A 114,752-nucleotide genomic window follows, 5' to 3' on the forward strand; every position below is an offset into this window, starting at 1 on the left:
GCTGAAGCTGGCGGCGCGCACCGCCAGCCGAGGCGATCCCGGCAACACGGTGACCTTGATGATGGGCCGCGGCGACATCGCCGACCATCTCGGCCTGACCATGGAAACGGTCAGCCGCACCTTCACCAAGCTGCGCCAGCAAGGCCTGATCGCGCTGCCGCAGCTGCACGTGGTCGAGATCCGCGACTTCGCCGCCTTGCACCGGCTGGCGTCCGACGAAGCATGAGCCGATGGGCGGCGGCGATTTTTTCGCCAGCCCCTGTCTACGCCTTGCACCACCGCGCCCGCACCGACTTATCCACAGGTTTCCAGGGCAACGCTCCACATGCGCTGTGGACAACCCGGCGGACCACGACTGCCTTCGAACCGCGGAGCTGGCTGCGGCCTTAGGGCCCGCCTAAGCGGACCAACGGTCGCGGACGGCGCAGACGCTGCCAGCCGCCGCATCCGTGAACGCTTCAGACCTCGGCCATGCCTTGTCACACGCCCGGGCATAGACTTGCGCCGCGATACACCTGCGGCGCCGCCGCGGTGCCGGAGGGGGGAACCACTGGGAGGGCAACCATGCTCGTCGCCATCGATGTGCTGCACGACCCACGCGCCTGCGTGGTGCTGGATCGCGAAAGGGAGTTGGATTTCTGGAAGGCGCATTTCGCCCAGGCCCCGTTCCATCAGCCCGGGCATGCGTTCACCGACTACGAGCCGGCGCTGAAACTGGCCTACGACGCCTACCTGAAGTACCACGGCCAGCGCTTCGAGGACGTGGCCCCGCAGCTGCGCGACGTGTTCCTGCGCGACCACCCGCGCTCGCGCCTGGACTGGCTGCAGGTCCGCAGCGTGGTGCAGGCCGCCTGGTTGCGGCTGCAGCCGCAGGATCAGGACTGACTCTGCGCCGCGGACCGCGCGCCGCCGTGCGCGCGCAACGCAGGCTGCAGCGCGGCGGCCCGGACAGCGGCGCCGCCGCTACCGGGTCAGGCGGCCGCGGCCGGTCTCAGCCGGCCAACAGGCGCGCGCGCAGCGTCGCGTAGTCCGGCGCGATCGGCTCGGCGTGCGCCGGCCGCTGCAGCAAGGCCGCCAACGCCGGCGGTACCGGCACCGGCTGGCCGATCAGCGGCTCGACCACCGCCTCGAACTTGGCCGGATGCGCGGTCGCCGCCACCGCCCAGTCGCCGGCATCGGCCTCGGCGCCCTCGGCACGGATCTGCTGCAACACGTGCAAGGCCGTCGCGGTATGCGGGCAATGCACTTCGCCGTAGCGGCGGAAGCGCTCGCCGATCAACTGGCGGATCTGCGCATCGTCCACCGAATAGGACTGGAACTGCGCGCGCAACGCGGCATCGTCGCCGCGGTACAGCCAACGCAGGCGCTCGAAATTGCTCGGCGCGCCGACGTCCATGGCATTGGCGACGGTGGCCACGCTGGGCTGCGGGGCGTAGTCGGCGCCGGCGAAGTAATCCGGCAGCACGTGGTTGGCATTGGTCGCCAGCACGATGCGGCCCAGCGGCACGCCCAGCCCGCGCGCCAGGATCGCCGCCAGCGCATTGCCCAGGTTGCCGGTCGGCACCACCAGGTTCAGCGGCTGCGCGCGCCCGGCGTAGTGCACCAGGGCGCTGTGCGCGTAATAACTCATCTGCGGCAGCAACCGGCCCAGGCTGATGCTGTTGGCCGAACTCAGCGGCGCCTGCGCCTGCAGTTCGACGTCGCTCAAGGCCTGCTTGACCAGCGCCTGGCAGTCGTCGAACGAGCCGGCCACGCGCAGCGCCTGGATGTTGTCGCCGAAGCAGCCCAGCTGATGCGCCTGCCGCGGCGACACGCGCCCGTCCGGATACAGCACCACCACGCGCAGCCCGGGCTGGCGATGGAAGGCGGCGGCGACCGCGGCGCCGGTATCGCCGGAGGTGGCGACGAGGATGGTCAGCGGCGTGGCGGCATCGCGGCGCAGCCGCGCCAGGCAGGCGGCCAGGAAGCGCGCACCGAAGTCCTTGAACGCGGCGGTCGGCCCATGGAACAGCTCCAGCGCATGGTCGCCGGGCGTGACCAGCGGCTGCAGCGGCGCATCGAAATCGAAGGCTTCGGCGCAGATGGCCGGCAGCTCGGCGGCGAGCGCGTCGCCGTCGAAGAACGGCGCCAGCAGCGTCGCGGCGGTCTCGGCCAGGCTGGCGCCAGGACGCAGTTCGCGCGCCGGCGGCATGCGCTCGGGCACGTACAGCCCGCCATCGGGCGCCAGGCCGGCGGCGATGGCCTGGCTGAGCGTGGCGGCGGGCGCGGCATTACGGGTGGAAATGAAGTTCATGGTGGTTCCATCGGCAGGGGGAATTCGATCGCACTGTCATCCGTGACTGTGGCACTGCTTGGTTATTGCTCTTGTTGTTGCTCTGCCCTTGCTTCGGCTGTTGCTTTTTTGCTTTTCGATCTCCCGTGAGGCGCGGCAAGCAGGATGGGTACAACCCCCAAAGGGGGCGACGCGCAGGATGCGCGTCGTTTTCGGCAGGCACATGGATGTGCCTTCCGAAAATTCCCATCCTGCTTGCGCACCCGTAGCGCGCAGCGCGGAGGGCGCGCCGCCCGGGTGTGCTTTCTTTTGGTTACTTTTCTTTGCACAAGCAAAGAAAAGTGACCCGCGTCAGCGGAAGCTTTGCTCTTGCTCTTCCTTTGAATCTTCAGACCAAAGCAAAAGCAGAGGCAAAGGCTTTCGCCTTGCGGCGAGTCACTTTTCTTTGCTCGCGCAAAGAAAAGTAACCAAAAGAAAGCGCGCCCTGCCGAGCGCCCTCCGCGCTGCGCGCTCCGGGTCCGCGTCCATGACGGGGATTCGCGGAAGGGGCATCCTGCCCCTACCGCGAACGGCGCACATCCATGTGCGCCGCCCCTTCGGGGTTTTTCCCCGCCATGGCCGCCGCTTCGGAAGGGAACCCGGTACGGCAACAGCGAAAGCAACGACAAGAGCAACAGCAAAAAAACCTCGAAAGCAACAGCAACAGCGAGGCTACGCGCCGCTACAGCAATCGGGCGCCCGGACACTGCAGCGGCGATACCCAATGCTGGCTGTCGAAGCCGGCTGCCGCGAATGCCGCCTGCACCGCCGGCGCGGCCGCCTCGGCCGCTGCGCGTGTCGGAAACCAGGCGAACACGCTGGGGCCCGCACCGGAAATGCTCGCGCCCATCGCACCCGCCGCCAACGCGGCCTCCTTGGCCGCATCGAAACCGACGATCAACGGCGCACGCCGCGGCTCGATCAGCACGTCACGCAAGCCCGCGCGCACCAGCGCCTCGTCGCCGGCATGGCAACCCGCCAAAACCAACGCCAGATTGGAACTCTGCGCCACGAACTCGCCGAGCCGATAGTCGCCGGCCAGCGCCTCGCGCGCGCGGCGCGTCTCCAGTACCGCATCCGGATGCACCAGCAGACTGTGCCAGGCCGCCGGCACCGGCACCGGCACCATCCGCTGCAGCGTGGACAACACCAACCCGCCCAGGAACATCGGGCCGAGGTTGTCGCCGTGGCGGCTGCCGCTGGCCACCGCCTCGCCCTCCAGCGAATACAGATAAAGCTGCTCGCGCGACAACGGCGCGTCCAGCAGCGCATTGGCCGCCACCAGCGCCGCCACGCACGAGGCCGCCGAACCGCCCATGCCGGAGCTGAGCGGGATGCCCTTGTCGATCTCCAGTTCGAAACCGAACGGCAGCGCCAGCGCCTCGCGCAAGGCGATCAGCGCCGCACCGGCGGTGTTGCGCGCGGCCTCCAGCGGCAACGCCACCGTGGTACCGCGGATCGCGGCGATACGCACCTCCGGCGCATCGATGCGGCGCACGGTCACCGTGTCGCCGACGCCTTCCACCGCATAGCCGAGCAGATCGAAGCCCACCGCCACGTTGGCCACCGAGGCCGGCGCGAAGGCGCGCGCCTCGCACGGCACGGTGCGGGCAGCGGAATTTGGCGCCAGCGACGTCTGCGCCTGGCTCACAGCCGCGCGCCCTCGCCCGCCGCCACCCGCAGCAGGTCGGCGAACACGCCCGCGGCGGTGACTTCCGGACCGGCACCGGGCCCCTGCACCACCAACGGATTGTCGCAATAGCGGCGGGTGGTGAACTGCACCACGTTGTCGGTCAGGCGCAGGTTGGCGAAGGCATGCTCGGCCGGCAATTCCACCAGGCCGACGCTGGGCGCGCGGTCCGGCGCCAGCTGCGCCACGTAGCGCAGCACGCAGCCGCGCGCCTTGGCCGCCTGCAGGCGCTGCGCGAACGCCGCATCCACTTCGTGCAGCCGCGCCATGAAATCCTCCACGCTGGCCTGGCGCAGCGCCTCCGGCACCAGGCTCTCCACCGCCACGTCCTCCAGGCTCAGCTCGCGCCCGGCCTCGCGCGCCAGGATCACCAGCTTGCGCGCCACGTCGGTGCCGGACAGGTCGTCGCGCGGATCCGGCTCGGTATAGCCCATGCCGCGCGCATCGGTGACCAGTTGCGAGAACGGCACGCTGCCGTCGTACTTGTTGAACAGCCAGGCCAGGGTGCCGGAGAAGATGCCCTCGATCGCGGTGACTTCGTCCCCGGTATCGACCAGATCGCGCAGCGTGGTGATCACCGGCAGGCCGGCGCCGACCGTGGCCTCGTAGCGGAAACGCGCACCGCTGTTCTCGGCGGCGGCACGGATCGCATGGAAGCGCGCCAGCGGCCCGGCGCCGGCCTGCTTGTTCGGGGTGACTACATGGATGCCGGCGGCGAGCCAGCCGGCGTAGCGGTCGGCGACGTCGGCGCTACCGCTGCAATCGATGATGACCGCGTGCGGCAGGTGCGCCGACAGCAGGTGCGCGGTGAACGCGTCCAGGTCGGTGGGCTGCGGGCCGCTGGCGAAGGCCTGCCGCCAGTCGCCGGTGATCGCGCGGGTTTCCAAACGCATCGTGCTGCGCGAGGCGATCGCGCGCAGGCGCAGGTCAAGGTTGGCCTTGGCCAGCAGTTGCGGCTGCGCCACGCGCAGCTGGTCGAGCAGCGCCGCGCCGACGTTGCCCGGGCCGATCACCCCGACCGAGAAGGTCTGCGGCGACAGCCAGAACCCGGCATGCGCCGCGCGCAGCGCCTTGGTCGCGTGCGCGCTGTCGATCGCCACCGAGATGTTGCGCTCCGACGACCCCTGCGCGATCGCCAGGATGTTGACCTGGGCGCGGCCCAGCGATTCGAACAGGCGCGCGGCCACGCCCGGCTGCCCGGCCATGCCGTCGCCGACCGCGGCCAGCACGCTGATGCCGGTGGTCAGCTGCACGCGCTGCACCTGCCCGACCACCAGCTCGTGCGCGAACGCCGACAGCAGCGCATCGCGCGCGCGTTCGCATTCGTTCTGCCGCACCACGCAGCAGATCGAATGCTCCGAGGAGCCCTGCGAGATCATCACCACCGACACCCGCGCATTGCGCAACGCGGCGAACACGCGCTCGGCGGTGCCGGGCACGCCGATCAGGCCGGTGCCTTCCAGGTTCAGCACCGCCAGGTCCGGGCTCAGGGTCAGGCCCTTGATCGGGCCGCTGCTGGCGCTGCTGGCGGTGATGCGGGTGCCCGGGTGTTCGGGCTGGAAGGTGTTGCGGATGATGATCGGCAGGCCGCGCTCGATCGCCGGCGACATGGTCTGCGGATGCACCACCTTGGCGCCGAAATAGGCCAGCTCGCAGGCCTCGTCGTAGCTCAGCGTTTCCAGTTGCACCGCTTCGGGCACCACCCGCGGGTCGGCCGACAGCACGCCGTCCACGTCGGTCCAGATATGCAGTTCGTCGGCATCGAACAAGGCGGCGAAGATCGCGCCGGAATAGTCGCTGCCGTTGCGGCCGAGCGTGGTGATGCGGCCGGCGCGGTCGCGGGCGACGAAGCCGGTGACCACGATGCGCTGCTGCGGATGCTGCGCGCGCCACGCCGACAGGCGCGCCGCGCTGGCCTCCCAATCCACGTCCACGCCCAGTTCGCCGCGATCCACCACCAGCACCTCGCGCGCGTCCAGCACCGCGCAATCCTCGCCCAGCGCGCGCAGATGCTCGCCGAGCAGTTGCGCCGAATACACCTCGCCCAGGCCCTGCACCCGGTCCAGCACCTCGCGCGGCAGTTCGCCGATCACCGCCAGCGCGCCGAGGATCTCGGCGAGATGATCGAAGCGCGCATCCAGCCACTCCACGGTGATGCCGGCGTGCTCGCCGAGCAGCGACACTGCCGCGGCGCGGTGCCGCGCGCGGGTCTCGTGCCAGCGTTCGCGCCAGTCGCTGTTCTCGCTGGCGGCCAGTTCGGCCAGCCCGATCAGCGCGTCGGTGACGCCCTTCATCGCCGAGACCACGGTGATCTGCAGGGTTTCCGGGCGCGCCAACAGCAGCTGCGCGACATGGCGATAGCGTTCGGCATCGGCCACCGAGGTGCCGCCGAATTTGTGGACGACGGTGCGCGCGGCGAGCGCGGAGTCTGCGGCAGGAGCGGAAGCGACGGCGGGGGACGGCATGGGAGACCTCGGAGTGGAGGCCCCGCTCGCATCAGGCCGACGGGTTCCCCCGCATCCTGATCCGGGTGCGGGGCCGTGGGTTTCGACAGTTACGCGAAAACGACGGGCCGCACCGGGCGAATGGTGTGGGTGGTAATACCGGTGGTAATGCCCGCGCAGCATGCGGCCGGGCGCCGAAGCGCGGGCGGCACGAAGCTGGTGACGAGGGCGAGAACGTGGGGCATGGGCGCAAGAGGACATCATGCGCCGGGGTGCTGTCAAGCGCCGTGTGCCGCAAGGCAGCATGCGCGTCGCACCCGGATGGATCCGTTGCAAAAGTTACTATCCGACGCCGTGGCGGCAGAAGTTTCGCCAGCGGCACTGCGACAAGCGCTTACCGGCGCGGCAGCCGAGCCAAGTGGTCAGACTTGCCACGCCGCCAGGTCGATCGTCGCGGCTTCGCCGACTGGCGCAACCATTCCACGATCTTGTCCACCATCCTGGACAGTTCGGACGCGATCAGCGCGACCACGGTCAGGAACATCATGCCGAGCGCAGCGAAGACAGGATTCATGCGCCGCACTGTAGAAAACCGTTTGTGCGGGCTCGTGTTCGGACCGACAAAAAAGGCGTGCGGTTGCGTTGTGTTCAGTGGCGCGGTTCATGCCCTTCTACCGCGCAATTGCGGGTACCGGCAATGGACGGCGAGGGACCCGACATCGAGGATTGCGCAAGGCGCGCGGATGCGTCGTCCGCGCGCCTTGCATCTTGGTCAATGCTGCTGATTGTCCGCCGGCGGCTGTTGCTGTTGCTGCGGATCGCTGGTGGGCGATTGCGGATCGGTGGTGGGCGTGGTGGGCGTCACCGGAGGGGGCGTCTGGCTCGGATCGGTACCGGTCGCGGCGCCGGTGGCGTCGCCGCTGGTACCGGGGGCCGGTGCGCTGTTGCCGCCCGCCGGGCTGCCGTCGGCCGCCGCTGGCGGCGTCGCGGCGTTCTGGTCCTGCGCGTTCTTGTCGCCATCGCGATGGCAAGCGGCCAAGGCCGCCACCATCGAACCGATCAACACAAGCTTCAAGGTTCTACTCATTGGCTTACTCCTGCTTCGCTTTCGCATGGGTGGGTAAACACGGCCGCCATCGACGGTCGGAAAGACATGAAGCCCGCCATCCGGGACGTGGACATGCAACCAGGCCGCGCTGCGATGCGGCGCTGCGGCGGATTCAGTGGCCGCAAGCTGCAACAGGGCAAACCGTCGTCGCACATCCAGCCATGCAGGAGCCGGCACTGCGTCGGCATCCGCTCCTGCATTGGCGGACGTGGTGGAGGTTACGGAGCGAGGCGCTCAGCCGGCGTCGACGAGGGGTGTAGACGACGTTAGGGCAGGACGGCACAGCAGCGGCGGCAGCGGCGCGGCCGCTGCCATGCCCGCGGCGTCGAGGGCAGTGCCTGCATGCACTACCGGCATTGGCGATTCGCCGCGCTTGCGCACATGCCCACTGCGGTGGTGACCCCGGCGCGATTCGAACGCACGACCTGTCCCTTAGGAGGGGACCGCTCTATCCAGCTGAGCTACGGGGCCTTGGCCGGGCGCATTGTCGCACGATCGCCGCGCTTGCCAAGCCCGCCGCGGCGCGCGACCAATGCGGCCGGACCCGCCCGGTCTGCTAAAATTGCGGGCTAATCGCGTCCCGCGTCCCCCGCCTGCGGTCGCCTTCCCTGTCGCAACGAACCCCAGGAGATTCCATGTCCGCTGACCTGCTCAAGGCGCTCGGCCTGACCGCGTCCAATTCCGGCACCTATCTCGGCAACGGCGAGTGGTCCACGGCTACCGGCGCCGGCGTGCTGCAGCCGCTGAACCCGTCCAGCAACGAAGTCATCGCCGAAGTGCAGGCGACCACCGTGCAGGACTACGAGACCGTGATCGCCCGCGCGCAAGCCGCGTTCAAGGTGTGGCGCACCACGCCGGCGCCGCGCCGCGGCGAGGCGGTGCGGCTGTGCGGCGATGCGCTGCGCAAGCACAAGGACGCGCTGGGGTCGCTGGTGGCGCTGGAAATGGGCAAGAGCAAGCCCGAGGGCGACGGCGAAGTGCAGGAGATGATCGACATCGCCGATTTCGCGGTCGGCCAGAGCCGCATGCTGTACGGCTACACGCTGCACTCCGAGCGTCCCGGCCACCGCATGTACGAGCAGTACCAGCCGCTGGGCCTGGTCGGCATCATCAGCGCGTTCAACTTCCCGGTCGCGGTGTGGGCGTGGAATGCCTTTCTGGCGGCGATCTGCGGCGACATCTGCCTGTGGAAGCCGTCCAACAAGACGCCGCTGACCGCGATCGCGTCGATGAAGATCTGCAACGACGCGCTGCGCGACGAAGGCTTCCCGGACATCTTCTTCCTGATCAACGACGCCGGCACCGAACTTGCGGAAACGCTGGTCGAGGACAAGCGCATCGCGCTGATCAGCTTCACCGGCTCGACCCAGGTCGGGCGCAACGTCGCCGAGAAGTGCGCGCGGCGCCTGGGCCGCTGCCTGCTGGAGCTGGGCGGCAACAACGCGATCATCCTCGACGAGAGCGCCGACCTGAAGCTGGCGATCCCCGGCATCGTGTTCGGCGCGGTCGGCACCGCCGGCCAGCGCTGCACCACCACGCGCCGGCTGATCGTGCACGCATCGATCTACGACACCGTGCTGGCGACGCTGCTCAAGGCCTACAAGCAGGTCGAAGGCAAGATCGGCGACCCCACCGACCCGGCCAACCTGATGGGGCCGCTGAACAGCCGCGGCGCGGTCGAGCAGTTCCTGGCCTCGATCGAGAAGGCCAAGGCCGCCGGCGGCACCGTCGAGACCGGCGGCACCGCGCTGGACCGACCCGGCAACTTCGTGCTGCCGGCGATCGTCACCGGCCTGCACAACGGCGACGAGGTGGTGCAGCACGAGACCTTCGCGCCGATCCTGTACGTGATGAAGTACAGCAGCCTGGACGAGGCCATCGACCTGCAGAACGGCGTGCCGCAGGGTCTGTCCTCTTCGATCTTCACCCAGAACCTGAAGGCCGCGGAGAAGTTCCTGTCGGCGGCCGGCAGCGACTGCGGCATCGCCAACGTCAACATCGGCACCTCCGGTGCGGAGATCGGCGGCGCGTTCGGCGGCGAGAAGGACACCGGCGGCGGCCGCGAATCCGGCTCGGACGCGTGGAAGGTGTACATGCGCCGGCAGACCAACACGATCAACTACTCCGACTCGCTGCCGCTGGCGCAGGGCATCAAGTTCGACCTGTAAGCGATGCGCCTCGCCGCCCTGTCCGACATCCACGGCAACCTGCCCGCACTGGAGGCGGTGCTTGCGGATATCGGGCGGCGCGGCGTGGAGCGGATGGTCAATCTCGGCGATATCGTGTCCGGTCCGCTGTGGCCGCGCGAAACCGCCGCGCGGCTGCTGCCGCTGGCGCTGCCCACGGTGCGCGGCAACCACGAGCGCCAGCTGCGCGAGCTGGCGCCCGCGGCGATGGGCGCCAGCGATGCCTACGCGCATGCGCAGCTGACGCCGACGCAACGGCACTGGCTGGACGGCCTGCCTGCGACGCTGGCGCTGCCGCAGGCGCTGCTGTGCCACGGCACCCCGCACGACGACCTGTGCTGGCTGCTCGACGAACTGGTCGCACCACAGCTGCTGCCTGCCAGCGCGCAACGCGTGCGCGAACGGCTCGGCGCCGCGCCGCCGGTGCCGCTGGTGCTGTGCGGGCACAGCCATGTGCCGCGCACGCTGCGCCTGGACGACGGGCGGCTGCTGTGCAATCCGGGCAGCGTCGGCCTGCCCGCCTACGCCGAGGCGCATCCGCAGCCGTACCGGGTCGAAACCGGCACGCCGCAGGCGCGCTACGCGATCCTGGAACACCGCAACGGACGCTGGGACGCGCACCTATTGGCGGTCGACTACGACCACGCCAGCGCCGCGCTGCAGGCCGAACGCAACGGCCAGCCGGAGTGGGCACATGCGTTGCGCCATGGCCGCGTGCGCGGATGAACGGCGCACGGCAGGCGCGCTTCTGGGATAATTCGGGCACCGTGCATGCGAGCGAACCCGCTGCCCCCTTCACGAGGATCCGCACATGAGTGGCGTACGCGAAACCAATTCCCTCGCCGTGGTCAGCCTGGTCGCCGGCATCCTCGGCTGGACCCTGATGCCGGTGCTCGGCAGCCTCGGCGCGATCATTACCGGGCACCTGGCGCGCGCCGAGATCCGCCGCCAACCGCAGCGTTTCCAGGGCGACGGGCTGGCGGTCGGCGGGCTGATCCTGGGCTGGGCCGCGGTGATCGTCGCGATCCTGTCGGTGCTGGCGTTCGTGCTGTTCTTCGGCGGGCTGGCCTGGTTCGCCAGCACCCAGGCCTGAGCCGATGGACGCCTCCGCTCCGCGCGAACGCTTCAGCGACCGCGTCGCCGACTACGTCCGCTACCGTCCCGACTATCCGCCGGCGCTGCTGGACTGGGTGCACGGGGAACTCGGCGTGGCGCGCAACGCGCAGGTCGCCGACATCGGCGCCGGCACCGGCATTTCCACCCGCATGTTCCTGCAGGCCGGGCATCCGACGCTGGCGGTGGAGCCGAACGCGGCGATGCGCGCCGCCGCCGAGACGCTGCTGCACGACGTCCCCGGCTTCGCCGCGGTCGACGGCAGCGCCGAGGCCACCACCCTGCCCACCGCCAGCGTGGACCTGATCAGCGCCGCGCAGGCCTTCCACTGGTTCGACCTGGACGCGGTACGCCGCGAATGGGCGCGCGTGCTGCGCCTCGGCGGGCTGGCGCTGGTGTACTGGAACTCGCGCCTGCTCGACGGCACGCCGTTCCTGCACGACTACGAGCAGCTGCTGCTCGACTACGGCACCGACTACAGCGCGGTGGCCGAGCGCTACCACGACGATGCGACGATGCAGCGCTGGTTCGGCGCCGGGCTGCGCGGCACCGCGCAGTTCCCCAACGTGCAGAAGCTGGACTACGACGGCCTGCGCGGGCGCCTGCTGTCCTCGTCGTATGCGCCGCTGGCCGGGCATCCGCGCCACGCGCCGATGCTGGCCGCGCTGCACGCGCTGTTCGATCGCCACCAGGTCGATGGCCTGGTCGATGTCCACTACCGTACCCGTGCCTTCGCCGGCACGTTGAACTGAGCTGTGCCCATGTATTCCCTCGCCCGCCCGTTCCTGTTCGCCTTCGACGCCGAGCGCGCCCACGCGCTGGGCCTGCGCGCGATCGAGATGGCCTACCGCACCGGCACCAATCCGCTGCTGGCCAGGGCGATCGCGCCGATGCCCACGCGCGCCTTCGGCCTGGAGTTTCCCAACCCGGTCGGGCTGGCCGCCGGCCTGGACAAGAACGGCGAGCACATCGACGCGCTGCTGGCGCTGGGCTTCGGCTTCGTCGAGATCGGCACCATCACCCCGCGCCCGCAGCAGGGCAATCCGAAGCCGCGCATGTTCCGGCTGCCGCGCGAGCAGGCGGTGATCAACCGCATGGGCTTCAACAACCTCGGCGTGGACGCGCTGGTGCGCAACGTCGAACGCGCGCGCCGCCGCCACGGCCTGCTCGGCATCAACATCGGCAAGAACAAGGACACGCCGAACGCGGACGCCGCGTCGGATTACCTGCATTGTCTGGAAAAGGTCTACCCGCTGGCCGACTACGTGACCGTCAATATCTCCTCGCCGAACACCGCCGGCCTGCGCGAGCTGCAGGAGGAACAGGCGTTGCGGCAGCTGGTGTCGCAGCTGCGCGAGGCGCAGGAAGCGCTGGCCGCGCGCCATGGCAAGCGCGTGCCGATGCTGGTCAAGGTCGCGCCGGATCTGAGCGACAGCGACATCGACGCGGCGGCGCGGGTGCTGTCGGACCTGCAGGTGGACGGCGTCATCGCCACCAACACCACCGTCGCCCGCCCAGGCCTGGAACGCAACGCGTTGGGCGCCGAGGCCGGCGGCCTGTCCGGTGCGCCGCTGCTGGGCCAGTCCACCCTGGTGCTGCGCCGCCTGCGCGCGCGCCTGCCGGAGGCGATCCCGCTGATCGGGGTCGGCGGCATCCTGTCCGGTGCCGATGCGGTGGCGAAGATGGCCGCCGGCGCGGCGCTGGTGCAGTGCTACAGCGGGCTGGTGTTCCGCGGCCCGGAGCTGATCGGCGAATGCGTCGAGGCGATGCGCCGGCGCCGCGAAGCGCCCAGCCGCGGCGCGGTCGCCGCGCTATGAGCAACGCCTGGTCGCTGACCGCCAATGCGCCGCTGCAGGCGCTGAACACCTTCCATGTCGCCGCGCAGGCGCCGTGGCTGCTGCAGATCTTCGCCCCCGAGGCGCTGCCCGACGCGCTGCTGGCGCCGCAGCTGGCCGGTGCGGCGCTGCTGCCGCTGGGCAGCGGCAGCAACATGCTGTTCGCCGGCGACGCGCCCGGCGTGGTGCTGGCCTTCGCCAACCGCAGCATCGATACGCTCGAACACCGCGCCGACTACGCCATCGTCCGCGCCGGCGCCGGCGTGGGCTGGCACGAGCTGGTGATGTGGTCGCTGGCGCAGGGCCTGTCGGGCCTGGAGAACCTGGCGCTGATCCCGGGCACGGTCGGCGCCGCGCCGATCCAGAACATCGGCGCCTACGGCGCGCAGGTCGGCGAGTTCGTGCACGTGGTCGAGGCCTACGACCGCGCCGACGCGCGCTTCGTGCGGCTGGACGCGGCCGCCTGCGAGTTCGGCTACCGCGACAGTCTGTTCAAGCGCCAGCCCGACCGCTACCTGATCGCCGCGGTGGAATTCAACCTGCCGCGGCTGCATGCGCTGCGCCTGGACTACGCCGGCATCGGCGAGGAACTGCAGGCGCTCGGCATCGCCATGCCCGGCGCGCCCGACGTGGCGCAGGCGGTGATCAACATCCGCCGCCGCAAGCTGCCGGACCCGGACGTGCTCGGCAACGCCGGCAGCTTCTTCAAGAATCCGCTGCTGCCGGCCGAGCAGGCGCAGGCGCTGCAGCACGCGTACCCGGCGCTGCCGGTGTTCCCCGGCGACGGCGAGGACCAGCGCAAGCTGTCGGCGGCGTGGCTGATCGAGGCCTGCGGCTGGAAAGGCCACCGCGACGGCGATGCCGGCGTGTCCGCCGCGCACGCGCTGGTGCTGGTCAACCACGGCCAGGCCAGCGGTGCCGAACTGCTGGCGCTGGCGCGGCGCATTTCCGCCTCGGTGCTGGAGCGCTTCGGCGTGATCCTGGAGCCGGAACCGCGCATCGTCGGCGCGTCCTGGTGAAGCAGCCGGTGTCGCTGCGCGCGGCCGCGCTGATGCTGGCCAGCACGCTGTCGTTCGGACTGATGGTGATTGCGATCCGGCTGGCCTCCGCGCACCTGTCCACGGTGGAGATCGCCTTCTTCCGCAACCTGTTCGGTTTGCTGTTCCTGCTGCCGATGCTGCTGCGACCGGGGCAGTCGCTGCCGCGCACCGCCCAGTTGCCGCGCTACCTGCTACGTACCGCGATCGGCCTGGTGTCGATGCTGGCCGGCTTCTGGGCGATCGGCCATCTGCCGCTGTCGCAGGCGATCGCGCTGTCCTACTCCACGCCGCTGTTCGTGACCCTGGCCGCGGCGTTCTGGCTGGGCGAGAACGTGCGCCTGCGGCGCTGGATGGCGGTGCTGTGCGGCTTCGTCGGCGTGCTGATCATCCTGCGCCCGGGCGCGGCCACGTTCAGCGCCGGCACCCTGATCGCGCTGCTGGCGGCGGTGATGGGCGCGCTGGTGGCGATCCAGATCAAGCAGCTGGCTAGGGTCGATTCGGCCAACACCGTGGTGTTCTACACCTACGCGTTCTGGGTGCCGATGTCGCTGCTGCCCGCCCTGTTCGCCTGGACCTGGCCGCAGGGCATCGACTGGCTGTGGCTGCTGGCCACCGGCCTGTTCGGCACGCTCGGGCAACTATTGTGGACGCGCGCACTGCGCATCGGCGAGGTCTCGGCGCTGACCCCGATCAGCTTCATGCAGCTGCCGTTCGTGGCGCTGCTGGGCTGGTGGCTGTTCGCCGAGGCGATCGCCCCGCATACCCTGCTCGGTGCGAGCATCATCATCGCCGCCAACGTCTACATCGCCCATCGCGAATCGGTGCTGGCCAGGCGCGCCGCCACGCATGCGCCGCTGGAAGGCGCCAAGCCCGGGGAATGAGCGCAGCCGCGCCAGGCCGGGCAGCCGCCATAATGGCCGCACGCTCCGCCTCGACCCACGCCATGCGCGCCTTCCGCTTGCTTGCCATCGCCACGCTCATCCTGCTGCTGTGGCCGGCGGTTTCCGCGCTCGCCATCGAGATTCCCGCCTACACGCCCGACGTGGTCGATCCCAGCGGCCAGTTGAGCGCATCGGACCGGCAGCGGGTAAATGCGTCCCTGCAGCAGCTGCGCACCGACCAGGGGATCTGGGGCGCGGTCTACATCGTGCCCGCGCTGGACGGCGACAACATCGAGAGCCTGTCCGAGCGCGCGTTCAAGACCTGGCGGCTGGGCCAGAAGGACGTCGACAACGGCCTGCTGCTGGTCCTGTCGATGCAGGACCGCCGCTCGCGCTTCGAGGTCGGCTACGGACTGGAAGGCAGCCTGTCCGACGTGGTCAGCAAGCACGCGCTGGACGACTACCTGGCGCCCAGGATGCGCCAGGGCGATACCGCCGGCGCCATCATCGACGCCTTCGGCTTCATGGCGCGCGTCGCCGCGCAGGACCCGACCAGCCTCGAAGAACTGTCGCGGCCGTCGGCCGCGCCCGCTACCGAAGTGCGCCACTGGGAACGCGGCGCGATCGCCTGGGCCGGGCTGGTGGCATTGATCTGGCTGCTGCCGCTGCTGCGCCGGCGCTGGATGCGGCACCTGCGCGCACGGTTGCTGCGCCAGCATCCGCAACTGGCCGGCCAGGCCGAGGACATCGCCGAATCGACCCGCCGCTCGTGGTTCCTCGGGGCGTTCATCAGGCTGTTCCTGACCGTCAACCCCGGGGTGTTCGTGCTGGTGCTGTCGGCGCTGTTCCCGCTGGCGTTCGTGCTCTCGCTGGCCATCGAGCTGCTGGTGCTGGGACTGGCGCTGGCGATGGCAGGCCGCCGCTATTCCTCGCCCGAGTATTTCCGCGACTTCCTGCGCGAGCAGGCGCGCGAGCGCCAGGCGTTAATGCGCAAGGGCCACGTGGTCGCCACCGCGTCCGGCGGCTACGCCTATACCCCTGCGTACTACGCCAGCCGCACGTCGACTTCTTCGTCGTCGTCTTCTTCGTCTTCCTCGTCGTCCAGCGGTTCGAGTGGCGGCTCATCCTCCTCCGGCGGCGGCAGCTCCGGCGGCGGCGGCGCCAGTTCGAGTTGGTAGCGCTGCACGCGTCCCGCTGGCGGCGCCTGGTGATGCTCCACCACGGAGAAGGCGTGTTCGCGAAGAAGATCCGTGTGGCCTTGGCTGACGTACGTGCGCTTGCGGGCCGCATGAGCGCAGAGCCAGTGCCGAAGCGAGCGCCGTGACCAACGCGGACTGGCCGTTGCGCGCGCGTATGCTTGCCGTGTGCGCAGCCATTTCGGTTGCCGTCCGGAAAGCGGAATGAAGACCATCGGCCTGATCGGCGGCATGAGTTGGGAATCCACCGTGCCCTACTATCGGCACATCAACGAGACGATCCGCGCGCGGCTGGGCGGGCTGCATTCGGCGAAGATCCTGCTGTACAGCGTGGACTTCCACGAGATTGAGCAGTTGCAGCAGGCCGGCGACTGGGACGCGGCCGGCGCGGCGATGGCCGCCGCGGCGCGCGCGCTGCACGCCGGCGGCGCCGATTTCCTGGTGCTGTGCACGAACACCATGCACTGCGTCGCCGATGCGATCGCTGCCGCAGTGCCGTTGCCGCTGTTGCATATCGCCGATGCCACGGCCGCCGCCCTGCACAGCGCCGGGATCCGCAGGGTGGGCCTGCTGGGCACGCGCTTCACGATGGAACAGGCCTTTTACCGCGAGCGGCTGCAGCGCCACGGTTTCGATGTGCTGGTGCCGGCAGCGGCGGAGCGCGCCGAGGTGCACCGCATCATCTACGAGGAGCTGTGCCAGGGGACGATCCGCGACGCATCGCGGGCGCGCTACCGCGACGTGATCGGCGCGCTGCAGGCGCAAGGCGCCGAGGCGGTGATCCTGGGCTGTACCGAGATCTCGCTGCTTGTCGGCGCCGCCGACGCGCAGCTGCCGCTGTTCGATACCGCAGCGCTGCATGCGCACGCGGCGGCATTGCACAGCCTGGCGTAGCGACGCGGCAGCATCCGCTCAGGAAGCGTGGCGGTGGCGCCAGCGCGGACGCCGTTCGCCGCGGAACATCAGCAGGTACAGCCCGAGCACCCAGACCAGCGCCGCACACCAGCCGCCGAGGATGTCGGAGGGGTAGTGCACACCCAGGTAGATGCGCGACACGCCGACCAGCAACGCGAACGTGCTGGCCAGCAGCAGCACCGGCCAACGCCAGCGGGTCCGCCACGCCAGCGCGATCAGCACCGCCGCCAGGGTCATCGAACCCATCGCGTGGCCGCTGGGGAAACTGAAGGTGTGCTCCGGCGCGATCGACTCCCAAAGGCTGGGCCGGTCGCGCTGGAAGAACTGCTTGGCGCTCATGTTCAACAGCGCCGAACCGACGAACGAGAACGCGGCGAACATGGCCTCGCGCCAGCGCCGCAGCCCCAGCAACAGCAGTGCGATCAGCGTGTCCAGCGGGATCACCCCGTACTGGTAGCCGGCCTCGGTGACCACGCTGAAGAACCGGTCCCAGCCCGGCGAGGCCAGCCCGCGCATGCTCCACAGCAGCGGTTCGTCGAAGTAGAAGTTCTCCAGTTCGTGGACCTCGTCGGCCAGCGCCACGAACACGCCCATCGGCAGCAGCACGCCGGCGAACAGCAGGCCGATGCGCCAGGCGTTGCGGCGCAACCAGTGGCGCACGCCAGCGGCGCGCTCGGCCGGGGTCTCACCCGGCGCGGCGGGCATACTTGGTTTCGACGTAGCCGTCGATCAGCGCGACGAACTCGTGGGCGATGTTCTCGCCGCGCAGGGTGACCGTCTTTTCGCCGTCGACGAACACCGGCGCCGACGGCGCCTCGCCGGTCCCCGGCAACGAGATGCCGATGTTGGCGTGGCGCGATTCGCCCGGCCCGTTGACCACGCAGCCCATCACCGCCAGGGTCATGTTCTCGGCGCCGGGATGGCTCACCTTCCACTCCGGCATCTTCGCGCGGACGTGGTTCTGCACCACCTTGGCCAGCTCCTGGAAGAACTCGGAGGTGGTGCGGCCGCAGCCCGGGCAGGCCGTGACCAGCGGGGTGAAGGCGCGCTGGCCGGTGGTCTGCAGCAGTTCCTGGGCGACGATCACCTCCTGCGTGCGCGACTGCCCCGGCTCGGGCGTCAGCGAGATGCGGATGGTGTCGCCGATGCCTTCCTGCATCAGCACCGCCAGCGCCGCGCTGGAGGCGACGATGCCCTTGCTGCCGATGCCGGCCTCGGTCAGGCCCAGGTGCAGCGCGAAATCCGAGCGCTGCGCCAGGTCGCGGTACACCGCGATCAGTTCCTGCACGCCGCTGACCTTGCAGCTGAGCACGATGCGGTCGCGGCCCAGGCCCAGTTCCACCGCGCGTTCGGCCGAATCCAGCGCCGAGCGGATCAGCGCCTCGCGCAGCACGCGGCCGGCGTCCCACGGCGTCTCGCGGCGCGAATTCTCGTCCATCAACTGCGCCGCCAGCGCCTGGTCCAGCGAGCCCCAGTTGGCGCCGATGCGCACCGGCTTGTCGTACTTCAGCGCGAACTCGATCAGCTGCGCAAACTGGGTGTCCTTCTTCTTGCCGAAACCGACGTTGCCGGGGTTGATCCGGTACTTGGCCAGCATCTCGGCGCAGGCCGGTTCGGCGGCCAGCAGCTGGTGCCCGTTGTAGTGGAAGTCGCCGATCAGCGGCACCTCGATGCCCATCATCCGCAGCTTGTCGACGATGCGCGGGATCGCCGCGGCCGATTCGGCGTTGTTGACGGTCAGCCGCACCAGCTCCGAGCCGGCGCGCCACAACTCGGCCACCTGCTTGACCGAGGAGGCCACGTCGGCGGTGTCGGTGTTGGTCATCGACTGCACCACGATCGGCTGGCCGCCGCCCACGACGACGCCTCCGACGCGGACCGGCTGGGTGGAACGGCGCGCCCAGGGCGCGGCGTCGCTGGGGGGGGTGGGTCGGCTGACGGCGTCGTACATGCGCGCATTTTAGCGTGAGCGGGCGTCCGCGCCCTACTCCGGCGCCGGGGACTGCGACGGTTTGTCGCAGACAGCCATGAGCGCCAGCGCATACGATGCGCCCATGAACTCCACCGATGCCTCGTTCCTGCGCACCCTGTGCAGCCTGCGCTGGCTGGCCACCGCCGGGCAGGCGGCGACGATTCTGGTCGCGACCTGGGCGATGCGCCTGCCGCTGCCGCAGCTGCCGCTGTGGTCCGGCGTGGCCGCGCTGACCCTGTTCAACCTGTATGCGCAGCTGCGCCTGCGCCATGCCGACACCGCCGCGCCGGCCACCGCGTTCGGCCACATCCTGGTCGACGTGACCGTCCTGACCTGGATGGTCGGCTGGAGCGGCGGCATCGGCAACGCCTTCGGCTCGCTGTTCCTGGTGCTGATCGCGCTGGCCGCACTGGCCCTGCCGCTGCGCTGGGCGCTGGCGGTCGCGGTGGCCTGCGTGGCCGGCTACGCGGTCAGTGCGCTGTTCGGCCTGCCGCTGCCGCGCGGCCCGCACCAGGCCCTGGACCTGCAGCGCTGGGGCATGGCCGCCAACTTCCTGCTGTCCACCATCGTGGTGCTGGTGTTCTCCACCCGCCTGGCGCTGGCGCTGCGCGCGCGCGAACGCGAGCTGGCGCTGCTGCGCGAGCGCTTCACCCGCAACGAAGGCATCGTCGCCCTGGCCACCCACGCCGCCTCGGTCGCGCACGAGCTGAACACGCCGCTGGCGACGATGACCCTGCTCACCGACGACATCGTCGAGCAGAGCGAGCAGCCGGAACTGCGCGAGGACCTGGAAACCCTGCGCGAACTGCTGGTGCAGTGCCGCGAACGGGTCCTGGCGCTGGCCGCTCCGGCGCAGCGCGCCGGCGGCGGCACGGTGTCGCTGGCGCACGTGCTGCACCAGTGGCAACTGGTGCGCCCGACCGTGCAACTGCGCCGCAACGACGACGCGCCGCTGCAACTGCGCCTGGAGAGCGCGATCGGCCACCTGCTGCAGGTGTTGCTGAACAACGCCGCCGACGCCGGCGAACGCGCCGGCCGGCCGCAGGTGGACCTCAGCGTGCGGGTCACCGGCAGCGAACTGATCGGCGAGGTGCGCGACTACGGCGGCGGCTTCGACGCCAATCAGGTCGCGCTGCCGGCTACCCTGTTCCGCAGCGGCAAGCCCGACAGCATGGGCGTGGGCCTTGCCCTGTCGCATGCCACCATCGAACGCCTGGGCGGCGAACTGTGGACCCAGCCGGCGCCGGACCACGGCGCACGGGTCGGCTTCCGCCTGCCGCTGCTCGCCCTGGAGACCGCCGCATGAGCACCGATGCCCCGCTGGGCCTGCTGGTCGACGACGACCCGCTGTACCTGCGCACCCTGCAACGCACCCTCGCCCGCCGCGGGCTGGAAACGCTGACCGCCGACAGCGGCGCCGCGGCGCTGGCCCTGGCCACGGCGACGCCGCCGGACTACGCGCTGATCGACCTCAAGCTGGGCGACGAATCCGGCCTGGCGCTGATCCAGCCGCTGCGCGCGATCCGCGCCGACATGCGCATCCTGCTGGTCACCGGCTATGCCAGCATCGCCACCGCGGTGGAGGCGATCAAGCTCGGCGCCGACGATTACCTGCCCAAACCGGCCACGGTGCAGATGATCCTGCGCGCCTTGAGCCTGGAGGCGGACAGCGCCGAGGACGACGACGCAAGCGAACTGCCGGACGCGATGACCCCGCTGAGCCGGCTGCAGTGGGAGCACATCCAGCAGGCCATGCACGAGACCGGCGGCAACGTTTCGGCGGCCGCGCGCCTGCTCGGCATGCACCGCCGCTCGCTGCAGCGCAAGCTGGCCAAACGGCCAAGTCCGCAACGCGAGCCGCCGCGCTGAGCGTGGCGCAACTGCGCATGCGTCGCCGTCTACCGTCGTACACACAGGCTTCACTTTCCCGACCCGCGGCTGTTCGCCATCGGCGCGCCGCCTCAAGTCGCCCGGGCAGGCGCCGTTAAATCCTGTATGCGCCCTTCTTCTCATCCGCTGCCGCCCGACGAATCGAAGAGGCTGGCCACCCTGCGCCAGCTATGCCTGCTCGACACCCCGGCCGACCGCGTCTTCGACCTGATCACCCAGTTGGCCTCGCGCACCCTGCGCACCCCGATCGCCCTGGTTTCGCTGATCGACGAGCAGCGCCAGTGGTTCAAGTCCCGGGTCGGCCTGGACGCGCCGCAGACGCCGCGCAGCCAGGCCTTTTGCGCGCACGCGATCCATAGCCCCGAGCTGCTGGTGGTGGCCGACGCGCGGCAGGATCCGCGCTTCCGCGACAATCCGCTGGTCACCGGGCCGCCGTTCATCCGCTTCTACGCCGGCGCGCCGCTGATGCTGGCCGACGGCACCGGCCTGGGCACGCTGTGCGTGATCGACAGCGAGCCGCGCAGCGAGTTCGACGCCGACTCTCGCCGCACCCTGCAGGAGCTGCGCGACCTGCTGCTGCTGCGGATCGAGACCCTGCGCAACACCGGCTACGTCGATGCGCTGACCGGCCTGCCCAACCGCAGCCGCTTCAACGAAGACCTGACCATGTGGCTGTCGCTGCAGAGCGCGGACCACCACGACACCGGCGTGGCGATCGATGTCTGCGGCACCGAATACTTCCGCGACATGGTCAAGGCGCTGGGCTGGGAATACGCCGAGGGCTACCTGCTGGCCACGCGCGACCGCCTGCTGCAAGCCCTGGACGGGTTGCCGGCCTACCGCATCGACACCACCAGTTTCGCCTTCGTGGTGAAGGGCAACGACCCGGCACAGCTGGCGCAATGCTGCGAACGCGTATGCAGCGCCTTCGCCGAGGCGATCGAGCACCAGGGCATTCCGCATGCCGCGACCCCATCGCTCGGCGCGGTGCGCCTGGACGGCGTGCTGAGCGCCAACCACACGCTGCGCTCGCTGACCACCGCGGTGGACATGGCGCGCCAGCGCGGCCTGCCGTGGAGCCTGTACGAGCGCAGCCACGACGCCAGCCAGCGCAACGCGTTCCGGATCCTGGCCGCGCTGCCGGAAGCGCTGAGCGCACGCGAACAATTGAGCCTGCACTACCAGCCGCGGGTCAGCCTGCGCAGCGGCGAATGCGTCGGCGTGGAAGCGCTGCTGCGCTGGGAGCACCCGCTGCTCGGCGCGGTCGCGCCCAACGACTTCATCCCGTTAGCGGAAAAGACCGCGCTGATGAGCCGGGTCACCACCTGGGTGCTGCGGACCGGCATCGCCCAGGCCGCGCTGTGGCAGCAGCAGGGGCATCATTTCAGCGTGTCGCTGAACGTGTCGGCGGTGGACCTGGAACAGGCCGACTTCATCGCCACGCTGCGCGAGTTGCTGGCGCTGCACGCGCTGGAGCCGGGCCGCATCGAGATCGAGTTCACCGAAAGCGCGATGATCCGGCATCCCGAGCGCGTGGCCGAACAGCTGCAGGAGATCAGCGCGCTGGGGGTCAAGATCGCCATCGACGACTTCGGCAGCGGCTACAGCAACCTCAGCTATCTCAAGCGCATCCCCGCCAACGCGCTGAAGATCGACCAGTCGTTCATCCGCTCGCTGCCGGGCAGCCGCAAGGACTGCATGATCGTGCCGTCGATGATCCGGCTCGGCCACGATTTCGGCCAGCAGGTGGTGGCCGAAGGCATCGAGACCGAGCAGATCTACGACATGTTGCGCGACTGGGGCTGCGACGAGGGCCAGGGCTACTGGATCGCGCGGCCGATGCCGGCGGCGGCGCTGGAAGCCTGGCTGGCCACGCCATGGCGCGAGGCCTGAGCGCACGCGACCGAACCCGCAGCGACCGCTAGCGCGCGGCCGCTGCGGCGATGCTCAGGCCGCGCTCACCAGAACACCGTGTACAGCGCGATCAGGATCGCGACCACGCCCACCGCCCCGATCTTGAAGCCGAGGGTGGTGGCGTAGCCGACGTCGTCGGTGCGGATCAGGTCGCGCGCCTGCGTGGCCGGGGTCAGCAGCGACACCACCACCGCCAGCACCAGCGCCGCCACGAACACCACGCCGATGCGGTCCATGAACGGCAGTTCCGGCCAGGCGAACTTGAGCGCGAACGACAGCACCACCGAGCCGATCGCCGCGGTCAGCGCGCCGGCTTCGTTGGCGCGCTTCCAGAACAGCCCGAGCATGAAGATCACCACCACGCCCGGGGTGAAGAAGCCGGTGAATTCCTGGATGAACTGGAAGCCCTGGTCGAAGTTGCCGAGCAGCGGCCGCGCGGTGAGGATGCCGATCAGCACCGACGTCACCGCGGCGATGCGGCCCACCCGCACCAGCTTCTTCTGTTCTGTCTGCGGGCGGAACTTGGCGTAGAAGTCCAGGGTGAAGATGGTCGCCACCGAATTGATCTTCGACGCCAGCGAGGCCACGATCGCCGCCACCAGCGCGGCGAACACCAGGCCGAGGATGCCGCTGGGCAACAGCTGCATCATGGTCGGGTAAGCCTGGTCGGGCTTGGCCAGGTCCGGCGCCAGCACCACCGCGGCGATGCCCGGGACCACGATCACCAACGGCATCAGCAGCTTCAGGAACGCGGCGAACACCATGCCCTTCTGCGCCTCGCCGAGGTTCTTGGCGGCCAGCGCGCGCTGGATGATGTACTGGTTGAAGCCCCAGTAGCTGATGTTCATCACCCACAGCCCGCCCAGCAGCACGCTCAGGCCCGGCAGGTCCTTGTAGAACGGGTTGTCCTTGCTCAGGATCATGTGGAAGTGCTCGGGATGCGCGTTCCACAGGTGCTTGAACCCGGCCAGCACGCCGGCACCGTCGCCGATGCGCGACAGGGTCAGCCCGGCCACCAGCAATCCGCCCAGCACCAGCAGGGTGACCTGCACGATGTCGGTCAGCGCCACCGCCTTCAATCCGCCGTACAGCTGGTAGATCAGCGCGAACACGCCGATCAGGGCCAGCGCCAGGGTCTGGTCCATGCCGGTGACCTGGCTCACCGCGATCGAACCCAGCCACAGGATCGAGGTCAGGTTGACGAACACGTACAGCAGCAGCCAGAACACCGCCATCAGCGTGCGGATCCACTTGCCGTAACGCTGCTCCAGGAACTGCGGCATGGTGTAGATGCCGTTGCGCAGGAAGATCGGCAGGAAGAACTTGCCGACGATCAGCAGGGTCAGCGCCGCCATCCACTCGTAGGACGCGATCGCCAGGCCGATCGCATAGCCGGAACCGGCCATGCCGATGATCTGCTCGGCGGAGATGTTGGCCGCGATCAGCGAGGCGCCGATCGCCCACCACGGCAAGGTCTTGCCGGCCAGGAAGTAGTCCTCGGCGCTCTTGCTGTGCCCGGCCTTTTCCCGCGATACCCACTGCGCGAGCACGAAGATGCCCGTCAGGTAGACCAATACGATCGCAATATCCAACGTCGCCAGACCCACTGCACTTCTCCCACGGGCCGCGGCCCTTTCGCCTGTGTATCGATGCGCCCATCCGCACGGGACGGGCGTTGTCTTTGTATGGCCGCACGCGACCGCGCGGCCGCTGCCGTGCCGTCGCGCACCGGTCGTCGCGCGAAGCGTTTGTCACGGCGCATCCTGTCGCCCGGTGCCGCTCCTGCGGCCGCTGCCGCATCGGCCACGCCGCGAGCGGTTGGTACAGCGGCTGGCGCTCTCCGCCTTTGCCGCAGTCCTGGCCTCCCGCCCTGCCCCGCTTGCGTCCGTCTCGGCGCAGGCGACGCCATCCGGCGACGGCGCCGCTGCGTTCTGGTCAGGCGCGGATCAGCGCACCGGGCAGTCGACCACGCTCTGCGCGTCGTTGCTGGCGCCCAGCGCGATCCGCGACAGCGCCAGGTCCAGCGTGCCGTCGCTCTCTATCACCGGCAGCCGCTCCAGCTTGGAGACATCGGCGCCGGCGACGCTGAAGCACTTCAACGGCACCCCCAGCGTGCGCCACTCGCCCTTGGGCAGCGCCGCCAGCGCCTTGCCCAGATCGACCTGCGCCGCACAGCCATTGCCGCAGGCCACGCCGATATGGGTCGCGCCGCTCGGCGCCGCGTCCACCTTCAAGGTCAGGATCAGCTGCACGTCGCCGTTGCTCTCGCGCGACACGTCCAGCGGCCTGGGCAGCACCAGCGCCATTCCCGCCTTGCCCTTGCCCGACCACTCGAGGCGGCGCGCATCTTCCTGCGCCTTGTGGTCGACCGAGGTCATCTTGAGCGACCCGTCGGCCAGCGCCGTCGGCGTCGTCACCGCCGGCAGATTGGCCTGGCTGGCGCCTTGCAGGATCATGTTGATGCCCGCCGCCGGCTTGCCGCGCTCGAAGTACACCCCGCCCACCGCCTGCGCGCCGGACACGCCGGAGACTTCCGACAGGCGGGCCAAATCGCCCTTGTCGGCGTAGCGCAGGCCATAGCCGAACGCGAACTGCGGGTTGTAGTTCTTCTGCCCGACGTTGTTGGCGTATTGGGTCGCGGTGCGCGGCCAGGAGAAGCTGAGCTTGCCGTGGAAGTCGGACTGGATGCCGCCATCGGGCTTGCGCAGCAGCACGTCGGCGATGCCGCCGCCTTCCGAACCCGGCAGCCACGCGGCGACGAACGCATCGGCGGCATTGATCTCACGGTTCACCCACAGCGGACGCCCGCTCAGGAACACCGCCACCACCGGAATGCCCTCGGCCTTGAGCTTCTTGATCAGCTGCAGGTCGCTGTCGTCGCCGGGCTTGTACAGCAGCGTGGCGATATCGCCCTGGAACTCGGCGTACGGGTTCTCGCCGAACACCACCACCGCCACGTCCGGCTTGGCCTGGTACTTGCCGTCGATCGCCAGCTCGGCGCTGCCGCCGGCGGCCTTGACCTGCTGCTGCAGGCCTTCCCAGATCGTGTTGCCGTTCGGGTAATCGGCGCGCTTGGTGCCGGTGCCCTGCCAGTTCAGCGTCCAGCCGCCGGACTGCTTGCCCATGTCGTTGGCGCCGTCGCCGGCGACCAGCACCTTGCTCTGCGGCTTCAGCGGCAGCAGTTGCTTCTGGTTCTTCAGCAGCACCAGCGACTCGCGCACAGCCTGCCGCGCCACCGCGCGGTGTTCGGGCGCGCCGAGCAGTTCGAACTTGCCGCCGAGCGGGCGCTGCGACGGCTTGCCGGCCTCGAACAGGCCCAGCCGCAGCTTCACCCGCAGGATCCGCCGCACCGCATCGTCCAGCCGCGTCATCGGGATCTCGCCCGACTTGACCGCCTTCAGCGCGCTCTCGTAATAGCCCTTCCAGCTGTCCGGCGCCATCAGCATGTCCACGCCGGCATTGAACGCGGCCGGGCAGTCGTCGTTGCGGCACCCGGACACCTGGCCATGGCCGTTCCAGTCGCCGACCACGAAGCCGCCGAAATGCATCTGCCCCTTCAGCACGTCGGTCAGCATCGGCTTGTTGCCGTGCATCTTCACCCCGTTGAAGCTGTTGAACGAGGCCATCACCGTCTGCGCGCCGGCGGCGATCGCCGGCGGATAGCCGGCGCCGTGGATGTCGCGCAACTGCTGCTCGCTGACCCGGGTATCGCCCTGGTCCTTGCCGTCGGTGGTGCCGCCGTCGCCGAGGAAATGCTTGACCGAGGCGATCACGTGCGAGCCGTCGAGGAAGCCGGGCTGCCCGGGCACGCCCTGCAGGCCTTCGACCACCTTGCCGGAGAAGCTGGCGACCACCTCGGGCGATTCCGAATAGCCCTCGTAGGTGCGGCCCCAGCGATCGTCCTGCGGCACCGCCACGGTCGGCGCGAAGGTCCACTCCATGCCGGTGGTGCGGGTCTCGGCGGCGGTGACCGCGCCGATCTTGCGCATCAGCTCCGGGTCGCGCGTGGCGCCCAGGCCGATGTTGTGCGGGAACAGCGTGGCGCCGACGATGTTGCTCTGCCCGTGCACCGCATCGATGCCGAAGATGATCGGGATCGCCAGGCCGCCGTTGCCCTTGTCCATCGACGCCGCGTAGTAGGCGTCGGCCAGCTTCAGCCATTCCGCCGGGCTGGCGTCGTACTTGCCGCCGGGATCGGAATTGCCGCCGGCCAGCACCGAACCGATGTGGTACTTGCGCACGTCGTCCGGGGTCATGCTGGCGATATCGCCCTGCACGATCTGCCCGACCTTCTGCTCCACCGTCATCTGCGCCATCAGCTTGGAAATGCGCGCCTCCAGCGCCGCATCCTCGGCCAGCGGCCAGGCCGGCGACGGCCACAGCTGCGGATGGATCGCCGGCGGCGCGGCGGCGGCGGCGGCCGGAGCCGATTGGCCGGGGCCGGCCGCAGCCAGCGCCAGCAGGCCCAGCGCGGCAGCGGTGGCCAGCGCATTGCGAATCGGCGCAGACACGCCAGCGGACTGTTTTTTCAAGATCTTCCCTCCCAGGAACGATGAGCGCGGTATCCCCGCACCGCGGCCGGCGCGGTCCAGCCTGCGACCAGCCGCCTACGCTTTCGTAATTGGCGAACGGTGTCAACCGACGGCGGGCATATGCCATGACCGCACTGGCATATCGGATTGCGCTATAGCGACGGAATACCTTCCGAGCAACGGCGTCCGCGCCAGGCCGCCTGTGGGGGGCGTCACTCGCACCCATCCGGCCCGGCAAGATTGCTGCAGCACAGCATCGCAATGACGCTCCACTGCGCAAACCGGGGCACATGCACCTTACCGTTCCAAAGGCGGTGCGGCCCGCGAGAAACCGGGGCGCAACGCCTGCGCACGCTCTTGATCGTGGACGCACAGAACGCGAGGAACACGGGTACGGCCGGCCGAGGATCGCTATCCGGCAGTCCCGACGTCGCCGCTCGGCAGAGCGCGGACAGGTTCCAAGGCCTGCGCAGCACGCAACGACGTCAGCCGGATCGAACCGCACACCTCTCGCTTGCAGCCGGCCTTGTACGTGACGGCCGCCCCAGAGGATCACCGGCTCGCTGAGCAGACTAGAACTCCGCTTCCTTGCTCGTTGGCTTCAACGTTTGCCAACCCAAGTCGTTACCGATGCTGAGAAATCCTGTCCCACCAGACAGTCCCTGCGCTTGCGCGACTGAAGAATAATCCGCAAAGAAATCCGGTTTGCGCCATTGCGCGGAAATCGATTCGCGGCTGCCACCCACGTCATTGTTCCAAGCAATGGCTTTTTGCGAATCTGGCGGACCGAATTTGCGCTTGAGCAATTCCATCACGCGTTGCTGCGCCTCGAACCCGGTCGTATTGAAACGCAAGGCGATCACACGCCCATTGCGCAACAAAACCAGGCCGCCCGCACCTTCCAGAGAAAAGGCGTCACCTGCGCCCGCACCTATCGACAGGCCGATGGGCGCAATCCACGCCGGGAACTCGGCCTCGGCGAACACCAGGTAACCGTATTCGCCTGGCCCGAACTCGGTGTTGCCCACTGCCATTTTCGTCGTGCCAGGCGCTACGCACAAACCGGTTGCGGGCGGCATGGCCTTTGCTGGCTCGGGCGGCGGTGTCATCAGCTTGTCGAATGCCCTGCTACCCAGCCCTTTGCTGCGGGGGCGCGCAGGCGTAGATGGCAAGGAAATCTGGCAAACGGGAAGCGCAAGCGGCGCTCCCAATTTGATGCCGAAGATGTCAGGTTCCGCTGCCGACACCGGCGCGCAAGCAAGAGCGGACAGGAAGACGGCAAGCGAACCGATAGTCAAAGAGAAACGCATATGGAAGGCATCCATGCAGCGGCAGGGTAGATGCTGTCGAGTATAGAGGGCCGCCATGATCCGACAGACTTGGCCGATTCCGAAAGCGCGCTGGCCAGCATGGCTAGATCTCGTAATGAGCAACTTCCGGCATCCAGCGATCAGCAAAGCCCGCCCAGTTCCATGGAACTGGTCGCAGGCGTTGATGCCGCAGATCCGAGCGATAGCGGCGCCGGATTGGCGCAGACCCGTGCGGCGGCGCGCGCGTGCCCTATCGATCGTTGGCCGCGGCCGCGGCGGCGTCATCGACCTGGCTGCCGCTCTCGACGGCCGCCGGCAGCAACAGTTTCACGCATCGCTCGCAGGCGATGTCGATCTTCTCCAGGCAATCGCGGACCAATGCGTCCTGGCCCAGCTGCGCCGCGCGCTTGGCCAGGCGCCCCGCCATGCAGATGGAATTGACCTCGTTGCGGATGTCGTGCATCAGCTCTTGCTCGCTCATCGTCGGTTCCTCGCTTCGTCCATCCTCGCTGGCGCACCCCCCGACGCCCGAGAATAGCCGCACGGCGTGAACATCGCGCGCAAACGCGTCCCGCTTTTCTTCACCTCATGTGTAGATCGCGATCGCGTTGCGCGGTGCTGGCGACAGCCTGTACAGGAAGCAGGCCTGTGTCACGCGAAGCAAGCAATCGATGGCGCCAGCGGGTGTCACGCCCACGCCATCGGCTAGCGCCAGAACTTGCCTGGCGCCACGCCCGCCACGTGCAGGTGGCAGCGGCTGGACGCAGCGTCGCCGCGCAGGACGCTAGCGCGGCTTGCGGCGGCGCAAACGCGTCTGAAGGCCGATCTCGGCGAGCAGCGCATCGATCGCCACCGGCTTGTTGACGTGCGAGGTGAATCCCGCCGCCAGCGCGCGCGCCACGTCCGCCTGCGCGCCGAAGCCGGACAAGGCCAGCGCCGGCACGTCGGCGTAATGCGGCAACTGGCGCAAGCGGCTGATCAGCGACAGGCCATTCATGTCGGGCATGCCGATGTCCGACAGCACGATATCGAAGCGCGACGCGGCGGCAAGCTCCAACGCGGCCGCGCCGGTGGTGGCCACGCTGACCTGCGCGCCCTCCAGTTCCAGCAGCGCCGCCAGCGAGTCGACGGTGTCGCGGCTGTCGTCGACCACCAGCACCTGCAGGCCGGCGCACGGCGCGATGCCGACCTCTGCGTCCGGCGTCGCCGCGGTGGCGACCGGCTTGGCCAACGGCAACCACACCACGAAGGTGCTGCCATTGCCGAGGCCCTGCGACAAGGCTTCCACGCGGCCGCCCTGCTGGTCCACCAGCTGCCGCACCAGCGCCAGGCCGATGCCCAGCCCGGTCTGCTTGCTGGCCGCGCGCGCCGCGGCCTGGCCGAACATGTCGAACACGCGCGGCAGGAAATCCGGGCTGATGCCCAGCCCGGTGTCTTCCACCGCCAGCCGGCGTAGCCGCCGACCCGGGAGATGCGCACGCTGACGCGGCCGCCGGGCGGGGTGAACTTGATCGCGTTGGACACCAGGTTCCAGACGATCTGCTCCACCCGCTGCGCGTCGCCGCGCACCAGCAGGTCTTCTTCCTCGCACAACAAGCTCAGCTGCAGTTCCGAGGCCGCGCTGTCGGCCGCGGCCACGTCGACGATGTTGCGGGTCAGCGGCAGCAGCGCCAGGTCGGTGATGTGCAGGCGCAACTTGCCGGTACGGATGCGCGACAGGTCCAGCAGGTCGTCGATGATCTTGGCCTGTCCATGGATCGCGCGCTTGACCACGTCCACGATCGCGGAACCCTTCTTGGAATCGCGCACTTCGGACATGCGCGACAGCAGCTCGACGTTGACGCTGATCAGGTTCAGCGGGTGCTTGAGCTCGTGCGACATCACCGCCAGGAAATCGCCTTTCAGGTCCTGCTCGCCGCCCGCGTCCGCATCCAGTGCCGATGCCGACGCGCTGGCGCCGACCACCGCCGGGTGCTCCGGCGCCGGCCGCCACAGCAGGGTCAGCAGCGACGCGGCCGCAGCCACGCCCAGCGGCAGCGTCATCTCGAACAGTTCCACGCTGTCGCCGTTCCGGCAACGCAACGCACGGCGCTCGATGTGCGGTTCGTGACCGGCCCCCGGTGTGGCCGGCGCGTTGCCTGCGATACGCCCCGTGTGCTGCACGTACAGCTGCGCGAACGGCGTTCCGAGCATGTCGCCGGGCGCATGGCCGAGGAGTTCGCTGGCGCCGGCACTCCAGTGACTGATCGCGCCGTCCGCGTCAAGGGCGACCACGCCGAGCGCGCCGCCCTCGCCCGGCAGCGTGCCGGCCGCGGGTCCGGACTCGCGCGCCTGCCGTTCGGCGTGGCGCAGGCTGGTGACGTCGACGAAGGTCAGCACCGCGCCGTCGATCCGGTTCTCCTGGGTGCGGTACGGCAGCACGCGGGCGATATAGGTGCGACCGTCGATCGCCCGCACCTCGCGCTCGCGCACCTGCAACGAGGAGAACGCGATCTGCGCGTCGGCGGCCAGTTCCGGATAGTCCAGGCGGTGGGTGATGTCCAGCAGGCGCCGGCCGACGTCGGCCGGGATGATGCTGAAGATGCCCTCGGCGTGCGGGGTGTAGCGCTTGATGCGCAACTCGGCGTCGACGAAGATCGTGGCGATCTCGGTGGAGCCGATGAAGTTGCGCAGGTCGTCGTTGATCTCCGCGGCCTCGTCCACCTTGCTCTTGAGTTCGTAGTTGACCGTGGTCAACTCCTCGTTGAGCGACTGCAGCTCCTCCTTGCTGGTTTCCAGTTCTTCGGTGGCCGAGCGCAGTTCCTCGTTGATCGCCTGCAGTTCCTCGTTGGAGGCCTTCAATTCCTCGGTCGAGGTCTCGGACTGCTCGATCGTGGTCTGCAGTCGGTCGCGCGTGGCCTGCAGCTCTTCCTCCAGCCGCAGCAGCACCGCATCCTTGGCCGGCGGCGCATCGTTCCCCTGCTTGGGGCTCAGCGTGTCGTCGACCTCGTCGAAGAACACCAGCATGAAATTGGCGTCCGCATCGGGATCGCGGAACGGCCGCACCACCATGTTCAGATAGCTGCGCACGCCATTGCGCTCCAGGCGCACCTGCCGTGCTTCCACGCTGCGCTTGGTGTGCACCGCCTGGAACAAGGCGCTGCGCAGCTCCAGCCGCAGGGCCGGGTCGACCACCGCCAGCAGGTTGTAGCTGGGTTCGCCGCCCGCGAATTGCATGAAACGGCCGACCTCGCTGGACATGTGCACGATGTTGTAGTCCTGGTCGATGACCACGCTGGGCGGCGCGTAGTGCTCGAGCACGCGCTGATGCACCTCGGCGAACGAGAACCCGCGGGGCCGCGCGGCCGGCGCCGGCAGTGCGCCGACGTGCGCTCCGGCGCGCAGCGGCAGGCTCGGCGTCACCAGGTTGCGCGACTGCGCACGCGCACGGAAGATCCGGTTCTTCTTGTCCACCGGCTCGAACAGGGCCGAGGCCGCATCCGCCGATTCGGAACTGCCGAGGAACAGGTAGCCGCCGGGGGTGAGCGCGAAGTGGAACACCTGCAGCAGCCGCGCCTGGATCTCGCGGTCCAGGTAGATCAGCAGGTTGCGGCAGCAGATCAGGTCCACCCGTGAGAACGGCGGATCGCGCAGCACGTTGTGCAGCGCGAACAGCACCCGGTCGCGCACGTGCTTCTTGACCCGGTATTGGTGGTGCTCATGGTTGAAATACTCGCGCAGCCGCGCCGGCGGTACGTCGGTCACGATGGAATCGGGATACAGGCCGGCGCGCGCGCGGGCCAGCGCGCGCTCGTCGATATCGGTGGCGAACACCTGGATCGCCGGCACCGACTCGCTGCGTGCGGCCTCGTCGCACAGCAGCATGGCGATCGAATACGGTTCTTCGCCGGTCGCGCATCCCGGGGTCCATACCCGCACCGAACCGCTGTCGCGGCCACGCTCCAGCAGGCTTGGAACGATGTCGCGTTCCAGCGCTTCGAACGCCTCGCGGTCGCGAAAGAAATTGGTCACGCTGATCAGCATGTCGCTGAGCAGCGCCGCGGTTTCCGCCTCGTTGGCGGCCAGGAAGTCGCGGTAGCTGGCGATATCCTTGAGCAGGTTGACCTGCAGCCGCCGCTCGATCCGGCGCAGCACGGTGGCGCGCTTGTAGTGGTGGAAATCGTGCCCGGTACGCGCGCTGAGCATGCCCAGGATGTCGCGCAGCGCCTCCTCGTCGCTGCGGCTGGCCTGGACCTTTTTCGCCATGGTCGGCTCGTCGATCTCGCCCTCTGCCGGCAGCACGATCTGGCGCGCGTTCTGCCACAGTTGCATCAGCTTCTGCGGCATTTCCACCACCGGCAGCACGAAGTCGACGAAGCCGCTGGCGATCGCATTGCGCGGCATGTCCTCGTACTCGGAGTCGTCCGGCGATTGCACCAGGGTCACCCCGCCATACTCCTTCAGCGCGGCGATGCCGACCGCCCCGTCGGACCCGGTGCCGGACAACACGATGCCGACCGCGCGATCGCGATGGGCCTGCGACAAGGTGCGGAAGAAGGTATCGATGGCGGTATGCCGCCCGCGCGGACGCGCGGCGCTCTGCACGATCAGGCTGCCGTCGTTCATCAACAGATCCACCGACGGCGAAATCACATAGACGTGATTGCGTTCGATCTGTTGCGGATGGCTGACCTGCACCACCGGCATGCGCGTGGAGCGCTGCAGCAGCTGGTCGGCACTGCTCTCATGCTTGGGCGACAGATGCAGGATGACCACGAAGGCCATGCCGTTGTCCGCCGGCAGGTTCGCCAACAGCGCGGACACCGCGACCAGGCCGCCGGCCGATGCGCCGATCCCCACCACGGGGAAATCCAGATGGCTGATCTGGATGGGGTCCTCGGCGGTTCCCGCGGGGTTGTCCGGCATCGTCGTTCCAAAAGCTGAAGTGTTATATGCCCGTTCATATTACAGCCAAGCGCCGTAAGTTGGCTGTCTATGCCACGTGCAGAGACGTTCACACTGCTGATGCAGGTTACACACGGCATTCGCGGGCCAAGGCTGACAACACCGGGGCGTATGGTGCGGAGCGACTATCGGCAACGCCGCTTGCGCCCTGCTATGCGAGAAGCGCGCGGTCGGCGCCGCTCGCTGTCCCGAGCCGGCGCATTCTCATCGAAGGGACATGGTCGCCCATCCAGCGAACCGGACCGCGGCGCCACCTGCCGTGCATCGCTGCTGCGCTGCACGGCAGGCCGCCGAATCCGGCAGCGGCGACTCAGCCGCGCAAACGCGCCAGGATCGCCCGCGTCACCGGGTCGGCGACTTCGGTGGTTTCGCCCTGCAGCGCCGGCAGCAGCTGGCTGGCCAGGTGCTTGCCCAGTTCCACGCCGAACTGGTCGAAGGCGTTGATGCCCCAGATCACCGACTGCACGTAGACGCTGTGCTCGTACATCGCGATCAGCGCGCCCAGCGCCTGCGGGGTCAGCGCGTCGAGCAGGATCAGCGTGCTCGGGCGGCCGCCCGGATAGTCGCGGTGCGGGTCGTCGCTGCCCTGCCCGTTCGCCAGCGCCTCGGTCTGCGCCAGCAGGTTGGCCAGCAGCGCCTGGTGGTTGACCGTGTACGGATCGTCGTTGTGGATGCAGCCGATGAAATCGGCCGGCACCACGCTGGTGCCCTGATGCAGCGCCTGAAAGAAACTGTGCTGCACGTCGGTGCCGGCGCCGCCCCACCACACCGGCACGGTATCGGCCTGCACCGGGCTGCCGTCCAGCCGCACGCGCTTGCCCAGGCTCTCCATCACCAACTGCTGCAGGTAGGCCGGCAGCAGCGCCAGGCGCTGGTCGTAGGTCATCACCGCCTGCGTGGCGTAGCCGAGCACGTTGCGGTTCCACAGCGTGGTCAGCGCGTGCAGCACCGCCACGTTGCGCGGCAGCGGCGCGGTCAGCGCGTGTTCGTCGAACTGCGCGGCGCCGGCCAGCAACTGCTCGAAGCCGTCGGCGCCGATCGCCAGCGCGATCGGGAAGCCCACCGCCGACCACAGCGAGTAGCGCCCGCCGACCCAGTCCCACATCGGCAGCACGCGGTTGGCGGCGATGTCGAAGGCCTTGGCGGCGCGCTCGGGGTTGGCGCTGACCGCATACAGGCGCTCGCTGCCGCCGAGCCAGTCGCGCAGGATCTGGCCGTTGAGCAGGGTTTCCTGGGTGCCGAAGGTCTTGGAGATCAGCACGCCGGCGGTACGCGCCGGATCCAGCGTGGCCAGCGTGCGCTGCATCGCCGCGCCGTCGACGTTGGAGACGAAGTGCACGCGGAAGCGCGCGCCTTCGACCGGACGCAGCGCGTCGGCGACCAGGCGCGGGCCCAGGTCGGAACCGCCGATGCCGACGCTGACGATGTCGGTGACCTCGGTCTGCGCCAGCGCGTCGATCAGCGCGCGCATGCGCTGCTGCACGTCGCGCGCGCTGGCATTGGCCTCGGCCGCGACCGGCGCGCCGCTGAGCTCGCCGCGCAAGGCGGTGTGCAGCGCGGCACGGCCTTCGGTGACGTTGACCGTCTCGCCGCGGAACAGGCGCTGGAACGCGCCGGCCACGTCGTGCTCGGCGGCCAGCGCCAGCAGTGCGTCGAGCGCGGCGCGGTCGTATTTCTGCCGCGCGAAGTTGAAGTACAACGGCCCGACCTGCAGCGCCAGGTCTTCGACCCGGCCCGGCTCGGCGGCCAGCAGTTCGGGAAGGCGCGCCCCGCGCAAGCGCTGGGCGTGGGAATGCAGTGCGTCGAAACCGTTGGACTGTGTCATGCGGCCTGCTTCGGGATGCTGTGGTTGGTATGGGTGATCTTGTTGGCGCCGTCCACGTAGACCAGGGTCGGCTGGAAGCGCGCGGCTTCCTCTTCGCTCATGCCGGCGAAGGCGGCGATGATGATCAGGTCGCCGACCTGCACGTGGCGCGCGGCGCCGCCGTTGAGCGAGACGATGCCACTGCCTTCGTCGGCGCGGATCGCGTAGGTGCTGAAGCGTGCGCCGTTGGTGACGTCCCAGATGTGCACCTGCTCGAACTCGCGGATGCCGGTGGCGTCCAGCAGCAGCCCGTCGATGGCGATCGACCCTTCGTAGTTGAGCTCCGAATGGGTGACGGTGGCGCGGTGGATCTTGGTCTTCAACAGGCTCAGTTGCATGCTTGCAGTACTGCGGTGGGGAAAGATGCGCAGTTTAACAGCCGAGGGGTTAAGCGGCAGTGGCAGCAAGGCTTGGCGGCGTATGCACGGCGTTGTCCGCTGCGCGTCCCGGCATGCCGAGCGCAGGACACGATTTGGCTGCTCGATGCGGCACTGCGCGCTGTTAGCGACACCAACCGCGGCCGGCCGAGCGGCGAATCCCGCGGTTGCGGATAGCGCCACGAAGCGGCGGGCCTGACGGCTTCGGACAGCGTCGGGGCTGAAGCCCCTCCCACAGTGCACCCAGCCGGCTCGCCGCAAGTCCCTGTAGGAGCGGCTTTAGCCGCGACGAACGAAGCGGCAAGCTCGACGGCTTCGGACACAGTCGGGGCTGAAGCCCCTCCTACAGTGCACCCAGCCGGCCCGCCGCAAGTCCCTGTAGGAACGGCTTCAGCCGCGACGAACGAAGCGGCGGGCTCGATAGCCCCCTGTGGGAGCGACTTCAGTCGCGACGCGCGAAGCCTACCGGCGATCCGCCAACCTCGATCGCATTCGGCACATTGCCGACGACGACGCAGCAGCCACTACGCGCTGCCGCGCTCAAAACTCCAGATTGTCGATCAACCGGGTGCGCCCCAGACGCGCGGCGATCAGGGCCACGCGCGAGCCTTCCTGGTCCTGCGGCTCGCTCAGGTCGGGCAGGCGCAGCACGGTGTAGTCGACCTCGAAGCCGACCTCCTGCAACTGCCTGGTCGCCGCCGCCTCGATCTCGGCGCGCGGCTGCCCGGCGACATGCGCGTCGCGCATCGCCAGCAGGGTCTGGCGGATCTGCGCCGCGCGCGGCCGCTCTTCGGCCGACAGGTACTGGTTGCGCGAACTCATCGCCAGGCCGTCGGCCTCGCGCACGATGCTGCCGCCCAGGATCTCGATCGGGAACGCCAGGTCGGCGACCATCTGCCGGATCACCGCCAGTTGCTGGTAATCCTTCTTGCCGAATGCGGCCAGGTCCGGCTGCACCTGGTTGAACAGGCGCGCGACCACGGTGCAGACGCCATCGAAATGCCCCGGCCGGCAAGCGCCTTCCAGCACTTCGCTGACCCCGGGCGTATGCATGCGCAGCGCCAGCTCCACGCCCAGCGGGTACATGCTCTCCACCGTCGGCAGCCACAGCACGTCGCAGCCGGCGCCTTCCAGGCCGCTGGTGTCGGCCTCGGGGGTGCGCGGGTAGCGGGTGAAGTCCTCGTTCGGGCCGAACTGGGTCGGATTGACGAACACGCTGGACACCACCCGGTCGGCGTATTGCCGGGCCAGCATCACCAGCGAGAAATGCCCGGCGTGCAGGTTGCCCATGGTCGGCACGAAGGCCACGCGCAGGCCCTGCCGCTTCCAGCCGGAAACGACGGCGCGCAGCCGGGCCAGGTCGGTGATGGTCTCGATCATTTGGCGTAGGCGTGTTCGGCGTCGGGGAAGGTGCCGGCGCGCACGGCGTCGGCGTAGGCGCGCACGGCGCCGGCGATGGAGCCGCCTTCGGCCAGGAAATCCTTGACGAAGCGCGGCCGCCGGTGGCCGCTGTCCAGGCCCAGGAAGTCGTGCAGCACCAGCACCTGGCCGTCGCAGTCGGGGCCGGCGCCGATGCCGATGGTGGGGATGTCGATCGCCGCGGTGATCCGCGCGGCCAGCGGCGACGGCACGCATTCGAGCACCAGCAGCGCGGCGCCGGCCGTGGCCACCGCCTTGGCGTCGTCGAGCAATTTGGCCGCGGCGGCCTCCTCGCGGCCCTGGATCTTGTAGCCGCCGAAGGTCAGCACCGACTGCGGGGTCAGGCCCAGGTGCGAACACACCGGGATGTCGCGCTCGCTGAGGAAGCGGATCACCTCCAGCTTGTGCCCGGCGCCCTCCAGCTTGACCATCTCCGCGCCGGCCTGCAGCAGCCGGGTCGAGGCGTCCAGCGCGCGCTCGGGGGTGGCGTCGGACTGGAACGGCAGGTCGGCCACCAGCAGCGCGCGCTGCAGCACCCGTGCCACCGCGGCGGTGTGGTAGACGATGTCGTCCACGGTCACCGGCAGGGTCGAGTCGTGGCCCTGCACCACCATGCCCAGCGAATCGCCGATCAGGATCAGGTCCACGCCGTTGGCGTCGAACGCGCGCGCGAAGCCGGCGTCGTAGGCGGTCAGCATCACCAGTTTCTGCTGGCGGCGCTTGGCCTCGGCCAGGGCGGGAACGGTCCAGGGCTTGCTGTCGGCGTGGCTGCTCATAAGCTCATGCGGTGCGGTGATAAGCCGGGCATTATCTACCGATTGCCACGATCCCGTCGGTTTCGATGCGGTCGCGTATGTCACGCACCGTTCCATGGCCGGGGATGGTCGCCTCGGCGGCGATCTCGGCCAGCGGCAACAAGGCGAAGCCGCGCTGGTGCAGGTGCGGGTGCGGCACCTGCAGCCCGGGCAGGTCGATCACCGCCTCGGCGTACAGCAGCAGGTCCAGGTCCAGGGTGCGCGGACCCCAGCGCTCGCCGGGGGTGCGCTGACGGCCGTGGCGGCCTTCCAGCGCCAGCAGCGCCTGCAGCAGCTCCAACGCCGGCAGCGTGGTGCTGAGCACGGCCGCGGCGTTGATGAAATCCGGCTGCGCCTGGTTGCCCCAGGCCGGGCTGCGGTACAGCTGCGAGGCGCGCAGCAGGCGCGTGTGCGGCAGCGTGTCCAACTCGGCGATGGCCGCGCGCAGGGTCGCGACCGCATCGCCGAGGTTGCCGCCCAGGCCGATGCAGGCCTGCACCGGCGCGGGGCTGAGCGAGGCGCTCACTCGGCCGGTGCGGCGGCATCCGGACGCCGGCGCCGGCGCCGGCGGCGCTTGGGGGTTTCCTCGCTGTCGGCCGGGGCCATCGCCACCTCGTCGCCGACGTAGTCGATCTCCGGGTCGAAGCCGCGCGGCGGCGGCGCGTAGCCGGGCTGCTGCTGCAGTTCGCGCCAATAGGCGATGTCGGCCTCGTGCTCGGCCGAGGCCGACTGGCGCAGGATCAGGAAATCGAATGCGGCGCGGAAGCGCGGATGCGACAGCGTGCGCACCACCCGCTTCTTCTGGCGCGAGGTGAAGCGCGACTGCAGCAGCCAGATCTCCTGCATCGGCAGCGAGAAGCGCCGCGGCAGCGCGACCGTGCTCAGCTGATGCAGGGTCACCCGGTCGGCGGCGCGACGCTGCGCCTCCTCCAACTGCATGCCCTGCTTCTGCAGCGCCATCAGCGCGCGGCAGTAGGCCGGCCACAGCAGCAGCGCGAACAGGAACGCCGGCGACACCGGCTCGTCGTTGGCCACCCGCGCATCGGTGTTGCGCAGGCCTTCGATCAGCATCCGCCGCAGCGCGCCGCTGCGGTTGGAATGCAGCGCCGCGGCACTCTCCGGGAACAGCGCGGCGAGCAGGCCGTAGCGCTCCAGGCCCTCGAAGCTGGCCACGCCGTCGCCGGACAGGAACAGCTTCAGCACTTCCTCGAACAGCCGTGCCGGCGCCGCTTCGGCCAGCAGCCCGGCCAGGCGCGGGATCGGCTCGGCGGTGCTCGGCTCGATCTCGAAGTCCAGCTTGGCGGCCAGGCGCACCGCGCGCAGCATGCGCACCGGGTCTTCGCGGTAGCGCTGCTCGGGGTCGCCGATCATGCGCATCAGCCGCGCCTGTACGTCGGCGAAGCCGCCGGTGTAGTCGCGCACCGAGAAATCCTCGATCGCGTAGTACAGCGCGTTGCAGGTGAAGTCGCGGCGTACCGCGTCGTCCTCGATGCTGCCGTAGACGTTGTCGCGGACCAGGCGGCCGTTGTCGAGCTCGCGGTCGCCGCTGCCGTCGTCGACGTTGGCGCGGAACGTGGCCACTTCGATGATCTCGCGGCCGTACACCACGTGCGCCAGGCGGAAGCGGCGGCCGATCAGGCGGCAGTTGCGGAACAGCTGCTTGACCTGCTCGGGGGTGGCGTCGGTGGCGACGTCGAAGTCCTTGGGCTGCAGCTCGACCAGCAGATCGCGGACCGCGCCGCCGACCAGGTACGCGCCGAAGCCGGCTTCGCGCAGCCGGTACAGCACGCGCAACGCATTGGGACTGATGTCCTTGCGCGAGACGTTGTGCTGATCGCGCGGGATCAGCTGCAGGGTGAACGGCACAGGAACTGGCGGATTGATGATGGCGCTTCCGTATCGAGTTGCGGGATTGCCGCCGGGCGGCTAGCCCCATATACTAGCGCCCTGCAATCGATGCGACCAACCTGCTCCCTTCGTCTAATGGTTAGGACGTGGCCCTCTCAAGGCTAAAACAGGGGTTCGAGCCCCCTAGGGAGCACCATCGTCGCCTTGCCTGCAGCGAAAACCACAAAAGCCCCGCCCTGGCGGGGCTTTTGCGTTGTGGGGCCGGCCGATGCGGCGGCTGGCCCTGGGCACAGCCACCGCGCGCTGCGCAACGGGCCATGGCCGCGATCCGCCCCGCCGGCGGCCGTTCGTTCGGCACCGGCGCGGCCTGGACCGCGCCGGCGCGGACTCAGCCCTGCATCTGCTCCAGCTCGCGGCCCTTGGTCTCGTACACGTACTTGAGCACGAAGAACACCGAGATGAACGCGGCCACGGTGTAGATGCCGTAGGCGCCGGCCAGGCCGATGCTGCCGAGCAGGATCGGGAACGACACGGTGATGGCGAAGTTCGAGGTCCACTGCGCCGCGCCCGCCACCGCCAGGCCGGAGCCGCGGATCTGGTTCGGGAACATCTCGCCCAGCATCACCCACATCACCGGGCCCCAGGACATGTTGAAGAAGATCACGTAGACGTTGGCCGCAACCAGCGCCAGCCGGCCCATGCCCGGCGACATCGCCAGCTTGCCCGCCGCGTCCAGCGAGGCGCTGGCGAAGGCCAGCGTGACCAGCGCCAGCGACACCGCCATGCCGGCCGAGCCGATCCAGAGCAAGGGTTTGCGCCCGATCTTGTCGATCAGCATCACCGTGATCAGGCAGGCGCCGATGCTCAGCGCGCCGGACAGCACGTTGATCAGCAGCGAATCGCTCTCGGAGAAGCCCACCGCCTGCCACAGCACCGCGCCGTAGTAGAACACCACGTTGATGCCGACCAGCTGCTGGAAGGTGGCCAGGCCGATGCCGATCCACACGATCGGGCGCACCTTGCCGGTGACCTTGCTGACCAGGTCCGACAGCTTCGGCTTGTGCTGGTCGGCCGCCAGCGAGGCGGAGATCTCGGTGAGCTTGGCCTGCGCCTCGCGCGGGCCGTACAGCCTGGTCAGCACCGCCAGCGCATCCTCGCGGCGGCCCTTGACCACCAGGTAGCGCGGGCTTTCCGGGATCGCCAGCAACAGCAGCAGGAACACCAGCGACGGGAACGCCTGCATCCAGAACATCCAGCGCCAAGCGGCCTGGCCCAGCCACAGGGGCTCGGTCGAGGCGCTGGCCAGCTTGACCAGCACGTAGTTGCTCAGGAACGCGGTGAACAGGCCGCTGATGATCGCGATCTGCTGCACCGTGGCCAGGCGCCCGCGATAGCGCGCCGGCGCGACCTCGGCGATGTAGGCCGGCGACATCACGCTGGCCGCGCCGACCGCGAAGCCGCCCATGACCCGGGCGAAAACGAAGAACATCGAACTGTGCGAGGCGCCGGCGCCAAGCGCCGACAGCAGGAACAGCACCGCGGAGATGATCAGCACCGCACGGCGGCCGAGCCGGTCGGCCAGCCAGCCGGCGAAGAACGCGCCGAACGCGCAGCCCAGCAGCATCGAGGCGACCTCGAAGCCGGTGCCGGCGGCGCTGGAATGGAAAGTCTGCTTGAGGCCGTCGACGGTGCCGTTGATCACGCCGCTGTCGAAGCCGAACAGGAAGCCGCCGATGGTGGCGACGCAACTGATGAGGATGATGAGGCGCGTGTTCTCGCCTGCGCCATGGGCGCGGTCTAGGGATACGCTGGACATTGAGTCACCTGGTGTCGTGCAGAAAGGAAGGCCGCCATCGGGGAAGGACAGCGCGGCCGGCGGCAAGGGTGCCGCCGGCCGTCGCGCGCATCAGCGGATCAGGTACTGGTTGATCAGGTTCTCGTAGGCTTCCTGGCGGCCGCTGGCCTGCTTCGGCGCGCCGGCCTTGGCCGCGTGCGCCGCCAGGTCCGCCAGCGTGCTGCTGCCGGCCGCGAACGCCGCGCCGGCGCCGCTGTCGAAGCTGCTGTAGCGCTCGGCGCGCCATTGCTCCAGTGGCGAGGACGTCAGCAGCGCATGGGCCACTTCCAATCCACGCGCGAACGCGTCCATGCCGCCGATGTGGGCCAGGAACAGATCCTGCGGATCGGACGACTCGCGCCGCACCTTGGCGTCGAAGTTCAAGCCGCCCGGCGCCAGCCCGCCCTGCCGCAGCACCACCAGCATCGCGCCGACCGTGTCGTACAGGTCGGTCGGGAACTGGTCGGTGTCCCAACCGTTCTGCGGATTGCCGCGGTTGGCGTCGATGCTGCCGAGCAGCCCGGCATCGCTGGCCACCTGCAGGTCGTGCTCGAAGCTGTGGCCCGACAGCGTGGCGTGGTTGGCCTCGATGTTGAGCTTGAAGTCCTGGTCCAGGCCGTGCTGGCGCAGGAAGCCGATCACCGTGGCGCTATCGAAGTCGTACTGGTGCTTCATCGGCTCCATCGGCTTGGGCTCGATCAGGAAATTGCCTTTGAAGCCGATGCTGCGACCGTAGTCGCGGGCGATGGTCAAAAAGCGCGCCATATTGTCCTGCTCGCGCTTCATCTGCGTGTTGTGCAGGCTGGCATAGCCTTCGCGGCCGCCCCAGAACACGTAGTTCTCGCCGCCCAGTTCGACGGTGGCGTCGAGCGCGGCCTTGACCTGCACCGCCGCGCGCGCGACCACGTTGAAATCCGGGTTGGTCGAAGCGCCGTTCATGTAGCGCGGGTGCGAGAACAGGTTGGCGGTGCCCCACAGCAGCTTGATGCCGGTGTCGGCTTGGCGCTGCTTGGCGATGCCGACCATGTGTTGCAGATTCTTTTCGTACTGGCCGACCTCATCCGCGTCCGGCGCCAGGTCGATGTCGTGGAAGCAGTAGTACGGCACGCCGAGCTTGGTGAAGAACTCGAACGCCGCATCGGCCTTGGCCTCGGCGCGGCCCAGCGCGTCGCTGCCGGCGTCCCACGGATAGGCGCGCGTGCCCGGGCCGAACGGATCGGCGCCGTTGCCGCAGAAGCTGTGCCAGTACGCCACCGCGAAGCGCAGGTGCTCGGCCATGGTCTTGTCGCCGATGCGCTTGTTCGCGTCGTAGACCTTGAAGGCGAGCGGATTGTCCGAGGCCTTGCCTTCGAACGCGATGCGGCCGATGCCCGGGAAGTATTCCTTGGCGCCGATGTAGACGGAGTTGCTCATGACGAAATCCTGCTGTGCGTTTGCGGGGGAAAAAGTGGATCAGCCGGCGTAGAGCGGGCCAATGGCGTGCAAGTGCTTCAAGAAGGTCTGGTAGTGCGCCTGGTACTGCGCGCCGCGTTGCGGATCGGGCTGCGCCGACAGCGTCGCCTCGTCCTGCTGGTGCTGCAGCACCACCTCGGCCAGGCTGGCCTGGTCGCCCTGCGCGTGGCCGTCGGCCCACAGCGCCTGCAGCGCGGCGCCGAACGCAGCCCCCTCGGCCTGCGCCGGCACGTGCACCGGCAAGCCGAACAGGTCGGCGATCAGCTGCCGCCAGCCGGCGCTCTTGCTGCCGCCGCCGGTGACGTAGATCGAGTCGAACGCCAGCCCGGCATCGACGAAGGCGTCGAAGCCGTTGCGCAGGCTGTAGCTGGCGCCTTCCATCGCCGCGCGGTAGAAATGCGCCGGGGTGGTGTTGTGGAGGTCCATGCCGGTCATGCAGCCGCGCGCGGCCGGCAGGTTCGGGGTGCGCTCGCCGTTGAAGAACGGCAGCAACACCAGCCCGCCAGCGCCGGGCGCGGTGGCCTCGAGCAAGGCCTCACCCTGCCCGGTCTTGATCCCGAACAGGCGCGAGATGGTCTCGGTGGCCACGGTGCAGTTCATCGTGCAGATCAGCGGCAGCCAGCCGCCGCTGGACGAGCAGAACGCGGCCCAGCGCGCGGCATCGTCCACCACCGGCCGATCGGCGTACGCGAACAGCGTGCCGGACGTGCCCAGGCTCATCGTCAGCCGCCCGGGCACCACGTTGCCGGTGCCGATCGCGGCCATCATGTTGTCGCCGCCGCCGGTGGCCACGCGCACCTCGCGCGGCAGGCCCAGGGTCTGCGCCGCGGCCGCGGACAGGGCGAAGGTGGTTTCGGTCGGCACCAGCGGCGGCAGCGCCGCGGCCAGGTCGCGCTGCGGATCGATCGCCTGCAGCAGCGGCGCCGACCACTGCCGGGTGCGCACGTCCAGCCAGCCGCTGCCGGAGGCGTCGCCGAACTCGGTGTAGCGCTCGCCGGTGAGCCAGAAATTGACGTAGTCGTGCGGCAGCAGCACCGAGGTCATGCTGGCGTACGCGTCGCTGCGGTGCTTGCGCGTCCACGGCAGCTTGGAGGCGGTGTAGCCGGCCAGGATCGGGTTGCCGGCCAGCTCCACGCAGCGCTGTTCGCCGCCAGCGGCCTGCATGATCTCCTCGCACTCCAGTTGGGTGCTGGTGTCGCACCACAGCTTGACCGGCGCGGTGACCTGCCCTTGCGCATCCACCGGCACGAAGCCGTGCTGCTGGCCGGACACCGAAATCGCCCGCACCTGCGCGCGCTGCTCGGCGCTCAGCGCGGCGAAGCAGGCGACGATGCCGTCGATCCACCATTGCGCCTGCTGCTCGCGGGTGCCGTCGTCGCGGCTGATCAATTCCAGCGCATGGCCGTGCGTGGCGACCACGCGGCGGCTATCCGCATCGTAGGCGAGCAGCTTGACGCTCTGCGTGCCCACGTCCAGGCCGATGTACAGACTCATTGCCGCACCAGCCGATCGTCGTGCAAACCCAGTTCCATCGTCGCTCCAGGAGAAAGATCGGCGGTCAGGGTGTGCCCGCCGTAAACCAAAGTGTAGTGCCCGCCACGCTCGCTGCTCAGTCGCGCATGCTGCAGGCGGCCATCGCGCCAGGCCAGATCCACGCCCGCCGCGCCGCGTACGCGCAGACCGCGCACCTGCCCCTGCGGCCAGGCCTGCGGCAGCGCCGGCAACAGCCAGATGCTGTCGCCCCAACTCTGCAGCAGCATTTCGGTGATGCCCGCGGTGCCGCCGAAGTTGCCGTCGATCTGGAACGGCGGATGCGCGTCGAACAGATTCGGATAGGTGCGCTCGGGCGCCAGCAGCATCGCCAGAATACGATGCGCATGCTCGCCATCGCGCAGTCGCGCCCACAGGTTCAGGCGCCAGCCGAGGCCCCAACCGGTAGCGCTATCACCGCGGAGCTGCAGCGAGCGCCGGGCGGCGGCGGCCAGCGCCGGGGTGTCGCGCAGGTTGATCTGGCTGGACGGATGCAGCGCATACAGATGCGAGACGTGGCGATGGTGGATTTCCGGGGCCTGCATGTCCCAGTCCTGCTGCCACTCCTGCAGCTGCCCGGCGCCGCCGATGCGGTCCGGCGGCAGCTGCGCGCGCAGCGTCGCCAGGCGCTCGCCGAAGGCCGCGTCCACGCCCAGCAAGCGGCCCATTTTGATGCACTGCGCAAAAAGATCGCGCAACAATTGCGCGTCCATCGCCGGGCCGGCGCACAGTGCCGCGCCGAACGGATGCCGGTTCTCCGGCGACATCGATGGGTTGGTCACCATCGCGCCGCTCTGCGGATCGCGCACCAGGGTGGCGACGAAGAACTCGGCCGCGCCCTTGAACAACGGATAGATGCGCTGCAGGTAGGCGCGATCGCGGCCGTAGTCCCAGCGGTCCCACAGCTGTTGCAGCAGCCAGACGCCGCCCATCGGCCACAGGCTCCACTTCACGCCGTCGACCGGCCCGGCCTGGCGCCACAGGTCGGTGTTGTTGTGCACCACCCAGCCCGGCGCGTCGTACATCGCCCGCGCAGTGCGGGCGCCGGTTTCTGCCAGATCGAACAGCATGGCTTCCAGCGGTTCCACACACTCGTGCAGGGCGTTGGCTTCGCTGGGCCAGTAGTTCATCTCGGTATTGATGTTGACCGTGTACTTGCTCTCCCACGGCGGCTGCATCAGGTCGTTCCACACGCCCTGCAGGTTGGCCGGCTGGCTGCCCGGCCGCGAACTGCTGATCAGCAGGTAGCGGCCGTACTGGTGGTAGAGCGCGGCCAGCGCCGGATCGTTGCCGTCGGCGTAGCGGCGCACGCGTTCGTCGGTGGGCAGCTGCGCGGCGGCGCTGCTGCCCAGGTCGATCGCGACCCGTCGGAACAGGCGCCGGTGTTCAGCCAGATGCCGCTGCAGCAACTGCGCATAGGGCAGCGCCGCGGCCTTGCGCAGTTGCGTGGCGCTGAGCGCCAGCGGATCGCCGCCGACGTCGTCGTAGCGCCGGTAGCTGGTGGCGGCGGTCAGCAGCAGCACCACCTCGTCGGCGTTTTCGATGCGGATCCGCCCGCGCTCGATGCGGGCCTGGCCGCCAGTGGCCTGCGGCAGCACGCGCAACGCGAAGCGCAGCCCGCCCTCGATGCCGGCGAAACCGGCGTTGCGCCCGGCGAACAGCAACGCGCCCTGCTCTTGCGTGACCTCGCCGGCCTGCGGGCTGTCGATGCCGATGCGCAGCGAGATACGGCCCGGGTGATCGCAGGACAGGCGCACCACGATGCACTGTTCGGTTGGCGAGACGAACACCTCGCGCACATGCGTGGCGTCGCCCGAGACAAAGCGAGTGCTGGCCAGCGCGGTGTCCAGATCGAGTTCGCGCCGATAGCCGTCGATGCCGTCGGCACGGTCGTAGTCCAGCAGCAGGTCGGCCAGCGGCTGGTACGGCATCTGCTTGCGCGGGCGCGACAGCATCTTCGCATCGGCCAATGCCTCGGCCTCGGCATAGCGACCGGCGAAGATCAACGCGCGTACCTGCGGCAACGCCGCCAACGCCTCCGGCGAGGTCGCATCGTGGGGCTGACCCGCATACAGCGTGTCTTCGTTCAACTGCAGGCGTTCGTGGGCGATGCCGCCCCACACCATCGCACCGAGCCGGCCGTTGCCGACCGGCAGCGCCTCCACCCATTGCGTGGCCGGGCGCGGGTACCACAGCTGCAGCGCGGCCGGTTCGACGGCAGTTGCCGGTACCGGCACGCGCGCGGTATCGGCACCGGCACCGGCACCGGCACCAGCACCAGCACCGGCATCGGCATCGGCAGCGAGCGCCGCGCCCGGCACCGCGAGACTGGCGACCAGGCCGCCGCCGATCGCCTTGCACAACTCGCGACGGGTCAACGCGATGCTCATCCTGCACCTCCGTTCGCCTGCGGCGGACGCACGCGCGGCCAAGCGAGGCAGGCGCAGGCCACTCGCCCACACCGGCCCCATAGCGAATCCGGGCGCGAAGCGGCACCGCTCGCGCCGCAAACGCGCCGCAACGCCACCCGCGCCACGGCACCGTTCCCGCCCGGGTTGCCGCGTACCGCGGCCATCACTTCGCCTTGCCGCGCTTGACGCCCTTCGCGGCCTTGCGCGCCACGTTCAGGGGCTTGCCGCTGTATTGCACGCTGGCGTCGGCCTTGGGCTCCAGCGCCCCGGTCTCCTCGCGCACGCCGTCGACGAAGCGCACGTTGATGGTGCGCTTGGCCAGCATGCCCGGCCAGTTGCCCTCGCGCGCGCCGATGGTCAGCACGCCCTTGGCCTGGTTCCAGCGCAGCGGAATGCGGCTGAACTCGCCCTTCTCGTAGCCATAGCCCTTGCCGTCGTCCTCGTACAGCGAGAACTGGCCGTCGGCGCCGGTATAGACGACCACGGTCAGCGGCGCGTTCGGCACCTCGTCCACGTATTGCTGCACGGTGGTGGTGGGCACGATGGCACCGGCGCGCACGAACAGCGGCATGCGCTGCAGCGGCGCGGCGGCGTCGATGCTCTGGCCGCCGTCGTAGCGCTTGCCGCTGTTGAAGTCGATCCACGAGGTCCCGGCCGGCAGGTAGACCTGGCGCGAGGTGGCGCCGAAACGGGTCACCGGCGCGACCAGGAACGCCGGTCCGAACAGGTATTCGTCGTTGATGTCGGCGACCTTGGGATCGTGCGGGAAGTCCATCGGCAGGCCGCGCATCATCACCCCGTCATGGTGATAGGTGTCGCCGGCGAGCGTGTAGATGTACGGCAGCAGCGCATACCGCAGGCGGCTGTAGTAGGCCATGCTCGCGTAGTACGGCGTGCCTTCCGGGGCGATGTTCCAGATCTCGCGGAACGGGAACTGGCCGTGCGAGCGGAACAGCGGCACGAACGCGCCGAACTGGAACCAGCGCGTGTTGAGCTCGCGCCATTCGGTCTGGTGCGCCGGGTCCTGGTCCTCGTAGCGCTTCTCCACCGCGAAACCGCCGATGTCGAAGGTCCAGTTAGGCAGGCCGGACATGGAGACGTTGACGCCGGCGGAGATCTGATCGCGCATGTCGTCCCAACGCGAGACGATGTCGCCGCTCCACACCGCCACCGCATTGCGCTGGGTGCCGGCATAGCCCTTGCGCGAGAGGATGAACACGCGCTTGCCGTCGGCGGCGCGGTCACCTTCGTAGACGCCATGAGTGTGCGGCAACGGGTAGGAATTGAAGAACTCGGTGGACGGGCCCAGCGCGGTCGGCGTAGTGCGCGCCTTGCGCTCGCCGATGTCCAGGTTGGAATGCACGTCCGGCTCGTCGGCGTCCATCCACCAGGCGTCGAAGCCCTTGCTGTTGAGCTTGTCGTTGATCTGCCGCCAGTAGATCGCCTGCGCGTCGGCCGAATACGGGTCGTAGAACGAGTTCTTGTAGCCCTTGCCGATCCAGTCCAGTTCGCCGACTTCGACGTTGCGCTTGTACATGTGCCCGGCGGCGGCGAGTTCCTTGTAGTTGGCGGTGGTCGGATAGAACTTCGGCCAGATCGAGATCATGATCTGCGCGTGCATGTCGTGCACCGACTTGACCATGCCGTCCGGATCGGGGAAGTGCGCCTTGTCGAAGTCGTGCGAGCCCCACGCGTCCTGCGGCCAGTACGACCAGTCGAGCACGATGTTGTCGATCGGCAGCTTGCGCTTGCGGTACTCGGCCAGCGCGGCGACCAGTTCGTCCTGGCTCTTGTAGCGCTCGCGGCTCTGCCAGAAACCGTAGGCCCACTTCGGCAGCAGCACCGCCTTGCCGGTCAGTTCGCGGTAACCGGCGATGACCTGGTCGGCGTCGGCGCCGGCGACGAAGTAGTAGTCGATCATCTGCCCGGCTTCGGACCACAGCGACAGGTCCTTGGCCTCGGCCGCCGGCAGCGGGTCGCGGTGCAGCAGCGCGATGTAGCTGGGGTCGATCAGGTCCCACTCGACCTTGATCTTGTGCCGCTGGCCCGGCTGCAGCGCCAGGGTGAACTCGTTGTGCCACGGGTTCCAGTTCTGGCGCCAGCGGTCGACCACCAGCTTGCCGTCGACCCACAGCTTGGCGTACTCGCTGGAGTACAGCGAGAAGCTGTGCTCGCCGCCGCTCCTGGCCTCGATCTCGCCTTCCCAGCTGACCTGCATGCGGCTCTTGTCGCTGGGCTTGGCCTTGGCCGGGAACTTGGCCAGGTCCTTGATGTACTGGTAGTTGAGCTCCTTCTCGCGGCGCTCGACCACCTGCTTGCCGTTGACCGAATAGCGCGCGGTCAGCGCCCCCGGCTTGCCCTTGGCGTCGTACAGCTTCAGCGACGCCGGCAGCGGCTGCAGGCCGCGCGGGTCGCCCATGCGGGTGATCGAATTGTTGTCCCACAGGATGCCGTAGTTGCGGCTGGACACCAGGTACGGCACCGCCAGGTCGATATTGCTCTGCAGCAGCTCGACATTGCGGCCCTTCTGGTTCATCCAGCCCTGCTGGTGCTGGCCCAAGCCGTAGAAGGCTTCGTCGTCGGGCGAGGCGAAGCGCTGGCGCGTGCTCAGGTAGGAGGTGCCCTCCACCTTCAGCGGCGCGAAGCTGCGCCCGCCGGCCACTTCCGCCAGCAGCGGCTTGCCCTCGGCGTCGGCGAAACTGACATGGCCATCGACCGTGGACACCTGCGCGGTGACCTTGGCGGTCCTGACCCGCACCGTGTCGCCCTGCTCGTCGAACTGGTAGGCGGTGTCGCCCTGCACCGGCACCCGCATCAGGCTCGGGGTGCGCTTGAAATCGCCGTCCGGATCGGCACTGACGCGGATGATGCCGCTGTCCACCACTTGCAGCCGCACCGGCGCGGCGCCCTTGGCGCTGGGGTGCACGGTGACGCCGTCGGCGTCCTTTTTCACTTCCTGCGCGTGGACGCCGGCTGCGAGCAGCGCCAGCGACAAGGCCAGCAGGCGTGGCAGCGGCTTCATCGCCGGGCGGACGGGACGGTTCGCGTTGTACATGTTCACTCCCTCTGTAGCGGGTGACGGCGCCGCACGCTGGCGGCGCCGAGGTGTCAGTAGGTGGCCAGCGTGATCTTCAGCAATTGCGGCACATCGGAGAAATTGACGCCGTAGTCGGTCTGATCGCCGTTCCAGTTGCGCTGGAACCGCCACTGCGTGTCATCGTAGAAGCCTTCCTCGACCCGGTCGTAGACCATGTTGGCGGTCGCGGCGCTGGCCGGGTGCAGGGTCACCCGCACGTGGTAGCCGGTGACCAGGAATTCGTCCGGGCCCAGTTCGGCGATCAGCGCCGCGCCGGTCGGCTCGGGATTGCCGGGCGGCGTGCCCTTGAACCAGAACTGCGGCACGCCGTAGGTGATGGTCGCGCTCCAGCGCTCGTTGAGGCGCAGCTCCTGCACCGGCTGGCCCGGCTCCTCGGCGGTGCCGTGCAGCTTGCCTTCGGCGGCGGCCTTGGCGAACGGCCGCATGCCCATGCCCACCGACTTGAAGCCCAGCGCGAACGGGGCCATGGTCGGCTCGTCGACCACCTTGGCGCCGAGCGGATAGTTGGAATAGCGGGTGTAGTCCATGCCGAACGTGGACCAGCCGATGCCGTCGTGGCCGAGCGCGGCGTACAGGTAGCGCGCGTATTCGGGCCGGTTGCCGGTCTCGGCCACGAACAGCGCGTTGTCCGGCCGCGCGTAGCGCTCCAGCACCGTGGTGTACGTGCGGTACTCGGGCATGTAGATGTCCGGCGCCAGCAGGTCGATGTGCGGCGCAGCGGCCTTCCACACGTCGAGCACGTTGTCGGTGGGGCCGCCGCTGGCGTACTGGCCAGGCTGGCCCGGATTGAACGGACCGCGCAGCGCCGCGTTGACGTACATCGGCAGCGGGTACGCGGCCTTGCCGGCCGCGGCCACCTGGTCGATGAAGTGGCCGATATGCCAGGCGTGGAAGAACTCGTCGGCGTCGGCGCCGAACACCTGCGCCCAGCTGCCCGGCGGCTTGCCCAGTTTCTGCAGCAGCGCCTCGGGCACCGGGCCGTCGAAGGCTTTCTGCGCCAGCGGCGAAAAATCGCGCACGCTGCCGTAGGTGCCCGGCTCGTTCTCCGGCTGCACCATCAGCACGGTGCGCTGCGGATCGGCCTGCTTGAGGTGCTTCATGAAGGCGACGAAGGCCTTGCGATCGGCGTCCAGTGTGGCCGGCGCCAGCGGCGACAGCGACCCCAGCGCCTTGCCGTCGCGGGTGACGACCCGCGGGAAGCGCACGTTGTCGGTCTTGACCCAGTGCGGCGTGTAGGCCGGGCCGTTGTTCTTCCAGGTGCCGAACCACAGCAGCACCAGCCGCACCTTGTGCGCGCGCGCCTGCGCCAGCAGCGTGTCGACGAAGGAGAAATCGAACTTGCCCTCCTCCGGTTCCACCTGCTCCCAGGCGATCGGCACCTGCACGGTGTTGGGGCCGAGGAACTGCATCGCCGGCCACACCTTGTCCAGGGCGGCGGGATAGTTGCTGGAATTGTTGACCTGCGCGCCGAGGATCAGGAACGGTGCGCCATCCACCAGCAGCGCGTGCTTGCCGTCCTTGCTGAGCAGTTGCGGGATCGGCGCCGGCGCCACGGCCGCTGCGCCGGCGGACTGGCCCGCGGCAGGTTTTGCGGCGTCCGGCTTGACCGTGCCGGCGGCGGTGGGCGCCTGCTCCGGCGCGCACCCGGCCAGACCGAGCGCGAGTGCCGTGGCCAGCAGCGGGCGCCAGCGGCGGCGTGCGAGGAGCGTGCGGGAAGCGAGGCAATGCATGCGGGTCGGACTCCGTGTCACCAGGTATCGGTTCGGAAGGGGGAAACGGGCAACTGCTCGCGGTTGACCAGGTTGGCTTCGGCCGGGTTTTCGCTCCAGGCATAGCGCACCGCCTGAGGTTGCGCCACCTCGGCGCTCTCGACCACCACCCGATCGCCGTCGATGCGCGCCTGCGCCGGATGGAAACGGCGGTCGGCACCGGCCACGCTGAAGCCCAGCAACGGGCCGCCGCCGCGTACCGCCAGCGCACTGCCCATCGGATCGAAACGCAGCGCGACCGCATGCCCGCCGAACTCGGCCTGCGCGAACACCGGCGCGCTGTAGACCAGCCGTTCGCCATAGGCCACATGCCGCGCGGCCAGCGCGAGGCGATGGCCGACGTCCTGCTTGTTGGTCGGATGGATGTCGCCGGGCGTGCCGATGTCGATGGTCACCGCCTGCGCGGTCGCCGGCAGCGCCAGGGTCCTGGACTGCGACTCGCGCAGCTGCGCCCACGGGCTCAGGTCGCCCTTGTCGGACCCGGCCTGGAAGTTGGCCAGTTGCACCCACAGGAACGGCAGCTGCGGCTGTGTGCGCTCCTCGCGCCAGCTGCGGATCAATGTCGCGAACTGCTCGCGGTAACGCAGCGCGCCGCCTTCGTGGGCATTGCTCTCGCCCTGGTACCAGATCACGCCCTTGAGCGGGAACGGCTGCAATGGATGGATCATGCGGTTGTACAGCAGCGTCGGTTGCTGGTTCCTGCCGTCGTCCAGGGTCACGCTCACCTTGGCCGGGCGGAATTTCCATTCTTGCAACGGGCGCTTGGTGCCGTCGCCGAGTTGCACGAAGCGTTCGCTGTCGTCGCCATGCAGGCCGCCACCGCCACTGAGGTCGGTCACCTGCACCGCGATGCGGTTGACTCCGGCGTGCAGCGCGGCCGCGGGCACGCGGTACACGCGCGGCAGGTTCCAGCGCTGTTCGGTGTGCCCGACCGGATGGCCGTTGACGTAGGTGACGTCCGAGTCGTCTACCTGGCCGACCCCCAGGGTGACGCCGGCCTTGGCTTCCTCCGCGCTGAGGGTGAAGGCGGTGCGGTACCAGGCGATGCCGTCCATGCCGTCGTAGCCGCTGCCCTCCCAGTTGCGATCGACCGCGATCCGGTCCCAGTCGCTGTCGTCAAGGTCGGCGTCGCGCCATTGCTCGGCGCCATCGGCCACCGCCGGCCAGCGCGCGATGCGCTGCCGCACCGCGGCCAGGGTCTGCGCATCCTTGGCCTGCAGCGCGGCGATGCCGTGTTCGGTCTGCGCGGCATCCATGCCCAGCGCCGCGGCATCCATCCATGCCTCGATCGCGCTGCCGCCCCAACTGCTGTCGATGATGCCGATCGGCACCCCGGTGCTCCTGCGCAACTCGCGCGCGAAGAAATAGCCCACCGCGGAAAACGCGCCGGCATCCTGCGGTGTGGCGGCTTTCCACTCGCCACCGGCCAGTTGCCGCTGCGGCTGCGGCGACCACGACTTGGGTACCTTGAAATGGCGCAGTTGCGGATCGTTCGCCGCGGCCACCTCGCGCGCACCGTTGCGTGCCTGCGCCAGCGGCCACTCCATGTTGGACTGGCCGCTGGCCAGCCACACGTCGCCGACCAGCACGTCGCCGATCCGGCGTTGCGCACCGTCACCCTGCACCTCCAAGGCATACGGTCCACCGGCCGCATGCGCCGGCAACTGCGCCTGCCAGCGCCCGTCCGCGGCGGCGACGGCGGTCGCTGCGGCGCCGTCCAGACGCACCTGGATGCGCGCGCCCGGCGTGGCCCAGCCCCACACGCGCATCGGCACATCGCGTTGCAACACCGCGCCGTCGGCGAACAGCAACGGCAGCTGCAACTCCGCCCAGGCCGATGCGGGCAACGCCGCCAACGCCACTACGGCCAGCCATCGCAGACAACGGGTCGGGCGTACGCTCATCGGATCGATCCTGGGGTGATGGGTGCGGCCGGCGTCGGCGCGCACGGCAAGAGGAAGCATGGCGCAGCGCCGCCTGCGCGTGCCGGCGCAAGGATGCGGACGCTGCGTTGGCCGCAAAGATTACGGTGCATCGCCATAGAAAATGCCTCGGCCGCCGGTGGCGAAGTAGACGCGACCGACCACGCGCGGATCGCCGGTAACGGCATAGGGGCGGCCGAAACGGTGCGCGTCGTCGTCGATCCGCTGCCAGTGTTTGCCCTCGTCTTCGGAACGGAACAGCCCGCCGACGCCGTCCACGCTGCCGGCGAGGAACAGCATCGGCGCGGCGCCATCGCGCGGCGCCCGGCCCAGGCCCAGCGACCGCGCCTCGTCCACCTTCGACAGCACGGTCAGACTGCCATCCTGCCAGCGCATCACGCCGTGGCTGGGACTGGCCAGGTAGACCACGCCGGCACGCGCCGGATCCGGGCGCAGCTGCGGGCGGGTGCGCTCGGCAGCGGACGGCACGCCGACCTCGACGCCGCTGTCGCGAAACCGGCGGCCGCCGTCCTCGCTGAGAGAAAAACGGCCGCCGGCCGCATCCACCGCGTACCAGCGCTGCGGATCGACCCGGTCGGCCTCGATCAGCAAGCTGCCCGAGGAGCCTTCCACGCGCTGCCACTGCTGGCCCCAGTCGTCGCTGGCCCAGGCGCTGCCGCCGTTGCGCGGCGACCAGATCACCCGACTGCCGTCGGCGTTGATCGCGATATGCCCGGCGCCCTCGCCCACCGGCGGCTCGCTGGCGAATGCCGTCCAACTGGCGCCGCCATCGCGCGACCATGCCGCGCGCACCTCGCCGTCGCGCCGCTCGCGCAGCGTGCCGCTGCGCACCACCAGCTGCGGCGCCTGGCCGGCGGCATCGATGCTCTCGCCGTTGGTCAGCCGCGGCCCCGCGAACTGCGACTGCGCGCGGTCCAGACGATCGTGGCGGAAGCCATCGATGTCACCAAGCGCGCTGAGCAAGTGCGCGCCCTGCGCCGGACTGAGCAGGTCCAGCGGCACCGTTTCCTCCAGCCCCGCGTCGGCGAACCACCACTGCACCACGCCATCGGCGGCATCGAACGCGCGCAGGTTGCGCGAGGCCCAGATGCCGTAGCCGGTGACGAACAGCGCGCGGTCGCTGTCGAACGGATCGATCGCCAGCGACGCCATCCAGTGCGGGCGCGCCTGCGCGGTCCACGGCGCCGCGTCGTGCGCGAAGCGCGAGCGCGGGAACAGCGGCGCCCAGCTGCGCCCGCCATCGGTGCTGCGGTAGATGTCCTCGCCCGGCTGGTAACGGCGGAACGTGCTGGCGATCAGCGTATCCGGCTGGCGCGGGTCCACCGCCACCGCGCCCCAACCGAAGCCCGGCCCGCTGCGCGGTTGCGGCACCGGGGTGATGTCGGTCCAGCGTGCCGCGGCCGGTTCGTACTTCCAGACCGCGCCGTTGGCCATCAGGTCCGGACCCGGCTGGTCGCCGTAGCTGAGGTAGTAGATGCCGGCGCTGGAACGCACCATGTGGCTGGGGCGCAATCCGGTCGGCTGCCCCGGCAGCGGCCGCCAGCTGCGTCCACCGTCGGCGGACTCGAACACGCTCTGCTCCGGCGTGGACACGCCGACGTAGATCCGTTGCGAAGCGCCAGCGCCGGCGGCGCTGGCCGGGTCGAACAGCACGAAGGCGATGCCTACCTGCTGGCGGCGTCCGGCATGGTTTTCCGCGCTAGCCGACGGCCCGGTGGCCACCGCCGGAAACGACGCCACCCGCTGCCAGTGCGCGCCGCGGTCGGCGCTGCGCCACAGGCCGGCATCGCGCGAGCCGAGCAGCAACACGCGGCCATCGTTGGGGTCGACCGCGAGCCGTTCGCCGTTGCCGCGGCCCAGTTCGTTGCCACCCAGCTTGAACGGCAGATCGGTGCGCACGAAGTTGCGCCCCTGGTCGTTCGAACGCAGGATCGCCGCATTACCTACGCGCGGGTGCAGATAGGTGCCCGCGGCCAGGTACAGCGCCTGTGGATCGTGCGGGTCGATCGCGAACGCATCGATGCCCATCAGGTTCTGGTCGTCCGGCCCGAGCCAGTCGGTCAAGGCGACCCAGTGCGCAGACGCGGCGTCCCAGCGGTAGGCGCCGCCGACGTCGGTACGCGCATACAGCAGGCCCTGCTGCGCCGGATGGAACAACAGGCCGCTGACGAAACCGCCGCCGCCGATGGCGACGCTGCGAAACTGGTAAGGCAACGACGGCGCCGCGAGCGCCGGAACCGCGCTGCACAGCAAGCCCAGCAGCAGCGCCCGCCAGGCCAAACGCAGCCGCCCGGCACGCTGCGGCATGCCAGGCACTGCGTCGGATCCCAGCAAGCGATGTTGCCGCATCGTGCGCCCTACTCCGATTGCAACCGACGGCCACGCCATCGGCAGGAAAGCCCCCGCTCCGGCCACGCTGCGCGGGCAAGAGCGGATCGACTGCGCCGTGCTCAGAAGCTGGCGCGCAGGGTCAGGCCATAGCGACGGTCGTTGATCACGAAGTCGCGGTAACGCGATTCCACGCCCAGGTAGCTCTCGTTGCGGGTATCCAGCAGGTTGACCCCATCCACCGACACCGACCACACGTCGTCGATGTTGTAGCGCACCGACGCGTCGAGCTGGCCGAAGCCCTTGTTGTACACCGGCAGATTGCCGGTGCCGTTGCCGGCCGTGGTCACCAGCCAGTCGCTGCGCCAGTTGTAGGCCACGCGCGCCTGGAAGCGCGACATTTCGTAGCTGAGGATCAGGTTGTAGCTGTTCTTGGACAAGCCCTGCAACGGCACCGTCAGCGCCTGGCCGTTGGTGTCGGTGGCGGTCGGGCTCGGCGCCTCGCTGTCCACGTAGGTGTAGTTGGCCTGCAGGCCGAAGCCGCTCAGCCAGCCCGGCAGGAAATCGAAGAACTGGGTATAGCCCAGCTCCGCGCCCTTGATCCTGCCGTCCTTGCCGTTGACCGGACGGGTGATCTCCCAGGTCTGGCCGCCATAGACTTCCTCGAACACGGCATCGGCGATGAAGCCGTCGACCTTCTTGTAGAACACCGTGCCGTACATCATCGAGCCCTTGCCGAAGTACCACTCCAGCGCGGTGTCGAACTGGTCGGCCTTCATCGGCCGCAGGTCGGGATTGCCGGCCGAGCCGGTGCGGCGGGTGGTCCCGTCGCTGCCGGTGGCAGTGCCCAGGCTCAGGTTCGGGTTGAGCTGGTTGAGATCCGGACGCGAGATGCCGCGCGAAGCGGCGAAGCGCCACTGCAGCGTGTCGGTGAGCATCCACCGCAGATTCAGGCTCGGCAACACGTCGGTGTAGGTCTGCTGCACGTCCACCGGCAGCAGGCCGCCGCCCTCGGCATCGGTGCCGGTACGCACGCCCTGCGAATCGACCTTGGTGCGCACGATGCGCAGGCCGATATTGCCGTCGAACGGGATCGCGCCGCTGTCCACGCCGAAGCGCAGCACGCCGTAGGCGGCGTAGGTCTTCTCGCCCTGGCCGTTGATGTTGTTCGGCGCGAAGGTCAGCGGCGAGGCGCCGAACACCGACAACGCCTGCGCGTAGTTGTCGACCAGCGCGTCGGACGGGGTCAGCCTGGGGCCGAAGGTCTGCGAATCGCCGCGGAAGAAATCGGTGATCGGATTCTGCATCACCTGTGCATCGGGGTATTGCGAGAACGGCGCCCCCAGGTACATGTAGCGCCACACGTTGCCCTTGTTCTGCGCATCGCGGTCGGTATAGCGCACGCCGGCCTTGAAGCTGCGCGCGAAACTGTCGTCGAACGCCAGGTCCATGTCGCTGCGCCAGGCGAACTCGGTTGCCTTGTTGTCGTCCTTGTTGTCCAGGTGGAACTTCCAGCCGCTGTAGTTGGCCTGGTCGGCCAGATAGCCCGGGTTGCCGGCGGCATCGGTCACCGACAGGCGCGGCAGGTCGCCACGGAAGTCGATGGTGTACAGCGGCGTGGTGTCCATGCCGGTGCCGAGGATGTAGCGCGTGCCCTTGGTGGTGGCATCGATGTACTGGAAATCGGTGCTCAGGGTCAGGTTCGGCGACACCGTCCACTTGGCGCCCAGCGCGTAGTCGGTGGTCACCGAATGGCGCTCGGTCAGGCTGGTGTTGGAATCGGCCGGGGTGTTCTGGAACGTACCGCTGACGAACTCGTTGCGGTCGTTGACCACGATGTCGTCGTAGCCCTGCATCGGGTTCTGCCCGCTGTAGGCGAAGAACGAATAGTCGTGCCAGCGGAAATCGTAGTCCGAGCGCAGCACCTGCGCGGTGACCTCGACATCGTCGTTCGGCCGCCACTGCAGCGCGAACGCGCCGGTCTTGCGCTTGCGCTCGCCGACCGTGGTGTTGGTGCCGGCGCCGTGCGGCACCGAGATGCCCTGGCCTTCGTAGCCCGGCAGATCGGTCTGCGTATACCACGGCTCGATGGAGATGGTGTCCTGGCGGAACGGGCTGGTCTGCTGCGAGTAGTTCAGCAGCAGGCCGATCTCGCCGATGCCGGTCTGCCAGCGGTCGCTGTACATGCCTGAGAACGCCGGCTTGCTGTCGTCGGCCAGGTCGTAGTGGTTGTACTGCACGCTGCCGGCGATCTTGCGCCCGTCGTAGTCGAACGGCAGGCGCGTGCGCAGGTCGACGGTGCCGCCCAGGCCGCCTTCGATCATGTCCGCGGACGGATTCTTGTAGACGTTGACGCCGGCCAGCAGTTCCGCCGACACGTCCTCGAAGCTCAGGCCGCGGCCGTCGTTGGCGGTGAAGATGTCGCGGCCGTTGAGCTCGGTGCGGACCTGGGTCAGGCCGCGGATCGCGATGCTGCTGCCCTCGCCGTAGTTGCGCGCGATCTGCACGCCGGAGATGCGCTGCAGCGCCTCGGCGACGTTGTTGTCGGGCAGCTTGCCGATGTCCTCGGCCACGATCGAGTCGACGATCTGCTCGGAATTCTGCTTGACCAGCTGCGCCTTGGTCACGCTGCTGCGGGTGCCGCTGACCTGCACCGTATCCAGCTGGGTGGTGGCAGCGTCGGCCTGCGCAGGCGCGGCCTGCTCGGCTTGCTGAGCCTGCGCGGCGGACGCGGCGACCAGCGCGGCGACGGCCAGGGCAATGGCGGAGCGGCGCACGCCGCAGCCGGAAATCGAACGGGTAGCACGGGGCGCCACGGTCCGCGCAGGCGGACAATGGTGATGGGGCGCTGACATGGTGTTTCCCTCCCAGGACACAATGTGCAAACGATCTGGCGATCGCGCCAAGGGCAACGTCGCCGCTTCTAGTTGTCCGGCCGCACCGGTCGAAATGGAGTGCTGGCCGCAAGTCCGGACGCGCACGGGATGATCGCGACGCGCACGCGATCGAAAGCGATCACGACTCGGAGGTGAGAATAGGTCGCAGTCGCCCGCGCAAACCAATGAAATATTTACAGTTAGCTATACTTTTTTTACATACGAAACACGTGCACAACCATGAATAGCGGCGCACCTCCACGGCAGCGCCGGTTTCGGAGCGGCGGCACGAAAAAGCCCGCATGCGCGGGGCGCATGCGGGCCAGGAAAACGCCTTGGCGGATGCCGCTTACCAGTTGCCGCGCAGCACCAGCGAGTAGCGGCGGTCGTTGACGAACCAGCTGCGCGTGTACAGGTGGTTGTCGACCTCGCCGTCGGCATAGGAGGTCGGCCCCATCAACACCTTGGTCACGGTATTGGTCAGGTTGTTGGCCTGGACACCGAGCTGCAGGTGCGGGGTGAACCGATAGAACACCGAAGCGTCGAGCTGGCCGTAGTCGTCCGACCAGGTCGGCAACTTGGTCGACACGTCGCTGGCGGTCAGCAGGTAGCGCGAACGCCAGTTGTAGGCCAAGCGCACCGACAACGGTCCCTTCTCGTAGATGCCGGCGAGGTTGTAGCTGCGCCGCGACAGGCCTTCCAGCGGCAGGCTCACCCCGGTGACGGTGGTCTGGGTGTAGGGATCGGTCGCGGAATTGACGCCGCCGCTGCTGTCCACGAAGGTGAAGTTGGCATTGACGCCGAAGCCGCTCAGCCAGCCCGGCAGCGAGTCGAAGAACTGCGTGTAGCCGTATTCGAAACCGCGGATGCGGCCCTTGGACATGTTGAACGGCCGCGTCACCAGCCAATCCTGGCCGCCGTAGGTCTCGGTGGTGGTTTGGGTGGAGATGTAGTCCTTGACGCTCTTGTAGAACAGGGTCAGGTACATCATGTCGCTGGTGTCGAAATACCATTCCAGCGCGGTGTCGTACTGATTGGCCTTCATCGGCTTGAGGTTCGGATTGCCCGCGGTGCCGGTCCACTTGGACACAGTGCCGTCGTCCTCGGTGGTCGCCGCCAGCAACAGATACGGCTGCAGCTGGGTGTAGTCCGGACGCGACATCGCCTTGGACGCGGCGATGCGCCATTGCAGCGCATCGGAGAACTTGAAGCGCATGTTGAAGCTCGGCAGCACGTTGGTGTAGCTGCCCTGCGCGTTGTTGGGGAAGTACTGCCCGGTGTACTGCGCCTTGAGCGCGTCCGACCCCGCGGTGGCCGACAGGTCAGGGAACTGGCCGTAGCCGGTAGCCTCGGTCTTGGTCTGCACGATGCGCACGCCGACGTTACCGTCCACCGGCACGCCCAGTGCGTCGTCGTTGCCGAAGTACAGCACCGCATAGGCCGCCTGGGTACGCTCGAACTGACGGTTGGTGTCCTGCAACTGGTACTGGTCCGGCGCCCAGCCCCAGCCGCGCAGCGCCACCAGCTGCTGGATCAGCTTGGAGGTGCCGGCATAGTCCTTGACCGCGGCGTTGCTGGGGAAGTACAGGCTGTTGGGCACGTTGACCTTGCCGCGGAACAGGTTCGAATACGAATACAGCTCCGAGGACTCCGGCGAATAGCTGGCCAGGTCGGCCAGGCCGGTCCCGTTGGCGGTACCGGGAATCATCGCCCAGTTGTCGCTGATCACGCCCCAGTTGTAACCGGAGTTCTTGTTGGTCTGGGTGCGGTCGGTGGCGCGGATACCGGCGCGGAAGGTGCGCAGCCACGGATTGTCGTCGTAGGTGTATTCCAGGTCGAAGCGCGTGGCCAGTTCGCGGCCGCGGTTCTTCGCCAGGTGGTCCATCGCCGCGCTCCAGAAATAGTTGGAGGGGTTGGACGTGTAGCTGGTATCGGCGATCGACACCGCCGGGTACTTGTTGCTCAGGTCGAAGTTCAGGCCCGGCAGGTAGATCGAACTGAACACGGTGAAGTCCAGCGAATCGCTTTCCGACTGCACCAGCTGCATGTCGCCGCGCACGGTCAGGTTGCTGGTGAGCTTGTGGCTGAAGCCGCCGGACAGGTCGGAGGTGGTGGTGCTCTGCTGCGCGTAGCGGTTGTCGGTGTAGAAGCGCACGCCATCGTTGCCGGTGACGTTGCCGCGCCAGGAACTGGACACCGGCGAGCCGCTGACGAAACGGCCGTCGGCGTCGTAGGTGAAGGTGGTGCCGGGGGCGGGACTGATCGCGTTGGTGTCGTCGTTGAAGAACGCCGCGCGCTCCTGCCAGTTCATGTCGTAGGTGGAACGCATGTACTGCACGTAGATTTCGGTGTCGTCGCTGGGCCGCCACTGGAACGCCCCTGCGACGCCCTTGCGCTTGCGCTCGAAGTCCAGCTGCCGCCAGTTGACGCCGCCGGGCACGTAGACCTTGTCGAAATCGGTGCCGGCCAGCAACGCCGGATCGGTACGCCGCACGAACGGCTCCACCTGGATGCCGTCGCTGCGGGTGGCCAGTTCCGAATAGGCCACGTCCAGCATCAGGCCCATTTCGCCGACGCCGGTGTTCCAGCGATCGCTGAACAGGAACGAGCCGGACGGCTTGTAGGTCTTGCTGAAGTCGCCGTAGTTCTCGTCGGCGGTGAAGCCCATCACCCGGCCGGGCTGGTCGAACGGCATGCGCGTGCGCAGGTTGACCGTGCCACCGAGGCCGCCTTCGATGATCTCGGCCGACGGGTTCTTGTACACGTCCACGCCGGCCATCAGTTCGGCCGGCACGTCCTCGAAGCTGAGTCCGCGGCCACTGGCGGCGCTGAAGCTGTCGCGCCCGTTGAGCTCGCCGCGCACCTGGGTCATGCCGCGGATCATCACGCCGCTGCCTTCGGCGGAGAAATGGTCGGGATCATTGCGTGCCATGAAATGGTCGATGGTCACGCCGCTGACCCGTTGCAGGGTCTCGGTGACGCTGCGGTCGGGCAGCGCGCCGATGTCCTCGGCACTGACCGAGTCGACGATCTGCTCGGCATCGTGCTTGATCGCCTGCGACTTGATCAGGCTGGCGCGCACGCCCTTGACCTCGATCGCGTCGAGCTGGGTCACCGGATCGGAGCTCTTCTTCTTGCTGCTGTCCGCGGCGTCCTGTGCCATCGCCTGCGCGCTGAGCAACAGGCCGATGCTCAGCGCCATGGCCGAGCGACGCAAAAGACAGGTATGACGAACCGCTGCGGTCGGCGAGGCCGGACCACGGTAGTGACGCGATGACATGATGTTTCCCTCCCAGGACACATGCACACACGGATGACGGTCGCGCGTACGCGCCGCCTTGCTGGTTGTGACGGCGGCAAGCCAATGGCTCGCTGCCGTATCGCTAGGCGTGGCGGGCGTCGCAATGAGCGGCGCGCCGCGACAGCGGTCACGATCGACTGAGCCTAGAAGTGAATTTCGTGTTAAGCAAATGAAAAATTCACACCAAGCTATATTTTTTTCGACTAGCTGGATGGCATTAGAAAGGTCGAAGCAGCAGACCTTGAGTCGAACGTAACCACGCTCCGCGCCGCATGCCGACAGTCGCCGACCCACGACGCACGACACACCCTCCGCCCGATCGCCCGCCCGGCATCAGAAGACGGCGCCTCCGCGGTCTCCGCTCAGCCCGACGCGCGCTCCGGATACAGGCGCTTGGCCGCGTTGCGCAGCGCCAGCAGGACGCGTTCGGCGCCGGGCGGCAGCATGTAGTCGCGGCGGCGGATGATGCCGAACGACTCCATCCGCACCCCCAGCGCGATCGGCAGCACGGTCAGCAGCTTGGCCTGCACGTACGGCGCCACCGCGTCGGCCGGCAGCGCCGCCAGCAGGTCGCTGCCGCGCAACAGGCTGGTCATCACCGGCAACGACGAGGTCTCGATGACGTTCTGCGGGGGCAGCACGCCGTGCTCCATGAACATCGCGTCCAGCCGCGCGCGCAGCACGCTGTCCACCGGTGGCAGCACCCAGCCGTAGCGCGCCAGATCGGCATGGCGCAGGTCGGTGCGCGCCGACAGCGGATGCCCGGCGCGCGCCACCACCGAATGCGGTTCGTCGGCCAGCGGCTCGAACTCCAGTTCGTCGCCGCCGTACGGGCCGAGGATGCGGCCGATGACGATGTCGAGTTGGCCGTCCAGCAGCTTGGCCACCAGCGGCCGGCTGTAGTCCATTTCCACCCGTACCAGGATGCCGGGGAACTCGCGCTTGACCTCGGCGATCGCCTGCGGCACCAGGTTGGTGCCCGGATTGACCACGGTGCCTATCGAGACCTGGCCCATGCGCCCCTCGCGCAGCGCCGCGATCTCCTCCTGCGCGCGACCGATCTCCGACATCGCCGAACGCGCGCGGCGGATCAGCACCTGCCCGTACCAGGTCGGCTCCACCCCGCGCGCATGCCGCTCGAACAGCTTGACCCCAAGCAGATCCTCCATTTCCGCCAGCAGCTTGGACGCCGCCGGCTGGGTCATGCTCGCCGCCTCGGCCGCACGCAGCACCGAGCGGTGCTCGTGCAACTGCAGCAGCAGCAACAGATGCCGGGTCTTGAGGCGGGCGGCGTTGAACCAGGGATTGGCGGCAGCGGTCATAAACGGAAAGCGTCCTGAGCGAGAAGATGCGTATTCACCACCGGAATAGCATATGTCTAAAATTTCATTTGCCGAGCATATCTTCGCGCGCGCAGGCTATCGGCCAGTCGCGACTCCGGCCGCGACGCCGTCCCACCGCCACACCCGCCTCGTGAAGGCGCCGGCGCACCGCGCCAGCGTCGATGAGCAGGACGATCCGCCAGCGCACCGGTCGATGGCGTCCGCCCGTTCGTCGCCAACGGGACGGTCGCTCACCTGCGCGCCACTGCGGCCGCGCGATGACGACGTCGCAGTGGACGCCTTTCGCTCCACGCACGTTGCCAGGTAAGCCGATGTCCGCCGTCTCCCCGTTCCAGTTTCCCCTGATCGCGATCCTGCGCGGCCTCACCCCCGACGACGCGCTGGACCATGTCGGCGCGCTGGCCGAGGCCGGTTACGACGCGATCGAGATCCCGCTCAACTCGCCGCGCTGGGCCGACAGCATCGGCGCGGCGGTGCAGGCGTTCGGCCAGCGTTGCTGGATCGGCGGCGGCACCGTGCTGAAGATCGCCGACGTCGACACCCTCGCAGATCTCGGCGCGCGCTTCATCGTCACCCCGAACACGCGGCCGCCGGTGATCCGCCATGCGGTCGCGCGCGGCCTGCAGGTGGTGGCCGGCTTCGCCACCGCCAGCGAAGCCTTCGACGCGCTCGACGCCGGCGCGCAGATGCTCAAGCTGTTCCCGGCCGCCACCTACGGCCCCGGCCACCTGCGCGCGTTGCGCGCGGTGCTGCCGCCGACGGTGCCGCTGTTCGTGGTCGGCGGAGTCAACACCGACACGCTGCGCGACTACCTGGCCGCCGGCGCGATCGGCGCCGGCATCGGCGGCGAACTGTACCGGCCCGGGCAGGCGCTGGCGCAGACCCAGGCGCAGGCCGCCGCCTTCCGCCAAGCCTACTTGGACCACGCATGAAGATCGTTCGCCTCACCACCTATCACGCCGCGCCGCGCTGGCTGTTCCTGAAGATCGAAACCGACGAAGGCATCACCGGCTGGGGCGAACCGGTGATCGAGGGCCGCGCGCGCAGCGTCGACGCCGCGGTGCACGAGCTGAGCGGCTATCTGATCGGCAAGGATCCGTCGCGGATCAACGACATCTGGCAACTGCTGTACCGCAGCGGCTTCTACCGCGGCGGCCCGATCCTGATGAGCGCCATCGCCGGCATCGACCAGGCGCTGTGGGACATCAAGGGCAAGGCGCTGGGCGTGCCGGTGTACGAACTGCTCGGCGGGCTGGTGCGCGACCGCATGAAGACCTATCGCTGGGTCGGCGGCGACCGCCCGTCGGCGACCATCGCGCAGATCCAGGGCTACCGCGAGCTGGGCTTCGACACCTTCAAGTTCAACGGCACTGAGGAAATGAAGCTGATCGACGGGCCGCGCGCGGTGGACGCCGCAGTGGCCAAGGTCGCGCAGATCCGCGAGGCGTTCGGCACCAGCATCGACTTCGGCATCGATTTCCACGGCCGCGTCGCCGCGCCGATGGCGCGCGTGCTGCTGCGCGAACTGGAGCCGTTCAAGCCGTTGTTCGTCGAGGAACCGGTGCTGCCGGAACTGGCCGAATACTATCCGCGCCTGGCCGCGTCCACGCCGATCCCGCTTGCGGCCGGCGAACGCATGTTCTCGCGCTTCGACTTCAAGCCGGTGCTGCAGGCCGGCGGCCTGTCGCTGCTGCAGCCGGACCTGTCGCATGCCGGCGGCATCACCGAATGCCTGAAGATCGCCAGCATGGCCGACGCCTACGACGTCGGCCTGGCCCCGCACTGCCCGCTCGGCCCGGTCGCGCTGGCGGCCTGCCTGCAGGTCGATTTCGTCTCGCACAACGCGGTGCTGCAGGAACAGAGCATCGGCATCCACTACAACGAAGGCGCCGACCTGCTCGACTACGTGATCAACAAGGAAGACTTCGCCTGCGACGACAGCGGCAGCATCGCCGCACTGCCCAAGCCCGGCCTGGGCGTGGAAATCGACGAGGAGCGCCTGCGCCATGCCAACGAAAATCCGCCCGACTGGCACAATCCGGTCTGGCGCCACGCCGACGGCAGCATCGCCGAATGGTGAGTGAGTCCATGAACGCTACGTCCTCCCCCGCCCACACCGCCACGCTGGCGGTGGACAGCCGCTGTACCCACGGCGAAGGCGTGGTCTGGTGCGAACGCCGGCAAGCGCTGTTCTGGGTCGACATCGACGGACGCCAGCTGTGGCGCCACGACCCGGCCAGCGGCGCCACGCGGCACTGGGCCCTGCCTGATCGCCCCGGCTGCCTGGGCCTGTTCGACGACGGCCGCCTGCTGCTGGCGCTGGCCAAGGGCGTGTACGCCGCCGATCCCGATGCCAGCGCCGCCGACGCGAGCGACCTGCCGCTGCACAAGCTCGCCGACCTGGAACCGGAGCGCGACGACACCCGCGCCAACGACGGCCGCGCCGACCGCCACGGCAACTTCGTGTTCGGCACCATGAGCGAGCGCGCCGACCAGGCCCCGGTCGGCAGCTTCTACCAGTGGTCCGCGCGCCACGGCCTGCGCCGCCTGCCGCTGCCCGGCGTGGCGATCCCCAACGCGATCTGCTTCAGCGCCGACGGTCGCACCCTGTACTACTGCGACTCGGTGCGCCCACAGATCCTGTGCTGCGACTACGACGCCGCCAGCGCGCAGACCGGCAACAGCCGCGTGTTCGCCGAACTCGACCACCCCGGCGCCGAACCCGACGGTGCCATCGTCGATGCCGAAGGCCACCTGTGGAACGCGCAATGGCGCGCCTGGCGCGTGGTCCGCTACCGGCCCGACGGCAGCGTCGAACGCAGCGTCGCGCTGCCGGTCAAGCATCCCACCTGCCCGGCGCTGGGCGGCGCCGACGGCCGCACTCTGTACCTGAGCACCTCGCGCATGGACCACGCCGACGACGAACTGTTGAGCACGCCGCAGGCCGGCGGCCTGTTCGTCGCCGCGGTCGGCGTCGCCGGCCTGCCCGAAGGACGTATCGCCAGCGCATGATCGCCATCGATTGGGGTACCAGCAGCCTGCGCGGCTACCGGCTCGCAGCCGATGGCCGCGTGCTCGAGCAACGCCGCAGCGACCAGGGCATCGGCGCCTGCCAGGGCCGCTTCGCCGCGACCCTGGCGGCGCTGATCGACGGCTGGCCCGGCGACGTGGTGCTGTGCGGCATGATCGGCAGCCGCAACGGCTGGATCGAACTGCCCTACGCGCCCTGCCCGGCCGACGCCGACGCGCTGGCCGCGGCGATGCAGCCGCTGCACGACCCGGCCTTGCCCGGGCGCACGCTGTGGTTCGTGCCCGGCGTGGCCAGCAGCGCCGAGGCGGTGCCGGACGTGATGCGCGGTGAGGAGACCCAGCTGATCGGGCTGCTCGACGTGCTCGCGCAGGACGCACCGGGCGCAGCCGGCCACAGCGTGTGCCTGCCCGGCACCCACAGCAAATGGGTCGATCTGCAACACGGCCGCATCGCCGCCCTGGCCACGATGATGACCGGCGAGCTGTACGCGCTGCTGCGCCAGCACAGCCTGTTGGCGCGATTGATGGATGCCGACGACGGGCATTTCGACGAGACCGGCTTCGACGCCGGCCTGCAGCGCAGCGGCGAGTCCGGCGGCCTGCTGCACCACCTGTTCGGCGTGCGCAGCCTGGGCCTGTTCGAGCGGCTGAGCGCGGCCGCCGCGCCGTCCTACCTGTCCGGCCTGCTGATCGGCCACGAACTGCGCGCGCGCCTGCCGCTGGCGCCGAGCGTGCACCTGATCGGCGGCAGCGGCCTGCTGAACCGCTACGCGCATGCGCTGCGCGCGCTGGGCAGCGCGGTCCACAGCCATCCGGAAGACCTCGCCGCACGCGGCCTGTACCGCCTGGCGCAACGCCACGGCGGTATCGGCGACTGATCCCCGCACGCCCCCGGCGCCACCTACAAGCCGTGCCGCACGGCCTGCCGGCCGCGGCGCGGCGGGACCCGCGCCGCCACCGCCACCACGCGTTCTCCACGCACCGGCGCCGACTGCTTTAGAATTGCGCGCTTAACCGCCGGATCGAACCATGCCTTTTGTCGTCACCGAAAACTGCATCAAGTGCAAATACACCGACTGCGTGGAAGTGTGTCCCGTGGATTGTTTCCACGTGGGTCCCAATTTCATGGTGATCGATCCGGACGAGTGCATCGACTGCACCCTGTGCGAGCCGGAGTGCCCGGCCAACGCGATCTATCCCGAGGACGACGTGCCGGCCGGTCAGGAAGGCTTCGTCGCGCTCAACGCGGAGCTGGCCAAGGCCTGGCCGGTGCTGACCACGCGCCAGGAACCGCTGCCCGACGCCGCCGAGTGGGACGGCAAGCCGAACAAGCTGCCGCTGCTGCTGAAGTAGCCGTTGAGGCAGAGCGGTTGTTGTAGGAGCGGCTTCAGCCGCGACAGGCTCCATCGGTAACGCCTGTCGCGGCTGAAGCCGCTGCTACAAGGGTTTCCTGGAACCGCGCCAGCATCCTCTCCAAAACGAAACGGGCGCCCTGCGGCGCCCGTCTCTGTTTATCGCAACAGCCGGCGCGAACGCCGGCCAGCGGCGCCGGCTCAATGGCCGAGCTTGGCCTTCAGCGCCGCGATCAGCTTGACCGGGGCATCGCCGTTGGCCGGCATGCCGCGCGGATCGACCGCCGACACGTACACGCCGGCATCCACCGCCACCACGCGGACCAGGAAGTTGCTGCCCTCGTAGGCCACGTCGTAGGAGCCCAGCACCTGCGCACGGCTGGCGATGGTGACGCCCTCGATGCCGCCCAGCGCGTCGCCGACCTGGCCGAACACCTGATCGCGCGCGCCCGGCACCACGAAACCGCTGTTCGACGCCGCCGGCGCCTGGCCCGGCGCGCTGCTGGCTCCGGGGCGCTGCGTGGCCGAGGCCAGTGCCGGCACCTTCATCGCCGCCGAGGTGTCCGGCGCGGTCAGATCCGGCGGCACTTCCAGCGGACGCGCTTCGGGAGCCAGCGCATAGTCGCCGCGCGGCTTGCCCTTGTGGAACCAGCTGCAACCGCTGGTGGCCGCGACCATGGTGGTCGCCAGCACGGCGGCCGACAGCACGCGGACGTAGGGAACGGAAGCACGCATCGATAAATCTCCTGAGGGTCAGGCCGCGAGCGTTTCGCGGCTGGATAGTTCTTCCAACGCGGCTGCGTCGGTGGCGAGACGGTCGGCCGTGGCGTGGTGCGCCGCGGACAGCGGCAGCAGCGGCAGCCGCAGCCCCTGGCCGATACCGGCGCGCTGCAGCAGCGCCTTGACCGGGATCGGGTTGGATTCGATGCCGCAGAAGGCGTGGAACGGCTGCAGGCGCGCGTCCCAGGCCTGCGCCGGCTCGGCCTGGCGCGCGCGCGCCAGGTCGCACAGGCGGCGGTAGGCGGCCGGCAAGGCGTTGGAGGCGACCGAGATCAGCCCGTCGTAGCCGCCGAGCATGGCCTGCGCGGCGCTGCCGTCGTCGCCGCTGAGCACGGCGAAGCCGTCGCTGCGCAACGCCAGCAGCGCGGCGATGCGCTGCGGGTCGCTGCTGGCTTCCTTGATGCCGACGATCTGCGGATGCTGCGCCAGCTGCGCCACCGTCTCCGGCAGCAGATCGCAGCCGGTGCGTCCGGGCACGTTGTACAGCACCACCGGCAGGCCGCCCTGCTCGGCCACCTGCAGGTAGTGCGCGAGCAGGCCGGCCTGGGTCGGGCGCACGTACGGCGGCGTCACCACCAGCGCGTACTGCGCGCCGTTGGCCGCGGCGCGGCGGGTCAGCGCGACGGTCTTGGCGGTGCCGGACAGGCCGGTGCCGGCCAGCAGCGGCACGCGCCCGCCGAGCGCCTGCGCCGCCTCGCGCAGGATCAGGTCGTACTCTTCGTCCAGCAGGGTGGCGGCCTCGCCGGTCGATCCCGCCACCACCACGCCCTGCACGCCGCCGTCCAGCTGCCGTTTGAGCAGCCGCTGCCAGGCGTCGAGGTCGAGGTCGCCATTGCCCTGGAAGGGCGTGGCCAGGGCGGTGATGATGCCGGAGAGGGACAAGATGCCTGATGCTCGCTGTGTAGGTAGAAAGGGCCGCGTGCGGCCTGCACGGACGTCGATTCGTCCCGCATGTTACTTGCGGCCCGAAAGCGCGGGCAAGTATGCTGCATACTGCACCGAGCGACCGCCCGGACGCCGTTCAGCCTTACGCAATCCTACGCAATGCCGGAAGCCCCTTTGACAGACACCACGCCCCGGCCCGCGCCGACCGAAAACCACCTCCTGATCAACGCCTATACGACGCATCCGGAGTCGCCGCTGTTGCCGGTGACGCGCCGTATCGCCGACAGCGGCTGCAATCTCGTCGATGCGCGCCTGGCCACGGTCGGCCGCGACGTGTCGGTGACCGCGCTGGCGACCGGCTCGTGGGACGCGGTGGCCAAGCTCGAAGCCATGCTGACCCGGCTCGACCGCGAGGAAGGCATGAAGCTGGTGTGGTACCGCACCGGCGCCAAGCAGGCGCAGTCCAACCTGCTGCCCTACATCGTCGAGGTCATCGCCGCCGACAAGCCGGGCATCCTGTTCCAGCTGGCGGACTTCTTCGACCGCCAGGGCATCACCATCGAGAACCTGCAGAGCACCCGCTACCGCGCGATGCAGACCGGCGCGGAGATGTTCTCGGCGCAGGTGACGATCGGGGTGCCGGCGAACATGCACATCGCCGCGCTGCGCGACGATTTCCTCGAGTTCTGCGACCACCTGAACCTGGACGCGATCATGGACCCGATGAAGTTCTGATCCGCGCTGGACATCGACGCAGTGGAACGCAGATGATGGCGATGCACGCGGAGGACACCCCATGAAGGACGGCGACACCCTGGACCGCACCACGCTGGCATTGCCGCTGGCGTTGTCCGGCGGCGCCAGCGCCACGCTCGGCGATTACGCCGGCCGCTGGCTGGTGCTGTATTTCTATCCGAAGGACAGCACCCCCGGCTGCACCACCGAGGGCATCGACTTCAACGCGCTGCTGCCGCAGTTCGAGCAGGCCAACGCCGCCGTGCTCGGCGTCTCGCGCGATTCGCTGAAGTCGCACGACAACTTCTGCGCCAAGCAGGGATTCCGCTTCCCGCTGGTCAGCGACGCCGACGAGGCCCTGTGCCGCGCGTTCGACGTGATCAAGGAAAAGAACATGTATGGCCGCCAGGTGCTCGGCATCGAGCGCAGCACCTTTCTGATCTCGCCTTCGGGCCGGCTGCTGCGCAGCTGGCGCAAGGTCAAGGTACCCGGCCACGCCCAGGCCGTGTTCGACGCACTGCAGGCCGCCGCCCAGCAGTGATCATTCGCGTTTCCCGCACGTCGCATCACCCTGCCCCGCGCAGGCGGTGATGGTCTTTCCCTGTCCCATTCCCAGGAATCCACGATGACCCGAGGCAAGCGCATCTACGTGCTGGATACCAACGTGCTGATGCACGACCCGACCGCGCTGTTCAAGTTCGAGGAGCACGACGTGTTCCTGCCGATGCAGGTGATCGAGGAGCTGGACAACGCCAAGAAGGGCATGTCCGAAGTCAGCCGCAACGCGCGCCAGGTCAGCCGTTTCCTCAACGAGCTGATCGAGGGCGCCGGCGCCGAGCAGATCGAGTCGGGCATCCCGCTCAGCCATCCGCAGGGCATCCAACTCAAGAGCAGCGGCAGCATCGGCCGGCTGTACTTCCAGACCCGCCCGGTCGAGCCCGGGCGCAGCTTCGGCACCGTGGCGCCGGACAACAAGATCCTGGCCGCGGTGCTGGCGCTGCGCGAGGACGGCCCGGAAACGCCGGTGATCCTGGTGTCCAAGGACATCAACCTGCGAATCAAGGCGGCGATCAGCGGCCTGAGCGCCGAAGACTACGAGAACGACCGCGCGCTCGACGATTTCAGCCTGCTGTATACCGGCGCGATCGAGCTGCCGGAGGATTTCTGGCAGAAGCACAACCAGGACCTGCGCAGCTGGAGCGACCGCGGCCGCACCTGCTACGAGATCGCGCTGGCCGACGACGAGGACTGGCATCCGAACCAGTACCTGTACCTGCCCGGCGACGACGAAGTGGAACTGCGCGTGGTCAAGGTCAGCGGCGAGCGCAAGGCGACGCTGGCGCTGGTCGACGATTTCCGCAGCGGCCAGCACGCGGTGTGGGGCATCGCCGCGCGCAACCGCGAGCAGAACTTCGCGCTCAACGCGCTGATGGACCCGGAGATCGACTTCGTCACCCTGCTCGGCACCGCCGGCACCGGCAAGACCCTGCTGGCGCTGGCGGCGGGCCTGGCGCAGACCATGGACCAGCAGCGCTATCGCGAGATCATCATGACCCGCGCCACGGTCAGCGTCGGCGAGGACATCGGTTTCCTGCCCGGCACCGAGGAAGAGAAGATGACGCCGTGGATGGGCGCGCTGACCGACAACCTGGAAGTGCTGACCCACAACCAGGAAGGCGGCGCCTGGGGCCGCGCGGCGACCAACGACTTGCTCGCCAGCCGAATCAAGATCCGCTCGATGAACTTCATGCGCGGACGCACCTTCCTGTCGCGCTACCTGATCCTGGACGAAGCGCAGAACCTGACCCCGAAGCAGATGAAGACGCTGATCACCCGTGCCGGTCCCGGGACCAAGATCGTGTGCCTGGGCAACGTCGAGCAGATCGACACGCCGTACCTGACCGAGACCACCTCGGGCCTGACCTATGCGGTGGACCGGTTCAAGGCCTGGCCGCACAGCGCGCACGTCACCCTGCGCCGCGGCGAGCGCTCGCGCCTGGCCGACTACGCCTCGGAGGTGCTGTGAACGCCGCCAGCGCACGCCGCCTCGGCGGCGCCGCGCTGGCCCTGGCCCTGCTCGGCGCGTGTACCACCACGCGCGGGCCGGCCAGCGTGCCGACCGCGATCAAGGCCGGTCAGTCGTGGATCGTCACCCGCAACAGCACCGCCGCGCAGGTGCTCGACACCTGTTCGCGCGACAGCCCGGCGCGCCACGACGGCGCGGTGAGCGGCTACTGGGCGCCGAGCGTGGAGCAGATCGCGCAGCTGGAAACGCGGCTGGCGCAACTGCAGCCCGCGATCGCCGATCCAGGCAGCTACGACCGCCAGTACGTCGGCATCCTCTACCGCGGCAAGCAGGCGATCTACGTCAACGCATTCAAGCCGCGCGACGACAGCGAGCTGGATCCCAGCGTCGATGCGGTGCGCGTGTGCGGTGGCGGCGGCAGCTTCTGGGGCGCGGTGTTCGATCCGGCCAGCGGCACGTTCTCCGAGATCGCCGTCAACGGCGCGAAATAGGCCGCGGCGCATGCGCCGGCCGCCCTCGCCCAGCCCGTCGCGCGCCGCGCGGCGGCGCCGCCGCGGCGCATGAACTTCGAACTGCCGCGCTGGGCCTGGGCGTTCGCCGGCGCGCTGGCCTGCGTCGCCGGCATGGTCAACGTGGTCGGCTACCTGGGCTTCGAACACCAGGCGGTGACCCACCTGACCGGCACCACCACCCTGCTCGGCGCGGCGCTGGCCGATGGCGACCTGCGCGTGATCGGCAATCTGCTGGGCGTGGTGCTGGCTTTCCTCGGCGGCGCCGTGCTCAGCGGCATCGTGGTGCAGGACAGCCGGCTGCGCCTGGGCCGCCGCTACGGCGTGGCGCTTGCCTTGGAAGCATTGCTGCTGCTGGCGGCGATGCAGGCGTTCAAGCAGCAACAACTGCTCGGTGCGCTGTTGGCGGCCAGCGCCTGCGGCCTGCAGAACGCGATGACCACCACCTACAGCGGCGCGGTGGTGCGCACCACCCACCTGACCGGCATGTTCACCGACCTGGGCATCGGCCTGGGCCAGGCCTTGCGCGGCCTGCCGCTGCCGCGGCGGCGCATCCGCCTGAGCCTGCTGATCATCGGCGGCTTCCTGCTCGGCGGCGTGCTCGGCGCCTGGGCCTACCGCCATGTCGGCTTCGATGCGCTGCTGGCGCCGGCGCTGCTGACCGGCGTGGTCGGCACCATCTACGCGCTGCAGGCGCACTACCGCCGCCAACAGCGCTGAGTCCGCGGTCGCCAAGCCGCGGCAGGCGCTGCACAATCGGCGCATGAGCGAACCCACCGTCGTATCCGCACTGAGCATCGCCGGCACCGACTCGGGCGGCGGCGCCGGCATCCAGGCCGACCTGAAGACCTTCGCCGCGCATCGCGTGCACGGGCTGTCGGCGATCGCCGCGCTGACCGCACAGCACACCCGCGGGGTCAGTGCCGTGCACGTGCCGCCGCTGGCGTTCCTGCGCGCGCAGATCGACGCCTGCTTCGCCGATTTCGACATCGGCGCGGTCAAGCTCGGCATGCTCGCCAACGCCGCGGTGATTCACCTGGTGGCCGATGCATTGGAGGAATACCGCCCGCCGTTCGTGGTGCTGGACCCGGTGATGGTCGCGACCAGCGGCGCCAAGCTGCTCGAAGACGACGCGCTCGATGCGCTGCGCCGTCGCCTGCTGCCGCTGGCGACACTAGTCACCCCGAACACCCCGGAAGCGCAACTGCTGCTGGGCCGTGCGATCGAGAACGCCGACGATGCCGAGCACGCCACCGCCGCGCTGCTCGAGGCCGGCGCGCAGGCGGTGCTGCTCAAGGGCGGCCACCTGGACGAAGGCCATCGGGTCATCGACCGCTACGACGACGGCGTCAGCCGCAGCGAATTCAGTCATGCGCGGCTGCCGCTGCAGGCGCACGGCACCGGCTGCACCCTCGCCTCGGCGATCGCCGCGCAGCTGTGCCAGGGACTGGCGCTGCCGGTGGCCTGCGAGGCGGCGATCGACTATGTCGCCCGTGCGCTGCAGGGCGGCTACCGTCCCGGCCGCAGCGAGGTGCTGGTGCTGGACCACTTCGGCGCCGCGCGCCACGCATGAGCACGCACGCGCTGGCGAGCGCGGCGCTGCCGACCGGTGCCGGCGACGGTCACCGCTGGACGCTGCTCGCACGCATCCCTGCGGCGCCGCGCCAGGCGCTGCTGTGGCTGCCCGCGCTCGGCGTGGCCGCGCGCCACTACCTGCCGTTCGCCGAAGCGCTGGCCGCGCAGGGCGTGGCGGTGTTCCTGCACGAATGGCGCGGCAACGGCAGCAGCACGCTGCGCCCGTCGCGCACGCAGGACTGGGGCTACCGGCAACTGCTGTGCGAGGACCTGCCGGCCAGCCACGCCGCGATCGCGCGGCACAGCGCGCTGCCGCCGGCCATCGGCGGCCACAGCCTCGGCGGGCAGATCGCCTGCTGCTACGCCGCGCTGCATCCGCAGGCCTTCGCCCAGCTGTGGCTGGTCGCCAGCGGCACGCCGTACTGGCGCCATTTCGCCGCGCCGCGCCGGTATCTGTTGCCGCTGGCATACCGCTTCCTGCCGTGGCTGGCGCAGCGCCAGGGCGTGCTGCATGGGCGCAGGCTCGGCTTCGGCGGGACCGAAGCGCGCTCGCTGATCGCGGACTGGGCGCGGGTGGGCCTGAGCGACCGCTATGCGGCCGCAGGCATGGCGGCGGACCTGGAAACGCTGCTGGCGCAGTTGAGCGCACCGGTGCGCGGCGTGCTGCTGCAGGACGACTGGATGGCGCCGCAAACCTCGCTGCGCGCCCTGCTGCGCAAAATGGCGCCGCGCACGCTCGATCTGCGCTCGCTGGATGCGGCGCAGCTCGGCACCGCGGCCGACCATTTCGCCTGGATGAAGCGGCCGGCGGCCGTGGCCCAGGCCCTGCTCGGCAGCGCAGACTGAATTTTTTCCGCGAAGGGCATTGACGGGTCCGGACGACTCGGTAATAATTCCGCTCCTGACGACGCGCCCGTAGCTCAGTTGGATAGAGTACCTGGCTACGAACCAGGCGGTCGGGAGTTCGAATCTCTCCGGGCGCACCAGTCAGATAAAAAACGACAAACTCGGTTTGTCGTTTTTTTTTGCGTGTTCGCCAGCCATTTGCAGGCATGCGAGCGCAATGTTGCGCGCAGCCAGACGGCGCTTTTGCACATCGGCGCACGCCGCTGTAGACGAATCGGCAGAACTCGGGAATAATCCCGCGCCTGACGACGCGCCCGTAGCTCAGTTGGATAGAGTACCTGGCTACGAACCAGGCGGTCGGGAGTTCGAATCTCTCCGGGCGCACCAGTCAGATGAAAAACGACAAGCCTGCGCTTGTCGTTTTTTTTGCCCTTCCGTTTGCCTCTGCCCGCGCCGCAAGCGCGCGCTTACGCGGCGACCTTACCGCCGATGTCGGGCGCCTGCGCCGCCACGGCGCCGCCCAGTTCGATCACCGCATAGCCAGCCGCACGCCACGCATCCAGCCCGCCACGCAGCGGCACCACGTCCTCGTAGTGACGCTGGCGCAGGCGCGTGGCCAGCACCGCCGCCGACACCTCGTTCGGACAGGCGCAGTAGATGACGATCTTGCGATCGCGCGGCAACGCCGCGACGATGGCGTCGATGCGCCGATCGTCCACCTCCAGCGCACCAGGAATCGCGAACGGCTCGATCGCCCGATAGCCCGGCGCGCGGATGTCCAGCAGCACCGGCACCGCCTCGCCCTGCATCAGCGCGTACAGTTCGTCGACGTCGATGCGCAACGTCTCCATCGACTTCAGCAGCGCATGCCGGCGCCACGCGCGATAGCCGATATAGAGCACGAGCAGGCCCGCCAGCAGCAGCACCGCGCGCGTACCGAGCAGGCTCAGCCAGTCGAGCACGTCCTGCACCTGGTCGGCGAACGCCAGGCCCAGCAGCAGCCCGCAACCGGCCCACAGCGCCGCGCCCAGCGCGTCGTAGCGCAGGAACGCGCCCGGCCGCACCCGCATCGCCCCGGCCATCGGCACCGATACCATCGACAGGCCGGGCACGAACTTGGCCACCGCCAGCACGCGCACGCCCCAGCGCGTGTAGAAGCGCTCGGTCTGCTTCATGCAGGTATCGCGCGACAGCGACAGGCGGCACAGCGACTGTAGCGTGCGGTTGCCGTAGCGGCGGCCGGCGCCGAACCAGACCAGGTCGCCGATCAGGCTGGCCACGATCGACACCGACAACGCGGCCAGCAGGCTGCTCCACACCGCGCTGCCGTCGAGCAGCGCATAGGTCGCACCGACCAGGATCAGGGTCGGCAGGGCCGGCACCGGCAGCCCCAGCGACAACGCCAGCACGTTGACGAAGACCAGGCCCAGGCCGTAACGCGCGATCAGTTCCTGCATGGCCGTGCCTGCGCCTGGAAAAAGGGGATGCGCCATTATCCTCCCGGTATCGCCAGCCGGTGCGGGCAATGGCGCACCACCAGCGGAACAGACCCGCCCACGCTCAGTCCAATCGCGCCTGTAGCCGCGCCAGCCACGCCTCGAACACCCCGGACTGGCGCATGCGCGCGCGCCACCAGGCCAGCGCCGCGCCCTCCTCGCCGCTGCGCCACGCCAACTGGAACACCTCGTCCGGCTTCGGCTCCTCGACCTGCTTGCGCAGCAGCGCGCCGCGCGCCAGCGCCGCCCGCGCGTAGGGTTCGGGCAGGAAACCGAAGCCCAGCCCGGCCACCTGCAGCAGGTACTTGCTGCGCATGTCCGGCACGGTCAACGCGTCCTGGCCGAACAGCAGCCCGACCGTGCGCGGCAGCAGCCGCCGCGCCGAATCGGCGACCGCGATCGCGCGATGCTCGGCCAACTGACTGCGGCCCAGCGGCTCGGCTTCCTGCGCCAGCGGATGGGTGGGCGCGACCACGAACACGAACGGCAGCGTGCCGAACGCTTCGGCCACATAGCCGCCACCGCTGGGCCCCTCCCCGGCCGCGCCGACCAGCAGGTCCACGCGCCGGTCCAGCAGCGCCTCCCAGGTGCCGGACAGCGATTCCTGCACGATCCGCAGCCGGGTCCGGTCGGCGACCGCGTAAAACGCGGCGATGTGCTCGGCCAGACAGTCCGGCGCGAACACCGAATCCACGCCCAGCGCGAACTCGGTCTCCCAGCCGGAGGCGACACGGCGTACCCGCAGCTCCAGATCGCCGGCCGCGCGCAGCAGGTGCCGACCCTCGCGCAGCAACTCGGCCCCGGCCGCGGTGAGCGCCACCTTCGGCCCCAGGCGGTCGAACAGCTGCACGCCCAGGTCTTCCTCCAGCTTGGCCACCGTGTAGGAAATCGTGGACGGCACCTTGTACAGCGCCTTGCCGGCCGCCGAGAACGAGCCGCGGCGGTCGATGGCGTCGATGATCTGCAGCGCGTCGAGGCTGATCTTGAGCATTCGAATTTTTCGATGATAGGCCCCGAATCTATCCGTTTTTCAAACCCGGCAACAGTGCGGATACTTGTCCTCACCGCAAGGCAGCCACGAAATCAAGCAGATATCGCCGCCGCTCTGCCTATCGACCCACTTGCACATACCGCCACTACCAGGAGCTTTCCATGTTGCAGATCCGCACCAGCGATACCCGTGGCCGCGCCGAGCACGGGTGGCTGTCCTCGCGCCACACCTTCTCCTTCGGCCACTACCACGATCCGCGCCACATGGGCTTCGGGCCGCTGCGGGTGATCAACGAAGACCGGGTGCAGCCGGGCCAGGGCTTCGGCACCCATGCGCACCGCGACATGGAGATCCTTTCCTACGTGCTCGACGGCGCGCTGGAGCACAAGGACAGCATGGGCAACGGTTCGGTGCTGCGCTACGGCGACGTGCAGCGCATGAGCGCCGGCTCCGGGGTCACCCACAGCGAGTTCAACCACTCCGCCAGCGAACCGGTGCACTTCCTGCAGATCTGGCTGATGCCGGAACGCGCCGGGATCGAACCCGGCTACGAGGAAAAGCACTTCGCCCCGGAGACCAAGCGCAGCCAGCTGCGCCTGATCGCCGCGCCGCAGGGCGAGGACGGCGCGGTGCGGATCCACCAGGATGCGCGCATCTACGCGGCGATCCTGGACGGCGCCGAGCGCGTCGACTACGCGCTGGCGAACGGACGCGGTGCCTACGTGCAGGTCATCCGCGGTTCGCTGACGGTCAACGGCCAGGCGCTGCAGGCCGGCGACGCGGCGCAGACCGTCGACGAGGCCGAGCTGCACTTCGCCGATGCGCAGGACACGGAATTCCTGTTGTTCGACCTGCCGCGCTGAGCCGCTGCGCCAGCCCGAGCGCTGCCGCAGCGCGGGCAGCGCTCGAAGAACCCGCCCGATGGCGGGTTCTTCGCGTTGGCGCAATGCACTCGCACATTCGCGATGCGGCATCGGCTGTTCACTCCCCCAATGCCTCTGCGCCGCACATCCCCGGCGCCACCACACGCGGAAGCGGCGCCGTGCGGCGCGCTCCTCACGCCTCTCTCGGAATGCCATGACGCGTCCTGCACGGTACCCGCGTCAATGCTTGCGCTCTTTCCCCACGCCGGCACGCCGGCCGAGAGCCCTCCCCCGATGCGACACCCCGCCAGCGCCGTCTACGCCACTCCCTCGCGCATCCGCCAAGGACGCCCCTTTCCCCGCGGCGCCGTGTTCGATGGCCAGGGCACCAACTTCGCCCTGTTTTCGGCGCACGCCACGCGCGTCGAGCTATGCCTATTCGACGAATCCGGCACGGAAACGCGGCTGGACCTTCCCGAGTACACCAACGAGATCTGGCACGGCTACCTGCCCGACGCCAAGCCCGGCCAGCGCTACGGCTATCGCGTGCATGGCCCGTATGCACCCAGCGAGGGCCATCGCTTCAATCCCAACAAGCTGCTGCTCGATCCCTATGCCCGCGAAATCGAGGGCGACCTGGTCTGGGCCGACGAACTCTATGGCTACACCGTCGGCCACCCGGATGGCGACCTCAGCTTCGACGAACGCGACAGCGCGCCGTTCATGCCCAAGTGCGTGGTGGTCGAGGACACCTACGACTGGGGCGACGACGCCCGGCTGCTGACCCCGTGGAGCGACACCCTGGTGTACGAGACGCACGTGCGCGGCTACACCATGCGCCACCCGCAGGTGCCGCAGGAGCTGCGTGGCACCTGTGCCGGACTGGCGCAGGAACCGGTGCTGCGCTACATCAAGGAGCTGGGCGTCAGCGCGGTGGAACTGCTGCCGGTGCACGCCTATCTCGACGACCAGCACCTGCTCGACAAGGGCCTGCGCAACTACTGGGGCTACAACACCCTGGGCTTCTTTGCGATCAAGTCGCGCTATCTGGCCAGCGGCCATCGCGACGAGTTCCGCGACATGGTCAAGGCCATGCACCGCCAGGGCCTGGAGGTCATCCTCGACGTGGTCTACAACCACACCGCCGAAGGCAGCGAACTCGGTCCGACCCTCTCGTTCCGCGGCATCGACAACGCCAGCTACTACCGCCTGGCCGAGGACAAGCGCTACTACATCAACGATACCGGCACCGGCAACACCTTGAACCTGAGCAACTCGCGGGTGATCCAGTTCGTCAACGACTCGCTGCGCTACTGGGCCGGCGAAATGCACGTGGACGGCTTCCGCTTCGACCTGGCCACCATCCTCGGCCGCGAACCCACCGGCTTCGATCAGCGCGGCGGCTTCCTGGATGCATGCAACCAGGATCCGCTGCTGTCGGAAGTGAAACTGATCGCCGAGCCGTGGGACTGCGGCCCGGGCGGCTACCAGGTCGGGCACTTTCCGCCGGGCTGGTCGGAGTGGAACGACAAGTTCCGCGACAATGCCCGTGCCTTCTGGAAGGGCGACGACGGCATGCTGGCCGAGTTCGCGACCCGCTTCACCGGCTCGGCCGACCTGTTCGATCGCCGCGGTCGCCGCCCGTGGGCCTCGGTCAACTTCATCACCGCGCACGACGGCTTCACCCTGCGCGACCTGGTCAGCTACAACGAAAAGCACAATGAGGCCAACGGCGAAGACAACCGCGACGGCTCCAACAACGACGGTTCCTGCAACTACGGCGCGGAAGGCGCCAGCGACGACGCCGAGATCCTGCAGCTCCGCGAGCGGCAGAGCAAGAACCTGCTGGCCACGCTGCTGCTGGCGCAAGGCACGCCGATGCTGCTCGCCGGCGACGAGCGCGCGCAGACCCAGGGCGGCAACAACAACACCTATTGCCAGGACAACGAGATCACCTGGCTCGACTGGGACAACGACCTCAGCGAGGGCCGGCTGACCGCCTTCGTGAAGGCGCTGAGCGCATTGCGCAAGCGCTACCCGATCCTGACCCGCGGGCGCTTCCTCAACGGCCAGTACAACGAAGAGGCCGGCCTGCGCGATCTCACCTGGCTCAATCCCGGCGGCACGGAGATGGAGGACGCGCATTGGACCGATGCCGGCGCGCGTTCGGTCGGCTTGCTGCTGGAAGGCAAGGCACAGACCTCCGGGGTCAAGGAACTGGCCAACGACGACACCTTGCTGATCGTCATCAACGCCTACCACGAAGGGGTTAACTTCACCCTGCCCTCGTCGGAGGAGGAACTGCACTGGAAGCTGGTGCTTTCCACCGACGACGCATTGCAGATCGACAGCATGCCCGCAGGCGCCAGCGAATTCCTGGCACCGCCGCGCAGCGTCAGCGTGTTCGAGTGCCAGACACCGTAGTTGCTTGAACTGAGGCGACGCTTTGGCCGGAAGCGGCAGGCTGGCCATCGCATGCGATGTGGTGCGGCCCGATAGACCGCAGCCTGCGTGCAGGCTGCGGTCCAAGGCCGATAAAGAAGGGAAGAGCAGCAAATGGACCATCGCCAGCCTTGTCCAAGGCTGGCGGACTGCAAGGCAACCGTTCACGCATCCCGTCATCGCTGGCGACCAACTCTGCCTGCCGAAATACTCGCAAACCGTATCCGGGCAAGTGTTTGCGATCCCAAGCTTCGCCTCAGATTTAGACACGCTCGATGCGCCACAGGCAGCGCCCATTCTTTTCGCCTTGGACGCTGGATGCCCCCATGAACGGCGCATAGTCCAAATTTACCAAAATGGTAATTTTGGAAGTAGACTCGACCCTATCCCGTCCTCCGGTCCGCCCCCATGGAACTTCCCCTGGACTTCCCCGATCTGGAAAAAGCCCCGGCCAGCGACATCAAGACCAAAGGCTGGCCCGGACTGATGCGCAAGGTCCGTGCGAACGGCGCCATCGTGGTCACCAACCACAACTACCCCGAAGCGGTGGTGGTGGACGCGGAGGAATACCGCCGGCTGGTGGTCGAAGCGAGCGCAGCATCCACGGCCATTGCCCGCACCCAGTCGCTCAAGGCGCTGCAGACGAAATTCGACGAGCACCTGGCCTCATTGAAGGACGGCAGCGGCTTGAGCCGGGCACTGGACCGCCCCGCCCGACGCGGCAAGAAAATCACTCTGGGCAAATCCCTGTAAGCGGTGGGCAGGATCCTGGTCCTGGCCGGCGTCAACGGCGCCGGCAAGAGTTCGCTGCTGGGTGCGATGCTGCAAGAGGATCAGGCGACCTGGTTCAATCCGGATTCCTTCACCCGAGCGCTGACCGAACAAGGATGGCCGCTCGAGGAAGCCAATGCCCAGGCCTGGCATGAAAGCAAGCGGCGACTGGAGTGCGCCCTTGCCGAAGGCACGGACTACGCGTTCGAGACCACGCTCGGCGCGAACACGATCCCCGCATTGATTCGCCAAGCTTGCGCGCGGCACGAGGTGACGATCTGGTTCTGCGGCCTGGCGAGCGTGGAGCTTCACCTGCAGCGCGTGGCCGCCCGGGTGGCGCGTGGCGGGCACGACATTGCGGAAGCCAAGATTCGCCAGCGCTACGACGCCTCCCGCGCCAACCTGATCGCGCTGATTCCCCATTTGAGCACCCTGCACGTCTACGACAACAGCAGCCCTGCGGACGCGGATGGCCAAGTCGCTCCCCTGCTGGTGCTGGAAATGGACAAGTCCGGCATCCACTGCCCGCTCACCGCCGAGGAATTCGAGCAAGTGCCGGAATGGGCAAAGCCGATCGTGATGGCAGCCCTCGACGCGCGTGCACCTTCAATGCCGCAGCCACCCTGATCGTCAAACACCTGCAGGCGAACAGTGCAGTCGCGCCACAACTTCGCATCGCCTCGGGCGCTCGAACTTTCCAGGAGCTAAACCGGCGCGTTCGACTGCGCCAAACCTTCACTCGCGGCATACCGCGCTGCGCGCAGCTTGGCGATGCCCGCTCAAGGGCGCTCACTTACTCGCGGAGTCAACGATGGACAAGAATCGCACCGAAGGCGCAAAGAATCAGGTCAAGGGCAGCGTCAAGGAAGTCGTCGGCAAGGTCACCGGCAACAAGCTGAAGGAAGTCGAAGGCAAACTGCAGAAGGGTGCCGGCAAGGTCCAGAGCGCAGTCGGCAAGGCGCGCGACAACGCCCGCAGCTGAAGAGCGATGCAACGCCTCCCGGATCTTGCAAGGAGTTGGACGCAAGTCTTTTGATCGAGGGCCTTCGAGGCGCGTTTTGGCTGGATCCCAAGCAGACGGTTTCGAATACGGCAGCAAGGGTCAAGCCATCGGCGCTTCGTCGAGTCCCGCAGCCATGCAATCAAACAGGGACTTGCAGTGATGGCTTGGGCGTGGCCGGGGTGGAGGATCGTCCCCAAACGCCCGATGCTGTGCCATCGATCAGCAAACAGGCACAGATCGCTGTTATCGCTGATTTCGACGGTCAGAAACGGCATCCGCTCCCGCTGGTTGCAGCTATGAATGCAAGCCCCAGGACCGACTTTCCCTGAGGCGCCTCAAGCCTCATCCATCCCCGCTTGGTCCTGCCAGCGCGATGGCTGCGGAGGCAGCAAGCACGCATCGCCCTGCGGCAACAGCAGTGCGCAACAGATCGCAACGTGGCCGACAGCAGCACGCAGCCACGTGCCTATCGCCGAAGCTCTGGACTTTGTATTGCATTTGCAGACATTGACCCGAAGCGCGGCGGCCGCAGCGGCCCGAATGCGCAAACGGACGTAGTAGCGGCCAGTCTCGCCGCGGGTGAGGTAGTGCGCTACTCGCATGGAAGTGTCCAAGCGAGTGTCCAAGGCGCGGGAAAAGAAAAACGCCCACAAATCGTTGATTTGCGGGCGGTTTCTTGACAATGGCGGAGTGAGAGGGATTCGAACCCTCGATAGAGCTTTTGACCCTATACTCCCTTAGCAGGGGAGCCCCTTCAGCCGCTCGGGCATCACTCCGGATCTAGACGCTGCGGATATTCCGCGACCGGGCGCGAAGGATAACGGTTTGTAGGGTCTCAGGTAAACCCTTTCGACGCATCAATCGGAAGATTGATCGCCATGGCCGCCGCCATGCGAGGTCGGCTCGTCGCCGCGCTGGATGCGCTGATAGATTTCTTCGCGGTGCACGGCGACATCCTTCGGCGCGGTGATACCGATGCGCACTTGATTGCCCTTGACCCCAAGCACCGTCACGGTGACCGAATCGCCGATCATCAAGGTTTCGCCTACCCGGCGAGTCAGGATCAACATTTTTAAAATTCTCCAGGGAACCGGTGATTCCCACCGGTACGGCATCCCGAGCCGGGACGCCCCATCACGAAAGGGAAAAGAAGATCGATGTTAAGGGAAGCCGCGCCCTGCCAGCAAGGCGGCGCGAGTTCGTGTTCAGGGGAGATGTTGCTTGACCCAGTCGGGTACGCCCTCGAGCGCAAGGGCAAGGGCGGGCCCGTCCTCGCCACCACCCTGGGCGAGGTCCGGGCGGCCGCCGCCCTTGCCCGAGATCTGACCGGCGATATGGCTCAGCAGTTCCCCGGCCTTGACCCGGCCCATTGGGCTGCCGTTCACCCCGGCGACCAAGGCCGCCTTGCCCTCGCTGGCGCCGGCCAGCACGATCACGCTGTCGCCCAACTGCTGCTTCAGGCGGTCGATCGCCTCGCGCAAGGCCTTGGCGTCGAAGCCTTCCAGGCGCACAGCGAGTACCTTCACCCCGGCCACCTCGACCGCGGCGGCGGCCAGGTCGGCGGTGGCGCCGGACGCCAGCTTGGCCTTCAGCGCCTCCAGCTCGCGCTCCAGGCGCTTGTGCTTGTCGCCCAGCTGGCGAATCTTCTCGACCACGTCGCCGGCGCTGCCGCCGACCAGTTCGGCCGCCTCGTGCAGCTTGGCCTCTTCGGCCGCTACATGGTCCAGGGCGCCCTGCCCGGTCACCGCCTCGATCCGGCGCACGCCGGCCGACACGCCGCCCTCGCTGGTGATCTTGAACAGGCCGATGTCGCCGGTGCGCGCCACATGCGTGCCGCCGCACAGCTCGGTGGAGTAGTCGCCCATCTTCAGCACGCGCACGCGTTCGCCGTACTTCTCGCCGAACAGCGCCATCGCGCCGAAGTCCAGCGCTTCCTGCATGCCCATGTGGTGCACTTCGACCGCATGGTTGGCACGTACCTGCGCGTTGACCTTGCGCTCGACCACCGCCAGCTCCTCGGCGCTCATCGGCTGGAAGTGCGAGAAATCGAAGCGCAGCCGGTCCGGCGCGACCAGCGAACCCTTCTGCTGCACGTGAGTGCCGAGCACCTCGCGCAACGCGGCGTGCAGCAGGTGCGTGGCGGAATGGTTGAGGATGGTGGCGCCGCGGCGGTCGCTGTCGACCTGCGCCGACAGCGTGGCGCCGACCTGCAGGCGGCCGCTGCGCAACTGGCCGACATGGCCATGGAACTGGCCGGCGAACTTCTGCGTCTCCTCGACCTGGAACAGCACGCCGTCCGCGCTCAACTGGCCCAGGTCGCCGACCTGGCCGCCGGATTCGGCATAGAACGGGGTGCGATCGAGCAGCACGATCGCCGCATCGCCGGCCTCGACCGACTCGACCGGGCGCCCATCCTTCAACAACGCGACCACCTTCAGCGCATCGGCCTGCAGCGCGTCGTAGCCCAGGAACACCGTGGGGACCAGTTGCGCAACCAGGTCCGCCGGCAGCGTGGTACCGCCGCCGAACTTGCCGGCCGCGCGCGCGGTCTCGCGCTGGCGCTCCATCGCGCTTTCGAAGCCGGCCATGTCCACCTCCATGCCGCGCTCGCGGGCGATGTCGGCGGTGAGATCGACCGGGAAGCCATAGGTGTCGTACAGGCGGAACGCGTCCGTGCCGGGGATCGTGCCGCTGGCGCGGGCGGCGATCTCGTCGAAGATCTTCATGCCCGAATCCAGGGTCTCGGCAAAACGCTCCTCTTCGGCTTGCAGCGCCCGCTGCACGGTGGACAGCGCCGCCGGCAGTTCCGGATAGGCTTCGCCCATCAGCTCGGACAGGGTGGCCGCCATCTTGTGGAAGAACGGCTCGCGCACGCCGAGCATCCAGCCATGGCGCAGGGCGCGGCGGATGATCCGGCGCAGCACGTAGCCGCGGCCTTCGTTGGACGGCAGCACGCCATCAACGATCAGGAACGAGCAGGCGCGGATATGGTCGGCGATCACGCGCAGCGACTTGTTCTCCAGGTCGGCCATGCCGGTCAGCTCGGAGGCATGACGGATCAGCGTCTGGAACAGGTCGATCTCGTAGTTGCTGTGCACGTGCTGCAGGATCGCGGCCAGGCGCTCCAGACCCATGCCGGTATCCACGCACGGCGCCGGCAGCGGCACCAGGGTGCCGTCGGGCTGGCGGTCGAACTGCATGAACACCAGGTTCCAGATCTCGATGAAGCGGTCGCCGTCCTCGTCCGGCGAGCCCGGAGGACCGCCGGCGATATGCGCGCCATGGTCGTAGAAGATCTCGGTGCACGGGCCGCAGGGACCGGTGTCGGCCATCTGCCAGAAGTTGTCCGAGGCGTACGGCGCGCCCTTGTTGTCGCCGATGCGCACGATCCGCTCCGGCGGCACCCCGATCATGTCGCGCCACAGCTCGTAGGCCTGCTCGTCGGTGTGGTAGACGGTGACCAGCAGGCGTTCGGCGGGCAGCTTCCAGACCTGGGTCAGCAGTTCCCAGGCCCAGGCGATGGCCTCTTTCTTGAAGTAGTCGCCGAACGACCAGTTGCCCAGCATTTCGAAGAAGGTGTGATGGCGCGCGGTATAGCCGACCGCATCCAGGTCGTTGTGCTTGCCGCCGGCGCGCAGGCAGCGCTGCACGTCGGCCGCGCGCACATAGCTGCGCTTCTCGGCGCCGAGGAACACGTCCTTGAACTGCACCATGCCGGAATTGGTGAACAACAGCGTCGGATCGTTACCCGGCACCAGCGGCGCGGACGGCACGATGGTGTGGCCCTTCCCGTTGAAGAACTCGAGGAAGTCGCTGCGGATCTGGGAGGTGGAGAATTTGGCGGGTGCGTTCATGGGCTGGCTATAGACGAGCGGACGGGTTTCCGGGCGTACCCCCTCAAGATAAGGGCGTGCGGAAACCGGACAAGACAATCCGCCAAGGTTAGCAGGCCCGGCCCGCTCAGTCCTCCGGCTCGTAGCGCGTGGCTGCGCGGATGCTGTCGCCGTCGAAACCGCGCCGCGCCAGCAGATCGGCGGCCTTGCGCCGCTGCGGCAGGTCCGCCGGTCCGGCCGCGCCGAAGCGGCGCTGCACCAGATCGCGGGCGTTTTCGCTCCAGTCGCCGTCGAAGGCGGCCATCGCCGTGGCGATGGCTTCGCTGTCCAGGCCATGGGTACCCAGTTCGGCGCGTATATGCAAAGGTCCGTAGCCGGTATTGGCCCGGCTGCGCACCAGCAGTTCGGCGAAGCGGCCATCGTCCTGCCAGCCCTCGCCCGCCAGGCGTTCCACCGCGGCGGCGGCGGCATCCGGCTCCACGCCGCGTGCCCGCAATTTGCGGGTCAGTTCCTTGCGCGAATGTTCGCGGCGTACCAGCAGGCCCAAGGCCCGCTGCAGCGGCGTCTGTTCCGGCTGCCGGCGGCGCCGGCGCGGTTCCTGTACTTGTTCGTCGTCAGCCATGCAGGCTCACCCCGCCACGATCGTCAATGTGCCGTCCTTGGCACCTGCCCTCCTGGCTTGCTCAAGACTGCCGAGGGAAACGAGCGGCACTGACTCCACCGCTCCCCCGGCAGAAGACCATCACGCCTCGGCGTCTGCGTCGGCGTCCTCGGCTTCGGCCGCGCTCGGCGCGACTTCCGTCGGCTGGAACTTCTCGCGCAGCTCGCTTTCCAGCTTCGCTGCCACCTGCGGGTTGTCGCGCAGGTACTGGCGCGAATTGTCCTTGCCCTGGCCGATGCGCTCGCTGCCGTAGCTGTACCAGGCGCCGGCCTTCTCGACCAGCTTGGCTTCCACGCCCATGTCGATCAGCTCGCCTTCGCGGCTGATGCCCTCGCCGTACAGGATCTCGGTGATGACCTGCTTGAACGGCGGCGCCAGCTTGTTCTTGACCACCTTGATCTTGGTCTGGTTGCCGATGATCTCGTCGCCTTTCTTGATCGCGCCGATGCGGCGGATGTCCAGGCGCACCGAGGCGTAGAACTTCAACGCATTGCCGCCGGTGGTCACTTCCGGGCTCTGCCCGGGCATCATCACGCCGATCTTCATGCGCAGCTGGTTGATGAACACCACCAGCGTGTTGGAACGCTTGATGTTGCCGGTCAGCTTGCGCAGCGCCTGGCTCATCAGGCGGGCCTGCAGGCCCGGCAGCTGGTCGCCCATCTCGCCTTCGATTTCGGCCTTCGGGGTCAGCGCGGCGACCGAGTCGACCACCACGATGTCGACCGAGCCCGAACGCACCAGCATGTCGGCGATTTCCAGCGCCTGTTCGCCGGTATCCGGCTGCGACAGCAGCAGTTCGTCGACGTTGACGCCGAGCTTGCCGGCATAGATCGGGTCCAGCGCATGCTCGGCATCGATGAAGGCCGCGGTGCCGCCCTTCTTCTGGCACTCGGCGATGGCCTGCAGGGTCAGCGTGGTCTTGCCCGAGGATTCCGGGCCGTAGATCTCGACGACGCGGCCCTTCGGCAGGCCACCGATGCCCAGCGCGATATCCAGCATCAGCGAGCCGGTCGGAATCACCTCGACGGCCTCGATGATGCGATCGCCCATCCGCATCACCGAACCCTTGCCGAACTGCTTCTCGATCTGGCTCAGGGCAGCAGCGAGCGCGCGCTTCTTGTTCTCGTCCATTTTGGTGTCCTTCGGAGGTGAGGATGATTTGCGGGGTAGGTTCAATTTAGCGGCCTGGTATCGCACGGGCTGAGACAGTGCGGGGCAAAGAAAAAATAATTCGTCCGGGCAGGTCTACAGCAGCGGCGAACAGCGATGTCGCGGGTCGGGAAAATCCGGCCTGCGGTGTAGTGCAATATCCAAAATCAACGGTTGGGGCGCAGCAGGCCGCAGTACAGGCCTTCGATGGCGAAATCCTGATCCGGCAGCACTTCAATCGGCGCGTAGTCCGGGTTGCGCGGCAGCAGGCGGATGCGGTCCTTGCCGATCTTCAGCAGCTTGACCGTGATCTCCTCGTCGATCCGCGCCACCACGATCTGCCCGGAACGGGCGTCGCGGGTGCGGTGTACGCCGATCAGGTCGCCGTCGAAGATGCCTTCGTCGCGCATCGAATCGCCCTGCACCTTCAGCAGATAGTCCGGCGCCGGCGAGAAGAACACCCGGTCCAGCACCACGAAATCGTCCGAACCGATGTCCGCACCGATCGGCAGGCCGGCGGCGACCCGCCCCAGCACCGGCAGGCGCAGGATGTCGGCGCTATCCACCTGCGGCGCCGGGGCCGGCGCGGCCGCGCCGGTCACCAAGCGGATGCCGCGCGCCTGACCCGGCACGCGGCGGATCGCGCCGGCCTGCTCCAGGGCTTCCAGGTGGTATTGCGCGGCGCGCACGCCCTTGAAGCCGAAGGCGCGGGCGATCTCGGTCTGCGACGGCGGCGCGCCGTCGTGCTCGATACGCTGGGCGATCAGGTCGAGAATCGCTTGCTGGGTTTCGGTCAGTTCCATGGTTAGTAGTAATACTACTAAAAACGGAAATGGGCAACCACTGCGTGATTGCACCAAGGATGGCTGCCGTTCCGCGGATCGCCACGCCCACCTGGGATGGTTGCCACGCGTTCGCACACCGGACTTGGCTCGCAGCGACAAGCGCTCCGCTCAGCGGCCGCTGCGCCAGATCGAGATCAGGATCCACACGCCCGACAGCGCCGCGCCGATGAAGCCGCCCACGCCGATCGCCAGCAGCCAGCGGCTGGAGACGCCGCCGACGCTGTTCATCACGATCGAGGAGCCGATGATCAGCGCGGCGGTGACGATGCCCATGGTCAGCCGATTCGCGGCGCGGTTGACTTGGTCGCCGAAGCCCTTCAGCGACGTCGTCTCGACGTTGAGCTGCAGCCGTCCGCGCCGCGCCGCCTGCAGCAGCCGGCGGGTGTCGCGCGGCAGGTCGCCGAGCAGTTCCAGCGCGCCGAGCACGGTACGCCGGCCGCGCTTGGCCATCGCGCGCGGGGCGAAGCGCTGCAGCATCACCCGCTCCAGGTACGGTGCCGCGGCACTGGCCATGTCGAAGTCGGGATCGAGCTGGCGCCCTACCCCTTCCAGGGTCAGGAAGGTCTTGATCATCAGCGCCAGGTCGGCCGGCAGCGCCAGCGCGTGCTGGCGCAGGATCGCGGTGACGTCGCCGAGCATCGCCCCGACCCGCAACTCCTTCAGCGGCACGCCGCGGTACTGGTCGACGAAGCCGGCGATCTCCAGTTGCAGCCGCGCCTCGTCGATCTCGGCATCGCCGTCGGTCCATTCCAGCAGCACGTCGGTGACCGCCTCGGCTTCCTGCGTGACCAGGCCATGCAGCAGCTGCACGACCTGGTAGCGGCGCTGCTCGGAAATGCGCCCGACCATGCCGAAATCGATCACCGCGATGCGCTCGCCAGTCAGGTAGAAGATGTTGCCCGGGTGCGGATCGGCGTGGAAGCAGCCGTCCTCGAGCACCATCTTCAGCACGATGTCGGCGCCGACACGGGCCAGCTGACGGCGGTCCAGGCCGGCGGCATCCACACCCGCCAGGTCGCGCCCGCCGATGCCGGCGACGAAGTCCTGCACGTTGAGGGTTTCGCAGGTCCATTGCCAGTGCACGCGCGGGATCAGGATCTCGTCGTGGCCCTGGAAATTGGCGGCGATGCGCTCGGCGTTGCGGCATTCGCCGGCGAAATCCAGCTCGCGCCGCAGCGACACGGTGAACTGATGCACCACCTCCGCCGGGTGATAGCGCTTGAGGTCGGCCGCGCGCGCCTCGACGATCTCGGCGAGCCGCGCCAGCAGCCGCAGGTCGGCCTCGATCACGTCGCGGATGCCGGGGCGGCGCACCTTCATCACCACCGCGGTGCCGTCGTGCAGCCAGGCGCGGTGGGTCTGCGCCAGCGACGCGGCGGCCAGCGGAGTCTCCTCGACCTGGGCGAAGATCGCCGACGGCTCTTCGCCCAACGCCTCGAGCAGTTGCGGCAGGATCTGTTCGTAGGGCAACGCCGGCGCCGCGTTCTGCAGTTCGCCGAGTTCGTCGATCCACTCCGGCGGCAGCAGGTCCACGCGCGTGGCCAGCACCTGGCCGAGTTTGACGAAGGTCGGGCCGAGATCCTGCAACGCGCGCCGCACCCGCTGCGGCGCCGACATGCGCAGCATCTCTTCGGCGTTATGCCAGTGCAGCAGGCGCCCGGCGCGTTCCAGCACGTCGGCCATGCCGATGCGGCGAACCACGTCGCCGAAGCCGTAGCGGATCAGCACCGAAGCGATTTCCTGCAAGCGCCCCAGGTCGCGGACCGTGCTCAGCGCCTCCCACATCGCAGTCGCCATCTAGAGTGCGCCGGCGCTCACAGCAGCGCGCCGAGACCGCGCAACGCGGCGGCCACGGTCTGCCGGCGCACCGCGTCGCGGTCGCCGTCGAAATTGAACAATTGCGCGCTGGCGTAGCCGCCGCGCCGCTTCCAGCCGACCCACACGGTGCCGACCGGCTTGTCGGCCGAACCGCCGCCGGGGCCGGCGATGCCGGTCACCGCCACCGCGATGCTGGCGCCGGAATTGACCAGCGCGCCGGACACCATCTCGATCACCGTCTCGCGGCTGACCGCGCCATGGTGCTCCAGGGTCTGCGGACGCACGCCGAGCAACGCCTGCTTGGCCTCGTAGCTGTAGGCGACCATGCCGCAGTCGAACCAGTCCGAGGAGCCGGAGATGTCGGTCATCGCCTTGGCGATCCAGCCGCCGCTGCAGCTCTCGGCGGTGACCAGGCGTTCGCGCCCGCTGCGCAACTGGTCGCTGAGCGCAGTGGCGAGTTGCAGGAGTTGCGGATCGGTGGGGACGGTCATGGCGCTGCTCGGGAAACCAATGCGCTTTGTAGCCCAATTCGCCACGGCTGTCGCGCCTGCGCGGCGCGGCGTCAGGCATGGCTTCAGCGATGGTGGTGCAGGCGGGATGGCTGTCGCCGGTGCGGCAGATACGGCCTGGCTGGCATGGTTGCGCCAGCATTGGCTTGGCGCCGCACCGAAGAAGAAGAATAGCGGCTTGCTGTGAGACGACGACATCTGTAGGAGCGGCTTCAGCCGCGACAGGCGTTACCTGTGCGGTCTGTCGCGGCTGAAGCCGCTCCTACAGAAACTGCGCAAGCTGTAAACGCCTTAGTCGAAGATGCACCCAGGCGACGACAGCGGCGGCTAACGCCGTTGCCATTCCTCTTCCTCGCGTGGCGGCAGCAGCGCGCGGATCGGCGCGCCTTCGGCGCTGGCGGCCAGGCGTTCGGCCTCGGTGATCGGGATGTCCACCTGCAGCAGCCAGCCGTCTTCGTCGGCCTGCTCGCTGCGAATCACCTGCAACTGGTGCAGCTGCGAGCGCAGGCGTCCGGCGCTGGACGGCAGGCGCAGGCTGCCCTGCACGTGCTGCAGTCCCAGCCGCTGACCAAGCACGCCCTGCAGCAGTTCCAGACCACGTTCGTCTCGCGCCGAGATCCACACCCGCTCGCGGCGCGCTTCGTCCGGCACGCCGTCCTGCGCATCGTGGCGCACGTCGGCGCCTTCGATGCGGTCGATCTTGTTGAACACCAGCAGCTGCGGCAGATCGCCGGCACCGACCGCGTGCAGCACCTCGTCGACCTGGGCGATGCGCTCTTCGCGCAACGGATCGGCGGCATCGACCACGTGCAGCAGGAAATCGGCCTCGCGCGCCTCGGACAGGGTCGAGCGGAACGCGGCGACCAGTTCGTGCGGCAGGTTGCGCACGAAGCCGACGGTGTCGGCCAGCATCGCATTGCCGCCCGGCAGCGCGATGCGGCGCACGGTCGGGTCCAGCGTCGCGAACAGCTGGTCGGCGGCGTAGGCCTCGGCGCCGGTCAACGTATTGAACAGGGTCGACTTGCCGGCATTGGTGTAGCCGACCACCGCGATCCGCGGCAGTTCGCTACGCACCCGCGCACGGCGCATCTGGGTGTGCTGCACCTCGACCTTCTCCAGCCGCTTCTGCAGCTGTTCGACCCGCTTCTGCAGCAGCCGGCGGTCGGTTTCCAGCTGGGTTTCGCCGGGGCCGCGCAGACCGATCGAACCGCCGCGCTGGCGCTCCAGATGGGTCCAGCCGCGTATCAGCCGCGTGGCCATGTGCCGCAGCTGCGCCAGTTCGACCTGCAGCTTGCCCTCGTGGCTGCGCGCGCGCTGCGCGAAGATGTCCAGGATCAGCCCGGTGCGGTCGATCACGCGCCGCTCCAGGTACTTTTCCAGGTTGCGCTCCTGGCCCGGGCTCAGGGCATGGTTGACCAGGATCAGATCGGCGCCGCTGGCTTCGGCCACAGCCTTGACCTCTTCCAGCTTGCCGCTGCCGATCAGCGTCGACGGGCTGGGCTTGTCGATGCGCGCGGTCAGCGTGGCGGCGATGCTGGCACCGGCGGAGCGCGCCAGGTCGGCGAACTCCTCCAGCACGTCGTCCTCCAACGGTCCACCGGCATAGGGCTGGATCAGCAGCGCGTGTTCGCCGCGGCGGGAACGATCAAACACCCGCGGCTCCGGTCTTCAACAGCGTCTTACTCGGCTTCGTCATCTTCCGCACTACCACCCTCGTTCTGCTGCACATAACCACCGCCCGGTCCGACGCGCACGTTGCGTGCCGGCACCACGGTGGAAATGGCGTGTTTGTAGACCATCTGGCTCACGGTGTTGCGCAACAGCACCACGAACTGGTCGAAGGACTCGATGGTACCCTGCAGCTTGATGCCGTTGACCAGGTACACCGAGACCGGCACCCGTTCGCGACGCAGCGCGTTCAGGAAAGGATCCTGTAAGGATTGCCCCTTGGACATGCTTCACTCCCGTTTATTGTTTTTATGTGCCCGGGTCGGCACTGCAGCTCCCCTGCCGTGGCCCGGACCGTCGATGTTACACAACCGCGGGCTTCAGCACAGCGCGGCGTGTAGCCAAATCAGCCAAGAAAGTCCGCCACTGCGCCATCCAGGCGCGCGCCGTCGCATTCGGGGTCGAACCAGCGCGCGTCCAGCTCCCCGCGCAGCCAGGTCAGCTGGCGCTTGGCCAGCTGGCGGGTCGCGAAGATCGCGCGATCGCGGAACGTGGCCGCATCGCTGGCCCCGTCCAGATGTTCCCAGGCCTGGCGGTAGCCGACCGCGCGCGCCGCTGGCAGCTCCAGTGGCTGCGCCACCTGGCGCAGAGCCGGCAAGGCGCGCAGCGCGCGCACCTCGTCGAGGAAGCCCTGCTCCAGCATCGCGTCGAAGCGCAGCTCGATGCGCCGGTGCAGCAGCGTGCGCTCGGCCGGCGCCAGCACCAGTTTCAGCACCCGCAACGGCAGCCGCGGCGGCCCGGGCTGCGCCTGCCATTCGCTGATCGGGCGGCCGCTGAGCTGGAACACCTCCAGCGCGCGCTGGATGCGCTGCGCGTCGCCGGGCCGGATCCGCCGTGCGGCCAGCGGATCGACCTGCTGCAGCTGCGCATGCAGCGCCGCCCAGCCTTCGGCCTGCGCGCGTGCGCCCAGCGCGGCGCGCAGCTGCGGATCGGCAGGCGGCATCGGCGCCAGGCCTTCCAGCAATGCCTGGAAATATAGGCCGGTGCCGCCGGCCAGGATCGGCAGGCGGCCACGGGCGACGATCGCATCCAGCGCGGCGCGCGCGTCCACCGCGAATTCGGCGGCCGAATACGGCTGCCATGGATCGCGCAGGTCCAGCAGATGGTGCGGCACGCGCGCCAGCTGCTGCGCGTCGGGCTTGGCCGCGCCGATGTTCAGGCCGCGGTACACCAGCGCCGAATCGACGCTGACGATCTCGCCGCCGTAGCGCTCGGCCAGGGCGATCGCCGCGGCGGTCTTGCCCGACGCGGTCGGTCCCATCAGCGCGATGGCGCGCGGGCGCCGGTCGGGCGGCATCAGTCCTCGTCCGGCCAGCGGAGCGCGGCGGGCGCGGCGCCGCTGCGCGGCAACGGCACCGCCGCCAGCGCCTGCCAGACCTTCAACGCGTCCACCGTGGCGGCGACGTCGTGCACACGCAGCAGCAGCGCGCCGCGCTGCGCCGCCAGCAGGTGCGCCGCCACCGAGCCGGCCACGCGCTGCTCCGGCGCGGTGCGGCCGGTCAGTTCGCCGATGCTGCGCTTGCGCGACAGCCCGGCCAGCACCGGCACGCCGAGTTCGACCAGGCGCGACAGCTGCGCCAGCAATTGCAGGTTGTCGGCGGTGCCCTTGCCGAACCCGAAGCCCGGATCGACCAGCAGGCGGCGCTTGTCGATGCCGGCCATTTCCGCGGCGAAAATGCGCTCGGCCAGGAACCGGTGCACCTCGCCGACCACGTCGTCGTAGTGCGGCGCGCTGCCGGCGGCATAGGCATCGTCGGGCATGTGCATCAGCACCACCGGCACCCGCAGTTCCGCCGCCGCGTCCAGTGCGCCGGGCCGGCGCAAGGCCTGGATGTCGTTGATCATGCCGGCGCCGGCGGCGACCGCCGCACGCATCACTTCCGGCTTGAAGGTGTCCACGCTCAGCGGCACCGCGGTCTGCGCCGCCAGCCGCTCGATCACCGGGATGACCCGGCGCAATTCTTCTTCCACTGGGACCGGGGTGGCGCCGGGGCGGGTCGATTCGCCGCCGATGTCGAGCAGGTCCGCACCCTCCTCCACCAGGCGCAGGCCGTGCGCGACGGCCGCTTCCGGCGTCGCATGCGCGCCGCCATCGGAAAACGAGTCAGGGGTGACGTTGACGATGCCCATCACCCGTGGACGATCCAGCAGCAGGCGGCGGCCGCCGCAATCCAGGCTCGGCGAGGTCTCGAACATCAGCGGTGCTCCTGGGCGTTGCCGCGGCGCATGTGGATGCTGCCTGTGTCTTCGGTTACAGCCTGGGCGGCAGTCGTGGCGACGACGGCGTTGGCACCCGGCGGCAGCGATGGACGAGCGAGCGATGGCATGGGCGACGGACAGTGGATGACGGAACGCCATTGTCGCCCAGTCGTAGTGCCTACGACGACGCGGCGGTGGGATGCATGCAAACGATCGGCCGCAGCGATGCGATCGCCACTCCGGCGGCCTGCCCTGTGCCGCCGGATCTACAAAAGCACAGGCAACAAAAAAGCCAGGGATCGCTCCCTGGCTTTCTGATCGACCCGAGCGGGCGCTTACAGCTGCTCGGCAGGCCCGGTGATCGGAGGCAGCGGGCGCGAACTGCCCTTGTCGTTGCCGCCGTCCTTGCCATCCTTGCCGGACTTGTTCCAGCCCATCGGCGGCGGCGGATCGCGGCCTTCCATGATCGCGTCGATCTGCGGCACGTCGATGGTTTCGTACTCCAGCAGCAACTTGGCCATCACGTGCAGCTTGTCCAGGTTCTCGGTCAGGATATGCGTGGTCTTGGCATAGGCCTTGTCGAGGATCGAACGCACCACTTCGTCGATGCGGCGCGCGGTATCGTCGGACACGCTCTTGTGCTGGGTCACCGAACGGCCCAGGAACACCTCGTCGTCTTCCTCGCCGTAGGCGATCGGCCCCAGCTCGTCGGACAGGCCCCACTTGGTGACCATGTTGCGCGCCATCTTGGTCGCGCGCTCGATGTCGTTGGAGGCGCCGGTGGTGACCTTGTCGGTGCCGAAGATCAGCTCTTCGGCGACGCGGCCGCCGTACAGCGAGCACAGCTGCGACTGGATCGCGACCCGATTGATCGAATACTTGTCGCCTTCCGGCAGGTACATGGTCACGCCCAGCGCACGCCCGCGCGGGATGATGGTGACCTTGTAGACCGGATCGTGCTCCGGCACCAGGCGGCCGACGATGGCATGGCCGGCTTCGTGGTAGGCGGTGAGCGTCTTCTCTTCCTCGCTCATCGCCATCGAACGGCGCTCGGAGCCCATCAGGATCTTGTCGCGGGCACGGTCGAAGTGGTCCATGCGGACCTCCTTGACCGTTTCGCGCGCCGCGAACAGCGCCGCCTCGTTGCACAGGTTGGCCAGATCGGCGCCGGAGAAGCCCGGGGTACCGCGCGCGATCACCATCGGCTCGACGTCGTCGGCCAGCGGCAGCTTGCGCATGTGCACCTTCAGGATCTGCTCGCGGCCGCGCACGTCCGGCAGGCCGACCACCACCTGGCGGTCGAAACGGCCCGGACGCAGCAGCGCCGGGTCGAGCACGTCCGGGCGGTTGGTCGCGGCGATGACGATCACGCCTTCGCCGCCCTCGAACCCGTCCATTTCCACCAGCAACTGGTTCAGGGTCTGCTCGCGCTCGTCGTGGCCGCCGCCCAGGCCTGCGCCGCGATGACGGCCGACCGCATCGATTTCGTCGATGAAGATGATGCACGGCGCGTGCTTCTTGGCCTGCTCGAACATGTCGCGCACGCGGCTGGCGCCGACGCCGACGAACATTTCGACAAAGTCGGAACCGGAAATGCTGAAGAACGGCACCTTGGCCTCGCCGGCGATGGCCTTGGCCAGCAGCGTCTTGCCGGTACCCGGCGGGCCGACCATCAGCACGCCGCGCGGGATCTTGCCCCCGAGCTTGGTGAACTTGGTCGGATCGCGCAGGAAGTCGACCAGTTCGCCGACTTCTTCCTTGGCCTCGTCGCAGCCGGCGACGTCGGCGAAGGTGATCTTGATCTGGTCCTCGCCCTGCAGCTTGGCGCGCGACTTGCCGAACGACATCGCGCCCTTGGCGCCGCCGCCGCCGCCCTGCATCTGGCGCATGATGAACAGCCAAAAGCCGATGATCAGGATGACCGGCAGGAAGTTCAGCACCAGCGACCAGAAGCTCGGGCCGTTGGCCGGCTTCTGCCGGGTCATTTCCACGTTCTTGCTGTACAGCACGTCGACCAGCTTGTCGTCGCGCGGACCGTAGACCGTGCTCTCGCTGCCGTCGCTGCGCTTGAAGCGGATCGCGGTCACCGACAGCCCGGTGTCGTCGGTGAAGTCGACCGACTTCACCCGCCCGCCGTCCACTTCCTTCAGGAACTGGGTATAGGTCACGGTGTCGTTGCCGGGACCGCCGGCCAGCCGTGGCGAGAAGCTCTGGAACACCACCATCAGCACGACGGCGACGACTACCCACAGCAACAGATTCTTGGTCAAGTCGTTCATCCTCATTGGCTCCGGTGTCCCTTCAACTCTTTCTCGATGCGTGATGCGACGGGTTCAGCTTACTTGATCTGGGCACGCTTGCCCTGTCCGAGGACATAAACCTCCGGCGAGCGCTTGCGCGATGCCGCCGGTTTGCGGATGGACACCTTCTCGTAACGGCGGCGCATCTCGCGGATGTAGTCGTCGGACCCGACGCCCTGGAACAGCTTGATCAGGAACGCCCCGCCCGGTTTGAGGTGGGTATCGGCGAACGCCATCGCCAGTTCGGCCAGATGCATCATCCGCGGCTGGTCCACCGCATCCATGCCGCTTTTATTGGGGGCCATATCCGACAGCACAAGGTCTACCGGGTTGTCGCCCAGCATTTCCTCGAACTGCGATAGCACCGTTTCTTCCCTGAAGTCGCCGTGAAGGAACTCCACGCCGGCCAGCGGCGGCATCTCCAGGATGTCCAGCGCCAGCACCCGGCCGCGCTCGCCCAGCGACTTGCGCACCTGCTGCGACCAGCCGCCCGGCGCGGCGCCGAGATCGACCACCAGCATGTCCGGCTTGAGCAACTTGTCGCGCTGCAGCAGTTCTTCCAGCTTGTAGGCGGCACGCGAACGCATGCCTTCGGCCTGGGCCTTCTTCACGAAGGGGTCGGCGAAATGTTCGCGGAGCCAGCGTTGGCTGCTTTTGCTGCGGGTTGCCATGGGATCGCGGTCGTAGTGGGCGGCCATGATACCCTGATCGCCCTTGGCAACCCCGTTCCCGCCTGCATGTCGATCAGCCTGACTCCGTCCCAGAACCGCTTCCTGCGCGGCCTGGCGCACGACCTCAAACCCCTGTTGCAGATTGGCGGCAAGGGCGTCACGCCGGCCTTCCTGGCCGAACTGGACGAGGTGCTGGAGCGCCACGAACTGGTCAAGGTGAAGGTCGGCGGCGACGACCGCGAGGCCCGCGACGCGAGCATCGCCAGCCTGGTCGAGCAATCGCACAGCGTGCTGGTGCAGCGCATCGGCCACACCGCGATCCTGTATCGCCCGGCCAAGGAAGACCGCCAGATCGTGCTGCCACGCGGCTGATCCGCTTTCCGGTGCCATCATGCAGCTGACCCAGGACCTGCCCGATTACGCCTACACCCTGCGCATGGCCGATGGCCGCCAGGCCAAGGTGAACGACCGCCTGCTCACCCGCAGTTTCATTCTCGCCCCGGACACCCTGGTCGAGACGTGGGACGCGCCGGTCGCGGCCGAGCTGCAGCCCCAGCACCTGCAGCCCTTGCTGGAACTGAACCCGGCCCTGGTGATCCTGGGCACCGGCGAACGCCAGGTCTTTCCCTCGGCCGCCGCGCTGGCGCTGTTCCTGACCCGCGGCATCGGCATCGAGGTGATGAACAACGCCGCGGCGGCGCGCACCTATAACGTGCTGGCCGCCGAAGGCCGGCGCGTGGCGGTCGGGTTCCTGCTCGAAGGCTGAGCTTGACACCGCGCCGAGCGGTGTCTGATCTACGTGTTCCAGCCGCCACGCTTTTTTGTAGGGGCGGCTTCAGCCGCGACCGACCATCACAGGTAATGCCCGGTCGCGCACAGGTGATGCCCTGTCGCGGCTGAAGCCGCTCCTACGAAAGCAAAAAAAGCGGCAACAGCTACGCTGCGCTGAGCGCCCGGCACGCTGCACCGGGCCGGGGATCCGCCCGACCGACGACGCGCCGATTACTTGCTGGGCAGATACAGCAGCGGGTCGACCGGCTTGCCGTTGTAGCGGATCTCGAAGTGCAGCATGTCGCGCGCGGCGCCGCTGCGGCCCATCTCGGCGATCTGCTCGCCGGCCTTCACGTTCTGGCCTTCGTTGACCAGACGCTTGCGGTTGTGGCCGTAGGCCGACAGCCATTGCTCGTTGTGCTTGATGATGATCAGTTCGCCGTAGCCGACCAGGCCGGCGCCTGAATACACCACCACGCCATCGGCGGCGGCACGCACCGCCTGGCCGCTGCTGCCGGCGATGTCCACGCCCTGCTTGGTGGTCTCGCCGACCACGAAGCGGCTGACCACCGCGCCGTCGGCCGGCCAGCGCCAGCTGAAGCCGCTGCTCACCGGCGTCGGCGCGGCGACCGGCGGCCGCGCGGCCGTTCCCGCCGAACTCGGCGGCACTACCGCAGCGCTGCCGGGCCGCGCGACGACGGTACCGCTGCCACTGCTGCCACCCGGCGGATACAGCTTCAGCGACTGCCCGGGATAGATCGTGTACGGCGGCGGCAGCCGGTTCCAGGCGGCCAGGTCCTGCGGATTGATGTTGTTGACGCGGGCGATCGCATACAGCGTGTCGCCGCGGCGCACGGTCGCACTGACCCCTGGCTTGGGCACGGACGGACGCGGCGCCGCCGTGCCGGGCTTGCCAGGCGTCCCGGACGTACGCACCACGGTAGCGCTGCTGCACGCGCCCATCCCTGCCGCCACCAGCAACCACACGCTGCAACGCAGGCCGTTGCGCACCACCCGATCGACGCTCATCCGTACTTCGCTCTCCATATGACCCACACCACCAGCAGCGCCAGGATCGCCATCGCGACCCAACCGAGCGGTTCGATCCAGCGCCGCAACGCGGCTTCCGCACGCGGCCCGCCAAGGCGGATCGCGCCGGCCACCATATACACGCGCTTGCCGCGACCGACCAACATGCTCGCCAGGAACGGTAGCAGCGGGATTCCAACGATGCCTGAGGCCCAGGTAAATATCTTCAGCGGGATCGGGGTGAAACCGGCCAGCACCAGCAGCCAGAACGCACGCCACGGCGACTCGGCGACCACCTCGCGCAGATGGCTCACCTGCGCATCGATCTTCTGCGTCCAGCCCAGCCATTCGATCAACGGCTGCACCGCGGCGAAGGCGAAATGGCCGAGCATGTAGCCGACCAACGCACCAGCCAGCGAGCCCATCAGGCTCAACGTGGCGAACCACAGCGCGCGCCGCGGCTGCGCCAGCGACATCGGCGCCAGCATTACCTCCGGCGGCACCGGGAACACGATCGCCTCGGCGAAGCTGAGCCCGGTCAGGAACGCCGGCGCGCGGCGGTGCCGCGACCAGCCGATGGCGCGTTCGTACAACGGCCCGAATATCTTCATCCAATACAGCTCCGGTGCTTCAATCCAGGGTGATTCAATCCAGCATGCCCGACAGCAGCGGGACGAAGGTCACCGGCGCCAGAATGTCTTGTTCGATACGGCCTTCGGCATCGCGGCGCAGGCGCACCAGCGATTGCGACGAGGGGCCGCCGACCGGCGCCACCAGACAGCCGCCCGGGGCCAGCTGCTCGACCAACGCGTCGACCAGCGCCGGCGCCGCGGCGGTGACCACGATCGCATCGTAAGGGCCGTGCTCGGCCCAGCCGATGCGGCCGTCGTCGTGCTTGCTGCGCACGTTCATGCCGAGCTGGCGCAAGCGCTTGCGCGCCTGCCGCAGCAGGTCGCCGATGCGCTCCACGGTATAGACCTCCAGCCCCAGCGCGGCGAGGATCGCAGCCTGGTAGCCGGAACCGGTACCCACTTCCAGCACCTTCTTCGGCGCCGCCTCAAGCACGGTCTCGGTCATCCGCGCCACCACCCACGGCTGCGAGATGGTCTGGCCATGACCGATCGGCAGCGCGGTGTCCTCGTAGGCGCGCGAGGCCAGCGCCTCGTCGATGAACAGGTGCCGCGGCACCGTGCGCACCGCGTTGAGCACGGCCTCGTCGCGAATGCCGGACTCGCGCAGGCGCTCGACCAGGCGGTCGCGCACGCGCTGCGAGGTCATGCCGATGCCGATCGCTTCCGGTTGCAGGCGCAGCCGCGGGGTCATGCCGGGTTGTCCAGCGCGGCGGTGAGGCCGCCGACCCAGCTGGCGACCGTCTCCAGCGCCTGGTAGCGGGTCAGGTCGACCTGGATCGGGGTAATCGAGATGAAGCCGGTGCGCACCGCGTGGAAATCGGTGCCGGGGCCGGCGTCCTGCTCGCGGCCGGCCGGGCCGATCCAGTACACGGTGCCGCCGCGCGGGTCGGGCTGCGGCAGGCACGGTTCGGAGCGGTGGCGGTTGCCGAGCCGGGTGACCTCGAAGCCCTTGATCTCGCCCCACGGCAGGTCCGGCACGTTGACGTTGAGGATGGTGTCCGCCGGCAGCGGATCGGCCTTCAGCCGCGCCACGATCTCCACCGCGGCGCGAGCCGCGGTCTGGAAGTGCTTGGGTTCGTGGTTGTGGGTGACCAGCGACATCGCCAGCGCGGGCAGGCCGAGGAAGCGGCCTTCCATCGCCGCCGACACGGTGCCCGAATAGATCACGTCGTCGCCCAGGTTGGCCGAGTTATTGATCCCCGAGACCACCATGTCCGGTTCGTCGTCGTCGAGCATGCCGGTGAGCGCCAGGTGCACGCAGTCGGTGGGCGTGCCGGCGACGCTGCAGGTATGCGGGTCGATGCGCTTGATCCGGATCGGCAGATCCAGGGTCAGCGAGTTGCTGGCGCCGGAACGATCGCGATCGGGCGCGACCACGGTCACTTCGTGGCCCGCGCCGCGCAGTTGCTCGGCCAGCATCTTGATGCCGGGGGCGTCGACGCCGTCGTCGTTGCTCACTAGTACGCGCATGGGACTCCTCGGATAACCCGCCCATGATACCGGATGCGTCCCTCGCCTTCCGCCCTCATGCGCCGCTTGCGCCGCTTGCGCCGCGTGACTGGCGGGTTACGCTGTGCGCCATGTCGCATCCCGAAGACGAAGATCCCGCCGCCTTGTTCCGCGCGGCGATCGGCGCGGTCACGCCGCTCAACGCGACGCCGCCGGCCAATGCCAAGCCGCGGCCGAAGCCGCGCGCGCGCATGGCCGAGCGCGACGATGCCGAGGCGCAGAGCGAGTTCCAGCGCCTGCTGCGCGACAGCGCGCCGCTGGAGGCCGGCGACGTGGCCAGCTACCGCCGCGAGAACGTGCCGGCGCGGATGTTCCAGCGCCTGCGCCGCGGCCAGTTCTCCGCCCAGGACGAACTCGATCTGCATGGCGCCAACGCGACGCAGGCCGAGGCGCTGCTGCGCCAGTTCATCGCCGAAGCGCACGCGCACGAGTACGGCTGCGTGCGCATCGTGCACGGCAAGGGCCTGCAGTCCGGCGGCATCCCGCTGCTGAAGAATCTGGTCGACCGCCTGCTGCGGCAGCGCAACGACGTGCTGGCGTTCCATTCGGCGCCGCCCACGCAAGGCGGTACCGGGGCGATGCTGGTGTTGCTGGCGCGGCGCTGAAACCGCGCCGCGCGGCTCACTCCTGCGCCGCCGGCTCGGCCTGCGCGCCCTGCCCGGCATCGACCACCTCGCCCAACTCGTGCAGCAGCGCGGTGGCATAGCTGCCCGGCGGCAGCGCGAAACGCAGTTCCAGCATGTCCTCATGCGTGTCCAGCCAGCGCCACTGCAGCTCGGCCGCGCGCAAGCGGGTGGCGCGCCGTTCCTGCTTCAGACCTTCGCGCTCCAGGCCCTCGCGCAAGCGCACGGACGTCGCATCCTCGAGCGCGGCCAGCTCCAGCGCGCGCGCCGCGTCGGTGCTGCGCAGTTCGCCCGCGCCCCACAACGGCGCCGAAGGATGGATGTCGAAGCGCTGCAACCGCTCGGCCAACACATCGGACCAGGGCTCCGGACCGAACACGCTGCGGCTGCCGTCGAGCAGCCACACCTCGCCGTCCAGTGGGGCATCCCAGTTGCCCGCCGCCACGCGCGCGGCCAGCACCCGGTTGAACAGTTCCGAGCGCGCCGCCGACAGCAGCAGCGAGCGCTGCTCGCGCCGCACTCGGCGCCCGCCGAACATCGCCAGCGCGTTGCCGACATTGCCGCCGTCGCGGCCGAAACGTTGCTCGCCGAACCAGTTGGGGATGCCGCGCGCGGCGATCTGCGCCAGCCGCGCCTCGATCGCGGCGCGCTCGCCGCGCACCTCGCGCAACACCAGCACGAAGCCGTTGCCGGCCAGCGCGCCGCGCGGCAGCTTGCGGTTGTGCCACTGCGACTGCACGACCTGCAGGTCCTCGCTGTGCAGCGCCTCCAGCGCCGGCGCCACGCGCTTGGGCAGGTGCACCGAGAAGCGCTGCGTGGTGACCGCATGGCGGTCCTTCATGCCCGCATAGCCGATCGCCATCTCCGCCACGCCGGCCCACTGCGCCAGGCGGCGCGCGGCGAAGGCGGTGTTCATGCCGCGCTTGCGCACGGTCAGCAACAGGTGCTCGCCCTCGCCGCTCGGCTCGAACGCGGGCATTTCGTCGACCTGGAAATCCTCGGCCACGCTGCGCAGGCGCGCCTGCAACGGCGCGGCGCCGAACGCACGCGGCAAGTCGCTCACAGCGCCACCAGCAGCACCGCCGCCTGCGCCGCGATGCCTTCGCCGCGGCCGGTGAAGCCCAACTGCTCGCTGGTGGTGGCCTTGACGCTGACGCGATCGACTCCGACCTGCAGCAGCGCGGCCAGGCGTTCGCGCATCGCCAGCGCATGCGGGCCGACCTTGGGCCGCTCGCAGATCACGGTGACGTCGGCGTTGCCGAGCTGCCAGCCACGCTCGCGCAACAGCTGCTCGCAATGGCTCAGGAACTGCGCGCTGTCGGCGCCCTTCCAGCGCGCATCGGACGGCGGGAAATGCTGGCCGATGTCGCCCAGCGCCAGCGCGCCGAGCAGTGCGTCGCACAGCGCGTGGATCACCACATCGCCGTCGCTGTGCGCGAGCACGCCGCGCGTATGCGGCACGCGCACGCCGCCGAGCATCACGTGGTCGCCGTCGCCGAAGGCGTGCACGTCGTAGCCCTGGCCGATACGCAAGGGAGGAAAGTCAGGCATAGGCATCGCAGATCAAAAAAGGAAAAAGGAAAGGCATCGGCGGCGCGAGGCCGCAGCGCGGCGCGGCCGCTTCACGGCTGCCGCGCGCGCAGAAACAGCTCGAACTCGAAGCGCACCAGGTCGGCCGGGGTGGTGACCTTGAAGTTGTCCTCGGCACCCTCGACCAGCAACGGCCGCAGGCCCAGCAACTCCATCGCCATCGCATCGTCGGTGACCTCGACGCCGGCGGCCGCGGCCTGTTCCAGCGCCCGAGTCAGCTGCAGGCGCCGGAACAACTGCGGGGTCAGCGCGCGCCACAGGCGCTCGCGCGGCTCGGTTGCGTCGATGCCGCCGTCGTCGCCGGCGCGCTTGAGCGTGTCGCGCACCGGTGCGGCCAGGATCGCGCCGACCGGATCGCCGCGCCCGGTTTCCAGCAGCCGGTCGAGGTCGGCCAGGGCCAGGTTCGGGCGCGCCGCATCGTGCACCAGCACGAAATCGTCGGCCTTGACCGAGTCCGGCAAGGCCTGCAACGCGGCCAGCACCGAGCCGGCACGGCTGGCGCCGCCGACGCAGGTCAGCACCGGCTTGCCGTCCAGTTCGCTCCAGCCCGGCCAATCGGCATCGTCGGCGCCGATCGCGACCATCGCCCCGGCCACCGCCGGATGCGCCAGCAAGGCCTGCAGCGCATGCGCGATCAACGGCTGGCCGCCGGCCTGCAGATACTGTTTGGGCAGCGGACTGCCGAAACGGGTGCCGCGACCGGCGGCCGGCACCACCGCCCAGACCGTGGCCATCAGGGTTGCTCGCTCGGCGGAGCCGGCGCCTGCGCCGGCGTGCCGTCGGCGGCCGGTGCGACGGGCACCGGCGCGTCCTCGACGACGCGGTAGAACTTCTCGCCCGGCTTGATCATGCCCAGCTCGCTGCGCGCGCGTTCCTCGATCGCCGCCTCGCCGTCCTTGAGGTCCTTGACCTCGGCGGCGAGTGCGGCATTGCGTTGCTGCAGGCCTTCGTTATCGCGCTTCTGGTGCTCGACCTGGCTCTCAAGCACCAGGACTTCTCCGGAATTGCCCGGACCGAGCCAGAAACGGTACTGCAGCCACGCCAGCAGTCCCGCCAGCACCAGCAGCAGCCAGCGCCAGTTGCGCACGGCTTACCGCTTGAGCGAGACGAATGCGTCGCGCCCTGCGTAGCGCGCGCCGCTGCCCAGCGCTTCCTCGATCCGCAGCAGCTGGTTGTACTTGGCCACGCGATCGCTGCGGCACAGCGAGCCGGTCTTGATCTGGGTGGCGGTTGTGGCCACGGCGATGTCGGCGATGGTGGTGTCCTCGGTCTCGCCGGAACGGTGCGAGACGATCGCCGCGTAGCCGGCGGCGTCGGCCATGGCGATCGCTTCCAGGGTCTCGGTCAGGGTGCCGATCTGGTTGACCTTGATCAGGATCGCGTTGGCGGTGCCGGACTCGATGCCCTGCTTGAAGATCTTCGGGTTGGTCACGAACAGGTCGTCGCCGACCAGCTGCACCTTGCTGCCGAGGCGGTCGGTCAGCAGCTTCCAGCCGGCCCAGTCGTCCTCGGCCAGGCCGTCCTCGATGCTGACGATCGGGTACTGCGCGGCCCAGTCGGCGAGGAAGTCGACGAACTGCTCGCTGGTCAGGCGCTTGCCCTCGCCCACCAGATGGTACTTGCCATTGTCGTAGAACTCGCTGGAGGCCACGTCCAGGCCCAGCAGCACGTCTTCGCCGGCGGTGTAGCCGGCCTTGCCGATCGCCTCGAGGATGGTGTCCAGCGCTTCCACGTTGCTGCGGAAGTCCGGCGCGAAGCCGCCTTCGTCGCCGACCGCGGTGGACAGGCCATGGCCCTTCAGCACCGCCTTGAGCGCGTGGAAGATCTCGGTGCCGGCCCGCAGCGCCTCGGAGAACGACGCGGCGCCGACCGGCAGCACCATGAACTCCTGGAAATCGACGTTGTTGTCGGCATGCGCGCCGCCGTTGATGATGTTCATCATCGGCACCGGCAGCGCGACGTTGGCGGTGTTGGCGCCGGCCAGGTACTGCCACAGCGCCTGCTTGCGCGAGGCGGCGACCGCATGCGCGTTGGCCAGCGACACGCCGAGCAGCGCATTGGCGCCGAGGCGGCCCTTGTTCTCGGTGCCGTCCAGGTCGATCAGGCGCCGGTCCAGGCCCTGCTGGTCGGCGCCGTCGAAGCCCTGCAGCGCGCTGGCGATCGTGGTGTTGACGTTCTCCACCGCCTTGCGCACGCCCTTGCCCAGGTAACGGGTCTTGTCGCCATCGCGCAGCTCGACCGCTTCCTTGGTGCCGGTGGAAGCGCCCGACGGCACCGCGGCGCGGCCCAGCGAGCCGTCGGCCAGCGTGACTTCCGCTTCGAGCGTGGGATTGCCGCGGGAATCGAGAATCTCGCGGGCGTGGATCTTGGCGATAGTGGTCATAGGTCCGATCGGTTACCAGTAAGGGGGAAAGTACACCGGAAACAAGCTGCCGGATTATCGCCGTACACTGGCCCGTTGCCAAATCGCAAGGGGCTGAGACGCGCGACGGGCCGGCCAGCGCGGCGCTAGGCTCTCAAGCCCAGCGCCGACAAGCCAAACAGAAGCAACAACACCAGAAGCAGCGCAAGCGCGATGGCCGCTGCGGCAGGTTGGCGACGCAGCCAGAACGCCGCCGGGCTGGCGATGAGGCACGCCACGGTCAGCAGCGCGCCCACCACCAGCGTGACCAGCATCGGGATCCGCGTGGCCTGCATTGCGTGGCTGCCGTCGCCCGGCATGCCGATGCTGGCGGCGACCAGGAAGGCCATGACCGCCAGACAGGCCCAGGCACCGATCGACAGGACCAACGCCACCCAGCCCCAGGGCCAATGGCGCCAGTGCCGGCGCTGCCGGCGCGACGCCGCCAGCGCCCATGGGTCGGACCTCATGCGAAGCGTGCGAACCCGTGCTTCTTGGTCACTGCATCCAGTTCCATCAGCGTTTCCAGCAATTCTTCCATGCGGTCCAGCGGCCAGGCATTGGGGCCATCGGACAGCGCCTTGGACGGATCCGGATGGGTCTCGGCGAACACGCCGGACACGCCCACCGCCACCGCCGCGCGCGCCAGCACCGGCACAAACTCGCGCTGGCCGCCGGAGGTGCTGCCCTGCCCGCCCGGCAACTGCACCGAATGGGTGGCGTCGAACACCACCGGGCAGCCGGTCTCGCGCATCACGCTCAGCGAGCGCATGTCGCTGACCAGGTTGTTGTAGCCGAAGCTGGCGCCGCGCTCGCAGACCATGATCTGCTCGTTGCCGGTGGACTTGGCCTTGTCCACCACCGGCTTCATGTCCCACGGCGACAGGAACTGGCCCTTCTTGATGTTGACCGGCTTGCCGGCGGCGCAGACGTTCTTGATGAAATCGGTCTGCCGCACCAGGAACGCCGGCGTCTGCAGCACGTCGACCACCGCCGCGACCTCGTGCATCGGCGTGTATTCGTGCACGTCGGTCAGCACCGGCACGCCGATCTGCTTCTTCACCGCCTCGAGCACCTTCAACCCCTCTTCCAGGCCGGGGCCGCGGAAGCTGGTGCCGGAGGTCCGGTTGGCCTTGTCGAAGCTCGACTTGAAGATGAAGTTGATCCCCAGCCTGCCGGTGATCTCCTTGAGCTTGCCGGCCACGTCCAGCTGCAGCTGCATCGACTCGATCACGCACGGGCCTGCGATCAGGAACAGCGGCTGGTCCAGGCCGACTTCGAAGCCACACAGTTTCATCGGATCACCTATTGATTAGAGCCCCTCTCCCATTGGGAGAGGGGTTGGGGTGAGGGTACGGGCGAAGCCTTGAGGAATTTGGGTGGGCGAGGCTTCGCCCGTACCCTCATCCGGCGCTTCGCGCCACCTTCTCCCGGAGGGAGAAGGAACTAGGCGCGCGCTTCCTTCAACAACTTGCCGCCGGCCTTCTTCTCGCGCGCGGCGCGCACGAAGCCGATGAACAGCGGATGGCCGTCGCGCGGCGTGGACAGGAATTCCGGGTGCGCCTGGCAGGCCAGGAACCACGGATGCACCTCGCGCGGCAGCTCGACCATCTCCACCAGGGTATCGTCCATCGACTTGGCGGAAATCACCAGGCCGGCGTCCTCGAGCTGGGTGCGGTAGCGGTTGTTGAACTCGTAGCGATGGCGATGGCGCTCGGACACCACGTCCTTGCCGTACATCTCGCGCGACAGCGTGCCGGGCTTGAGCCGCTGTTCCTGCAGGCCCAGGCGCATGGTGCCGCCCAGATCGGACTTCTCGTCGCGCTTCTCCACATCGCCGCTGGCGGTGCGCCACTCGGTGATCAGGCCGATCACCGGATACGGCGACTGGCGGTCGTTCTCGGTGCTGTTGGCGCCGTCCAGGCCGGCGACATGGCGCGCATAGTCCACCACCGCCGCCTGCATGCCGTAGCAGATGCCGAAGTACGGCACGCGGTGCTCGCGCGCATAGCGCGAGGTCAGCACCTTGCCTTCGAAGCCGCGGTCGCCGAAACCGCCGGGCACCAGGATGCCGTCCACGTCGGCCAGCGCCGACAGGTCGCTGCCTTCCAGTTCCTGCGCCTCCAGCCATTTCAAGGTGACCTTGGTGCGCTGGCGCAGGCCGCCGTGCTTGAGCGCCTCGCCGACCGACTTGTAGGCGTCTTGGTGGTCCACATACTTGCCGACCACGGCGATGGTGACCTCGTCGAGCGGATGCTTGGTGGCATCCACCACCGCTTCCCATTCGGACAGATCGGCCGGGCCGACCTTGTCGCGCAGCTTGAACTGGTCGATGACGATCTCGTCCAGGCCCTGCCGGTGCAGTTCCAGCGGCATGCCGTAGAGCACGTCGATGTCGGCGGCGCTGATCACCGCGCGCTCGGAGACGTTGGTGAACAGCGCGATCTTGCGCCGTTCCGAATCCGGAATCGCCTGCTCGGAGCGGCACAGCAGCACGTCCGGCTGGATGCCGATCGAGCGCAGTTCCTTGACCGAGTGCTGGGTCGGCTTGGTCTTCAACTCGCCGGCGGCGGCGATGTACGGCACCAGGGTGAGATGCATGAACAGCGCGCGCTCGGCGCCGCGTTCGGTGCGCACCTGGCGGATCGCTTCCAGGAACGGCAGCGACTCGATATCGCCGACGGTGCCGCCGATTTCCACCAGCGCCACGTCGAACCCGGCGGTGGCTTCGTCCACGCAACGACGGATTTCGTCGGTGATGTGCGGGATCACCTGCACGGTGGCGCCGAGATAGTCGCCGCGACGCTCCTTGCGGATCACGTTCTCGTAGATGCGGCCGGTGGTGACCGAATTCTTGCGCGACAGGCGGGTGCGCACGAAGCGCTCGTAGTGGCCCAGGTCCAGGTCGGTCTCGGCGCCGTCGTCGGTGACGTACACCTCGCCGTGCTGAAACGGGCTCATCGTGCCCGGGTCGACGTTGATGTACGGGTCCAGCTTCATCATCGTGACCGACAGGCCACGTGCTTCGAGAATGGACGCAAGCGAAGCGGCCGCGATGCCCTTGCCAAGCGAGGACACTACGCCGCCGGTAACGAAGATCAGGGGGGTCATGGCTCGAAGGCCTCCCGGAAAGCCATAGTTTAACGGGTGAAGCCGATTTGCCCAAGCGCTTTCGGACCGATCAACTCCACAAAAGAAGACGCCCCGGCACCAGCCGGGGCGTCGCAGGTCGCAACAGGGCGCGCGCTCAGGGCTTGCGCGCTTCCTCTTCTTCCTCTTTCTTCGGCGCAGCCGCGTCCTTGCCGGCCTTGTGCTCGGCCGCCGCAGCGGCGCGGCGCTTGGCCTTGGCATCGGCCTCGGCCTTCTCCTTTGCGACCTGCGCCTCGTAGGCGGCGGCGCCGGAGGTGGCCGGATCGGCGCTCTGCGCCTGGGCCATCGCGACCGGGATGGCCACCGCGGCGGCGACCAGCGCGGCCAGGGTCAACAGCTTGCGAACGTTCATGGCGTACTCCTGTGTAAGGCTGCAACGACTAATGGGGATGCCGTCGCGGATTTTCCAGTGCAAGGCTAGCGCGCCGCCACGGCACTGGCCCTGAACACCGGCGACGTGCAAAAAGCCGCCGCACACCGCACACTTCCGGATCTGCTTCGCGCCACCTGTTGAGACGCATGAATACCCGCTACAACGCCGCCGACATCGAAGTTCTCTCTGGCCTGGACCCGGTCAAGCGCCGGCCGGGCATGTACACCGACACCGCACGCCCCAACCACCTAGCGCAGGAAGTCATCGACAACGCCGTCGACGAGGCGCTGGCCGGCCACGCCCGGCACATCGAGGTGACCCTGTTCAAGGACGGCAGCTGCGAGGTCTCCGACGACGGCCGCGGCATGCCGGTGGACATCCATCCGGAAGAGAAGATCTCCGGCGTCGAACTGATCCTGACCCGGCTGCACGCCGGCGGCAAGTTCAACGACCGCAACTACACCTTCAGCGGCGGCCTGCACGGCGTCGGCGTCAGCGTGGTCAATGCGCTGTCGAAAAAAGTGGAGCTGTTCATCAAGCGCGACGGGAACGAATACCGGATGGAATTCGGCGACGGCTTCCCCGCCTCCAAGCTGGAGATCGTCGGCAGCGTCGGCAAGAAGAACACCGGCACGCGCCTGCGCTTCTGGGCCGATCCGAAGTACTTCGACACACCGAAGTTCGCCGTGCGCGCGCTGCGCCACCTGCTGCGCGCCAAGGCGGTGCTGTGCCCCGGCCTGACCGTGAAGCTGCACGACGAGGCCACCGGCGAGCAGGACACCTGGTACTTCGAGGACGGCCTGCGCGACTACCTCAAGGGCGAGCTGGCCGAGCGCGAGCTGCTGCCGGCCGACCTGTTCGTCGGCAACCTGAAGAAGGACCGGGAGATCGTCGACTGGGCGGTGGCCTGGGTCGCCGACGGCGAACTGGTGCAGGAAAGCTACGTCAACCTGATCCCGACCGCGCAGCACGGCACCCACGTCAACGGCCTGCGCAGCGGCTTCACCGATGCGCTGCGCGAGTTCTGCGACTTCCGCAACCTGCTGCCGCGCGGGGTCAAGCTGGCGCCGGAAGACGTCTGGGACCGGGTCACCTTCGTACTGTCGCTGAAGATGACCGACCCGCAGTTCAGCGGCCAGACCAAGGAACGCCTGTCCTCGCGCCAGGCCGCCGGCTTCATCGAAGGCGCCGCGCACGACGCCTTCAGCCTGTGGCTGAACCAGAACGTGGAAACCGGCACGCGCATCGCGCAGATCGCGATCGATCGCGCCAGCGCACGGTTGAAAACCGAAAAGCAGATCACCCGCAAAAAGGTCACCTCCGGCCCGGCGCTGCCCGGCAAGCTGGCCGACTGCATCAGCCAGGACCTGTCGCGTACCGAGCTGTTCCTGGTGGAAGGCGACTCGGCCGGCGGCAGCGCCAAGCAGGCGCGCGACAAGGATTTCCAGGCGATCCTGCCGCTGCGCGGCAAGATCCTCAACACCTGGGAAGTGGCCTCCGGCAGCGTGCTGGCCTCCGAGGAAGTGCACAATCTGGCGATCGCGATCGGCTGCGACCCGGGCAAGGACGACATCAGCGGGCTGCGTTACGGCAAGGTGGTGATCCTGGCCGACGCCGACTCCGACGGCCTGCACATCGCCACCCTGCTCACCGCGCTGTTCCTGCGCCACTTCCCGACGCTGGTGAAGGCCGGCCACGTGTTCGTGGCGATGCCGCCGCTGTTCCGCGTCGATGTGGGCAAGCAGGTGTTCTACGCGCTGGACGAGGAAGAGAAGCGCTCGCTGCTGGAGAAGATCGCGCGCGAGAAGATCAAGGGCCAGCTCAGCGTGACCCGCTTCAAGGGCCTGGGCGAGATGAACCCGCAGCAGCTGCGCGAATCCACCATCCACCCGGACACGCGGCGGCTGGTGCAGCTGACCATCGCCGACGGCGACGAGACCGGTTCGCTAATGGACATGCTGCTGGCCAAGAAGCGCGCCGGCGATCGCAAGCAGTGGCTGGAGACCAAGGGCGACCTGGCGTCGCTGGAGGTCTGAGGAGCCTAGATTGGGGATCCGGGATTGGTCTGGCAGCGGCTAGATCATCCCGCGGAAGTGCGCAGCATCCTGTAGGAGCAACTTCAGTCGCGACGAACGGAGCGGGCCGCCTCCTCATGCCGCGAAAGCGTCGGGAATGAAGTCCCCTCCTATCACGTTCGCCCGCGCGCATTACGTCATCGCCCAGACATAGCGGCCACATCGGCCGCCGTGTGCATGCGCCATCGCGCACGCGAAAGTTGCCGCGTGCGTTGTCCGGTTTTTTCCGCAACCGGCGTTGTTGATTGGAGTAGCCCGCATTGCGCCGGCTGCTTCAGGAATCAACCACGAAAAGGAAGCCATATGAGCGACAGCTCCGATACCCCGGCGTTCGACGATCTCGACCAGCTCGACGCCCTGCTTACCGACACCCGCGCCAACGACACTCGCACCGTCTCCGACATCGACGAGGCGCGCGACGCCATCGCCACGTTCCGCGACGGCGACGGCACCGGTTCATGGAATGGACTGGACCGCATCGAAGTGGCCGACCGCCTGCTCGACCTGGTCGGCAACCCGCGCCTGATCCGCCAGGGCGCCCTGAACCTGTGCGGGCCGGCAGCGCTGCTGCTGATGTGGGCCAGCCGCGACCCGCTGGGGTTCGCCAACTTCGCCACCACGCTGTACGAAGACGGCAGCGCCGACCTGGGCGATCTCTCCATCGCGCCCAAGGACACGCTGCTGGCGCAGGACTACAGCAGCCTGAGCACCGGCACCTTCGGCGCCGACTGGATGCTGCTCAGCGCGATCCGCAACACCGACCAGCCGTTCTGGCAAAGCAGTTGGGTCGGCGATCCGCAGCAGACCCTGGCCGGGCTGACCAGGCCCGAGGAACTGGCCAGCTGGCTGCGCGCCACCGGCATCTACGCGCAGGTCAGCGACGAAGGCAACTGGGCCTCGCCGGCCGGCATTCCGCATGCCACCGGCATCGAGTTCCACGAAGGCCGCGACGTGGCCCTGCTGATCCACAGCAACCTGCTGCACGCCGCGCGCAGCAGCGGCAGTCCGATCGACAGCGAGTTCCTGCTGGACCTGTTTCCCAACCACTACGTGGTCGGGCTCAACAACATCAGCGTGGCGGTGATGGACGGCCCGCAGAACGACGATGGCACGCCCAAGTTTCAGAAGGACGACGTGCTGCTGTCGATCTGGTCGTGGGGCGAGAACAGCTTCGACCTGGCGATCCCGCAGCAGGATTTCATCGACAACTACTACGGCGCGGTCATCGCCGATCTTCCGTAACTACCAGGGCGGCGGGAACGCCGCCCATACCCCAATTGCAAGGAGCACTTTCATGCCACTCGTCACTCCGGACGTCATGCTCAACTCGGTCATGGGCAAGGTCTACAACGTCCTCACCAACGGCGACGACACCGTCCCCAAGTCGGAAGACAATTTCTTCAGCTGGGCCACGCCCGGCATCCCGCTGCAGCCCGAGGACGTGCGCTTCATGAAGCAAGGCCTCACCGGCGTGGTGCGCAAGGCCGCGCTGGACGAGATGCGTACCACCCAGCCCGACGGCACCACCACCACTCCCGAACTGACCCCGTCGCAACTGGAAGCGCTGAAGGGCAGCGACGCGGCGCAGTTGCTGAAGCAGGCCGAGGATTTCTCACGCCTGGTCGATTTCGTGCCGGACCTGGCCGCCACGGTCAACAACCAGTTCTCCGCGCTGAGCGTGATGAACAACGAAGGCACGCTGTCCGACCGCTACGAGTACATCCTGCGCATGAGCCAGGTCATGCACAACGAACTGCCGGACGACATCAAGAAGAAGATCGAGAAGTTCCGCGGCCTGCTGCAGACCACCACCACCAAGAAGAACCTGATCGACGACAGCGAGACCCAGGTCACCGAGCCCAGCCCACTGGTCAAGGCCTACAACGAGAAGATGGTCGATTACATGAGCGCCGCGCTGGAGTACAACAGCCAGCGCATCGACGGACTGGCCGCGGCCGACCAGCGCGCGGTGCAGAACTGGGCGATCAACGCCAACATCCTGCGCAACAAGGTCAAGGCGGCGATGTCCGACTGGGTCTCCAACGGCTACAAGAACGACTACGAGCAGATCGCCGCGTTCATCGATCAGGTCATGCAGCGCGACATGGCGCTGCT

Annotated in this window: 97 protein-coding genes, 5 tRNA genes and 1 pseudogene (2 of these 103 cut by a window edge); 41 read left to right on the plus strand and 62 right to left on the minus strand. The window is 68.6% G+C overall.

From position 1 onward, the window contains the following. Together HEP73_RS12420 and HEP73_RS12425 are read left to right on the plus strand one after the other, a co-directional pair. On the plus strand, positions 1-226 hold the 3' end of the coding sequence (locus tag HEP73_RS12420; RefSeq protein WP_185816597.1) for a helix-turn-helix domain-containing protein. It extends 440 nt beyond the left edge of the window; the window shows 226 of its 666 coding nt (coding positions 441-666); the start codon falls outside the window, past its left edge; it ends in the stop codon at positions 224-226. Between the two features lie 338 nt (positions 227-564). Next, the gene (locus HEP73_RS12425) at positions 565-885 is read left to right on the plus strand and encodes a hypothetical protein (RefSeq protein ID WP_185813008.1); all 321 of its coding nucleotides are present in this window, start codon (positions 565-567) and stop codon (positions 883-885) included. 106 nt (positions 886-991) lie between these two features. Here HEP73_RS12425 and thrC read toward each other — a convergent pair whose 3' ends face one another. The 6 genes from thrC to HEP73_RS12455 form a co-directional block, all read right to left on the minus strand. Beyond that, positions 992-2,293 (minus strand): threonine synthase, encoded by a 1,302-nt coding sequence (thrC, locus tag HEP73_RS12430; RefSeq protein ID WP_185820234.1) that lies wholly within the window; start codon positions 2,291-2,293, stop codon positions 992-994. A gap of 700 nt (positions 2,294-2,993) precedes the next feature. Beyond that, positions 2,994-3,962, minus strand: a complete 969-nt coding sequence (locus HEP73_RS12435; RefSeq protein WP_185820235.1) for a homoserine kinase — start codon at positions 3,960-3,962, stop codon at positions 2,994-2,996. After that, positions 3,959-6,466, minus strand: a complete 2,508-nt coding sequence (gene thrA, locus HEP73_RS12440; RefSeq protein ID WP_185820236.1) for a bifunctional aspartate kinase/homoserine dehydrogenase I — start codon at positions 6,464-6,466, stop codon at positions 3,959-3,961. Before thrA ends, HEP73_RS12435 begins: the two co-directional genes overlap by 4 nt. Positions 6,467-6,839: 373 nt before the next feature. Then, positions 6,840-7,019 carry a hypothetical protein gene (locus HEP73_RS12445; RefSeq protein ID WP_185820237.1) on the minus strand — a complete coding sequence of 60 codons (180 nt, stop codon included), beginning with the start codon at positions 7,017-7,019 and terminating at the stop codon, positions 6,840-6,842. Positions 7,020-7,217: 198 nt separating this feature from the next. Beyond that, complete coding sequence (locus tag HEP73_RS12450; protein ID WP_255423484.1) at positions 7,218-7,532, minus strand: hypothetical protein; 315 nt, start codon at positions 7,530-7,532, stop codon at positions 7,218-7,220. Positions 7,533-7,947: 415 nt separating this feature from the next. Further along, positions 7,948-8,024, minus strand: a tRNA-Arg gene (locus HEP73_RS12455). Positions 8,025-8,188: 164 nt separating this feature from the next. Between HEP73_RS12455 and amaB the strand changes: the two genes are divergently transcribed. From amaB to HEP73_RS12500, 9 genes are all read left to right on the plus strand, one after another. Next, a complete protein-coding gene (gene amaB, locus HEP73_RS12460; protein WP_185820238.1) occupies positions 8,189-9,721 on the plus strand; it encodes an L-piperidine-6-carboxylate dehydrogenase in 1,533 nt (510 codons plus the stop codon). A gap of 3 nt (positions 9,722-9,724) precedes the next feature. Next, positions 9,725-10,465 (plus strand): metallophosphoesterase family protein, encoded by a 741-nt coding sequence (locus HEP73_RS12465; protein WP_185820239.1) that lies wholly within the window; start codon positions 9,725-9,727, stop codon positions 10,463-10,465. 85 nt (positions 10,466-10,550) lie between these two features. Continuing rightward, positions 10,551-10,832: a DUF4190 domain-containing protein gene (locus tag HEP73_RS12470; protein ID WP_185820240.1), complete on the plus strand. Its 282-nt coding sequence runs from the start codon at positions 10,551-10,553 to the stop codon at positions 10,830-10,832. 4 nt (positions 10,833-10,836) lie between these two features. Further along, positions 10,837-11,604 (plus strand): class I SAM-dependent methyltransferase, encoded by a 768-nt coding sequence (locus HEP73_RS12475; RefSeq protein ID WP_185820241.1) that lies wholly within the window; start codon positions 10,837-10,839, stop codon positions 11,602-11,604. A gap of 9 nt (positions 11,605-11,613) precedes the next feature. Next, positions 11,614-12,669, plus strand: coding sequence for a quinone-dependent dihydroorotate dehydrogenase (locus HEP73_RS12480; protein ID WP_185820242.1), 1,056 nt, complete (start codon positions 11,614-11,616; stop codon positions 12,667-12,669). Further along, a complete protein-coding gene (gene murB, locus HEP73_RS12485; RefSeq protein WP_185820243.1) occupies positions 12,666-13,706 on the plus strand; it encodes a UDP-N-acetylmuramate dehydrogenase in 1,041 nt (346 codons plus the stop codon). Before HEP73_RS12480 ends, murB begins: the two co-directional genes overlap by 4 nt. Positions 13,707-13,738: 32 nt before the next feature. Continuing rightward, positions 13,739-14,608, plus strand: coding sequence for a DMT family transporter (locus tag HEP73_RS12490; RefSeq protein WP_185823405.1), 870 nt, complete (start codon positions 13,739-13,741; stop codon positions 14,606-14,608). 32 nt (positions 14,609-14,640) lie between these two features. Further along, entirely contained in the window at positions 14,641-15,786 is a 1,146-nt protein-coding gene (locus HEP73_RS12495; RefSeq protein ID WP_185820244.1) for a TPM domain-containing protein, read from the plus strand. A 222-nt stretch (positions 15,787-16,008) separates the two neighbouring features. Further along, a complete protein-coding gene (locus HEP73_RS12500) occupies positions 16,009-16,698 on the plus strand; it encodes an aspartate/glutamate racemase family protein (RefSeq protein WP_185820245.1) in 690 nt (229 codons plus the stop codon). Positions 16,699-16,716: 18 nt separating this feature from the next. On the opposite strand, the gene HEP73_RS12505 is transcribed toward HEP73_RS12500, so the two are convergent. Beyond that, positions 16,717-17,424, minus strand: a complete 708-nt coding sequence (locus tag HEP73_RS12505; RefSeq protein WP_185820246.1) for a phosphatase PAP2 family protein — start codon at positions 17,422-17,424, stop codon at positions 16,717-16,719. Next, a complete protein-coding gene (gene ispG, locus HEP73_RS12510) occupies positions 17,405-18,670 on the minus strand; it encodes a flavodoxin-dependent (E)-4-hydroxy-3-methylbut-2-enyl-diphosphate synthase (RefSeq protein WP_185820247.1) in 1,266 nt (421 codons plus the stop codon). Before ispG ends, HEP73_RS12505 begins: the two co-directional genes overlap by 20 nt. 103 nt (positions 18,671-18,773) lie before the next feature. Between ispG and HEP73_RS12515 the strand changes: the two genes are divergently transcribed. The 3 genes from HEP73_RS12515 to HEP73_RS12525 all read left to right on the plus strand — a co-directional run bounded on the left by HEP73_RS12515 (position 18,774) and on the right by HEP73_RS12525 (position 22,474). Then, the gene (locus HEP73_RS12515) at positions 18,774-19,997 is read left to right on the plus strand and encodes an ATP-binding protein (protein WP_185820248.1); all 1,224 of its coding nucleotides are present in this window, start codon (positions 18,774-18,776) and stop codon (positions 19,995-19,997) included. Beyond that, on the plus strand, positions 19,994-20,560 hold the full coding sequence (locus tag HEP73_RS12520) for a response regulator transcription factor (RefSeq protein WP_185813023.1): 567 nt from the start codon (positions 19,994-19,996) through the stop codon (positions 20,558-20,560). The genes HEP73_RS12515 and HEP73_RS12520 overlap by 4 nt, the downstream gene beginning before the upstream one ends. Before the next feature lie 126 nt (positions 20,561-20,686). Then, positions 20,687-22,474, plus strand: coding sequence for a putative bifunctional diguanylate cyclase/phosphodiesterase (locus HEP73_RS12525; protein ID WP_185820249.1), 1,788 nt, complete (start codon positions 20,687-20,689; stop codon positions 22,472-22,474). 65 nt (positions 22,475-22,539) lie between these two features. On the opposite strand, the gene HEP73_RS12530 is transcribed toward HEP73_RS12525, so the two are convergent. The 12 genes and pseudogenes from HEP73_RS12530 to pcnB form a co-directional block, all read right to left on the minus strand. After that, positions 22,540-24,102 (minus strand): sodium/sugar symporter, encoded by a 1,563-nt coding sequence (locus HEP73_RS12530; protein ID WP_185820250.1) that lies wholly within the window; start codon positions 24,100-24,102, stop codon positions 22,540-22,542. Positions 24,103-24,441: 339 nt separating this feature from the next. Then, complete coding sequence (locus tag HEP73_RS12535) at positions 24,442-27,027, minus strand: glycoside hydrolase family 3 protein (RefSeq protein WP_255423485.1); 2,586 nt, start codon at positions 27,025-27,027, stop codon at positions 24,442-24,444. Positions 27,028-27,599: 572 nt separating this feature from the next. Then, on the minus strand, positions 27,600-28,337 hold the full coding sequence (locus HEP73_RS12540) for a hypothetical protein (protein ID WP_185820251.1): 738 nt from the start codon (positions 28,335-28,337) through the stop codon (positions 27,600-27,602). A gap of 250 nt (positions 28,338-28,587) precedes the next feature. Beyond that, positions 28,588-28,818 carry a hypothetical protein gene (locus tag HEP73_RS12545; RefSeq protein ID WP_185820252.1) on the minus strand — a complete coding sequence of 77 codons (231 nt, stop codon included), beginning with the start codon at positions 28,816-28,818 and terminating at the stop codon, positions 28,588-28,590. A gap of 303 nt (positions 28,819-29,121) precedes the next feature. Beyond that, positions 29,122-29,928, minus strand: a complete 807-nt coding sequence (locus HEP73_RS22845) for a hybrid sensor histidine kinase/response regulator (protein WP_458309687.1) — start codon at positions 29,926-29,928, stop codon at positions 29,122-29,124. Positions 29,929-30,095: 167 nt separating this feature from the next. Further along, positions 30,096-33,242: pseudogene (locus HEP73_RS22630) on the minus strand (CheR family methyltransferase); the annotation flags it as partial. Positions 33,243-33,591: 349 nt separating this feature from the next. Then, the gene (gene pgi, locus HEP73_RS12555) at positions 33,592-35,106 is read right to left on the minus strand and encodes a glucose-6-phosphate isomerase (RefSeq protein WP_185820253.1); all 1,515 of its coding nucleotides are present in this window, start codon (positions 35,104-35,106) and stop codon (positions 33,592-33,594) included. Further along, complete coding sequence (panD, locus tag HEP73_RS12560; RefSeq protein ID WP_003470181.1) at positions 35,103-35,483, minus strand: aspartate 1-decarboxylase; 381 nt, start codon at positions 35,481-35,483, stop codon at positions 35,103-35,105. The genes pgi and panD overlap by 4 nt, the downstream gene beginning before the upstream one ends. A gap of 579 nt (positions 35,484-36,062) precedes the next feature. Continuing rightward, a complete protein-coding gene (gene panC, locus HEP73_RS12565) occupies positions 36,063-36,902 on the minus strand; it encodes a pantoate--beta-alanine ligase (protein ID WP_185820254.1) in 840 nt (279 codons plus the stop codon). After that, positions 36,899-37,717 (minus strand): 3-methyl-2-oxobutanoate hydroxymethyltransferase, encoded by an 819-nt coding sequence (panB, locus tag HEP73_RS12570; protein WP_185820255.1) that lies wholly within the window; start codon positions 37,715-37,717, stop codon positions 36,899-36,901. Before panB ends, panC begins: the two co-directional genes overlap by 4 nt. A 31-nt stretch (positions 37,718-37,748) precedes the next feature. Beyond that, the gene (folK, locus tag HEP73_RS12575) at positions 37,749-38,261 is read right to left on the minus strand and encodes a 2-amino-4-hydroxy-6-hydroxymethyldihydropteridine diphosphokinase (protein ID WP_185820256.1); all 513 of its coding nucleotides are present in this window, start codon (positions 38,259-38,261) and stop codon (positions 37,749-37,751) included. Then, positions 38,258-39,601, minus strand: a complete 1,344-nt coding sequence (gene pcnB / locus HEP73_RS12580; protein ID WP_237651029.1) for a polynucleotide adenylyltransferase PcnB — start codon at positions 39,599-39,601, stop codon at positions 38,258-38,260. Before pcnB ends, folK begins: the two co-directional genes overlap by 4 nt. A gap of 103 nt (positions 39,602-39,704) precedes the next feature. On the opposite strand from pcnB, the gene HEP73_RS12585 reads away from it, so the two are divergent. Further along, a tRNA-Glu gene (locus HEP73_RS12585) sits at positions 39,705-39,779 on the plus strand. Positions 39,780-39,971: 192 nt separating this feature from the next. Here HEP73_RS12585 and HEP73_RS12590 read toward each other — a convergent pair. From HEP73_RS12590 to HEP73_RS12640, 11 genes are all read right to left on the minus strand, one after another. Next, positions 39,972-41,399 (minus strand): sugar porter family MFS transporter, encoded by a 1,428-nt coding sequence (locus tag HEP73_RS12590; RefSeq protein ID WP_185820257.1) that lies wholly within the window; start codon positions 41,397-41,399, stop codon positions 39,972-39,974. A gap of 90 nt (positions 41,400-41,489) precedes the next feature. Continuing rightward, entirely contained in the window at positions 41,490-42,830 is a 1,341-nt protein-coding gene (gene xylA / locus HEP73_RS12595) for a xylose isomerase (RefSeq protein ID WP_185820258.1), read from the minus strand. A 39-nt stretch (positions 42,831-42,869) separates the two neighbouring features. Beyond that, on the minus strand, positions 42,870-44,363 hold the full coding sequence (gene xylB / locus HEP73_RS12600; protein WP_185820259.1) for a xylulokinase: 1,494 nt from the start codon (positions 44,361-44,363) through the stop codon (positions 42,870-42,872). Then, entirely contained in the window at positions 44,360-46,789 is a 2,430-nt protein-coding gene (locus tag HEP73_RS12605; protein WP_185820260.1) for a glycoside hydrolase family 95 protein, read from the minus strand. Before HEP73_RS12605 ends, xylB begins: the two co-directional genes overlap by 4 nt. Positions 46,790-46,973: 184 nt before the next feature. Then, positions 46,974-49,865 (minus strand): TIM-barrel domain-containing protein, encoded by a 2,892-nt coding sequence (locus HEP73_RS12610; protein ID WP_185820261.1) that lies wholly within the window; start codon positions 49,863-49,865, stop codon positions 46,974-46,976. A gap of 53 nt (positions 49,866-49,918) precedes the next feature. Then, positions 49,919-51,637, minus strand: coding sequence for a DUF5597 domain-containing protein (locus tag HEP73_RS12615; RefSeq protein ID WP_185820262.1), 1,719 nt, complete (start codon positions 51,635-51,637; stop codon positions 49,919-49,921). 17 nt (positions 51,638-51,654) lie between these two features. Beyond that, on the minus strand, positions 51,655-53,580 hold the full coding sequence (locus HEP73_RS12620; RefSeq protein ID WP_185820263.1) for a sialate O-acetylesterase: 1,926 nt from the start codon (positions 53,578-53,580) through the stop codon (positions 51,655-51,657). A 120-nt stretch (positions 53,581-53,700) separates the two neighbouring features. Next, positions 53,701-55,926: a cellulase gene (locus tag HEP73_RS12625; protein WP_185820264.1), complete on the minus strand. Its 2,226-nt coding sequence runs from the start codon at positions 55,924-55,926 to the stop codon at positions 53,701-53,703. A 143-nt stretch (positions 55,927-56,069) separates the two neighbouring features. Continuing rightward, a complete protein-coding gene (locus tag HEP73_RS12630; RefSeq protein ID WP_185820265.1) occupies positions 56,070-58,802 on the minus strand; it encodes a TonB-dependent receptor in 2,733 nt (910 codons plus the stop codon). Positions 58,803-59,172: 370 nt separating this feature from the next. Beyond that, positions 59,173-62,025 carry a TonB-dependent receptor gene (locus HEP73_RS12635; RefSeq protein ID WP_185820266.1) on the minus strand — a complete coding sequence of 951 codons (2,853 nt, stop codon included), beginning with the start codon at positions 62,023-62,025 and terminating at the stop codon, positions 59,173-59,175. 461 nt (positions 62,026-62,486) lie between these two features. After that, the gene (locus HEP73_RS12640; RefSeq protein ID WP_185813043.1) at positions 62,487-63,446 is read right to left on the minus strand and encodes a LysR substrate-binding domain-containing protein; all 960 of its coding nucleotides are present in this window, start codon (positions 63,444-63,446) and stop codon (positions 62,487-62,489) included. A gap of 332 nt (positions 63,447-63,778) precedes the next feature. Between HEP73_RS12640 and HEP73_RS12645 the strand changes: the two genes are divergently transcribed. The 5 genes from HEP73_RS12645 to fdxA all read left to right on the plus strand — a co-directional run bounded on the left by HEP73_RS12645 (position 63,779) and on the right by fdxA (position 67,850). Beyond that, positions 63,779-64,399 (plus strand): 2-dehydro-3-deoxy-6-phosphogalactonate aldolase, encoded by a 621-nt coding sequence (locus HEP73_RS12645; protein ID WP_185813044.1) that lies wholly within the window; start codon positions 63,779-63,781, stop codon positions 64,397-64,399. Next, entirely contained in the window at positions 64,396-65,547 is a 1,152-nt protein-coding gene (dgoD, locus tag HEP73_RS12650) for a galactonate dehydratase (protein WP_185813045.1), read from the plus strand. The genes HEP73_RS12645 and dgoD overlap by 4 nt, the downstream gene beginning before the upstream one ends. An 8-nt stretch (positions 65,548-65,555) precedes the next feature. Continuing rightward, entirely contained in the window at positions 65,556-66,479 is a 924-nt protein-coding gene (locus tag HEP73_RS12655; protein ID WP_185820267.1) for an SMP-30/gluconolactonase/LRE family protein, read from the plus strand. Continuing rightward, a complete protein-coding gene (locus HEP73_RS12660; RefSeq protein WP_185820268.1) occupies positions 66,476-67,375 on the plus strand; it encodes a 2-dehydro-3-deoxygalactonokinase in 900 nt (299 codons plus the stop codon). Before HEP73_RS12655 ends, HEP73_RS12660 begins: the two co-directional genes overlap by 4 nt. 151 nt (positions 67,376-67,526) lie before the next feature. Then, positions 67,527-67,850, plus strand: coding sequence for a ferredoxin FdxA (gene fdxA / locus HEP73_RS12665; RefSeq protein WP_003475089.1), 324 nt, complete (start codon positions 67,527-67,529; stop codon positions 67,848-67,850). 200 nt (positions 67,851-68,050) lie between these two features. Here fdxA and HEP73_RS12670 read toward each other — a convergent pair whose 3' ends face one another. Beyond that, positions 68,051-68,584 (minus strand): hypothetical protein, encoded by a 534-nt coding sequence (locus HEP73_RS12670; RefSeq protein WP_185813048.1) that lies wholly within the window; start codon positions 68,582-68,584, stop codon positions 68,051-68,053. Between the two features lie 18 nt (positions 68,585-68,602). Continuing rightward, the gene (dapA, locus tag HEP73_RS12675) at positions 68,603-69,511 is read right to left on the minus strand and encodes a 4-hydroxy-tetrahydrodipicolinate synthase (protein WP_185820269.1); all 909 of its coding nucleotides are present in this window, start codon (positions 69,509-69,511) and stop codon (positions 68,603-68,605) included. Between the two features lie 162 nt (positions 69,512-69,673). On the opposite strand from dapA, the gene HEP73_RS12680 reads away from it, so the two are divergent. The 9 genes from HEP73_RS12680 to HEP73_RS12720 all read left to right on the plus strand — a co-directional run bounded on the left by HEP73_RS12680 (position 69,674) and on the right by HEP73_RS12720 (position 75,592). After that, the gene (locus tag HEP73_RS12680; RefSeq protein ID WP_003475101.1) at positions 69,674-70,249 is read left to right on the plus strand and encodes a glycine cleavage system transcriptional repressor; all 576 of its coding nucleotides are present in this window, start codon (positions 69,674-69,676) and stop codon (positions 70,247-70,249) included. Between the two features lie 61 nt (positions 70,250-70,310). Beyond that, the gene (locus tag HEP73_RS12685; RefSeq protein ID WP_009604221.1) at positions 70,311-70,790 is read left to right on the plus strand and encodes a peroxiredoxin; all 480 of its coding nucleotides are present in this window, start codon (positions 70,311-70,313) and stop codon (positions 70,788-70,790) included. 84 nt (positions 70,791-70,874) lie between these two features. Continuing rightward, complete coding sequence (locus HEP73_RS12690; protein WP_185813050.1) at positions 70,875-72,275, plus strand: PhoH family protein; 1,401 nt, start codon at positions 70,875-70,877, stop codon at positions 72,273-72,275. Next, the gene (locus HEP73_RS12695) at positions 72,272-72,766 is read left to right on the plus strand and encodes a hypothetical protein (protein ID WP_185820270.1); all 495 of its coding nucleotides are present in this window, start codon (positions 72,272-72,274) and stop codon (positions 72,764-72,766) included. Before HEP73_RS12690 ends, HEP73_RS12695 begins: the two co-directional genes overlap by 4 nt. A 69-nt stretch (positions 72,767-72,835) precedes the next feature. After that, complete coding sequence (locus HEP73_RS12700; RefSeq protein WP_185813052.1) at positions 72,836-73,504, plus strand: YoaK family protein; 669 nt, start codon at positions 72,836-72,838, stop codon at positions 73,502-73,504. A 43-nt stretch (positions 73,505-73,547) separates the two neighbouring features. Beyond that, a complete protein-coding gene (gene thiD, locus HEP73_RS12705; protein WP_185813053.1) occupies positions 73,548-74,357 on the plus strand; it encodes a bifunctional hydroxymethylpyrimidine kinase/phosphomethylpyrimidine kinase in 810 nt (269 codons plus the stop codon). Next, the gene (locus HEP73_RS12710; RefSeq protein ID WP_185820271.1) at positions 74,354-75,205 is read left to right on the plus strand and encodes an alpha/beta hydrolase family protein; all 852 of its coding nucleotides are present in this window, start codon (positions 74,354-74,356) and stop codon (positions 75,203-75,205) included. Before thiD ends, HEP73_RS12710 begins: the two co-directional genes overlap by 4 nt. 63 nt (positions 75,206-75,268) lie before the next feature. After that, positions 75,269-75,345, plus strand: a tRNA-Arg gene (locus tag HEP73_RS12715). 170 nt (positions 75,346-75,515) lie between these two features. Continuing rightward, a tRNA-Arg gene (locus HEP73_RS12720) sits at positions 75,516-75,592 on the plus strand. An 80-nt stretch (positions 75,593-75,672) separates the two neighbouring features. Here the strand turns inward: HEP73_RS12720 and HEP73_RS12725 are convergent. Together HEP73_RS12725 and HEP73_RS12730 are read right to left on the minus strand one after the other, a co-directional pair. Next, the gene (locus tag HEP73_RS12725; protein ID WP_185820272.1) at positions 75,673-76,662 is read right to left on the minus strand and encodes a DedA family protein/thiosulfate sulfurtransferase GlpE; all 990 of its coding nucleotides are present in this window, start codon (positions 76,660-76,662) and stop codon (positions 75,673-75,675) included. Positions 76,663-76,765: 103 nt separating this feature from the next. Further along, positions 76,766-77,692, minus strand: coding sequence for a LysR substrate-binding domain-containing protein (locus tag HEP73_RS12730; RefSeq protein WP_185820273.1), 927 nt, complete (start codon positions 77,690-77,692; stop codon positions 76,766-76,768). Positions 77,693-77,853: 161 nt separating this feature from the next. On the opposite strand from HEP73_RS12730, the gene HEP73_RS12735 reads away from it, so the two are divergent. The 5 genes from HEP73_RS12735 (at position 77,854) to HEP73_RS12755 (ending at position 82,750) form a co-directional block, all read left to right on the plus strand. Beyond that, positions 77,854-78,555 (plus strand): pirin family protein, encoded by a 702-nt coding sequence (locus HEP73_RS12735; RefSeq protein WP_185820274.1) that lies wholly within the window; start codon positions 77,854-77,856, stop codon positions 78,553-78,555. A 294-nt stretch (positions 78,556-78,849) separates the two neighbouring features. Continuing rightward, positions 78,850-80,979 carry a glycogen debranching protein GlgX gene (glgX, locus tag HEP73_RS12740; protein ID WP_185820275.1) on the plus strand — a complete coding sequence of 710 codons (2,130 nt, stop codon included), beginning with the start codon at positions 78,850-78,852 and terminating at the stop codon, positions 80,977-80,979. 426 nt (positions 80,980-81,405) lie between these two features. Then, positions 81,406-81,750, plus strand: coding sequence for a type II toxin-antitoxin system prevent-host-death family antitoxin (locus HEP73_RS12745; RefSeq protein WP_185820276.1), 345 nt, complete (start codon positions 81,406-81,408; stop codon positions 81,748-81,750). A 3-nt stretch (positions 81,751-81,753) separates the two neighbouring features. Further along, on the plus strand, positions 81,754-82,395 hold the full coding sequence (locus HEP73_RS12750) for an AAA family ATPase (RefSeq protein ID WP_185820277.1): 642 nt from the start codon (positions 81,754-81,756) through the stop codon (positions 82,393-82,395). Positions 82,396-82,579: 184 nt separating this feature from the next. Continuing rightward, on the plus strand, positions 82,580-82,750 hold the full coding sequence (locus tag HEP73_RS12755) for a CsbD family protein (RefSeq protein ID WP_185813061.1): 171 nt from the start codon (positions 82,580-82,582) through the stop codon (positions 82,748-82,750). A 704-nt stretch (positions 82,751-83,454) separates the two neighbouring features. On the opposite strand, the gene HEP73_RS12760 is transcribed toward HEP73_RS12755, so the two are convergent. The 8 genes from HEP73_RS12760 to HEP73_RS12795 form a co-directional block, all read right to left on the minus strand. Further along, positions 83,455-83,547, minus strand: a tRNA-Ser gene (locus HEP73_RS12760). An 81-nt stretch (positions 83,548-83,628) separates the two neighbouring features. Next, positions 83,629-83,841: a carbon storage regulator CsrA gene (gene csrA / locus HEP73_RS12765; protein ID WP_145700275.1), complete on the minus strand. Its 213-nt coding sequence runs from the start codon at positions 83,839-83,841 to the stop codon at positions 83,629-83,631. A gap of 135 nt (positions 83,842-83,976) precedes the next feature. Next, positions 83,977-86,625 (minus strand): alanine--tRNA ligase, encoded by a 2,649-nt coding sequence (gene alaS, locus HEP73_RS12770; RefSeq protein ID WP_185820278.1) that lies wholly within the window; start codon positions 86,623-86,625, stop codon positions 83,977-83,979. 106 nt (positions 86,626-86,731) lie between these two features. Further along, on the minus strand, positions 86,732-87,226 hold the full coding sequence (recX, locus tag HEP73_RS12775; protein ID WP_185813063.1) for a recombination regulator RecX: 495 nt from the start codon (positions 87,224-87,226) through the stop codon (positions 86,732-86,734). Between the two features lie 120 nt (positions 87,227-87,346). Then, positions 87,347-88,396, minus strand: coding sequence for a recombinase RecA (gene recA, locus HEP73_RS12780; RefSeq protein ID WP_003471577.1), 1,050 nt, complete (start codon positions 88,394-88,396; stop codon positions 87,347-87,349). Positions 88,397-88,581: 185 nt separating this feature from the next. Then, the gene (gene lexA / locus HEP73_RS12785; protein WP_184414639.1) at positions 88,582-89,217 is read right to left on the minus strand and encodes a transcriptional repressor LexA; all 636 of its coding nucleotides are present in this window, start codon (positions 89,215-89,217) and stop codon (positions 88,582-88,584) included. 150 nt (positions 89,218-89,367) lie between these two features. Then, on the minus strand, positions 89,368-91,044 hold the full coding sequence (locus HEP73_RS12790) for an ABC1 kinase family protein (RefSeq protein WP_185823407.1): 1,677 nt from the start codon (positions 91,042-91,044) through the stop codon (positions 89,368-89,370). A 29-nt stretch (positions 91,045-91,073) separates the two neighbouring features. Further along, the gene (locus HEP73_RS12795) at positions 91,074-91,568 is read right to left on the minus strand and encodes a CinA family protein (RefSeq protein WP_185813064.1); all 495 of its coding nucleotides are present in this window, start codon (positions 91,566-91,568) and stop codon (positions 91,074-91,076) included. Here HEP73_RS12795 and HEP73_RS12800 point away from each other — a divergent pair. Continuing rightward, a complete protein-coding gene (locus HEP73_RS12800; RefSeq protein WP_185820279.1) occupies positions 91,567-91,773 on the plus strand; it encodes a hypothetical protein in 207 nt (68 codons plus the stop codon). The two genes, HEP73_RS12795 and HEP73_RS12800, sit on opposite strands and share 2 nt — an antisense overlap. A 140-nt stretch (positions 91,774-91,913) precedes the next feature. Here HEP73_RS12800 and hflX read toward each other — a convergent pair whose 3' ends face one another. From hflX to rlmE, 6 genes are all read right to left on the minus strand, one after another. Further along, entirely contained in the window at positions 91,914-93,239 is a 1,326-nt protein-coding gene (hflX, locus tag HEP73_RS12805) for a ribosome rescue GTPase HflX (protein WP_185813066.1), read from the minus strand. Positions 93,240-93,265: 26 nt separating this feature from the next. Further along, positions 93,266-93,541 (minus strand): RNA chaperone Hfq, encoded by a 276-nt coding sequence (gene hfq, locus HEP73_RS12810; RefSeq protein WP_009604477.1) that lies wholly within the window; start codon positions 93,539-93,541, stop codon positions 93,266-93,268. Between the two features lie 119 nt (positions 93,542-93,660). Then, a complete protein-coding gene (miaA, locus tag HEP73_RS12815) occupies positions 93,661-94,611 on the minus strand; it encodes a tRNA (adenosine(37)-N6)-dimethylallyltransferase MiaA (protein WP_185820280.1) in 951 nt (316 codons plus the stop codon). After that, positions 94,611-95,510: a dihydropteroate synthase gene (folP, locus tag HEP73_RS12820; protein ID WP_185820281.1), complete on the minus strand. Its 900-nt coding sequence runs from the start codon at positions 95,508-95,510 to the stop codon at positions 94,611-94,613. Before folP ends, miaA begins: the two co-directional genes overlap by 1 nt. A 338-nt stretch (positions 95,511-95,848) precedes the next feature. Then, positions 95,849-97,792, minus strand: coding sequence for an ATP-dependent zinc metalloprotease FtsH (gene ftsH / locus HEP73_RS12825; protein ID WP_185820282.1), 1,944 nt, complete (start codon positions 97,790-97,792; stop codon positions 95,849-95,851). Between the two features lie 59 nt (positions 97,793-97,851). Next, entirely contained in the window at positions 97,852-98,484 is a 633-nt protein-coding gene (gene rlmE / locus HEP73_RS12830; RefSeq protein ID WP_185823408.1) for a 23S rRNA (uridine(2552)-2'-O)-methyltransferase RlmE, read from the minus strand. 66 nt (positions 98,485-98,550) lie between these two features. On the opposite strand from rlmE, the gene yhbY reads away from it, so the two are divergent. After that, the gene (gene yhbY / locus HEP73_RS12835; RefSeq protein ID WP_003471333.1) at positions 98,551-98,856 is read left to right on the plus strand and encodes a ribosome assembly RNA-binding protein YhbY; all 306 of its coding nucleotides are present in this window, start codon (positions 98,551-98,553) and stop codon (positions 98,854-98,856) included. Positions 98,857-98,875: 19 nt separating this feature from the next. Further along, complete coding sequence (locus HEP73_RS12840; protein WP_185813070.1) at positions 98,876-99,250, plus strand: Mth938-like domain-containing protein; 375 nt, start codon at positions 98,876-98,878, stop codon at positions 99,248-99,250. Positions 99,251-99,486: 236 nt separating this feature from the next. Here HEP73_RS12840 and HEP73_RS12845 read toward each other — a convergent pair whose 3' ends face one another. From HEP73_RS12845 to surE, 4 genes are read right to left on the minus strand one after another with little or no spacing between them, the layout of a single operon-like run. Continuing rightward, positions 99,487-100,302 carry a peptidoglycan DD-metalloendopeptidase family protein gene (locus HEP73_RS12845; protein WP_185820283.1) on the minus strand — a complete coding sequence of 272 codons (816 nt, stop codon included), beginning with the start codon at positions 100,300-100,302 and terminating at the stop codon, positions 99,487-99,489. Then, a complete protein-coding gene (locus HEP73_RS12850) occupies positions 100,281-100,895 on the minus strand; it encodes a YqaA family protein (RefSeq protein WP_185820284.1) in 615 nt (204 codons plus the stop codon). Before HEP73_RS12850 ends, HEP73_RS12845 begins: the two co-directional genes overlap by 22 nt. Before the next feature lie 34 nt (positions 100,896-100,929). After that, entirely contained in the window at positions 100,930-101,607 is a 678-nt protein-coding gene (locus HEP73_RS12855; RefSeq protein ID WP_179564149.1) for a protein-L-isoaspartate(D-aspartate) O-methyltransferase, read from the minus strand. Continuing rightward, complete coding sequence (gene surE / locus HEP73_RS12860) at positions 101,604-102,386, minus strand: 5'/3'-nucleotidase SurE (RefSeq protein WP_185820285.1); 783 nt, start codon at positions 102,384-102,386, stop codon at positions 101,604-101,606. Before surE ends, HEP73_RS12855 begins: the two co-directional genes overlap by 4 nt. Positions 102,387-102,496: 110 nt before the next feature. Here surE and HEP73_RS12865 point away from each other — a divergent pair, with 110 nt between their 5' ends. Further along, entirely contained in the window at positions 102,497-103,030 is a 534-nt protein-coding gene (locus HEP73_RS12865; protein WP_185820286.1) for a Smr/MutS family protein, read from the plus strand. A gap of 16 nt (positions 103,031-103,046) precedes the next feature. Here the strand turns inward: HEP73_RS12865 and truD are convergent, their stop codons facing one another. From truD to HEP73_RS12910, 9 genes are all read right to left on the minus strand, one after another. Next, positions 103,047-104,111, minus strand: a complete 1,065-nt coding sequence (gene truD / locus HEP73_RS12870; RefSeq protein WP_185820287.1) for a tRNA pseudouridine(13) synthase TruD — start codon at positions 104,109-104,111, stop codon at positions 103,047-103,049. Further along, positions 104,108-104,605, minus strand: coding sequence for a 2-C-methyl-D-erythritol 2,4-cyclodiphosphate synthase (gene ispF / locus HEP73_RS12875; RefSeq protein ID WP_458309617.1), 498 nt, complete (start codon positions 104,603-104,605; stop codon positions 104,108-104,110). The genes truD and ispF overlap by 4 nt, the downstream gene beginning before the upstream one ends. 65 nt (positions 104,606-104,670) lie before the next feature. Further along, positions 104,671-105,372, minus strand: coding sequence for a 2-C-methyl-D-erythritol 4-phosphate cytidylyltransferase (ispD, locus tag HEP73_RS12880; protein ID WP_458309618.1), 702 nt, complete (start codon positions 105,370-105,372; stop codon positions 104,671-104,673). After that, positions 105,372-105,725 (minus strand): cell division protein FtsB, encoded by a 354-nt coding sequence (gene ftsB / locus HEP73_RS12885; protein WP_185820288.1) that lies wholly within the window; start codon positions 105,723-105,725, stop codon positions 105,372-105,374. Before ftsB ends, ispD begins: the two co-directional genes overlap by 1 nt. Before the next feature lie 3 nt (positions 105,726-105,728). Beyond that, positions 105,729-107,021 carry a phosphopyruvate hydratase gene (gene eno, locus HEP73_RS12890; RefSeq protein WP_185820289.1) on the minus strand — a complete coding sequence of 431 codons (1,293 nt, stop codon included), beginning with the start codon at positions 107,019-107,021 and terminating at the stop codon, positions 105,729-105,731. 125 nt (positions 107,022-107,146) lie between these two features. Beyond that, on the minus strand, positions 107,147-107,428 hold the full coding sequence (locus HEP73_RS12895; protein ID WP_345776839.1) for a hypothetical protein: 282 nt from the start codon (positions 107,426-107,428) through the stop codon (positions 107,147-107,149). A 77-nt stretch (positions 107,429-107,505) separates the two neighbouring features. Next, a complete protein-coding gene (kdsA, locus tag HEP73_RS12900; protein ID WP_185820291.1) occupies positions 107,506-108,336 on the minus strand; it encodes a 3-deoxy-8-phosphooctulonate synthase in 831 nt (276 codons plus the stop codon). A 149-nt stretch (positions 108,337-108,485) separates the two neighbouring features. Next, positions 108,486-110,150: a CTP synthase gene (locus tag HEP73_RS12905; RefSeq protein ID WP_003474007.1), complete on the minus strand. Its 1,665-nt coding sequence runs from the start codon at positions 110,148-110,150 to the stop codon at positions 108,486-108,488. Between the two features lie 136 nt (positions 110,151-110,286). Further along, entirely contained in the window at positions 110,287-110,541 is a 255-nt protein-coding gene (locus tag HEP73_RS12910; RefSeq protein WP_179564140.1) for a hypothetical protein, read from the minus strand. A gap of 167 nt (positions 110,542-110,708) precedes the next feature. Here HEP73_RS12910 and parE point away from each other — a divergent pair, with 167 nt between their 5' ends. The 3 genes from parE to HEP73_RS12925 form a co-directional block, all read left to right on the plus strand. Beyond that, entirely contained in the window at positions 110,709-112,598 is a 1,890-nt protein-coding gene (gene parE, locus HEP73_RS12915; RefSeq protein WP_185813082.1) for a DNA topoisomerase IV subunit B, read from the plus strand. Positions 112,599-112,940: 342 nt separating this feature from the next. Then, the gene (locus HEP73_RS12920; protein WP_185820292.1) at positions 112,941-113,879 is read left to right on the plus strand and encodes a hypothetical protein; all 939 of its coding nucleotides are present in this window, start codon (positions 112,941-112,943) and stop codon (positions 113,877-113,879) included. 52 nt (positions 113,880-113,931) lie between these two features. Next, a protein-coding gene (locus tag HEP73_RS12925) for a hypothetical protein (protein WP_185820293.1) crosses the window boundary here: on the plus strand, positions 113,932-114,752 show its 5' portion. 757 nt of this gene lie beyond the right edge of the window; the window shows 821 of its 1,578 coding nt (coding positions 1-821); it begins with the start codon at positions 113,932-113,934; the stop codon falls past the right edge of the window.

The organism is Xanthomonas sp. GW (genome assembly GCF_014236815.1).
In the GTDB taxonomy this organism is placed as follows: domain Bacteria; phylum Pseudomonadota; class Gammaproteobacteria; order Xanthomonadales; family Xanthomonadaceae; genus Xanthomonas_A.

Excerpts from the sequence above, each read along its gene's own strand:
- HEP73_RS12630 (WP_185820265.1), bottom strand. The coding sequence starts at position 58,802 with ATGTCAGCGCCCCATCACCATTGTCCGCCTGCGCGGACCGTGGCGCCC.
- HEP73_RS12700 (WP_185813052.1), top strand. The coding sequence starts at position 72,836 with ATGAACTTCGAACTGCCGCGCTGGGCCTGGGCGTTCGCCGGCGCGCTG.
- csrA (WP_145700275.1), bottom strand. The coding sequence starts at position 83,841 with ATGTTGATCCTGACTCGCCGGGTAGGCGAAACCTTGATGATCGGCGAT.
- HEP73_RS12725 (WP_185820272.1), bottom strand. The coding sequence starts at position 76,662 with ATGCAGGAACTGATCGCGCGTTACGGCCTGGGCCTGGTCTTCGTCAAC.
- HEP73_RS12790 (WP_185823407.1), bottom strand. The coding sequence starts at position 91,044 with ATGTGGGAGGCGCTGAGCACGGTCCGCGACCTGGGGCGCTTGCAGGAA.
- eno (WP_185820289.1), bottom strand. The coding sequence starts at position 107,021 with ATGACCACTATCGCCAAGATCCACGCCCGCGAGATTCTCGATTCCCGC.
- HEP73_RS12490 (WP_185823405.1), top strand. The coding sequence starts at position 13,739 with ATGCTGGCCAGCACGCTGTCGTTCGGACTGATGGTGATTGCGATCCGG.
- HEP73_RS12905 (WP_003474007.1), bottom strand. The coding sequence starts at position 110,150 with ATGACCCCCCTGATCTTCGTTACCGGCGGCGTAGTGTCCTCGCTTGGC.
- HEP73_RS12525 (WP_185820249.1), top strand. The coding sequence starts at position 20,687 with ATGCGCCCTTCTTCTCATCCGCTGCCGCCCGACGAATCGAAGAGGCTG.
- HEP73_RS12635 (WP_185820266.1), bottom strand. The coding sequence starts at position 62,025 with ATGGCGCTGAGCATCGGCCTGTTGCTCAGCGCGCAGGCGATGGCACAG.
- yhbY (WP_003471333.1), top strand. The coding sequence starts at position 98,551 with ATGTCGATCAGCCTGACTCCGTCCCAGAACCGCTTCCTGCGCGGCCTG.
- HEP73_RS12445 (WP_185820237.1), bottom strand. The coding sequence starts at position 7,019 with ATGAATCCTGTCTTCGCTGCGCTCGGCATGATGTTCCTGACCGTGGTC.
- HEP73_RS12425 (WP_185813008.1), top strand. The coding sequence starts at position 565 with ATGCTCGTCGCCATCGATGTGCTGCACGACCCACGCGCCTGCGTGGTG.
- HEP73_RS12660 (WP_185820268.1), top strand. The coding sequence starts at position 66,476 with ATGATCGCCATCGATTGGGGTACCAGCAGCCTGCGCGGCTACCGGCTC.
- HEP73_RS12800 (WP_185820279.1), top strand. The coding sequence starts at position 91,567 with ATGGCGCTGCTCGGGAAACCAATGCGCTTTGTAGCCCAATTCGCCACG.
- recX (WP_185813063.1), bottom strand. The coding sequence starts at position 87,226 with ATGGCTGACGACGAACAAGTACAGGAACCGCGCCGGCGCCGCCGGCAG.
- ispG (WP_185820247.1), bottom strand. The coding sequence starts at position 18,670 with ATGTACGACGCCGTCAGCCGACCCACCCCCCCCAGCGACGCCGCGCCC.
- panC (WP_185820254.1), bottom strand. The coding sequence starts at position 36,902 with ATGATCGAGACCATCACCGACCTGGCCCGGCTGCGCGCCGTCGTTTCC.
- thrC (WP_185820234.1), bottom strand. The coding sequence starts at position 2,293 with ATGAACTTCATTTCCACCCGTAATGCCGCGCCCGCCGCCACGCTCAGC.
- HEP73_RS12645 (WP_185813044.1), top strand. The coding sequence starts at position 63,779 with ATGTCCGCCGTCTCCCCGTTCCAGTTTCCCCTGATCGCGATCCTGCGC.
- HEP73_RS12470 (WP_185820240.1), top strand. The coding sequence starts at position 10,551 with ATGAGTGGCGTACGCGAAACCAATTCCCTCGCCGTGGTCAGCCTGGTC.
- recA (WP_003471577.1), bottom strand. The coding sequence starts at position 88,396 with ATGGACGAGAACAAGAAGCGCGCGCTCGCTGCTGCCCTGAGCCAGATC.
- HEP73_RS12640 (WP_185813043.1), bottom strand. The coding sequence starts at position 63,446 with ATGACCGCTGCCGCCAATCCCTGGTTCAACGCCGCCCGCCTCAAGACC.
- HEP73_RS12685 (WP_009604221.1), top strand. The coding sequence starts at position 70,311 with ATGAAGGACGGCGACACCCTGGACCGCACCACGCTGGCATTGCCGCTG.
- HEP73_RS12735 (WP_185820274.1), top strand. The coding sequence starts at position 77,854 with ATGTTGCAGATCCGCACCAGCGATACCCGTGGCCGCGCCGAGCACGGG.
- HEP73_RS12670 (WP_185813048.1), bottom strand. The coding sequence starts at position 68,584 with ATGCGTGCTTCCGTTCCCTACGTCCGCGTGCTGTCGGCCGCCGTGCTG.
- ispF (WP_458309617.1), bottom strand. The coding sequence starts at position 104,605 with ATGCCTATGCCTGACTTTCCTCCCTTGCGTATCGGCCAGGGCTACGAC.
- HEP73_RS12620 (WP_185820263.1), bottom strand. The coding sequence starts at position 53,580 with ATGAGCGTACGCCCGACCCGTTGTCTGCGATGGCTGGCCGTAGTGGCG.
- rlmE (WP_185823408.1), bottom strand. The coding sequence starts at position 98,484 with ATGGCAACCCGCAGCAAAAGCAGCCAACGCTGGCTCCGCGAACATTTC.
- HEP73_RS12855 (WP_179564149.1), bottom strand. The coding sequence starts at position 101,607 with ATGACCCCGCGGCTGCGCCTGCAACCGGAAGCGATCGGCATCGGCATG.
- xylB (WP_185820259.1), bottom strand. The coding sequence starts at position 44,363 with ATGAGTCTGTACATCGGCCTGGACGTGGGCACGCAGAGCGTCAAGCTG.
- HEP73_RS12710 (WP_185820271.1), top strand. The coding sequence starts at position 74,354 with ATGAGCACGCACGCGCTGGCGAGCGCGGCGCTGCCGACCGGTGCCGGC.
- HEP73_RS12520 (WP_185813023.1), top strand. The coding sequence starts at position 19,994 with ATGAGCACCGATGCCCCGCTGGGCCTGCTGGTCGACGACGACCCGCTG.
- surE (WP_185820285.1), bottom strand. The coding sequence starts at position 102,386 with ATGCGCGTACTAGTGAGCAACGACGACGGCGTCGACGCCCCCGGCATC.
- xylA (WP_185820258.1), bottom strand. The coding sequence starts at position 42,830 with ATGAGCAACTCCGTCTACATCGGCGCCAAGGAATACTTCCCGGGCATC.
- amaB (WP_185820238.1), top strand. The coding sequence starts at position 8,189 with ATGTCCGCTGACCTGCTCAAGGCGCTCGGCCTGACCGCGTCCAATTCC.
- HEP73_RS12450 (WP_255423484.1), bottom strand. The coding sequence starts at position 7,532 with ATGAGTAGAACCTTGAAGCTTGTGTTGATCGGTTCGATGGTGGCGGCC.
- HEP73_RS12605 (WP_185820260.1), bottom strand. The coding sequence starts at position 46,789 with ATGAGCATCGCGTTGACCCGTCGCGAGTTGTGCAAGGCGATCGGCGGC.
- HEP73_RS12690 (WP_185813050.1), top strand. The coding sequence starts at position 70,875 with ATGACCCGAGGCAAGCGCATCTACGTGCTGGATACCAACGTGCTGATG.
- HEP73_RS12840 (WP_185813070.1), top strand. The coding sequence starts at position 98,876 with ATGCAGCTGACCCAGGACCTGCCCGATTACGCCTACACCCTGCGCATG.
- HEP73_RS12850 (WP_185820284.1), bottom strand. The coding sequence starts at position 100,895 with ATGAAGATATTCGGGCCGTTGTACGAACGCGCCATCGGCTGGTCGCGG.
- HEP73_RS12745 (WP_185820276.1), top strand. The coding sequence starts at position 81,406 with ATGGAACTTCCCCTGGACTTCCCCGATCTGGAAAAAGCCCCGGCCAGC.
- HEP73_RS12845 (WP_185820283.1), bottom strand. The coding sequence starts at position 100,302 with ATGGAGAGCGAAGTACGGATGAGCGTCGATCGGGTGGTGCGCAACGGC.
- HEP73_RS12865 (WP_185820286.1), top strand. The coding sequence starts at position 102,497 with ATGTCGCATCCCGAAGACGAAGATCCCGCCGCCTTGTTCCGCGCGGCG.
- HEP73_RS12475 (WP_185820241.1), top strand. The coding sequence starts at position 10,837 with ATGGACGCCTCCGCTCCGCGCGAACGCTTCAGCGACCGCGTCGCCGAC.
- HEP73_RS12910 (WP_179564140.1), bottom strand. The coding sequence starts at position 110,541 with ATGAACGTTCGCAAGCTGTTGACCCTGGCCGCGCTGGTCGCCGCCGCG.
- glgX (WP_185820275.1), top strand. The coding sequence starts at position 78,850 with ATGCGACACCCCGCCAGCGCCGTCTACGCCACTCCCTCGCGCATCCGC.
- hfq (WP_009604477.1), bottom strand. The coding sequence starts at position 93,541 with ATGTCCAAGGGGCAATCCTTACAGGATCCTTTCCTGAACGCGCTGCGT.
- HEP73_RS12480 (WP_185820242.1), top strand. The coding sequence starts at position 11,614 with ATGTATTCCCTCGCCCGCCCGTTCCTGTTCGCCTTCGACGCCGAGCGC.
- HEP73_RS12545 (WP_185820252.1), bottom strand. The coding sequence starts at position 28,818 with ATGAGCGAGCAAGAGCTGATGCACGACATCCGCAACGAGGTCAATTCC.
- pgi (WP_185820253.1), bottom strand. The coding sequence starts at position 35,106 with ATGACACAGTCCAACGGTTTCGACGCACTGCATTCCCACGCCCAGCGC.
- HEP73_RS12610 (WP_185820261.1), bottom strand. The coding sequence starts at position 49,865 with ATGTACAACGCGAACCGTCCCGTCCGCCCGGCGATGAAGCCGCTGCCA.
- alaS (WP_185820278.1), bottom strand. The coding sequence starts at position 86,625 with ATGAACGCACCCGCCAAATTCTCCACCTCCCAGATCCGCAGCGACTTC.
- HEP73_RS12590 (WP_185820257.1), bottom strand. The coding sequence starts at position 41,399 with ATGTCCAGCGTATCCCTAGACCGCGCCCATGGCGCAGGCGAGAACACG.
- HEP73_RS12540 (WP_185820251.1), bottom strand. The coding sequence starts at position 28,337 with ATGCGTTTCTCTTTGACTATCGGTTCGCTTGCCGTCTTCCTGTCCGCT.
- thrA (WP_185820236.1), bottom strand. The coding sequence starts at position 6,466 with ATGCCGTCCCCCGCCGTCGCTTCCGCTCCTGCCGCAGACTCCGCGCTC.
- parE (WP_185813082.1), top strand. The coding sequence starts at position 110,709 with ATGAATACCCGCTACAACGCCGCCGACATCGAAGTTCTCTCTGGCCTG.
- HEP73_RS12655 (WP_185820267.1), top strand. The coding sequence starts at position 65,556 with ATGAACGCTACGTCCTCCCCCGCCCACACCGCCACGCTGGCGGTGGAC.
- kdsA (WP_185820291.1), bottom strand. The coding sequence starts at position 108,336 with ATGAAACTGTGTGGCTTCGAAGTCGGCCTGGACCAGCCGCTGTTCCTG.
- panB (WP_185820255.1), bottom strand. The coding sequence starts at position 37,717 with ATGAGCAGCCACGCCGACAGCAAGCCCTGGACCGTTCCCGCCCTGGCC.
- dgoD (WP_185813045.1), top strand. The coding sequence starts at position 64,396 with ATGAAGATCGTTCGCCTCACCACCTATCACGCCGCGCCGCGCTGGCTG.
- ispD (WP_458309618.1), bottom strand. The coding sequence starts at position 105,372 with ATGGCCACGGTCTGGGCGGTGGTGCCGGCCGCCGGTCGCGGCACCCGT.
- HEP73_RS12505 (WP_185820246.1), bottom strand. The coding sequence starts at position 17,424 with ATGCCCGCCGCGCCGGGTGAGACCCCGGCCGAGCGCGCCGCTGGCGTG.
- thiD (WP_185813053.1), top strand. The coding sequence starts at position 73,548 with ATGAGCGAACCCACCGTCGTATCCGCACTGAGCATCGCCGGCACCGAC.
- HEP73_RS12795 (WP_185813064.1), bottom strand. The coding sequence starts at position 91,568 with ATGACCGTCCCCACCGATCCGCAACTCCTGCAACTCGCCACTGCGCTC.
- HEP73_RS12500 (WP_185820245.1), top strand. The coding sequence starts at position 16,009 with ATGAAGACCATCGGCCTGATCGGCGGCATGAGTTGGGAATCCACCGTG.
- lexA (WP_184414639.1), bottom strand. The coding sequence starts at position 89,217 with ATGGAACTGACCGAAACCCAGCAAGCGATTCTCGACCTGATCGCCCAG.
- HEP73_RS12465 (WP_185820239.1), top strand. The coding sequence starts at position 9,725 with ATGCGCCTCGCCGCCCTGTCCGACATCCACGGCAACCTGCCCGCACTG.
- HEP73_RS12730 (WP_185820273.1), bottom strand. The coding sequence starts at position 77,692 with ATGCTCAAGATCAGCCTCGACGCGCTGCAGATCATCGACGCCATCGAC.
- HEP73_RS12495 (WP_185820244.1), top strand. The coding sequence starts at position 14,641 with ATGGCCGCACGCTCCGCCTCGACCCACGCCATGCGCGCCTTCCGCTTG.
- murB (WP_185820243.1), top strand. The coding sequence starts at position 12,666 with ATGAGCAACGCCTGGTCGCTGACCGCCAATGCGCCGCTGCAGGCGCTG.
- miaA (WP_185820280.1), bottom strand. The coding sequence starts at position 94,611 with ATGCCGCCCGACCGGCGCCCGCGCGCCATCGCGCTGATGGGACCGACC.
- fdxA (WP_003475089.1), top strand. The coding sequence starts at position 67,527 with ATGCCTTTTGTCGTCACCGAAAACTGCATCAAGTGCAAATACACCGAC.
- panD (WP_003470181.1), bottom strand. The coding sequence starts at position 35,483 with ATGCAACTGAGCCTGTTGAAGACCAAGATCCACCGCGCCACCGTCACC.
- HEP73_RS12615 (WP_185820262.1), bottom strand. The coding sequence starts at position 51,637 with ATGCATTGCCTCGCTTCCCGCACGCTCCTCGCACGCCGCCGCTGGCGC.
- HEP73_RS12625 (WP_185820264.1), bottom strand. The coding sequence starts at position 55,926 with ATGCCGCAGCGTGCCGGGCGGCTGCGTTTGGCCTGGCGGGCGCTGCTG.
- HEP73_RS12515 (WP_185820248.1), top strand. The coding sequence starts at position 18,774 with ATGAACTCCACCGATGCCTCGTTCCTGCGCACCCTGTGCAGCCTGCGC.
- HEP73_RS12755 (WP_185813061.1), top strand. The coding sequence starts at position 82,580 with ATGGACAAGAATCGCACCGAAGGCGCAAAGAATCAGGTCAAGGGCAGC.
- folP (WP_185820281.1), bottom strand. The coding sequence starts at position 95,510 with ATGTTCGAGACCTCGCCGAGCCTGGATTGCGGCGGCCGCCGCCTGCTG.
- ftsH (WP_185820282.1), bottom strand. The coding sequence starts at position 97,792 with ATGAACGACTTGACCAAGAATCTGTTGCTGTGGGTAGTCGTCGCCGTC.
- HEP73_RS12680 (WP_003475101.1), top strand. The coding sequence starts at position 69,674 with ATGCCGGAAGCCCCTTTGACAGACACCACGCCCCGGCCCGCGCCGACC.
- HEP73_RS12920 (WP_185820292.1), top strand. The coding sequence starts at position 112,941 with ATGAGCGACAGCTCCGATACCCCGGCGTTCGACGATCTCGACCAGCTC.